This window comes from Streptomyces sp. NPDC006372 (assembly GCF_040612515.1).
Taxonomy (GTDB): domain Bacteria; phylum Actinomycetota; class Actinomycetes; order Streptomycetales; family Streptomycetaceae; genus Streptomyces.
Window position 1 is genome coordinate 1 of sequence record NZ_JBEXQJ010000004.1, and the last position, 110,729, is coordinate 110,729.

General features: G+C 71.2%; 103 protein-coding genes and 1 pseudogene (1 of these 104 running past the window's edge). 53 read left to right on the forward strand and 51 right to left on the reverse strand.

The features are described 5' to 3' along the window. Positions 1-438: 438 nt before the first annotated feature. The 3 genes from pdhA to ABZ016_RS09390 are packed head-to-tail and all read left to right on the forward strand — an operon-like array spanning position 439 to position 4,040. Positions 439-1,641 (forward strand): pyruvate dehydrogenase (acetyl-transferring) E1 component subunit alpha, encoded by a 1,203-nt coding sequence (gene pdhA, locus ABZ016_RS09380; RefSeq protein WP_356915958.1) that lies wholly within the window; start codon positions 439-441, stop codon positions 1,639-1,641. A gap of 1 nt (position 1,642) precedes the next feature. Then, positions 1,643-2,620, forward strand: coding sequence for an alpha-ketoacid dehydrogenase subunit beta (locus ABZ016_RS09385; protein WP_356915959.1), 978 nt, complete (start codon positions 1,643-1,645; stop codon positions 2,618-2,620). 19 nt (positions 2,621-2,639) lie between these two features. Then, a complete protein-coding gene (locus tag ABZ016_RS09390) occupies positions 2,640-4,040 on the forward strand; it encodes a dihydrolipoamide acetyltransferase family protein (protein ID WP_356916325.1) in 1,401 nt (466 codons plus the stop codon). A gap of 75 nt (positions 4,041-4,115) precedes the next feature. Here the strand turns inward: ABZ016_RS09390 and ABZ016_RS09395 are convergent, their stop codons facing one another. After that, positions 4,116-5,015 carry a serine hydrolase gene (locus ABZ016_RS09395; RefSeq protein ID WP_356915960.1) on the reverse strand — a complete coding sequence of 300 codons (900 nt, stop codon included), beginning with the start codon at positions 5,013-5,015 and terminating at the stop codon, positions 4,116-4,118. A 208-nt stretch (positions 5,016-5,223) separates the two neighbouring features. Between ABZ016_RS09395 and ABZ016_RS09400 the strand changes: the two genes are divergently transcribed. Together ABZ016_RS09400 and ABZ016_RS09405 are read left to right on the forward strand one after the other, a co-directional pair. Further along, the gene (locus ABZ016_RS09400; protein WP_356915961.1) at positions 5,224-5,874 is read left to right on the forward strand and encodes a GntR family transcriptional regulator; all 651 of its coding nucleotides are present in this window, start codon (positions 5,224-5,226) and stop codon (positions 5,872-5,874) included. Next, positions 5,871-7,166 (forward strand): MFS transporter, encoded by a 1,296-nt coding sequence (locus tag ABZ016_RS09405; protein ID WP_356915962.1) that lies wholly within the window; start codon positions 5,871-5,873, stop codon positions 7,164-7,166. Before ABZ016_RS09400 ends, ABZ016_RS09405 begins: the two co-directional genes overlap by 4 nt. A 1-nt stretch (position 7,167) precedes the next feature. Here ABZ016_RS09405 and ABZ016_RS09410 read toward each other — a convergent pair whose 3' ends face one another. Together ABZ016_RS09410 and ABZ016_RS09415 are read right to left on the reverse strand one after the other, a co-directional pair. Beyond that, the gene (locus ABZ016_RS09410) at positions 7,168-7,914 is read right to left on the reverse strand and encodes a class I SAM-dependent methyltransferase (RefSeq protein WP_356915963.1); all 747 of its coding nucleotides are present in this window, start codon (positions 7,912-7,914) and stop codon (positions 7,168-7,170) included. Between the two features lie 193 nt (positions 7,915-8,107). Then, positions 8,108-8,932, reverse strand: a complete 825-nt coding sequence (locus tag ABZ016_RS09415; protein ID WP_356915964.1) for a maleylpyruvate isomerase family mycothiol-dependent enzyme — start codon at positions 8,930-8,932, stop codon at positions 8,108-8,110. A 193-nt stretch (positions 8,933-9,125) separates the two neighbouring features. Between ABZ016_RS09415 and ABZ016_RS09420 the strand changes: the two genes are divergently transcribed. Continuing rightward, positions 9,126-9,923, forward strand: a complete 798-nt coding sequence (locus ABZ016_RS09420; RefSeq protein WP_356915965.1) for a carbon-nitrogen family hydrolase — start codon at positions 9,126-9,128, stop codon at positions 9,921-9,923. 27 nt (positions 9,924-9,950) lie between these two features. On the opposite strand, the gene ABZ016_RS09425 is transcribed toward ABZ016_RS09420, so the two are convergent. Further along, positions 9,951-10,442, reverse strand: coding sequence for an LURP-one-related family protein (locus ABZ016_RS09425; RefSeq protein ID WP_356915966.1), 492 nt, complete (start codon positions 10,440-10,442; stop codon positions 9,951-9,953). Then, positions 10,439-11,446, reverse strand: a complete 1,008-nt coding sequence (locus ABZ016_RS09430) for a helix-turn-helix domain-containing protein (RefSeq protein ID WP_356915967.1) — start codon at positions 11,444-11,446, stop codon at positions 10,439-10,441. The genes ABZ016_RS09425 and ABZ016_RS09430 overlap by 4 nt, the downstream gene beginning before the upstream one ends. Positions 11,447-11,498: 52 nt before the next feature. Between ABZ016_RS09430 and ABZ016_RS09435 the strand changes: the two genes are divergently transcribed. Together ABZ016_RS09435 and ABZ016_RS09440 are read left to right on the forward strand one after the other, a co-directional pair. Continuing rightward, a complete protein-coding gene (locus tag ABZ016_RS09435; RefSeq protein ID WP_356915968.1) occupies positions 11,499-11,891 on the forward strand; it encodes a cupin domain-containing protein in 393 nt (130 codons plus the stop codon). 29 nt (positions 11,892-11,920) lie between these two features. Further along, on the forward strand, positions 11,921-13,738 hold the full coding sequence (locus ABZ016_RS09440; RefSeq protein WP_356915969.1) for an NHL domain-containing thioredoxin family protein: 1,818 nt from the start codon (positions 11,921-11,923) through the stop codon (positions 13,736-13,738). Between the two features lie 12 nt (positions 13,739-13,750). Here ABZ016_RS09440 and ABZ016_RS09445 read toward each other — a convergent pair whose 3' ends face one another. From ABZ016_RS09445 to ABZ016_RS09455, 3 genes are all read right to left on the reverse strand, one after another. Continuing rightward, positions 13,751-14,005 (reverse strand): DUF6458 family protein, encoded by a 255-nt coding sequence (locus tag ABZ016_RS09445; protein ID WP_356915970.1) that lies wholly within the window; start codon positions 14,003-14,005, stop codon positions 13,751-13,753. Between the two features lie 86 nt (positions 14,006-14,091). Next, entirely contained in the window at positions 14,092-15,390 is a 1,299-nt protein-coding gene (locus ABZ016_RS09450) for a M18 family aminopeptidase (protein ID WP_356915971.1), read from the reverse strand. A 75-nt stretch (positions 15,391-15,465) separates the two neighbouring features. Next, complete coding sequence (locus tag ABZ016_RS09455; RefSeq protein WP_356915972.1) at positions 15,466-17,292, reverse strand: acyl-CoA dehydrogenase; 1,827 nt, start codon at positions 17,290-17,292, stop codon at positions 15,466-15,468. Between the two features lie 174 nt (positions 17,293-17,466). On the opposite strand from ABZ016_RS09455, the gene ABZ016_RS09460 reads away from it, so the two are divergent. Continuing rightward, positions 17,467-17,928: an SseB family protein gene (locus ABZ016_RS09460; RefSeq protein ID WP_003991607.1), complete on the forward strand. Its 462-nt coding sequence runs from the start codon at positions 17,467-17,469 to the stop codon at positions 17,926-17,928. A 9-nt stretch (positions 17,929-17,937) separates the two neighbouring features. Here the strand turns inward: ABZ016_RS09460 and ABZ016_RS09465 are convergent, their stop codons facing one another. After that, complete coding sequence (locus tag ABZ016_RS09465; protein ID WP_356915973.1) at positions 17,938-18,678, reverse strand: TetR/AcrR family transcriptional regulator; 741 nt, start codon at positions 18,676-18,678, stop codon at positions 17,938-17,940. 140 nt (positions 18,679-18,818) lie between these two features. On the opposite strand from ABZ016_RS09465, the gene ABZ016_RS09470 reads away from it, so the two are divergent. From ABZ016_RS09470 to ABZ016_RS09480, 3 genes are all read left to right on the forward strand, one after another. Further along, positions 18,819-20,342, forward strand: coding sequence for an MFS transporter (locus ABZ016_RS09470; protein ID WP_356915974.1), 1,524 nt, complete (start codon positions 18,819-18,821; stop codon positions 20,340-20,342). A 189-nt stretch (positions 20,343-20,531) separates the two neighbouring features. Then, the gene (locus tag ABZ016_RS09475) at positions 20,532-21,509 is read left to right on the forward strand and encodes a pirin family protein (RefSeq protein WP_356915975.1); all 978 of its coding nucleotides are present in this window, start codon (positions 20,532-20,534) and stop codon (positions 21,507-21,509) included. Between the two features lie 65 nt (positions 21,510-21,574). After that, positions 21,575-22,663, forward strand: a complete 1,089-nt coding sequence (locus ABZ016_RS09480; protein ID WP_356915976.1) for an AI-2E family transporter — start codon at positions 21,575-21,577, stop codon at positions 22,661-22,663. Here ABZ016_RS09480 and ABZ016_RS09485 read toward each other — a convergent pair. Next, positions 22,618-24,756: a SpoIIE family protein phosphatase gene (locus tag ABZ016_RS09485; RefSeq protein ID WP_356915977.1), complete on the reverse strand. Its 2,139-nt coding sequence runs from the start codon at positions 24,754-24,756 to the stop codon at positions 22,618-22,620. The genes ABZ016_RS09480 and ABZ016_RS09485 overlap by 46 nt on opposite strands. A 157-nt stretch (positions 24,757-24,913) precedes the next feature. On the opposite strand from ABZ016_RS09485, the gene aspS reads away from it, so the two are divergent. The 3 genes from aspS to ABZ016_RS09500 all read left to right on the forward strand — a co-directional run bounded on the left by aspS (position 24,914) and on the right by ABZ016_RS09500 (position 29,302). Continuing rightward, a complete protein-coding gene (gene aspS, locus ABZ016_RS09490; protein WP_356915978.1) occupies positions 24,914-26,677 on the forward strand; it encodes an aspartate--tRNA ligase in 1,764 nt (587 codons plus the stop codon). Between the two features lie 118 nt (positions 26,678-26,795). Continuing rightward, positions 26,796-27,779 (forward strand): intradiol ring-cleavage dioxygenase, encoded by a 984-nt coding sequence (locus ABZ016_RS09495; protein WP_356915979.1) that lies wholly within the window; start codon positions 26,796-26,798, stop codon positions 27,777-27,779. A 173-nt stretch (positions 27,780-27,952) separates the two neighbouring features. Continuing rightward, on the forward strand, positions 27,953-29,302 hold the full coding sequence (locus ABZ016_RS09500; RefSeq protein ID WP_356915980.1) for an MFS transporter: 1,350 nt from the start codon (positions 27,953-27,955) through the stop codon (positions 29,300-29,302). Between the two features lie 183 nt (positions 29,303-29,485). On the opposite strand, the gene ABZ016_RS09505 is transcribed toward ABZ016_RS09500, so the two are convergent. The 4 genes from ABZ016_RS09505 to ABZ016_RS09520 form a co-directional block, all read right to left on the reverse strand. Then, positions 29,486-29,692, reverse strand: a complete 207-nt coding sequence (locus tag ABZ016_RS09505) for a hypothetical protein (protein WP_356915981.1) — start codon at positions 29,690-29,692, stop codon at positions 29,486-29,488. Continuing rightward, a complete protein-coding gene (locus ABZ016_RS09510) occupies positions 29,689-30,300 on the reverse strand; it encodes a Uma2 family endonuclease (RefSeq protein ID WP_356915982.1) in 612 nt (203 codons plus the stop codon). The genes ABZ016_RS09505 and ABZ016_RS09510 overlap by 4 nt, the downstream gene beginning before the upstream one ends. A 52-nt stretch (positions 30,301-30,352) precedes the next feature. Beyond that, positions 30,353-31,255 carry a helix-turn-helix domain-containing protein gene (locus ABZ016_RS09515; RefSeq protein WP_356915983.1) on the reverse strand — a complete coding sequence of 301 codons (903 nt, stop codon included), beginning with the start codon at positions 31,253-31,255 and terminating at the stop codon, positions 30,353-30,355. A gap of 274 nt (positions 31,256-31,529) precedes the next feature. Continuing rightward, positions 31,530-31,967 carry an ATP-binding protein gene (locus tag ABZ016_RS09520; protein ID WP_356915984.1) on the reverse strand — a complete coding sequence of 146 codons (438 nt, stop codon included), beginning with the start codon at positions 31,965-31,967 and terminating at the stop codon, positions 31,530-31,532. 118 nt (positions 31,968-32,085) lie between these two features. Between ABZ016_RS09520 and ABZ016_RS09525 the strand changes: the two genes are divergently transcribed. Further along, positions 32,086-32,925 carry a helix-turn-helix transcriptional regulator gene (locus tag ABZ016_RS09525; RefSeq protein WP_356915985.1) on the forward strand — a complete coding sequence of 280 codons (840 nt, stop codon included), beginning with the start codon at positions 32,086-32,088 and terminating at the stop codon, positions 32,923-32,925. Then, positions 32,922-33,134, forward strand: coding sequence for a DUF397 domain-containing protein (locus ABZ016_RS09530; protein ID WP_356915986.1), 213 nt, complete (start codon positions 32,922-32,924; stop codon positions 33,132-33,134). The genes ABZ016_RS09525 and ABZ016_RS09530 overlap by 4 nt, the downstream gene beginning before the upstream one ends. Here the strand turns inward: ABZ016_RS09530 and ABZ016_RS09535 are convergent. The 5 genes from ABZ016_RS09535 to ABZ016_RS09555 all read right to left on the reverse strand — a co-directional run bounded on the left by ABZ016_RS09535 (position 33,131) and on the right by ABZ016_RS09555 (position 38,385). Continuing rightward, complete coding sequence (locus ABZ016_RS09535; protein ID WP_356915987.1) at positions 33,131-33,496, reverse strand: PH domain-containing protein; 366 nt, start codon at positions 33,494-33,496, stop codon at positions 33,131-33,133. The genes ABZ016_RS09530 and ABZ016_RS09535 overlap by 4 nt on opposite strands. A 22-nt stretch (positions 33,497-33,518) precedes the next feature. After that, on the reverse strand, positions 33,519-33,782 hold the full coding sequence (locus tag ABZ016_RS09540; RefSeq protein WP_356915988.1) for a hypothetical protein: 264 nt from the start codon (positions 33,780-33,782) through the stop codon (positions 33,519-33,521). 13 nt (positions 33,783-33,795) lie between these two features. Continuing rightward, positions 33,796-34,713: a hypothetical protein gene (locus ABZ016_RS09545; protein ID WP_356915989.1), complete on the reverse strand. Its 918-nt coding sequence runs from the start codon at positions 34,711-34,713 to the stop codon at positions 33,796-33,798. 136 nt (positions 34,714-34,849) lie between these two features. Then, a complete protein-coding gene (gene metG, locus ABZ016_RS09550; RefSeq protein WP_356915990.1) occupies positions 34,850-36,466 on the reverse strand; it encodes a methionine--tRNA ligase in 1,617 nt (538 codons plus the stop codon). 89 nt (positions 36,467-36,555) lie between these two features. Further along, complete coding sequence (locus tag ABZ016_RS09555; protein ID WP_356915991.1) at positions 36,556-38,385, reverse strand: VWA domain-containing protein; 1,830 nt, start codon at positions 38,383-38,385, stop codon at positions 36,556-36,558. Between the two features lie 280 nt (positions 38,386-38,665). On the opposite strand from ABZ016_RS09555, the gene ABZ016_RS09560 reads away from it, so the two are divergent. Next, complete coding sequence (locus ABZ016_RS09560) at positions 38,666-40,735, forward strand: PhoX family protein (RefSeq protein WP_356915992.1); 2,070 nt, start codon at positions 38,666-38,668, stop codon at positions 40,733-40,735. A 20-nt stretch (positions 40,736-40,755) separates the two neighbouring features. Here ABZ016_RS09560 and ABZ016_RS09565 read toward each other — a convergent pair whose 3' ends face one another. Beyond that, the gene (locus ABZ016_RS09565; protein ID WP_356915993.1) at positions 40,756-41,775 is read right to left on the reverse strand and encodes a LysR family transcriptional regulator; all 1,020 of its coding nucleotides are present in this window, start codon (positions 41,773-41,775) and stop codon (positions 40,756-40,758) included. A 171-nt stretch (positions 41,776-41,946) separates the two neighbouring features. Here ABZ016_RS09565 and snpA point away from each other — a divergent pair, with 171 nt between their 5' ends. After that, on the forward strand, positions 41,947-42,606 hold the full coding sequence (gene snpA, locus ABZ016_RS09570; protein ID WP_356915994.1) for a snapalysin: 660 nt from the start codon (positions 41,947-41,949) through the stop codon (positions 42,604-42,606). Between the two features lie 58 nt (positions 42,607-42,664). Here snpA and ABZ016_RS09575 read toward each other — a convergent pair whose 3' ends face one another. Both ABZ016_RS09575 and ABZ016_RS09580 read right to left on the reverse strand, forming a co-directional pair. Then, the gene (locus ABZ016_RS09575) at positions 42,665-43,666 is read right to left on the reverse strand and encodes an endonuclease/exonuclease/phosphatase family protein (RefSeq protein WP_356915995.1); all 1,002 of its coding nucleotides are present in this window, start codon (positions 43,664-43,666) and stop codon (positions 42,665-42,667) included. 60 nt (positions 43,667-43,726) lie between these two features. Further along, positions 43,727-44,554 (reverse strand): alpha/beta hydrolase, encoded by an 828-nt coding sequence (locus ABZ016_RS09580; protein WP_356915996.1) that lies wholly within the window; start codon positions 44,552-44,554, stop codon positions 43,727-43,729. An 86-nt stretch (positions 44,555-44,640) separates the two neighbouring features. On the opposite strand from ABZ016_RS09580, the gene ABZ016_RS09585 reads away from it, so the two are divergent. Beyond that, positions 44,641-45,987, forward strand: a complete 1,347-nt coding sequence (locus ABZ016_RS09585) for a PLP-dependent aminotransferase family protein (RefSeq protein ID WP_356915997.1) — start codon at positions 44,641-44,643, stop codon at positions 45,985-45,987. Here ABZ016_RS09585 and ABZ016_RS09590 read toward each other — a convergent pair. Continuing rightward, on the reverse strand, positions 45,884-46,852 hold the full coding sequence (locus ABZ016_RS09590; RefSeq protein ID WP_356915998.1) for a hypothetical protein: 969 nt from the start codon (positions 46,850-46,852) through the stop codon (positions 45,884-45,886). The genes ABZ016_RS09585 and ABZ016_RS09590 overlap by 104 nt on opposite strands. Positions 46,853-46,954: 102 nt before the next feature. Further along, positions 46,955-47,410: a hypothetical protein gene (locus ABZ016_RS09595; protein WP_356915999.1), complete on the reverse strand. Its 456-nt coding sequence runs from the start codon at positions 47,408-47,410 to the stop codon at positions 46,955-46,957. A gap of 173 nt (positions 47,411-47,583) precedes the next feature. Between ABZ016_RS09595 and ABZ016_RS09600 the strand changes: the two genes are divergently transcribed. From ABZ016_RS09600 to ABZ016_RS09625, 6 genes are all read left to right on the forward strand, one after another. Next, a complete protein-coding gene (locus ABZ016_RS09600) occupies positions 47,584-48,645 on the forward strand; it encodes a hypothetical protein (RefSeq protein WP_356916000.1) in 1,062 nt (353 codons plus the stop codon). Between the two features lie 125 nt (positions 48,646-48,770). Beyond that, the gene (locus ABZ016_RS09605) at positions 48,771-49,106 is read left to right on the forward strand and encodes a hypothetical protein (RefSeq protein WP_356916001.1); all 336 of its coding nucleotides are present in this window, start codon (positions 48,771-48,773) and stop codon (positions 49,104-49,106) included. A 3-nt stretch (positions 49,107-49,109) separates the two neighbouring features. After that, positions 49,110-51,641: a substrate-binding domain-containing protein gene (locus ABZ016_RS09610; protein ID WP_356916002.1), complete on the forward strand. Its 2,532-nt coding sequence runs from the start codon at positions 49,110-49,112 to the stop codon at positions 51,639-51,641. Then, complete coding sequence (locus tag ABZ016_RS09615; protein ID WP_356916003.1) at positions 51,638-53,035, forward strand: extracellular solute-binding protein; 1,398 nt, start codon at positions 51,638-51,640, stop codon at positions 53,033-53,035. Before ABZ016_RS09610 ends, ABZ016_RS09615 begins: the two co-directional genes overlap by 4 nt. A gap of 97 nt (positions 53,036-53,132) precedes the next feature. Continuing rightward, a complete protein-coding gene (locus ABZ016_RS09620) occupies positions 53,133-53,621 on the forward strand; it encodes a hypothetical protein (protein ID WP_356916004.1) in 489 nt (162 codons plus the stop codon). Then, entirely contained in the window at positions 53,600-53,815 is a 216-nt protein-coding gene (locus ABZ016_RS09625; protein WP_356916005.1) for a hypothetical protein, read from the forward strand. Before ABZ016_RS09620 ends, ABZ016_RS09625 begins: the two co-directional genes overlap by 22 nt. Here the strand turns inward: ABZ016_RS09625 and ABZ016_RS09630 are convergent. Further along, complete coding sequence (locus ABZ016_RS09630) at positions 53,807-54,262, reverse strand: ATP-binding protein (RefSeq protein WP_356916006.1); 456 nt, start codon at positions 54,260-54,262, stop codon at positions 53,807-53,809. The two genes, ABZ016_RS09625 and ABZ016_RS09630, sit on opposite strands and share 9 nt — an antisense overlap. Before the next feature lie 86 nt (positions 54,263-54,348). On the opposite strand from ABZ016_RS09630, the gene ABZ016_RS09635 reads away from it, so the two are divergent. Together ABZ016_RS09635 and ABZ016_RS09640 are read left to right on the forward strand one after the other, a co-directional pair. Further along, a complete protein-coding gene (locus tag ABZ016_RS09635; RefSeq protein WP_356916007.1) occupies positions 54,349-55,197 on the forward strand; it encodes a helix-turn-helix transcriptional regulator in 849 nt (282 codons plus the stop codon). Continuing rightward, a complete protein-coding gene (locus tag ABZ016_RS09640) occupies positions 55,157-55,354 on the forward strand; it encodes a DUF397 domain-containing protein (RefSeq protein ID WP_356916008.1) in 198 nt (65 codons plus the stop codon). Before ABZ016_RS09635 ends, ABZ016_RS09640 begins: the two co-directional genes overlap by 41 nt. Positions 55,355-55,429: 75 nt before the next feature. On the opposite strand, the gene ABZ016_RS09645 is transcribed toward ABZ016_RS09640, so the two are convergent. The 6 genes from ABZ016_RS09645 to ABZ016_RS09670 form a co-directional block, all read right to left on the reverse strand. Next, positions 55,430-56,197: a DUF6531 domain-containing protein gene (locus ABZ016_RS09645; protein WP_356916009.1), complete on the reverse strand. Its 768-nt coding sequence runs from the start codon at positions 56,195-56,197 to the stop codon at positions 55,430-55,432. Positions 56,198-56,384: 187 nt separating this feature from the next. Beyond that, complete coding sequence (locus tag ABZ016_RS09650; protein WP_356916010.1) at positions 56,385-56,606, reverse strand: hypothetical protein; 222 nt, start codon at positions 56,604-56,606, stop codon at positions 56,385-56,387. A 229-nt stretch (positions 56,607-56,835) separates the two neighbouring features. Continuing rightward, on the reverse strand, positions 56,836-57,267 hold the full coding sequence (locus tag ABZ016_RS09655) for a hypothetical protein (RefSeq protein WP_356916011.1): 432 nt from the start codon (positions 57,265-57,267) through the stop codon (positions 56,836-56,838). A gap of 98 nt (positions 57,268-57,365) precedes the next feature. Then, complete coding sequence (locus ABZ016_RS09660; protein ID WP_356916012.1) at positions 57,366-57,767, reverse strand: hypothetical protein; 402 nt, start codon at positions 57,765-57,767, stop codon at positions 57,366-57,368. After that, positions 57,764-62,494, reverse strand: a complete 4,731-nt coding sequence (locus ABZ016_RS09665; RefSeq protein WP_356916013.1) for a DUF6531 domain-containing protein — start codon at positions 62,492-62,494, stop codon at positions 57,764-57,766. Before ABZ016_RS09665 ends, ABZ016_RS09660 begins: the two co-directional genes overlap by 4 nt. Positions 62,495-63,429: 935 nt before the next feature. Continuing rightward, positions 63,430-63,582 (reverse strand): hypothetical protein, encoded by a 153-nt coding sequence (locus ABZ016_RS09670; RefSeq protein ID WP_356916014.1) that lies wholly within the window; start codon positions 63,580-63,582, stop codon positions 63,430-63,432. 130 nt (positions 63,583-63,712) lie between these two features. Here ABZ016_RS09670 and ABZ016_RS09675 point away from each other — a divergent pair, with 130 nt between their 5' ends. Continuing rightward, the gene (locus ABZ016_RS09675; RefSeq protein ID WP_356916015.1) at positions 63,713-65,056 is read left to right on the forward strand and encodes a tetratricopeptide repeat protein; all 1,344 of its coding nucleotides are present in this window, start codon (positions 63,713-63,715) and stop codon (positions 65,054-65,056) included. Positions 65,057-65,169: 113 nt separating this feature from the next. Continuing rightward, positions 65,170-65,961 (forward strand): GAF and ANTAR domain-containing protein, encoded by a 792-nt coding sequence (locus tag ABZ016_RS09680; RefSeq protein ID WP_356916016.1) that lies wholly within the window; start codon positions 65,170-65,172, stop codon positions 65,959-65,961. A gap of 24 nt (positions 65,962-65,985) precedes the next feature. Here the strand turns inward: ABZ016_RS09680 and ABZ016_RS09685 are convergent, their stop codons facing one another. Beyond that, positions 65,986-66,768: a hypothetical protein gene (locus tag ABZ016_RS09685; protein WP_356916017.1), complete on the reverse strand. Its 783-nt coding sequence runs from the start codon at positions 66,766-66,768 to the stop codon at positions 65,986-65,988. A 353-nt stretch (positions 66,769-67,121) separates the two neighbouring features. Here ABZ016_RS09685 and thrS point away from each other — a divergent pair, with 353 nt between their 5' ends. Continuing rightward, positions 67,122-68,342 (forward strand): threonine--tRNA ligase, encoded by a 1,221-nt coding sequence (gene thrS / locus ABZ016_RS09690; RefSeq protein ID WP_356916326.1) that lies wholly within the window; start codon positions 67,122-67,124, stop codon positions 68,340-68,342. Positions 68,343-68,376: 34 nt separating this feature from the next. Here the strand turns inward: thrS and ABZ016_RS09695 are convergent, their stop codons facing one another. After that, positions 68,377-68,934 carry a pyridoxamine 5'-phosphate oxidase family protein gene (locus tag ABZ016_RS09695; RefSeq protein WP_356916018.1) on the reverse strand — a complete coding sequence of 186 codons (558 nt, stop codon included), beginning with the start codon at positions 68,932-68,934 and terminating at the stop codon, positions 68,377-68,379. A gap of 37 nt (positions 68,935-68,971) precedes the next feature. Next, positions 68,972-69,901 (reverse strand): RNA polymerase sigma factor SigJ, encoded by a 930-nt coding sequence (sigJ, locus tag ABZ016_RS09700; RefSeq protein ID WP_356916019.1) that lies wholly within the window; start codon positions 69,899-69,901, stop codon positions 68,972-68,974. A gap of 169 nt (positions 69,902-70,070) precedes the next feature. Here sigJ and ABZ016_RS09705 point away from each other — a divergent pair, with 169 nt between their 5' ends. From ABZ016_RS09705 to ABZ016_RS09720, 4 genes are all read left to right on the forward strand, one after another. Continuing rightward, entirely contained in the window at positions 70,071-70,607 is a 537-nt protein-coding gene (locus ABZ016_RS09705) for a YceI family protein (RefSeq protein WP_356916020.1), read from the forward strand. 68 nt (positions 70,608-70,675) lie between these two features. Continuing rightward, positions 70,676-71,632 carry a nucleoside hydrolase gene (locus ABZ016_RS09710; RefSeq protein ID WP_356916021.1) on the forward strand — a complete coding sequence of 319 codons (957 nt, stop codon included), beginning with the start codon at positions 70,676-70,678 and terminating at the stop codon, positions 71,630-71,632. A gap of 57 nt (positions 71,633-71,689) precedes the next feature. Further along, positions 71,690-72,187 (forward strand): DUF2975 domain-containing protein, encoded by a 498-nt coding sequence (locus tag ABZ016_RS09715; protein WP_356916022.1) that lies wholly within the window; start codon positions 71,690-71,692, stop codon positions 72,185-72,187. 334 nt (positions 72,188-72,521) lie between these two features. Next, entirely contained in the window at positions 72,522-74,033 is a 1,512-nt protein-coding gene (locus ABZ016_RS09720; RefSeq protein ID WP_356916023.1) for an ATP-binding protein, read from the forward strand. Positions 74,034-74,264: 231 nt separating this feature from the next. Here ABZ016_RS09720 and ABZ016_RS09725 read toward each other — a convergent pair whose 3' ends face one another. After that, positions 74,265-75,212: an LAETG motif-containing sortase-dependent surface protein gene (locus ABZ016_RS09725; RefSeq protein WP_356916024.1), complete on the reverse strand. Its 948-nt coding sequence runs from the start codon at positions 75,210-75,212 to the stop codon at positions 74,265-74,267. A gap of 295 nt (positions 75,213-75,507) precedes the next feature. Here ABZ016_RS09725 and ABZ016_RS09730 point away from each other — a divergent pair. Together ABZ016_RS09730 and ABZ016_RS09735 are read left to right on the forward strand one after the other, a co-directional pair. Then, positions 75,508-77,173, forward strand: a pseudogene (locus ABZ016_RS09730) (glycoside hydrolase family 13 protein). Between the two features lie 162 nt (positions 77,174-77,335). Then, on the forward strand, positions 77,336-78,106 hold the full coding sequence (locus tag ABZ016_RS09735; protein ID WP_356916025.1) for a carboxypeptidase regulatory-like domain-containing protein: 771 nt from the start codon (positions 77,336-77,338) through the stop codon (positions 78,104-78,106). Here ABZ016_RS09735 and ABZ016_RS09740 read toward each other — a convergent pair. After that, the gene (locus ABZ016_RS09740; protein ID WP_356916026.1) at positions 78,100-78,591 is read right to left on the reverse strand and encodes a hypothetical protein; all 492 of its coding nucleotides are present in this window, start codon (positions 78,589-78,591) and stop codon (positions 78,100-78,102) included. The two genes, ABZ016_RS09735 and ABZ016_RS09740, sit on opposite strands and share 7 nt — an antisense overlap. A 137-nt stretch (positions 78,592-78,728) precedes the next feature. Beyond that, positions 78,729-79,103: a DUF6479 family protein gene (locus ABZ016_RS09745; RefSeq protein WP_356916027.1), complete on the reverse strand. Its 375-nt coding sequence runs from the start codon at positions 79,101-79,103 to the stop codon at positions 78,729-78,731. A gap of 158 nt (positions 79,104-79,261) precedes the next feature. Here ABZ016_RS09745 and ABZ016_RS09750 point away from each other — a divergent pair, with 158 nt between their 5' ends. Beyond that, complete coding sequence (locus ABZ016_RS09750; RefSeq protein ID WP_356916028.1) at positions 79,262-80,113, forward strand: hypothetical protein; 852 nt, start codon at positions 79,262-79,264, stop codon at positions 80,111-80,113. A gap of 1 nt (position 80,114) precedes the next feature. Here ABZ016_RS09750 and ABZ016_RS09755 read toward each other — a convergent pair whose 3' ends face one another. After that, positions 80,115-80,477 (reverse strand): DUF1304 domain-containing protein, encoded by a 363-nt coding sequence (locus ABZ016_RS09755; RefSeq protein WP_356916029.1) that lies wholly within the window; start codon positions 80,475-80,477, stop codon positions 80,115-80,117. Between the two features lie 346 nt (positions 80,478-80,823). On the opposite strand from ABZ016_RS09755, the gene ABZ016_RS09760 reads away from it, so the two are divergent. From ABZ016_RS09760 to ABZ016_RS09770, 3 genes are all read left to right on the forward strand, one after another. Continuing rightward, a complete protein-coding gene (locus ABZ016_RS09760; protein ID WP_356916030.1) occupies positions 80,824-82,731 on the forward strand; it encodes a hypothetical protein in 1,908 nt (635 codons plus the stop codon). A 153-nt stretch (positions 82,732-82,884) separates the two neighbouring features. Next, positions 82,885-84,354: an MFS transporter gene (locus ABZ016_RS09765; protein WP_356916031.1), complete on the forward strand. Its 1,470-nt coding sequence runs from the start codon at positions 82,885-82,887 to the stop codon at positions 84,352-84,354. Positions 84,355-84,460: 106 nt separating this feature from the next. Continuing rightward, complete coding sequence (locus ABZ016_RS09770; RefSeq protein WP_356916032.1) at positions 84,461-85,009, forward strand: TerB family tellurite resistance protein; 549 nt, start codon at positions 84,461-84,463, stop codon at positions 85,007-85,009. A gap of 33 nt (positions 85,010-85,042) precedes the next feature. On the opposite strand, the gene ABZ016_RS09775 is transcribed toward ABZ016_RS09770, so the two are convergent. Together ABZ016_RS09775 and ABZ016_RS09780 are read right to left on the reverse strand one after the other, a co-directional pair. After that, on the reverse strand, positions 85,043-85,921 hold the full coding sequence (locus ABZ016_RS09775; protein WP_356916327.1) for a serine hydrolase: 879 nt from the start codon (positions 85,919-85,921) through the stop codon (positions 85,043-85,045). Beyond that, the gene (locus ABZ016_RS09780) at positions 85,912-86,862 is read right to left on the reverse strand and encodes a LysR substrate-binding domain-containing protein (protein WP_356916033.1); all 951 of its coding nucleotides are present in this window, start codon (positions 86,860-86,862) and stop codon (positions 85,912-85,914) included. The genes ABZ016_RS09775 and ABZ016_RS09780 overlap by 10 nt, the downstream gene beginning before the upstream one ends. 114 nt (positions 86,863-86,976) lie before the next feature. Here ABZ016_RS09780 and ABZ016_RS09785 point away from each other — a divergent pair, with 114 nt between their 5' ends. The 4 genes from ABZ016_RS09785 (at position 86,977) to ABZ016_RS09800 (ending at position 90,725) form a co-directional block, all read left to right on the forward strand. Further along, complete coding sequence (locus tag ABZ016_RS09785) at positions 86,977-88,611, forward strand: penicillin-binding transpeptidase domain-containing protein (protein WP_356916034.1); 1,635 nt, start codon at positions 86,977-86,979, stop codon at positions 88,609-88,611. 31 nt (positions 88,612-88,642) lie between these two features. Further along, positions 88,643-89,623 (forward strand): class A beta-lactamase, encoded by a 981-nt coding sequence (bla, locus tag ABZ016_RS09790; protein ID WP_356916035.1) that lies wholly within the window; start codon positions 88,643-88,645, stop codon positions 89,621-89,623. Between the two features lie 7 nt (positions 89,624-89,630). Continuing rightward, on the forward strand, positions 89,631-89,996 hold the full coding sequence (locus ABZ016_RS09795; RefSeq protein ID WP_356916036.1) for a DUF952 domain-containing protein: 366 nt from the start codon (positions 89,631-89,633) through the stop codon (positions 89,994-89,996). A 69-nt stretch (positions 89,997-90,065) separates the two neighbouring features. After that, positions 90,066-90,725, forward strand: coding sequence for a DUF4328 domain-containing protein (locus ABZ016_RS09800; protein WP_356916328.1), 660 nt, complete (start codon positions 90,066-90,068; stop codon positions 90,723-90,725). 58 nt (positions 90,726-90,783) lie between these two features. On the opposite strand, the gene ABZ016_RS09805 is transcribed toward ABZ016_RS09800, so the two are convergent. Together ABZ016_RS09805 and ABZ016_RS09810 are read right to left on the reverse strand one after the other, a co-directional pair. After that, entirely contained in the window at positions 90,784-91,653 is an 870-nt protein-coding gene (locus ABZ016_RS09805; RefSeq protein WP_356916037.1) for a putative RNA methyltransferase, read from the reverse strand. 218 nt (positions 91,654-91,871) lie between these two features. Next, positions 91,872-93,434 carry a carbohydrate-binding protein gene (locus ABZ016_RS09810; protein WP_356916038.1) on the reverse strand — a complete coding sequence of 521 codons (1,563 nt, stop codon included), beginning with the start codon at positions 93,432-93,434 and terminating at the stop codon, positions 91,872-91,874. 219 nt (positions 93,435-93,653) lie between these two features. Between ABZ016_RS09810 and ABZ016_RS09815 the strand changes: the two genes are divergently transcribed. Both ABZ016_RS09815 and ABZ016_RS09820 read left to right on the forward strand, forming a co-directional pair. Next, positions 93,654-93,914, forward strand: a complete 261-nt coding sequence (locus ABZ016_RS09815; protein ID WP_356916329.1) for a CopG family transcriptional regulator — start codon at positions 93,654-93,656, stop codon at positions 93,912-93,914. Then, complete coding sequence (locus tag ABZ016_RS09820) at positions 93,911-94,354, forward strand: PIN domain-containing protein (protein WP_356916039.1); 444 nt, start codon at positions 93,911-93,913, stop codon at positions 94,352-94,354. The genes ABZ016_RS09815 and ABZ016_RS09820 overlap by 4 nt, the downstream gene beginning before the upstream one ends. A 115-nt stretch (positions 94,355-94,469) precedes the next feature. Here the strand turns inward: ABZ016_RS09820 and ABZ016_RS09825 are convergent, their stop codons facing one another. From ABZ016_RS09825 to ABZ016_RS09840, 4 genes are read right to left on the reverse strand one after another with little or no spacing between them, the layout of a single operon-like run. Next, on the reverse strand, positions 94,470-95,000 hold the full coding sequence (locus ABZ016_RS09825) for a hypothetical protein (RefSeq protein WP_356916040.1): 531 nt from the start codon (positions 94,998-95,000) through the stop codon (positions 94,470-94,472). Further along, entirely contained in the window at positions 94,984-95,475 is a 492-nt protein-coding gene (locus ABZ016_RS09830) for an RNA polymerase sigma factor (RefSeq protein ID WP_356916041.1), read from the reverse strand. The genes ABZ016_RS09825 and ABZ016_RS09830 overlap by 17 nt, the downstream gene beginning before the upstream one ends. Next, on the reverse strand, positions 95,472-96,080 hold the full coding sequence (locus ABZ016_RS09835; protein WP_356916042.1) for a class F sortase: 609 nt from the start codon (positions 96,078-96,080) through the stop codon (positions 95,472-95,474). The genes ABZ016_RS09830 and ABZ016_RS09835 overlap by 4 nt, the downstream gene beginning before the upstream one ends. Next, positions 96,077-96,481: a sortase-dependent protein gene (locus ABZ016_RS09840; protein WP_356916043.1), complete on the reverse strand. Its 405-nt coding sequence runs from the start codon at positions 96,479-96,481 to the stop codon at positions 96,077-96,079. Before ABZ016_RS09840 ends, ABZ016_RS09835 begins: the two co-directional genes overlap by 4 nt. Before the next feature lie 257 nt (positions 96,482-96,738). Here ABZ016_RS09840 and ABZ016_RS09845 point away from each other — a divergent pair, with 257 nt between their 5' ends. Continuing rightward, entirely contained in the window at positions 96,739-97,944 is a 1,206-nt protein-coding gene (locus tag ABZ016_RS09845) for an FAD-binding oxidoreductase (RefSeq protein WP_356916044.1), read from the forward strand. A gap of 48 nt (positions 97,945-97,992) precedes the next feature. Here the strand turns inward: ABZ016_RS09845 and ABZ016_RS09850 are convergent, their stop codons facing one another. Both ABZ016_RS09850 and ABZ016_RS09855 read right to left on the reverse strand, forming a co-directional pair. Further along, the gene (locus tag ABZ016_RS09850; protein ID WP_356916045.1) at positions 97,993-99,954 is read right to left on the reverse strand and encodes a glycoside hydrolase family 97 catalytic domain-containing protein; all 1,962 of its coding nucleotides are present in this window, start codon (positions 99,952-99,954) and stop codon (positions 97,993-97,995) included. Between the two features lie 174 nt (positions 99,955-100,128). Continuing rightward, on the reverse strand, positions 100,129-101,664 hold the full coding sequence (locus ABZ016_RS09855) for an alpha/beta hydrolase (RefSeq protein WP_356916330.1): 1,536 nt from the start codon (positions 101,662-101,664) through the stop codon (positions 100,129-100,131). Positions 101,665-102,021: 357 nt separating this feature from the next. Here ABZ016_RS09855 and ABZ016_RS09860 point away from each other — a divergent pair, with 357 nt between their 5' ends. After that, positions 102,022-102,888, forward strand: a complete 867-nt coding sequence (locus ABZ016_RS09860) for an alpha/beta fold hydrolase (RefSeq protein WP_356916046.1) — start codon at positions 102,022-102,024, stop codon at positions 102,886-102,888. A gap of 44 nt (positions 102,889-102,932) precedes the next feature. Further along, positions 102,933-103,904 carry a prolyl aminopeptidase gene (gene pip, locus ABZ016_RS09865; protein WP_356916047.1) on the forward strand — a complete coding sequence of 324 codons (972 nt, stop codon included), beginning with the start codon at positions 102,933-102,935 and terminating at the stop codon, positions 103,902-103,904. Here the strand turns inward: pip and ABZ016_RS09870 are convergent. After that, complete coding sequence (locus ABZ016_RS09870) at positions 103,897-106,989, reverse strand: hypothetical protein (protein WP_356916048.1); 3,093 nt, start codon at positions 106,987-106,989, stop codon at positions 103,897-103,899. The two genes, pip and ABZ016_RS09870, sit on opposite strands and share 8 nt — an antisense overlap. 126 nt (positions 106,990-107,115) lie before the next feature. Next, entirely contained in the window at positions 107,116-107,238 is a 123-nt protein-coding gene (locus tag ABZ016_RS09875; RefSeq protein ID WP_276327084.1) for a hypothetical protein, read from the reverse strand. Between the two features lie 340 nt (positions 107,239-107,578). Here ABZ016_RS09875 and ABZ016_RS09880 point away from each other — a divergent pair, with 340 nt between their 5' ends. Together ABZ016_RS09880 and ABZ016_RS09885 are read left to right on the forward strand one after the other, a co-directional pair. Continuing rightward, the gene (locus ABZ016_RS09880; protein ID WP_356916049.1) at positions 107,579-108,961 is read left to right on the forward strand and encodes an erythromycin esterase family protein; all 1,383 of its coding nucleotides are present in this window, start codon (positions 107,579-107,581) and stop codon (positions 108,959-108,961) included. A 117-nt stretch (positions 108,962-109,078) separates the two neighbouring features. Further along, the gene (locus ABZ016_RS09885) at positions 109,079-110,011 is read left to right on the forward strand and encodes an amidohydrolase family protein (RefSeq protein WP_356916050.1); all 933 of its coding nucleotides are present in this window, start codon (positions 109,079-109,081) and stop codon (positions 110,009-110,011) included. A 24-nt stretch (positions 110,012-110,035) separates the two neighbouring features. On the opposite strand, the gene ABZ016_RS09890 is transcribed toward ABZ016_RS09885, so the two are convergent. Then, positions 110,036-110,419 (reverse strand): VOC family protein, encoded by a 384-nt coding sequence (locus tag ABZ016_RS09890; RefSeq protein ID WP_356916051.1) that lies wholly within the window; start codon positions 110,417-110,419, stop codon positions 110,036-110,038. A gap of 70 nt (positions 110,420-110,489) precedes the next feature. Here ABZ016_RS09890 and ABZ016_RS09895 point away from each other — a divergent pair, with 70 nt between their 5' ends. Further along, positions 110,490-110,729, forward strand: partial view of a hypothetical protein gene (locus ABZ016_RS09895; protein WP_356916052.1) — the 5' portion only. 144 nt of this gene lie beyond the right edge of the window; only the first 240 of its 384 coding nucleotides appear in the window; it begins with the start codon at positions 110,490-110,492; the stop codon falls past the right edge of the window.

Sequence of the window (110,729 nt, forward strand, 5' to 3'; positions counted from 1 at the left end):
GCCTGCGGACGCCGAGGGGCTCGGCTCGGCCGCGTCCTGGTCCTTCTTGCCGTCGGTCCCGCTGTCACTCGCCGAGGGCGAGGGCACGCGCGCGTGCCGTTTCGCCGGGCCGTTTCGCCGCGCCGACAAGTTGACTCTTCCCGTGACCTGGGTCACCGGGTTAACGTGCGGTTGCTCCGGCCTCCTGCAAGGCTGTGACCAGGCACCCTTCCGGGCCTTCCCGATTTACTTGGAAATCCAAGCAAAATCGCAGGTCAGAGAGGGTTTCACAGAAATGTGGAGCACTGGGTAACGTGCCTTCTGCAGGGCGCTCGCCGGGGCACCTGCAACGCCTGTACCCGGCCGAGCGGCACCCACCCCGTGCCCCGGTGGCCGAGAACAGGTGAGCCGCACTGGCCTACCGGCAACCCCGGGGGCCGGACCGACGGAGGAGCACACGTGACCGTGGAGAGCACTGCCGCGCGCACATCGCGACGCAGCGCCGGAAGCAAGGCCGGCACCACCGGCACCAAGCGCACCACCCGCACGACCGCCAAGAAGGACGCCGCGGCGAAGGGCACCGAGCCCGAGCTCGTGCAGCTGCTGACGCCCGAGGGCAAGCGCGTCAAGAACGCCGAGTACGACAAGTACGTCGCCGGTGTCACCCCCGAAGAGCTCCGCGGCCTGTATCGCGACATGGTGCTCACCCGCCGCTTCGACGCCGAGGCCACCGCCCTGCAGCGCCAGGGCGAGCTGGGCCTGTGGGCGTCGCTGCTCGGCCAGGAGGCCGCCCAGATCGGCTCCGGCCGGGCCACCCGGGAGGACGACTACGTCTTCCCGACCTACCGCGAGCACGGCGTCGCCTGGTGCCGCGGGGTCGACCCGACGAACCTGCTCGGCATGTTCCGCGGCGTGAACAACGGCGGCTGGGACCCGAACAGCAACAACTTCCAGCTCTACACGATCGTCATCGGCTCCCAGACGCTGCACGCCACCGGCTACGCGATGGGCGTCGCCAAGGACGGCGCGGACAGCGCGGTGATCGCCTACTTCGGCGACGGCGCCTCCAGCCAGGGCGACGTGGCCGAGTCGTTCACCTTCTCCGCGGTCTACAACGCCCCCGTCGTGTTCTTCTGCCAGAACAACCAGTGGGCCATCTCCGAGCCCACCGAGAAGCAGTCCCGCGTCCCGATCTACCAGCGCGCCCAGGGCTTCGGCTTCCCGGGCGTGCGCGTGGACGGCAACGACGTCCTCGGCGTCCTCGCGGTCACCCGCTGGGCCCTGGAGCGGGCCCGCAGCGGCGAGGGCCCGACCCTCGTCGAGGCGTTCACCTACCGCATGGGCGCCCACACCACCTCCGACGACCCCTCCCGCTACCGGGGTGATGAGGAGCGCCAGGCCTGGGAGGCCAAGGACCCGATCCTGCGCCTTCGCCGCTATCTGGAGGCATCGAACCACGCGGACGAGGGATTCTTCGCGGAACTGGAGGCCGAGTCCGAGGCGTTGGGCAAACGAGTGCGCGAGGCGGTCCGCGCCATGCCGGACCCGGACCACTTCGCCATCTTCGAGAACGTCTACGCGGACGGGCACGCGCTCGTCGACGAGGAGCGCGCGCAGTTCGCCGCGTACCAGGCGTCGTTCGCCGATGAGGGGGGCAACTGACATGGCCGACAAGATGGCACTCGCCAAGGCGATCAACGAGTCGCTGCGCCGCGCCCTGGAGTCCGACGACAAGGTCCTCATCATGGGCGAGGACGTCGGCAAGCTCGGCGGCGTCTTCCGGGTGACGGACGGCCTGCAGAAGGACTTCGGCGAGAGCCGCGTCATCGACACCCCGCTCGCCGAGTCGGGCATCGTGGGCACGGCGATCGGCCTGGCCCTGCGCGGCTACCGCCCGGTCGTGGAGATCCAGTTCGACGGGTTCGTCTTCCCGGCCTACGACCAGATCGTCACGCAGCTCGCGAAGATGCACGCCCGCTCGCTGGGCAAGGTCAAGCTCCCGGTCGTCGTCCGCATCCCCTACGGCGGCGGCATCGGCGCGGTGGAGCACCACTCGGAGTCCCCCGAGTCCCTGTTCGCGCACGTGGCGGGCCTGAAGATCGTCAGCCCCTCCAACGCGTCCGACGCGTACTGGATGATGCAGCAGGCCATCCAGAGCGACGACCCGGTGATCTTCTTCGAGCCGAAGCGCCGCTACTGGGACAAGGCCGAGGTGAACCCGGAGGCCATCCCGGGCCCGCTGCACAAGGCGGCCGTCGTGCGCCCCGGCACCGACCTCACCCTCGCCGCCTACGGCCCGATGGTGAAGCTCTGCCAGGAGGTCGCGGACGCGGCCGCCGAGGAGGGCAAGAAGCTGGAGGTCCTGGACCTGCGCTCGGTCTCCCCGATCGACTTCGACTCGATTCAGGCGTCGGTGGAGAGGACCCGCCGCCTGGTCGTGGTCCACGAGGCCCCGGTGTTCTTCGGCTCGGGCGCGGAGATCGCCGCGCGGATCACGGAGCGCTGCTTCTACCACCTGGAGGCCCCGGTGCTCCGGGTCGGCGGCTACCACGCGCCGTACCCGCCGGCCCGCCTGGAGGAGGAGTACCTGCCGAACCTGGACCGGGTGCTGGATGCCGTCGACCGCTCGCTGGCGTACTGAGGAGAGGGTCGTGACGACGATGACGGAAGCGTCCGTACGCGAGTTCAAGATGCCCGACGTGGGCGAGGGACTCACCGAGGCCGAGATCCTCAAGTGGTTCGTCCAGCCCGGCGACACGGTCACGGACGGGCAGGTGGTGTGCGAGGTCGAGACGGCGAAGGCGGCCGTCGAGCTGCCCATCCCGTACGACGGCGTGGTCCGGGACCTGCACTTCCCGGAGGGCACCACGGTCGACGTGGGCACGGCGATCATCGCGGTGGACGTGGGCGGCGGTTCCGCCCCGGCCGCCGAGGAGCCCGCGGACGTCCCGGCCGCCGAGGAGCCGAAGGCCGAGGGCTCGGGCCGCCAGCCGGTCCTCGTCGGCTACGGGGTGGCGGCCTCGTCCACCCGCCGTCGCCCCCGGAAGGGCCCCGAGGTCCCGGTCCAGCAGGTCTCGACGGCGATCCAGACGGAGCTGAACGGCCACGCCCCGGCAGCCCAGACCGCCCCGGCCCCGGCGGCCCCGGTCACCGCCGAGCGCCCGCTGGCCAAGCCCCCGGTCCGCAAGCTGGCCAAGGACCTGGGCGTCGACCTGGCGACGGTCGTCCCGACCGGCCCGGACGGCATCATCACCCGGGAGGACGTGCACGCGGCGGTGGCCGCCGCCGAGCCGAAGGCCCCCGAGCCGGCGGTGGCCCCGGCCCCGGCCGCCGCCCCGGCCCCGGCGGCGTACGACACCACGCGTGAGACGCGCGTCCCGGTCAAGGGCGTCCGCAAGGCGACGGCGGCGGCGATGGTCGGCTCGGCGTTCACCGCGCCGCATGTCACGGAGTTCGTGACGGTCGACGTGACGCGCACGATGAAGCTGGTCGAGGAGCTGAAGGAGGACAAGGAGTTCGCGGGCCTGCGCGTGAACCCCCTCCTGCTGATCGCCAAGGCCCTGCTCGTCGCGATCCGGCGTCACCCCGAGATCAACGCGTCCTGGGACGAGGCCGCCCAGGAGATCGTGGTCAAGCACTACGTCAACCTGGGCATCGCGGCCGCGACCCCGCGCGGCCTGATCGTCCCGAACATCAAGGACGCCCACGCCAAGACACTGCCGCAGCTGGCCGAGTCGCTGGGCGAGCTGGTGTCGACGGCCAGGGAGGGCAAGACGTCCCCGGCGGCGATGCAGGGCGGCACGGTGACGATCACCAACGTCGGCGTCTTCGGCGTCGACACGGGCACGCCGATCCTCAACCCCGGCGAGTCCGCGATCCTTGCGGTCGGTGCGATCAAGCTCCAGCCGTGGGTCCACAAGGGCAAGGTGAAGCCCCGCCAGGTCACCACGCTGGCGCTGTCGTTCGACCACCGTCTGGTCGACGGCGAACTGGGCTCGAAGGTCCTCGCGGACGTGGCGGCGATCCTGGAGCAGCCGAAGCGGCTGATGACCTGGGCATGAGCGTACGAAAGGGGGGCTCGCCGCCGGCTGCGGCGAGCCCCCCTTTCGTGGTGCCTGTCCTGCTTGCTGTCTGTCCTACTTGGTGAAGCCGTAGTTGAGCAGCTTCGTGGCATCCGACTTGCGCGTGTCCAGGTTGGTGGACGCCAGGACCGTTCCGATGACCGTCTTGCCGTTCCGGGTGGCGGCGAAGACCAGGCAGTACTTGGCCTCCGGGCCGGAACCCGTCTTCACACCGATCGCGCCGCTGTAACTGCTGAGCAGCGGGTTGGTGTTCTCCCACGGCGCCATCGTCCGCGTACCGCCGGACTTGGTGGTCGTCTTCGCCGTGTACTTCTTCGTCTTGACGACCGTGCGGAACGTGGAGTTCTTCATCGCCGCGCTCGCGAGCTTCGTCAGGTCGCGCGGCGTGGAGTAGTTGCTGCCCTGGCCGATGCCGTCGAACGAGTCGAAGTGGGTGTTCGTCAGACCCAGGCCCTTGGCGGTGGAGTTCATCTTGCCGATGAACGACTTCACGCGCGCCGCACGCGTCGAGCCCGAGCCGAACTTGTCGGCGAGCGCGTACGCCGCGTCGCAGCCGGACGGCAGCATCAGCCCGTACAGCAGCTGGCGGACGGTGACCTTGTCGCCGACGATCAGCTTGGCGTTCGACGCCCAGTTGTTCGCGACGATGTAGTCGCTGTACGCCTTCTGGACCGTGACCTTGCTGTCCAGGTTGAGGTTCGACTGCTTCAGCACCACCAGAGCAGTCATGATCTTGGTGGTCGAGCCGGTCGAGCGGCGCGTGTCGGCCGCCTTGGTGTAGAGCGACTTGCCCGTCGCGTTGTTCATCACGAAGCCGCCCTTGGCGGCGATCGAGGGCGCCGAGGCGGCCTGCGCCGGCGCAACGGTGAGGGCTCCGGTCGCGAGCATGGTGCCGGTGGTCACGGCGACGGCCGCGGCTCTGCGGAGACGGGTGCCCTTAATGCCGGTTATCAAGTGAAATACCCCGATTATCTTGAATGCCCCAACGATGCGGCCGAGTTGAGGACGAGGGGAAGGGGGCCGCACGTGTCTGACTCGTAACTAGCACAGTTGGTTGCGCCTTGGGCGAGAGGGCCCCCGACTTTGCCGCAGACGTGTGACATTCGCGTCCGCATCATGGACGGAAATCCTCATGCGTACCTGTTGTATCTATGCTGTCCGCATGACCCTGGCCGTGAAGCAACCCCCCGCCGCCGACCGCGTCTACACCCACGTCAAGCAGGGCGTCCTGGAGCGCCGCTACGAGGGCGGGACCCTCCTCACCGAGGGCGAGCTCGCGGAAGCCGTAGGGGTCTCGCGCACACCGGTCCGCGAGGCGCTGCTCCGGCTGGAGGCCGAGGGCCTGATCCGGCTCTACCCGAAGAAGGGCGCCCTCGTCCTGCCCGTCTCCGCGCAGGAGATCGCCGACGTCGTCGAGACACGGCTGCTCGTCGAGGAGCACGCGGCACGCAAGGCCGTCCCCGCGCCCGCCGGGCTCATCGAGCGCCTGGAGGAGCTGCTGGCCCGGCAGAAGAAGCAGGCCGCCGCAGGAGACCTGGCCGGAGCCGCCGTCACCGACCGCTGCTTCCACGCCGAGATCGTCCGCAGCGGCGGCAACGAGATCCTCTCCCGCCTCTACGACCAGCTGCGCGACCGCCAGCTGCGGATGGGCGTGGCCGTCCTGCACTCCCACCCGGACCGCATCGCCAAGACCCTCGCCGAGCACGAGGAGATCCTCGAAGCGCTGCGCGCCGGGGACGCGGAGGCGGCCGTCGGGCTCGTCCACCGGCACGTCGGCTGGTTCTCGCATTTGGCCCGGGGGGAGGTCCGATGAGCTCGACCACGCTGCCGGGCGATCCGCCGGGCGGCCGGCGCGCCCTGGCCGTCTGGGGCATCGGCGTCTCGGTCTACTTCGTCGCGGTCATCTTCCGCACGTCCCTGGGCGTGGCCGGCCTGGACGCGGCCGACCGCTTCCACGTCAACGCCTCCGCCCTCTCCACGTTCTCCATCCTCCAGCTGCTGGTCTACGCGGGCATGCAGATACCCGTCGGCCTGCTCGTCGACCGGCTCGGCACCAAGAAGGTGCTGGCGCTCGGGGCGGTGCTGTTCACGGCCGGACAACTCGGCTTCGCGTTCTCCCCGTCCTACGGCACGGCACTCGCCTCCCGGGCCCTGCTCGGCTGCGGTGACGCACTGACCTTCATCAGCGTGCTGCGCCTCGGCACCCGGTGGTTCCCGGCCCGCCGCGGACCGCTCGTCGCCCAGTTCGCGGGCCTGGTGGGCATGGCGGGCAACCTCGTCTCCACGCTGGTCATCGCCCGGCTGCTGCACGGCATCGGCTGGACGGCCGCCTTCGCGGGCAGCGCCGCAGCCGGGGCCGTGGTGTTCGTCCTGGTGCTGCTGTTCCTGAAGGACCACCCGGAGGGCCACGAACCGGAGCCGCTCCCGCACCAGGGAGCGGCCTACGTACGCCGCCAGATCGCCGCCTCCTGGCGGGAACCCGGCACGCGGCTCGGCATGTGGGTGCACTTCACGACCCAGTTCCCGGCGATGGTGTTCCTGCTGCTGTGGGGCCTGCCGTTCCTGGTCGAGGCGCAGGGACTGTCCCCCGCCACGGCCGGTGAACTCCTCACGCTCGTCGTGCTGTCGAACATGGGCGTCGGCCTGGTCTACGGCCAGATCGTCGCCCGGCACCACGGAGCCCGGCTGCCGATCGCGCTCGGCACGGTCGGCACGACGGCGGCCCTGTGGGCGGCGACACTGGCCTACCCCGGCCCGCACGCCCCGATGTGGCTGCTGGTCGTGCTCTGCACGGTGCTCGGGGCATGCGGGCCCGCGTCGATGATCGGCTTCGACTTCGCCCGCCCGGCGAACCCGCCCGAGCGGCAGGGCACGGCGTCCGGCATCACCAACATGGGCGGCTTCGTGGCCTCCATGACCACGCTCTTCGCCGTCGGTGTGCTGCTCGACGCCACCGGCGGCGACTACACCGTGGCCTTCTCGGCGGTGTTCGTACTCCAGGCCCTCGGCGTCACCCAGATCCTGCGCCTGCGCAGGCGGGCGGCCCGGCGCGAGCGGGAGCGGCTGGTGGCGAGCCGGGTGGAGACGGTGCACGTGCCGGTGTGACTCATCGGACGGCCCGTACGGGTACGAGGGTGAGGTACGCGAGGCCGAGGACGCCGCGGTAGGTGAGCCACCGGGCGCGGTGCCGGTCGACGCGCTCGCGTGTCTCGGCCGCCAGGGGGTGACCGGGGTGCTCGGCGAGCCACACTTCGACATCCGCCTGATACGCCGACTCGAACGCCTCCCATTCGTCGAGGCTCGCCGTCTCGGTCCACTCCGGCCTGAAGCCGGCCTCGATCGCCAGGGCCACGAGGGTCGCGAGGTCGTGATGGTCGGTGGCGGCGGCGTCCGGCCACATGCGGGACAGTTCGGCTTCGGTCGGGGGGCGCTGCCAGAAGCCCTCGCCGAGCAGGACACGACCGCCGTCGCGGACCAGGCGGCGCAGCTCGGCGAGGGCCTTGGGGAGTCGGTCGCCGAGGGCCTGGCTCGCGCCCACGCACAGGACCAGGTCGGCAGGGCCGCGGGTGGTGCCGGTGGCGGATTCCTCGATGAAACGGGCCCGGGCGGCGAGGCCCCGTTCTTCCGCCGCCTCGCGGGCCCGGGCCAGGTCCTCGGCGTCGAGGTCGACACCTATGCCCGTTGCCTCCGGCAGGGCCTCCAGGACGCGCAGCATCAGCTCGCCTCGGCCGCAGCCGATGTCCAGCACGGAGGCTGGGGTGGTGCGGGCGAGGCGGGCTACTAGCTGGTCGGCCCGGGGTTCTGAGAGAGGGCCGTGGAAGGTGAGGCGGGTGCGGTGGGGTATGGCGGTCATGCCAGGGACGTTACGGGTAGGGGTGGGCGGCGGCACCGGGTTTTCCGGCGCTGGGCGTCGGTGCTGGGGCGGGTGGGTCCGCAGCCCGGCGGAGCGGGGTCCCGCTGCGCCCAGCCTCCCCCAAGCTCTCGGCTTCGCTCGAGCAGGGGGCCCCCATCGCCCCAGCGGCACGACTGCCCGCAGCTGGGGCTGCTTACTGGGTCACGGTGAAGTTCCTCAGGATCGCTGTCGTCAGGTCCTGGTCGCCCTCCGTCTTCACACGGTCCGCCACCGTTTCCGGTGTCACGCGGCCGCAGGCCAGGCGGACGTAGGTCTCCCAGTCGAGGGTGAGCGTCGCGGCGGGGCCGAGCGCGGGGGCCGTTTCGAGGGTGCCGCGGCCCTGGATGTCGACGCGGATCGTGCGCAGGAACTCGACCGGGCCGTGGACGTCGATGACGACGGCCGAGCTGCGCGGCGCCTGCGCGTCCTCGGCCACCACGCGCGGGAGTTCGCCGAGCAGCACGTCACGGGCGACATGCGCGCCGGGGGAGTCGAGGCTGCCGGGCCGGCCGAGGGCCGTGCGCAGGTCCTGCTCGTGCACCCACACGTCGAAGGCGTGCCGGCGCATCGACTCCTCGAGGGTCAGCTCCGCCCCGAGCGGGCCCCGCACCTTCGTACCCGGGTCGCGCGACTCGTTCCGCAGCTGGCGGTTGCGGCGGATGACCACGTACTCCAGCTCGGAGGTCATCTCCGGCGCCGTGTGGTGACGGCGGACGTCGACCTGCATCTCCATGTAGCGCTGGTGGTCGTTGGTGACGTGGAACAGGTCGCGCGGCAGCGTGTGGATCGGGCGCGGGTCGCCCAGCATCTCGCAGTCCAGACCGATGACGTGGGACACCACGTCCCGCACCGACCACCCGGGGCACGGCGTCCGCCGGTTCCATTCGGCCTCCGCGAGCGGCTGGAGCAACTCGGATATCGCTTCGATGGAGTGGGTCCAGGCGTCGGCGTAGGGCTGGAGGGTGGGATGCAGACTCACGGAACGGGACCCCTCGGCGGTCGGTGCACGGGCAGGTGGTGGCGGGCTTGCCAGTGGGAGGTGGCGGCTGTCGGCGGGTGTCTTGCGAGCTAAGTTACGCTGCTGTGGGGCACCCCGGCAGTGCTTTCGTGTGACGATCGTAGGCCCGTGGGGAAGCCCGTGTGGACGGTCCGAATGCCAGGACGGTGGTAGTGTGCGCGCCTCTGTGATCCAGATCGCCGTAGACGAGGGCGAATCGGTCGAATCGCGTCGCCGACGGGTGGCGGCGCTGGTCCGGGAGCAGGCCGGGGCCGATCTCGTCGTCCTGCCGGAGCTGTGGACCACGGGTGCCTTCGCCTACGAGGAGTTCGGGCGGGAGGCCGAACCGCTCGAAGGGCCCACGTACGAGGCGATGGCCAAGGCCGCGAGCGACGCGGGCGTCTGGCTGCACGCCGGCTCCATCCCCGAGCGGGACCCCGACGGCCCCCTGTACAACACCTCCCTCGTCTTCTCCCCCTCCGGCGACCTCGCCGCCGCCTACCGCAAGATCCACCGCTTCGGCTTCGACAAGGGCGAGGCCGTGCTCATGGGGGCGGGAACCGAGCTGGTGACGGTTCGTCTGCCGCGGACCACCCTGGGCCTCAGCACCTGTTACGACCTCCGTTTCCCCGAACTCTTCCGCTCGCTCGTCGACGCCGGTGCCGAGACGCTCGTGGTGTCGGCGGGCTGGCCGGAGCGCCGCCGGTCCCACTGGACGCTGCTGGCCCAGGCACGGGCCGTCGAGAACCAGTCGTTCGTCGTCGCGTGTGGAACGGCGGGGACGCACGCCGGAGTTCCCCAGGCCGGTCACTCGATCGTGGTCGACCCGTGGGGCGAGGTCCTGGCCGAGGCCGGCGCCGGCGAGGAGGTCCTGACGGTGGAGTTCGACCCCGGGAAGGTCGCGACGACCCGCGAGCAGTTCCCCGCGCTGAAGGACCGGATGCTGGGACTCCAGCCCCCGCACAGGCCCTGACGACACGCTCCCGGCCCTCAAGCCCCCTCAGTCCTCCCGCTCCTTCTCCGCCAGGTGGATCACACACACCGCCACCGCGATCAGCAGCGCCGGATCCGCGTCCTCCCGGACGATGTCCACGCCGTAGGTGTCCCGCAGGGTCAGCCACCGCCGGGAGACCACGGCCAGCAGCTCACCGTCGTACTCGACGGCGAACTCCCGGTCGAGGATCTTGCCGCTGACGTCCAGTTCGTTGCCGTCGGCCAGCGCCACCCGGTAGTGGTTGCGCAGCAGCGACAGCCGCTTCCGGCGGATCGTCGCCAGCGGCTCCCCGCCCCGCTGGAGCACCATCGTGTCGCGCAGGGCAAGCATCTTCTGGTGGATGTCGACGAGGACGCGCCCCTGGAGGTCCTGCAGCTCCCAGGTGTCCCGCAGGCGCAGCGCCTTGCCGTCGACGAGGAACACCTTGGTGCCGCGCTCGTCCTCGATCCAGTAGTCGTCGCCGATGCCGAGGAGCCGGTCGTACACGAGGAATCTCATGAGACCAGGGCTTCCCCGGCGCCCGCTCCGAAACGCCGCCGATAGGCCGACGGGCTGAGCCCGGTCGCCCGCCGCAGCCGCGCCCGCAGGTTGGCGGCCGTACCGAGGCCGCTCCTGGCCGCCACCACGTCCAGCCGCTCCTCGCCCCGCTCGATCAGCCGGCAGGCCAGCGCCACCCGCTCCCCCGTCAGCCACGCCAGCGGGGTCGTCCCGAGCTGGGCGCGGAAGCGCCGGTGGAGCGTGGCGGGGCTGACACGCGCGCGTGCGGCCAGCTCCGCCACCGTCAGCGGCTCGCCCAGCCGCTCCTGGGCCCACGCCAGCAGGGGGCCCAGGGACTCGTCCCGCACCTGAGGCACCGGCCGTTCCACGAACTGCCGCTGCCCGCCGTCCCGGTGCGCGGCGAACACCAGCCGCCGGGAGACGTGGTTGGCGATCTCGGCGCCGTGGTCGCGGCGCCAGATGTACAGCCCCAGATCGAGCGCCGCCGCACTGCCCGCGGCGGTGAGGATGTCGCCCTCGTCCACGAACAGCACGTCCGGCTCCAGCAGCACCTTCGGATGCAGCAGGCGGAAGGAGTCCGCCCACCGCCAGTGGGTCGCCGCACGCCGTCCGTCCAGCAGCCCGGCCTCGGCGAGTGCGAAGGTGCCCGTGCAGAAGCTCAGAATCCGGGCGCCCCGCGCGTGTGTCTGCCGGATGGCGTCGAGCACGTCAGGGGCGCGCGGCACGACGTTGTCCGGCCGGCCGGGCACGACCAGCGTGTCCGCCCGGTCCACGGCGTCCAGGCCCGGGACACCGGTGAGCGTGAAGAAGCCGTGGTTCATCCGGATCTCCGGCGCGGGCGTGCACAGTGTCACCTCGTACAACGGCCCCGGCAGCCCCAGTTCGGGCCGCGGCAGCCCGAACAGCTCGGTGGCGACACCGACCTCGAACGGGTTGGTGCCCTCGTCGACGATCACGGCGACCCGGTGCGGACGGTGCGGACGGTGCGAGGATCCTTTCGGCATGTGCGATTCCTAGCACTCGTGCGGGACGTACGGCACCCCGGAAGATCGCTTCATGACTCAGGAACCCGTCTCCCTCGCCCATGCCCTGGCCTCCTTCTCCGACCGCTGGAGCCCACGCATCGTCACCGCCGTCAACGACTACGACGTCCGCGTCGCGAAGGTCGAGGGCGAGCACGTCTGGCACGTCCACGAACACACCGACGAGTTCTTCCTCGTGATCGAGGGAGAGCTGCACATCGGCCTGCGCGAGGCGGCCGGAGAGCGCACGGTCGTACTTCCCGAGGGCAGCGTCTTCACGGTCCCGCGCGGCACCGAGCACAAGCCGTACGCGCCCCTCCCGACCGCGATCCTCCTGTTCGAACCCACCGGCACCCTCACGGTCGGCGACCGTCACGACGAGGTCCCGGACCACGTGGACGCCACGACGGGGCACGCGCTGAGCTGACTGTCAGTGACGGATGGCACCCTGGGGGCATGGACCACTCCGCACACCGACGCGCCCGCGTCCGTGCCCCCGAGCTGACCGGCAAGGGCGGCTGGCTGAACACGGGCGGGCAGCAGTACACCCTCGCCGACCTGCGAGGACGCATCGTCGTCCTGGACTTCTGGACCTTCTGCTGCGTGAACTGTCTGCACGTCCTCGACGAGCTGCGCGAGCTGGAGGAGAAGCACCGGGACACGGTCGTGGTCATCGGGGTGCACTCGCCGAAGTTCGTGCACGAGGCCGACCACCGGGCGGTGGTGGACGCGGTCGAGCGGTACGGCGTGGAGCACCCCGTGCTCGACGACCCGGAGCTGGCCACCTGGAAGCAGTACGCCGTGCGGGCCTGGCCGACGCTGGTGGTGATCGACCCCGAGGGGTACGTCGTCGCGCAGCACGCCGGTGAGGGGCATGTGCACGCCATCGAGCGGCTGGTCGAGGAGCTGGAGGCGGAGCACACGGCCAAGGGCACGCTGCGGCGCGGGGACGGGCCGTACGTGGCGCCGGAGCCGGAGCCGACGGTGCTGCGGTTCCCGGGCAAGGCTCTGCTGCTGCCGAGCGGGAACTTCCTGGTGAGCGACACGACCCGGCATCAGCTGGTGGAGCTCGCCGGGGACGGGGAGAGCGTGGTGCGGCGGATCGGAAGCGGTGCGCGCGGGTTCGCCGACGGATCCGCCGACGAGGCCGGCTTCAACGAGCCGCAGGGGCTCACCCTCCTCGACGACGGGTCGGTGGTCGTCGCCGACACCGTCAATCACGCGCTGCGACGGCTGGACCTGGCCACCGGCGAGGTCACCACGCTGGCCGGCACGGGCCGGCAGTGGTGGCAGGGGTCGCCCACCTCGGGCCCGGCCCGCGAGGTCGACCTCTCCTCCCCCTGGGACGTCGCCTGGTGGCAGGACAAGGTCTGGATCGCCATGGCCGGTGTCCACCAGTTGTGGGCGTACGACCCGGCCGACGGCACGGTCGCGGTCACGGCCGGGACGACGAACGAGGGGCTCGTGGACGGGCCGGGCGGCGAGGCCTGGTTCGCGCAGCCGTCCGGGCTGGCCGCCACGCCGGAGCGGTTGTGGCTCGCCGACTCCGAGACGTCCGCGCTGCGCTGGGTGGAGCCCGACGGCTCGGTCCACACGGCCGTCGGCACCGGCCTGTTCGACTTCGGCCACCGGGACGGCGCCGCCGGACAGGCCCTGCTCCAGCACCCGCTGGGCGTCACGGCGCTCCCGGACGGTTCCGTCGCGATCAGCGACACCTACAACCACGCCCTGCGGCGCTACGACCCGGCGACCGGCGAGGTCACCACCCTGGCCACGGGCCTGCGCGAGCCCAGTGACGCCGTGCTCGTCGGCGAGGACATCGTGGTCGTGGAGTCGGCCCGCCACCGGCTGACCCGGCTGCGGCTGCCCGAGGAGGCGGTGAAGGTGCCGGAGGTCGCCCACCGCACGCAGCGCGAGGCGGCCGAGGTCACCCCGGGACGCCTCCGGTTGGACGTGATCTTCCAGGCCCCGGCGGGCCAGAAGCTGGACGAGCGCTACGGCCCCTCCACCCGCCTGCTCGTCTCGTCAACCCCGCCGGAGCTGCTGCGCGAGGGCGAGGGCGCGGGGACGGACCTCTCCCGCACCCTCGAACTCGACCCCGCCGTACCGGAGGGCGTGCTGCACGTCTCGGCGATGGCCGCCTCCTGCGACGACGACCCGGACAACGAGTACCCGGCCTGCCACGTCCACCAGCAGGACTGGGGGGTCCCCGTCCGTCTCACCGAGACGGGGACGGACCGGCTTCCCCTGGTGCTGGCCGGGATGGACGCCTGATCCTCCAGTGCGTCACACCCCATACCCGTCGCTGTACCCGTCGCGCCGGTGGTGGGCTGCCGGGTCGTCCATGACACCCGGGGTCGTGGGGGGAACCACCACACGCCTGCGCCGGTAGATGCTGCTGAACGTGGTGACACCGATCAGTCCGACGATCATGAAGATGATGCCGACCAGGTCGAGGTTGACCCCCTGCATGTCCCAGTCGGTCGCGAACGTGAGGATGGCTCCCACGGCGATGAGGATGATGCATCCGCCGAGGCCCATGAGTTTCGCCTCCCTGTACGGTCCGGTCTCTCCGGTCCGCACTCCGGGTACCCCCGAGGGGAACACCCATGCGGTGGCGGCCTGTTCTACCTCTCGAGGAACGCCGTCAACGCGTTCGCGAGCTGGAAGGGGTCGTCGGCGCCGCACAGTTCGCGTGCGCTGTGCATCGACAGGATGGCCACACCGATGTCGACGGTCCTGATGCCGTGCCGGGCGGCGGTGATCGGGCCGATCGTGGTGCCGCAGGGCATGGAGTTGTTGGAGACGAAGGACTGGAAGGGGACGCCGGCGATCTCACAGGCCGCGGTGAACTCGGCGCGTCCCGAACCGTCCGTGGCGTAGCGGTTGTTGACGTTGACCTTGAGGATCGGGCCGCCGTTCACGCGCGGGTGGTGCGTCGGGTCGTGCCGTTCCGCGTAGTTGGGGTGGACGGCGTGGCCGGTGTCGGAGGAGAGACAGACCGTGCCGGCGAAGGCGCGGGCCCGGTCCTCGAAGGAGCCGCCGCGCGCGAACACCGAGCGCTCCAGCACGTTCCCGAGGAGCGGTCCGTCGGCGCCGGTGTCCGACTGGGAGCCGTTCTCCTCGTGGTCGAAGGCGGCCAGGACCGGGATGGAGGAGGGCGCGGACGCCCCGGACGCCACGGCGGCCAGAGCGGCCGTGCCCGCGTGCACCGACAGGAGGTTGTCCATGCGCGGCCCGGCCAGGAGTTCGCGGTCGCGGCCCAGGTAGGCGGGCGCTTCCACGGAGTGCGTCATAAGGTCCCAGCCGGTGACCTCGCCCGCGGGGACGCCGGCCGTCTCCTCCAGGAAGGCGATCAGGTCGCCGTCGCGGACGTCGTTGCCGAGGCCCCAGACCGGCTGCATGTGCCGCTGCTTGTCGAGCTTGAGGCCGTCCCCTGTGACCGAGCGGTCCAGGTGGATGGCGAGCTGCGGGACCCGCAGCAGCGGGCGGTCGACGTTCACCAGCCGGGTCGAGCCGTCGCGCAGGGTGAGGCGGCCCGCGAGGCCGAGGTCGCGGTCCAGCCAGGAGTTGAGCAGGGGCCCGCCGTAGATCTCCACGGCGACCTGGCGCCAGCCGTGCGCCCCGCTGTCGGGGAGCGGCTTGACGCGCAGGTTGGGGGAGTCGGTGTGGGCGCCGACGATCCGGAACGGTGTGTGGGGCGCGACGCCCTCCGGCACGTACCAGGCGATGATCGCGCCGCCCCGCAGCACGTACTTGCCGCCGCCCGTCCCTTCCCAGGCGTCCGTCTCGGCGACCTGCCTGAAGCCCGCCTTCTCCAGCCGTTCGGCGGCGGTGGCCACGGCGTGGTACGGCGAGGGGCTCGCCGCCAGGAAGCTCATGAGGTCGTCGGTGTGGCCGCGGTCGAAGCGGGCTCGTTCGGTCATGGGGTTACCTTAACGACGGACGAGGGCCCGCTCCCCTGGGAAGGAAACAGGCCCTCGGGCAGTGGACGTGATGATCTAGAACGCGGCCTCGTCCAGCTCCATCAGGTCCAGCTCGACGCCCTCGGCGACCTTGCGGGCCAGGGTGACGCCCGGCAGGACGTTGGCCGCGAAGAACTTCGCCGCGGCGATCTTGCCGGTGTAGAAGGCCTTGTCCTTGGCGGACGCGGTCTCCAGCTTCTCGGCGGCGACCGAGGCGCCCTTGAGCAGCAGGTAACCGACGACCACGTCACCGGAGGCCATCAGCAGGCGGGTGGTGTTGAGGCCCACCTTGTAGATGCTCTTGACGTCCTGCTCGGTGGCCGCGAGGTCGGTCAGCATCAGGCCGACGATGGCCTCCAGCTCCACGGCCGCCTTGGCGAGGTGCTCGCGGGCACCGGCCAGGTCCTCGCCGCCCGTGCCGAGGGCCAGGAACTTCTTGATGTCCTCGGCGAGGGAGTTCAGCGCGGTGCCCTGGTTGCGGACGATCTTCCGGAAGAAGAAGTCCTGGCCCTGGATCGCCGTGGTGCCCTCGTAGAGGGTGTCGATCTTGGAGTCCCGGATGTACTGCTCGATCGGGTACTCCTGGAGGAAGCCGGAGCCGCCGAAGGTCTGGAGCGACTGGGCGAGCTGCTCGTAGCCCTTCTCGGAGCCGTAGCCCTTGACGATGGGCAGCAGCAGGTCGTTCAGGGCCTCCAGGGCGGAGATGTCCTCGCCCGCGGCCTCCTTGACCTGGATCTCGTCCTGGACGGAGGCCGTGTAGAGGACCAGCGCCCGCATGCCCTCCGCGTACGCCTTCTGCGTCATGAGCGAGCGGCGCACGTCCGGGTGGTGGGTGATGGTGACCTTGGGCGCGGTCTTGTCCATGAAGTTCGCCAGGTCGGGGCCCTGCACGCGCTCCTTGGCGTACTCCAGGGCGTTGAGGTAGCCCGTGGAGAGTGTGGAGATCGCCTTCGTGCCGACCATCATGCGGGCGAACTCGATGATGCGGAACATCTGGCGGATGCCGTCGTGCTTGTCGCCGATCAGCCAGCCCTTGGCGGGGTGCTGGTCGCCGAAGGTCATCTCGCAGGTGTTGGAGGCCTTCAGGCCCATCTTGTGCTCGACGTTGGTGGCGTAGACGCCGTTGCGCTCGCCCAGCTCGCCGGTCTCGAAGTCGAAGAGGTACTTCGGGACGAGGAAGAGGGACAGGCCCTTGGTGCCGGGGCCGGCGCCCTCGGGGCGGGCCAGCACGTAGTGGAGGATGTTCTCCGACATGTCGTGCTCACCGGAGGTGATGAAGCGCTTCACGCCCTCGATGTGCCAGGAGCCGTCCTCCTGCTGCACTGCCTTGGTGCGGCCGGCGCCCACGTCGGAGCCCGCGTCGGGCTCGGTGAGCACCATCGTGGAGCCCCACTGCTTCTCCGTGGCGACCTTGGCTATGTGCTTCTGGACCTCGTTGCCCTCCTCGAAGAGGATGCCGGCGAAGGCCGGGCCCGAGGAGTACATCCACACGGCCGGGTTGGCGCCCAGGATGAGCTCGGCGTAGGACCAGATCAGGGAGCGGGGCGCGGTGGTGCCGCCGATCTCCTCGGGCAGGCCCAGGCGCCAGTACTCGGAGTCCATGAAGGCCTGGTAGCTCTTCTTGAACGAGGCGGGGACCGGCGCGGTGTTGGTCTCCGGGTCGAAGACCGGCGGGTTGCGGTCGGCGTCGATGAAGGACTCGGCCAGCTCGTTCTCCGAGAGGCGGGTCAGCTCCTCCAGGATGCTCTTCGCGGTCTCGACGTCCATCTCCTCGAACGGGCCGGTGCCGTACACCTTGTCCCGCCCGAGTACCTCGAAGAGGTTGAACTCGATGTCGCGGAGATTCGACTTGTAGTGCCCCATGGTGACGGCTCCCGGCTCCGTAGAGAGATCGGCGAGGCACTGGATCCTCGCGCTAGTTCACGTACCAACAAGTAGCTCCGATGATGCTACCCGTCGGTAATAAGAAGCAACCCCGAACCGGTCATCTGTGACAGGGCACACCGGCGCCACGCCGCTCTCGGTACGCTTGCGCCCATGTACGGCTACGACCAGACAGCGGGTGCGCAGTACGCCCCTCCGCAGCAGCCGATGTCCGGCGGATACGGACAGCAGCCGCCGCTGTACCCCGAGCCGTCCCCGCCCTCGCTCACGGACGCGGTGCGCGCGTTCACCACCGGGCAGATGGCCGCCGAGGACTTCCAGCAGGTCTTCGCGACGTCGAAGGTGTACTGCCCGCGCGGCGACAACCCCGGCTTCCTCGCGCTGCACAACACCCAGCAGCCGGTGATCCCGATGTTCAGCACGCTCAAGGAGCTGCGCCGGTACGCGGGCAAGGAGTCCAAGTACTTCGTGATCACCGGCGCGGAGGTGCTGGACCTGCTGCCCACCGGCTACGGCTTCGTCCTCGACATGGAGGGCGAGCACCGCATGGTGTTCGACGCGAAGGCCGTGGAGCAGATGGTCGAGTTCGCGATGCGCCGGATGTATGGGGGCTGAGGCCTCCCTTTACTTCGGCAGGCGCAGCGCCAGGCCGTCCAGGACGACCTCCAGGCCGTAGGCGAACTTGTCGTCGCGGAGCTTGGCCGGGTCGGCGGCCTGTGCGCTGGTCTCGGCCTCGGTGGCCGCCAGGTGGTCGTAGCCGGCGGAGACTTGCCGGGCCGTGGGCAGCAGCCGGGCCACGAACTCCGACTCGGACTCACCGGAGCGGGCGACCGTCGTCAGCCAGGCGGCTTCCGTTGTGCTCATGCCGATCACGTACGAGAAGACGGCGTCGATCGCCCGGCTCGGCTCGGGGAATCCCGCCCCGGTGAACAGGGCCGCCAGCCGCTCCGAGAAGGCCATGTAGTTCGGCCCCAGATAGGCGAGCCCCGCCTGCCCCAGTACCAGGGTCAGCCAGGGGTGCCGTAGCGCCGTCGTGCGGAAGGACCCGGCCGCCTCGGTCACCGCCGCGCGCCAGTCCGGGCCGCCGGCCGGCGGGACGTGGATCTCGGCGGCGACCTCGTCCACCGCGAGCTCCATCAGTTCGTCCTTGGTTGCCACGTGCCGGTACAGGGACGTCGCCCCGGCGTTCAGCCGGGCGCCGAGCTTGCGCATGCTGAGCGCCTCGATCCCCTCGGCGTCGAGCATCGCGATCGCCTCGCGGACGATCGCCTCTCGGCTGAGCGCGGGCTGGTCGGTGCGGCGCTGTTCGCGGGCCCATACGGAAGGGATCGAGTTCGGGCCCTTGCTCTTCGTGCTCCTGGTCATCGGCGCTCCTCCTGACGTCGTGCGAACAGCGTGCGCAATCAGCGTACAGAACTCAAGGGTTGCGCACACTGTTCCGCCATGCGTACAGTGTTCGCAACGAGGAACGGTGTTCGCAGTAAGTGAGTCGGAGGGGAACTGCTATGGAAGCCCGCAATCCACGCCGCTGGTGGATCCTGATCGTGCTGTGCCTCAGCACGCTGGTGCTGGTCGTCGACAACATGGCGCTGACGGTGGCGGTGCCCTCGCTGACCGAGGACATCGGGGCGAGCACCCAGGACATGCAGTGGATCCTCGACTCCTACACCCTGGTCTTCGCCGGTCTGCTGCTGACCTCGGGGAGCCTCGGAGACCGGTTCGGTCGCCGGAAGGTGATGCTGATCGGCCTGCTGCTGTTCGGGGCGGCCTCGCTGGGGGCGGTGTTCTGCGCCAGTCCGGGTGAGCTGATCGCGGTGCGGATCGCGATGGGGGTGGGCGGTGCGCTGATCATGCCGTCGACGCTGTCCATCCTGATCACCGTCTTCGACGAGGACGAGCGTCCCAAGGCGATGGCGGCGTGGGGCTCGGTGTCGATGCTGGGACTGGTGGGCAGCCCGGTCCTCGGCGGTGTGCTGATCGACCACTTCGCGTGGCAGGCGATCTTCCTGATCAACGTGCCGATCGTCGGTCTCGCGCTGCTGGCCGGTGTGCTGCTGATGCCGGAGTCGAAGGCGCCCTGGCAGAAGCCGGACCCGCTGGGCGCGGTGCTGTCGGCGGTCGGTATGACGGCCCTGGTGTGGTGGATCATCGAGATTCCGCAGCACGGCGCGTTCGGCGGCCGTTCCCTCCTCGTCCTGGCCGTAGCGGTGGTCGCCCTGGCCGGTTTCGTGGTCTGGGAGAACGTCACCGGCTCGCCGATGGTCCCGCTGGTCCTCTTCAAGCACCGCAACTTCAGCGGTGGCTCGCTCTCCCTGGCGCTCGTCCAGATCGGCAACGCCGGCCTGCTGCTGGTCCTGACCCAGTACCTCCAGTTCGTGCTCGGCTGGCCGGCCGTCAAGGCGGGTCTGGCCTTCCTGCCGCTGGCCGTGGCGGCGCTGGCCGGCAACACGGCCGGGGCGCAGCTCGCCGTGAAGGTGGGCAACCGGTTCGTCATCCTCGCCGGGATGCTGCTGATGGCCGCCTCCTTCGGGCTGCTGACCACGCTGAGCGCCGACAGCGGCTTCACGGTCCCGGCCGTGGCGCTGGGTGTCCTCGGTCTGGGTGCCGGTCTGGCGATGCCGGCCGCGGTGGCCGCGCTGATGGGCACCATCCCCGAGGACAAGGCGGGCGTCGGCTCGGCGCTCAACGACACCATCCAGCAGTCCGGCACCGCCCTCGGTATCGCGATCCTCGGCGCCCTGCTCTCCGGTGGGTACGCGGACGAGATGCCGGCCGGCGCCCCCGAGCAGGCCAGGGAGTCGCTCGGCGGCGCGCTCGCCGTCGCCGGCGGTGACCCGGGCCTGGTGCGGGCGGCCCGCGAGGCCTTCACCTCCTCGATGTCGACGACCTTCACGATCAGCGCCATCGGTGTGCTGGCGGCGGCCGCGGTGGCCACCTCGGTGATGCGGGACCGCAAGGCGGAGCCCGCCGAGACCGAGGGCGCCGAGCCCGCCGGGACCGGGAGCAAGGAGCCCGAGCTGGCCGCCTGACGCGGGCGGCCGCCCGCCGCGGACGTACGAAGGCCGGGCACCCCGTGCGGGGGTGCCCGGCCTTCCGCCATGCCGGTCTCCCGTGATTCGCTGCCGCGTCCCCCGGGAATGCCCTCCCGGTTTTCTCTGTTTGGGGTGGCAGAAAGTTCAACGCTCAACTAAACTGGGCGTACACGAGGAGGAACCGACATGCCTGCTGTGACCGTCGAGAACCCGTTGACGCTGCCCCGCGTGACCGCGCCGACCGAGGCCGTTGCACGTCCCGTGCTCGCCGTCACGACCGCCCCGAGCGGTTTCGAGGGCGAGGGCTTCCCGGTGCGCCGGGCGTTCGCGGGGATCAACTACCGCCACCTCGACCCGTTCATCATGATGGACCAGATGGGCGAGGTGGAGTACGCGCCGGGTGAGCCCAAGGGCACCCCCTGGCACCCGCACCGCGGCTTCGAGACCGTCACCTACATCATCGACGGGATCTTCGACCACCAGGACTCCAACGGCGGTGGCGGCACCATCACCAACGGGGACACCCAGTGGATGACCGCGGGCTCGGGCCTGCTGCACATCGAGGCGCCACCGGAGCACCTCGTCGTGTCCGGCGGGCTCTTCCACGGCCTCCAGCTGTGGGTGAACCTCCCCGCCAAGGACAAGATGATGGCCCCCCGCTACCAGGACATCCGTGGCGGCTCGGTCCAGCTGCTCAGCACCCCCGACGGCGGCGCGCTGCTCCGCGTCATCGCCGGAGAGCTGGACGGGCACCAGGGCCCCGGCATCACGCACACGCCGATCACGATGATCCACGCGACGGTGGCGCCGGGCGCGGAGCTCACCCTGCCGTGGCGCGAGGACTTCAACGGCCTGGCGTACGTGCTGGCCGGGCGCGGCAGCGTCGGCCCCGAGCGCCGGCCGGTCCACATGGGCCAGACGGCTGTCTTCGGCGCGGGCTCCTCGCTGACCGTCCGCGCGGACGAGAAGCAGGACTCCCACACGCCGGACCTGGAGGTCGTCCTGCTCGGCGGACAGCCGATCCGTGAGCCCATGGCCCACTACGGCCCGTTCGTCATGAACACCAAGGACGAACTCATGCAGGCCTTCGAGGACTTCCAGAAGGGACGGCTGGGCACGGTCCCGGCGGTGCACGGGATGTCCGAGGCGGGCCCCCAGGGCTGACGCCCCGTCACCCGGGCGGGCCGTTCCGACGGGACGGCCCGCCCGGGGCGTGATCGGGTGGAGGAGTGCAGGACACCCCCTCACCCGGCCCCGGCCCGCTCCTCCCCGGGCCCGTCCAGCGCCTCGCCGCCTGGTGTGCCGTCCTGCTGCTCGTCTCCGGGGTCGTCTACGTCGGGATCCGGCTGTGCGACGAGTTCCGGACCGCCGTCGTGCCCGTGCTGCTCGCGCTGCTCGGGACCGCGCTGCTCGGGCCCCTGCACCGGCGGCTCGTGAAGGCGGGGGTGCAACGGTCGGTCGCGGCGGCGCTCACCTGCGTCGCCGTCGTCGCCGTGGTCGGCGGGGCCGTGTACATCGTGGTCGCCGCGCTCATCGACACCGGCGACGAGATCGTGGCCTCGCTGAAGGAGGCCGCCCGGGGCGTCTCCGCGCACTTCGGGGCGGCCGGCACCTCGCTGGACGACCTCGCCTCCAACGCCCGGGAACTGCTGAGCAAGTTCGGCGGGACGGCCGCCTCCGGCGTGATCAGCGGATTCAGCGTGGTCGGCGAGTCCATCGCCATGGCCGTCCTCGCCCTGCTGCTCGTCTTCTTCTTCCTGCGCGACTCCGACAAGGCCGCCACGACGCTGCGCTCCCTGGCGCCCCGCGGGTCGGCCGACACCCTGGAGGCCATGGCGCGGCGGGCCCTCAGGGCCGTCGAGGGGTTCATGCGGGGGACGACTCTCATCGCCCTCATCGACGCGCTCTGCATCACCGTCGGACTGCTCGTCCTCGACGTGCCCGGGGCGCCCGGACTCGGCGCCCTGGTCTTCGTCGGGGCGTACATCCCCTATCTCGGCGCCTTCATCTCCGGCGCCGTCGCCGTGCTGGTCGCGCTCGCCGACCGGGGGTTCGTCATCGCGCTCTGGGCGCTCGGGGTGGTGCTCGCGGTGCAGGTGCTGGAAGGGCATGTGCTCCAGCCGGCGATCCAGAGCCGGACGGTGCAGATGCACCCGGCGGTGGTGATGGTGGCGATCACGGCCGGGGCGTCGGTCGCCGGGGTGCTCGGCATGCTCCTCGCCGTACCGCTCACCGCCGCCGCCTTCGGCGTCGCCCAGGAGCTCCGCGGGCGCTACGGCGACCAGGAGCCGTCGCCCGAGCCGTCCACCGATTCGTAGAGCTCGAACCAGATGCTCTTGCCCTCGCCGCGCGGGTCGACGCCCCACGCGTGGGCGAGCAGTTCGATCAGCACCAGACCGCGGCCGGAGGACGCCAGCTCCCCCGGTCTGCGCCTGTGCGGCAGGTCGTCACCGGTGTCGGTGACCTCGATCCGCAGCCGCCGCTCCCCCACCCCGCCGGTGATCTCCGCGACGAGCAGCGCGTCGGAGTCGGTGTGCACGAGGACGTTCGTCAGCAGCTCGGACAGCAGCAGCACCGCCGAGTCGCGCTGGTCCGGCGAGGACCAGTCGTGCAGCAGGTCACGCAGTTGCTGACGGGCCTCCGCGATCCGCTCGGGCTCGGCCTGGGCGACCGTCAGCACCGTGCGCCGCACCGGCTGCCGCACGGTCATGCTGTCGCCGTACCCACCGCCCCCGCCCTCACGGCTGAGCAGCAGCATGGCGATGTCGTCCTCGCGGCGGTCGGTCAGCGGACCGGTGGTGTGGTGCGAGGACGGCCCGTGCACCGCCTGCACCAAGGTGTCGGCGAGTTCCTCCAGATCACCCTTGTGCTCCTCCAGGATCACCCGCAGCCGCCGCCAGCCGGAGTCCAGGTCGTGTCCGCCGGTCTCGATCAGGCCGTCCGTGCAGATCAGCATGGTCTCGCCGGGTTCCAGGGCGAGCCGCGTCGTGGGGTAGTCGGCGTCCGGGTCGATGCCCAGCGGCAGGCCCCCCGACGTCGGCCGGGTCAGCACCGTGCCGTCGGACATCCGGAACGCCGGGTCCGGATGCCCGGCACGGGCGATGTCCAGCACCCCGCTCGCCGGGTCGACCTCGACGTACACACAGGTCGCGAACCGCGGGTCGGAGGGATCCTCGTCGCCGATGCCGTGCAGGAAACGCGAGACACGGGAGAGGACGGCGTCGGGGCGGTGGCCCTCGGAGGCGTAGGCCCGCAGGGCGATACGGAGCTGGCCCATCAGACCCGCCGCCCGTACGTCATGGCCCTGGACGTCCCCGATGACCAGCGCGAACCGCCCGCTCGGCAGCGGGATCACGTCGTACCAGTCGCCGCCGACCTGGAGCCCGCCGCCGGTCGGGACGTAGCGGGCGGCGACGCTCATGCCCGGGATGCGCTGCGGGCCGAGCCTCGGCAGCATCGTGCGCTGGAGCCCGTCGGTCAGCGCCCGCTCGCTCTCGGCCAGCCCCGCCCGGGTCAGCGCCTGCGCCAGCATCCGCGCCACGGTGGTCAGCACCGACCGCTCGTCCGGCGTGAACGCCACCGGGTAGGTGAAGGCGGCCATCCACGCGCCCATCGTGCGGCCTGCCACCGTCAGCGGCAGGAACGCCCAGGACCGGCGGCCGAAGCGCTGGGCGAGCGGCCAGGTCAGCGGGTAGCGGGCCTTGTACTGCTCGGGAGTGGACAGATACACCGCCCGGCCGGTCCGCGCGACCTCGGCGGCCGGGTAGTCGGTGTCCAGCGCCATGTCGGAGAAGGGGCTGTCGTCACCCGGCTGCTGCCCGTGGTGCCCGATGACCGTCAGGCGATCGCCCGAGACCCCGAACACCGCCAGCCCGTCCGGCGAGAACCCGGGCATCGACAGATTGGCCGTCACCCGCAGGACCTCCTGGGTGGAGCGCGCCTCGGCCAGCGCCCGGCCCGCGTCCAGCAGGAACGCCTCCCGGGAGCGCCGCCAGTCGCCGGTGACCGCACTGCGCCCGGCCGGAGTGCCCGGCGTCGGCTCGGTGACCTCCTGCAGCGTGCCGATCAGCCGGTACGCCTTGTGGACCCGGTCGAAGGACGGCTTGGAACGGCTGCGGACGACCCGGACGATCCGGCCCTGCTCGTCCATGATCCGGACCCGCACCTCGGCGAGGGTCCCCTCGGCGACGGCGAGCTGGACCACGCCGGTGATTTCGTTCCAGTCCACCGGGTGCAGCCGGGCCCGGGCCTGAGCCTCCGTGAGGCTGACCTGTTCGGCGGGCAGCCCGAGCAGCCGTGCCGCCTCGGCGTCGACCGTGACCAGCCCGGTGGCGGTGTCCCAGTGCCAGAGGCCGGTCGCGAGGGCGGCGAGAGCCTCCCCCACGGCGGGCAGAGGCTCGCCAGTGCGCATTGCCCTACTTTAAGAAGAGGCCGTCGAACACTGCCACCGAACGCAGCGGTCTGCTCGATCGTTAACTGTGGAGAGTCGATCATCGCCTGCCCGGTACGCTGGGGACGAGTTTCACGTGAAACACAGACCCCGATCAGCGAAGACTGGATGAACGACGATGCATCGGTACAGGTCCCACACCTGCGGCGAGCTCCGCTCCTCTGACGTCGGCAGCGACGTCCGGCTGAGTGGCTGGCTGCACAATCGGCGCGACCTGGGCGGCATCCTCTTCATCGATCTGCGCGACCACTACGGCATCACGCAGCTCGTGGCCCGTCCCGGCACCCCCTCCTACGAGGCTCTCGACAAGCTCTCCAAGGAGTCGACCGTCCGCGTCGACGGCAAGGTCGTCTCCCGGGGCGCCGAGAACATCAACCCCGAGCTCCCCACCGGTGAGATCGAGGTCGAGGTCGGCGAGGTCGAACTGCTCGGTGCCGCCGCTCCGCTGCCGTTCACGATCAACACCGAGGACGGCGTCAACGAGGAGCGGCGCCTGGAGTACCGCTTCCTGGACCTGCGCCGCGAGCGCATGCACAAGAACATCATGCTGCGGTCATCGGTGATCGCCTCGATCCGCTCGAAGATGGTCGCCCTCGGCTTCAACGAGATGGCGACGCCGATCCTGTCCGCGACCTCCCCCGAGGGCGCCCGCGACTTCGTCGTCCCCTCCCGCCTGAACCCGGGCAAGTTCTACGCCCTTCCGCAGGCCCCGCAGCAGTTCAAGCAGCTGCTGATGATCTCCGGCTTCGACCGCTACTTCCAGATCGCGCCCTGCTTCCGTGACGAGGACGCGCGTGCGGACCGCTCGCCGGGCGAGTTCTACCAGCTCGACATCGAGATGAGCTTCGTCGAGCAGGAGGACGTCTTCCGGCCCGTCGAGAAGCTCATGACCGAGCTCTTCGAGGAGTTCGGCGGCGGCAGGCACGTCACCTCCCCGTTCCCGCGGATCCCGTTCCGCGAGGCGATGCTGAAGTACGGCTCCGACAAGCCCGACCTGCGCGCCCAGCTCGAACTCGTCGACATCACCGACATCTTCGAGGGCTCGGAGTTCAAGGCGTTCGCCGGCAAGCACGTCCGCGCCCTGCCGGTGCCGGACGTCTCCGCCCAGCCCCGCAAGTTCTTCGACCAGCTCGGCGACTACGCCGTCTCGCAGGGCGCCAAGGGCCTGGCCTGGGTCCGTGTCGCCGAGGACGGCTCGCTGTCCGGCCCGATCGCGAAGTTCCTCACCGAGGAGAACGTCGCCGAGCTGACCAAGCGCCTGTCGCTGGCGGCCGGACACGCGGTCTTCTTCGGCGCGGGCGAGTTCGACGAGGTCTCCAAGATCATGGGCGCGGTGCGGGTCGAGGCCGCCAAGCGCGCCGGGCACTTCGAGGAGAACGTCTTCCGGTTCTGCTGGATCGTCGACTTCCCGATGTACGAGAAGGACGAGGAGACCGGCGCGATCGACTTCTCGCACAACCCCTTCTCCATGCCGCAGGGCGGTCTGGAGGCCCTGGAGAGCCAGGACCCGCTGGACGTCCTCGGCTGGCAGTACGACATCGTCTGCAACGGCGTCGAGCTGTCCTCCGGCGCGATCCGGAACCACGAGCCGGAGATCATGCTCAAGGCCTTCGAGATCGCCGGGTACGACCGCGACACGGTCGAGGAGAAGTTCGCCGGCATGCTGCGCGCCCTCCGTTTCGGCGCCCCGCCGCACGGCGGCATCGCCCCGGGCGTCGACCGCATCGTGATGCTGCTCGCCGACGAGCCCAACATCCGCGAGACCATCTCCTTCCCGCTCAACGGCAACGCCCAGGACCTGATGATGGGCGCGCCGACGGAGCTGGAGGAGGCGCGGCTGAAGGAGCTGCACCTGTCGGTGCGGCGGCCGCAGCCCAAGTAGGGCGTATCTGTGTGAGTGGCCCGGAACCGGCGTCGGTTCCGGGCCACTTTCGTACGCTGGGCTCTCACCCAGCTCTTACCCAGGCTCCTGACAGGCGCGGTCCCTAACTTCCCTTCCCATGACGGGACAGGAAACGGCCGAAGGGCCGAAGCACAAACGGGATCTGACACGCCGTAAGGTCGTCGCCGCGGGCGCCGGCGCGGTGGTGGCGGCGGGCGTCGGCGGTACGTTCGCGGCGGGCGCGTTCGCCGGGGAGGAGACGGCAGCCGCCAAGGGGAAGGCCGCGGCGGGCAAGGCCACCGCGAGTTCCGGTGAGGCCTGCTACAAGCTGACCTCGGAGACCACCGAGGGCCCCTACTACATCGACGCGGACAAGCTCCGCAGGGACGTCACCGAGGACCAGGAGGGCATCCCGCTCACCCTGCGCCTCAAGGTGATCGACGCCGAGACCTGCAAGCCCCTCGCGAACGCCGCGGTCGACATCTGGCACTGCAACGCGCTGGGCGTGTACTCCGGGTATGAGGACATGGGCAGCGGGGGCGGCGGAGGTGGCGGAGGCGGTACGCCGCCCTCCGGTACACCGACGGGCACGCCCACGGGTCCGCCCCCCGGCGGTGGTGGCGGTGGCGGAGGCCACCAGGAGCCCACCGACGACGAGCGCTACCTGCGCGGCACGTGGCGGACGGACAAGAAGGGCGAGGCCGAGTTCCGCACGGTCTTCCCCGGCTGGTACCAGGGCCGCTGCGTGCACATCCACACCAAGGTGCACGTGGGCGGCACCTGGACCGACGCGGGCTACGAGGGCGGCACGACCTGCCACACCGGCCAGCTCTTCTTCGACGAGGAGTCCGTGCTGGCCTCCGCCGAGGTCGAGCCGTACTCCACCAACACCACGACCCGCACCACCCTCGACGAGGACACCATCTACCCCGGTAACGGCACCGAGGGCGGTCTGCTGAAGCTCAAGTACAAGAAGAGCGCCATCGCCAAGGGCGTGACGGCCACCCTCACCATGGGCGTCGACCCCGAGGCGACGCACGAGGGCACGGAGAGCGCGGTCCAGCCGGGCGCGTCGGCGTCGGCATCGGCGTCTGCGGGCTGAGCGAGCCGAGCGGGACGTGAATGCGGGGCGGGCACCTACGGGTTGTCCGCCCCGCATTCACATACATGTACTTCTGCTCAATCCGTTGACCCGGAAGACGGGCCTCCATAAGGTCCCTTCGAGAACGCGTACGTGATTGCTGTTCACGTATGTGCACAGCAAGGGAGACAACGATGTCAGAAGCCGCCATACCGGAGGCCGAGCAGCGGGCGGTGGGCAAGTTCCTGCGCCGCATGCTGCCGATCCTGGTCCTGATGCTGCTGGTCAACCAGATGGACCGGACGAACGTGGGCTTCGTCCAGGACGAGTTGCGGGCCGACGTCGGGGTCAGCGCCACGGCGTACGGGCTCGGGGCGGGCCTGTTCTTCATCGGCTACGCGCTGTTCGAGGTGCCCAGCAACATGTGGCTGGAGCGGTTCGGCGCGCGGGTCTGGCTGACCCGGATCATGATCACCTGGGGTGCGGTGATCGTGGCGATGTGCTTCATCCACAACGTGTGGATGTTCTACGGCCTGCGCTTCCTGCTCGGTGTCGCCGAGGCCGGCTTCTTCCCCGGGGTGCTCCTCTACTTCACGCAGTGGCTGCCGGACTCCAGCCGGGGCCGGGCGAGTGCGATCTTCCTGGGAGGCTCGGCGACGGCGTACATCGTGACGGGCCCGATCACCGGCGCGCTCCTGGAGCTGCACGGCGCGGGCGGTATCGCGGGCTGGCGCTGGATGTTCGCGTTGGAGGGAGCCTTCTCGATCCTGGTCGGCTTCATCGCCGGGTTCTTCCTCGTCTCCCGGATCCAGGACGCGAAGTGGCTCACGCAGGAGGAGAAGGACGCGCTGAGCGAGGCGGTGGCGCGGGACAAGGAGGCGCGTGACCGTGCCCCGTCGGTGTCGCGACTGAAGCTGATCTTCCACCCGCAGGTCGCCGTCCTGACGGCGGTCTTCTTCGCGATGGCGCTCACCGGCTACGCGATCACGTTCTGGCTGCCGAGCCTGGTGGAGGAGATCGGCGGCCTGTCGCCCTTCCAGATCGGCCTGCTGTCGGCGATCCCCTGGATCTGCGCCGTGATCGCGATGTACACGATGAGCCACTTCACGGACCGCGCCCCGGACCGTCGCCCCTACCTGGCGATCGCCCTGGTCCTCTCCGCCACCGGCACGTTCCTCGCCACCCTGGGCTCCCCCTGGTTCGGCCTCGTCGCCCTCACGCTGGCTGCGGTGGGCGGCAAATGCGCGGCGACCCTGTTCTGGCCGATGGCCCAGTCGGGCCTCGACCTGAAGATCGCGGCGCCGGGGCTGGCCCTGGTCAACTCCCTCGGAAACCTGGGCGGGTTCGTGTCGCCGACCTTGTTCGGGTACCTGAAGGACACGACGGGCAGCACGAACGGGGGGCTGTACACGCTGTCCGCGGCGTCGATTCTGGCGGTGGTGGGGGTGGCGTTCGTGCGGCATACGAACCGGGGGGCTCAGGCGGGGCCGGGTGGTAAGACCGCGGTGGTTGCGGGGGAGCCGGTCGCGGGGGAGGCGCGCTGACCTGAGCGGATCGAGGGCCCGTCCCCTTGCCGGGGGCGGGCCTGTGCTCTTGGGAGGGCCACCCCGCGGTGAAGAGGTCCTCTGTCGTGGTGGCCGTCAGGTTTCCTCGGCTCCGAAGGCGTATTCCCACTGCCGGCTCAACCGCGTACTGCCTTCATGGCTTCGTCCAGGACGCCGCTCAGCTCACGCAGCGCTTCCGGCCCAGGTGAGGACCCAGCTTCGCACCGGGCTCAGAGACTGCCACTCGACCGCTTTGGCGAAGGCGTCGTCCTTCGTGGCCTGCATCTCGTTCAGGCGACCCGGGGCGACTACGGCGAGGGCCGCGCGGAGGGCGTCCGGGGTCTGTTCCGGGCGGGGGATCAGCTCGCGTCCGTGGTCGGCCGGAGTCATTGCTGCTGAGCGCCTTCGCCTTCGTAGCGCGGCAGGGCCTCGGTGGAGATCGTCCAGTCGGCGATGGTGACGTCCTCGCCGTAGACGAAGTCCTTGCGGGTGGCGTAGCGGGGGCCGTCGGGGGTGGTGTGGATGTCGGTGAGGACTGCGCCCTCGCCCGTGCGGGGGTCGAAGATCGCGTAGACGGGGATGCCCATCAGGGGATAGTCGCGCATCTTGGTGACCCAGTCGTTGTCCGGGTTGGAGCGGGAGACGACCTCCACGGCGGCGACGAGCGACCGTGGGTCGAAGGAACCCTCCCCCTCCATCTCCGCCTCGGCGATCACCATCACATCGGGCCGACGCATGATGCCCTCAGGTTCGTCCTCCACGTCGGGCTCACCCGTGTGGGCCACGATCTCGTCCGGCATCACCTTTTCCAGGCGCTTCCGGACGCGCAGCACGGTGAGTTCGTGCGGCTTCATGGGCGACATCATGTCGAGGACGATTCCTTCCTTGGTGATCTCGAACTTGCCGGGGAGGTTGTCGTCCGCCGACTGAACGAAATCCCGCATGACCCGGTACAGGTGGGAGGCGCCCTGCCGCGCGTTCTCCGGGGCGATGGTCATGGCGCTCGCTCCTCGTCGTCTGTGCCCAGGGGCAAGGATCGTCACGTTCATGCTAGGCGCCTCCGGGGAGAACGGATCGGCAGTCGCCGCAGCGGCCGGGGGCCGGAGCGCGGAAGGCCCGGTCGCAGCCCTCGCAGTTCTGGAGGGGATATCGGGTGGCCGGTGGCTGCTCGGGCGTGCGGTACGGCGGCAGGGGTGGGAGCTGGGCGGTGAGGCGGTGGGCCAGGAGGGCGGCCGGGCGGCGCAGGGGCTCCGGTGGCAGGTCGCTGGTCAGGGCGTGGCGTACGGCGGTGGGGGTGAGGTCCCGTTCCAGCCAGGCGGCGACACCCGGGGCGAGGTGTTCGGCGTCGGTGGCGGAGAGGAGCAGGCGGGGGTCCGTGCGGCGGAGGCCGGCGAGGACTTCGGTGGCTGTCTGGAGGAGGGCGGGGGAGCTGTACGCGGGCTTCGGTACGGCGGGGAGGGCCCGGGGTCGGGTGGGTTTCGGGTGTGGGGTGGGGGCCGCTGGGCGAGCGGGGGGCTTGGGCGGGGGCGCTCCGGTCGTGTCGCGGTCGCGGTGGGCGCCGGGCTGGTTGCAGGAGACGGTGCGGGTGATGATCCGGCCGGTCGGCGTGCGTTCGCGGGTGCGGCGCAGGTAGCCGTGGGTCTCCAGCTCGCGCAGGGCGGCGGCGATCCGGGTCGGGCCTTCGGGGAAGCGTGCGGCGAGGGACTTGATGTCGACGCCGGCGCCGGTGGGCAGCGACTGGATGTGGCAGGCCAGTCCGATCGCGAGGAGCGACAGGCCGGGGTGCTGCGTGAGGTGGTTGCCGATCACCGTGAAGCGGGTGGTGTGGCGGGTGTTGTCGTGGATGACGCCACCGCCGGAGTGGGCGCGCCCGTTGCTGTGCCGGTGCGGGTGGTTTTTGCCGCTGTTACGGGACTGGGCGTGCGGGCGCACGCTAGTGTTTTGGGTGTCCATCGGGAAGCCGCTTACTTCCTTGGTGGTCAGGCCCTCGCCTTGGGAATGTCAGTCCCGGCGAGGGCCGTTGCTTGTCTGGGGTTGTTCGTGCCGCTTGGTGTTGCGCTGAGCGTAGGGCAGGCAACCGGTGCGAAATCCAGCTCAGTTGGTGATGTTCACTCGGGGGAGTGAGAGTGCTCGCCGTGGGCGGGAGGGGTGGGGCTTGGTGGGGTTTCTTTCTCTCTCGTGGTCCTTGGGGGAGACCGCCGACCGCACCGGAGCACACGTGGTCGGGTCACGGTGTGTGTACCGGTAGATCGAGTTCCGCCCAGACGGTCTTACGGGGTGTGGGGCCGAGTTCGACGCCCCAGCGGTCGGCGAGGGCCTCGACGAGGAGGAGGCCGCGTCCGGACTCGGCGTCGGGGGTTGGTCGGCGGTGGCGGGGGAGGTCGTTGGCGCGGGTGTCCGTGACTTCGATGCGGAGGGCTGTGGGGGCGCTCAGGAGCACGAGACGGAAGTCGCGTCCGGGGAGGCGGCCGTGAGTGGCGGCGTTCGCGGCGAGTTCGGCGACGAGGTGCTCTGCGGCCTCGGTGATGCGGTGGGGCATCTCCTGGGTGCGCATCCACTCCGTTGCGAGGAGCCGGGCGAGGCGGGCGCCGCGTGGTGTGGGGGACAGCAGCACGCTGAAGTGGTTGGTCGGCGAGAGAAGTTGGGTGGACTTTTCCTGGTTCACGTCACTGAGCGTGGCGGTGCGTGCTTACCGTGAATAGTGACAGTGCTGATACGTAGGGTGACTGTCCGGGGTTGTCGGCCGCTGTCCGGGCTGTCGGCAGTGCGAAGGAGGGTGTGGGATGGCGGATGAGCCGGGGTGGGAAGTGGACCCGGACGACGAGTGGGGAGTGGCTGTCATCACCACCGTGGGGCGGCAGTTGAGGCTGCGGCGTGAGGCGGTGGGGATGCGTGCCGCCGAGTTCGCGGTGGCGGTCGGGTACGGGGAGGACCTGGTCTACAAGGTCGAGGGCGGGAAGCGGATTCCCCGCCAGGAGTACCTGGACAAGGCCGACGCGGTGTTGGGAGCGGGTGGACTCGTTGCGGCGGCTTGGGAGGACGTGAAGAGGGTTCGGTATCCGAAGAAGGTTCGGGAACTCGCCAAGTTGGAGTCGCAGGCAGTAGAGGTCGGCATCTACGAAAGCAACGGCATCAACGGCCTTTTGCAGGTCGCAGGGCATGCGAGGGCGCTGTTCGAGGCCATGCAACCCCCTTATTCGCCGGACGAGGTGGAGCGCATGGTGGCCGCGCGCGTGGCTCGCGCGTCGATTTACGAACGTACGCCTGCACCTGCACTCAGCTTCGTCCTGGAAGAAGCGGCTCTGCGACGCCCCATCGGCGGCAGAATGGTGTTGCGTCGGCAACTCGAACGTCTGTTGGAGGTGGGCGGATTCCACAACGTCGTTCTTCAGGTGATGCCGTTGAGCTGTGAGACCCACTCCGGTATGGACGGCAAGATCGAGCTCCTGAAGTTCACGGATGGTTCGGCCGTGGGCCGCTCCGATGGCGCGTTCAACGGTCGGCCGACCTCCGATCCCAAACACCTGCGCATCCTTGAACTGCGGTATGGCACCATCCGGGCTCAGGCGCTCTCACCACGGGAGTCGCTGGCCTTCATCGAACAACTGCTGGGAGAGACATGATCCGCAAGTCCACTGCCCGGGACACTTCCGAGCTGGCGTGGTTCAAGAGCAGTTACAGCAGCGGCAACGACGGCAACTCCTGTGTGGAGCTTGCCGTCACCCCCGGCACCGTGCACGTTCGCGACTCCAAGGTCCTCGATGGCCCTCGTCTCTCGATCGCGCCCGGCGCCTGGGCGGACTTCGTGCCCTACGTCGTGGAAAGCCGTTAGCCGGCCACGAACTGGGTCAGGATCGCCTGGACCTCGTAGATGTCGACGCCCTTGGTGAAGGTCTTCTCGATGGGGGCCGGAGTGCCGGAGATCCAGATCTTCAGTTCGGCGTCCAGGTCGAACGTGCCGGCCGTCTCCACCGCGAAGTGGGTGATGCTGCGGTAGGGGACCGAGTGGTACTCGACCTTCTTGCCGGTGATGCCCTGCTTGTCGATCAGGATCAGGCGGCGGTCGGTGAAGAGGATGGTGTCGCGGATCAGCAGGAACGCGGCGTGGACCTGTTCGCCGTGGCCGAGGAGGCGGGCGTAGTCCTGCTGGGCGGACTGCGGGTCCACGGTGTGTGCGTTGCCGAACAGTGCCATCGTTCTCTCCCTCGTGTGCCACTCAGGGGGCGGTCGGCTGGGCGTGGTCGGGCTCCGGGGTGAACAGTTCCTCCGGGGTGTCCACCGTAATGGCGCGGTCGAGACAGCGAGTGAGAGTGTCCGGGTCCGGACACAGGTAGAGGGGGCGGAAGACCTCCTTGGGTGCCGCGATGTCACGCATCTCAAGGAGCCGTAGGACCCATTCCTCGGCCTCGTGTTCGGCATCGGGCCGCTTGTCCACCCTGGCCCGGATGCGGCCAGGTGTGGCGTCCGGATCGTCGATCATGATCGCCCCATGGTCAGGTCTCGGTCCGGTCCGCGGCGGGCCCCGCGTCCTCGACGAAGAGCTGGTCGACGCTCTCCACGTGGGGCGTCCGGTCCAGCCAGCGATTGAGGAGGTCGAGGTCGGTGCAGCCGGCGATGCGGTCCCGGGCCTCCTGGGGGACGGGGACGCCCCGTGCTTCGAGGAAGCGGAGGATGGCCTTGGCTTCGCCTCTGGCCTCGCCCTTCGCTTCGCCCTCGAGGTAGGCCTTCTCCATCACCGTGCCCCGGCCGGGGAAGTAGTTGACGAACGTCACGATGTCCCTCCATTTGTCTCCGGCGGGGGTGTCCCCCAACGCCGAGTCGAGAAACTGAAAGAAGTAGCTGGCGGCGTTCCAGTCCATCCCTGCGAGGGCACGGCCCAGTGCGTCCAGTATGGCCTCGATGTGGGGGCTGTTGGCGTGAGCCAGAGCGGAGAACACGGCCATCGCCGGCTTCTCCGCCGCGGTTCGCGGATCGGTGATCACCGGGAGGTTGTCCGGTCCGACGACCAAGGGGTACGTCATCTGGGCGGTCCAGCCGCGCGTGCCGCAGGAGAAGGGACCGGTCGCCCATTTGGTCGTGGCCCGGTCGCGGCAGACGACGAGCAGGAGAACGGGCAGGCCGTACTTTGTCCGGAGGTAGGAGATGTAGTACGGCCAGCTCGATTCCTTCTTGGTGTCGCGTCTCTCCTGCGCCTCGACGGCGAGCAGGAAGTCCTCCCCGTCGGACGGGCCGATGCGCAGCACGGTGTCGATGTGGCGTGCCAGGGGTCTGGCTTCCGTCACGTCGGTGCCGATCGCGTAGACGGCCGCCTTCTCAGGGAATGCGATGCCCAGCACCCCGAAGACCGGGGAAAGGATCTCAGGCCGCTCCTGGAAGATCCGGTGCATGCCTTCATGGGCTGATGTGACCATGTGGGCTAGGCAAGTGGGTTGAAGGCCGTATTTCCGGCGGACGGAAGGCGTTCACTCTTTCGAGGGTCGGTGAAACGTTCGCGCCCCGCTCCCGGTGAGATCCGGGGGCGGGGCGCGTTGCGGTACGGGGCGCGGGTTACGCGGTCGGCTTCTCCTCCAGGCGCGGGAAGAGGACCGCGCCCTTCGTGACCGTCGTGCCGGCCGGGAGCCTGCCCCAGGTGCCGGCCTCGCCGATCGTCTGGTCGGCGAGGCCCCCGAGGGAGGTCTCCGCGCCGAGCGAGTCCCAGAGCTTCTGGGAGGTCTCCGGCATGACCGGGTTCAGGAGGACGGCGACCGCGCGGAGCGATTCGGCGGCGGTGTAGAGGATGGTGGCCAGGCGTGCCTTGCCTTCGTCAGACGTGTCCTTGGCCACCTTCCACGGTTCCTGCTCCGTGATGTAGCCGTTGACCTGCTTCACGAAGTCGAAGATCGCGAGGATGCCGCCCTGGAAGTCCAGGTCGTCACCGATCCGGCGGTCCGCCTCCGCGACGGCCTTGGCCAGGCCCTCGTGGATCGCCTTCTCCGCCTCACCGTCAGCCGTCGACTCCGGCAGCTCGCCGCCGAAGTACTTGCCGACCATCGCGGCGACGCGGGACGCCAGGTTGCCGTAGTCGTTCGCCAGCTCGCTGGTGTAGCGGGCCGAGAAGTCCTCCCAGGAGAACGAACCGTCCTGGCCGAAGGCGATCGCCCGCAGGAAGTACCAGCGGTACGCGTCCACGCCGAAGTGCGAGGTCAGGTCCTGCGGCTTGATGCCGGTCAGGTTCGACTTCGACATCTTCTCGCCGCCGACCATCAGCCAGCCGTTGGCCGCGATCTTGCCGGGCAGGGGCAGGCCCTGCGCCATCAGCATCGCCGGCCAGATCACCGCGTGGAAGCGGAGGATGTCCTTGCCGACCAGGTGGACGTCGGCCGGGAAGGTCTCCTCGAACTTCGCCTGGTTCTCGTTGTAGCCGACCGCCGTGGCGTAGTTCAGCAGCGCGTCGACCCACACGTAGATCACGTGCTTGTCGTCCCAGGGGACCGGGACGCCCCAGTCGAAGGTCGAGCGGGAGATGGAGAGGTCCTGCAGGCCCTGGCGCACGAAGTTCACGACCTCGTTGCGCGCGGACTCGGGCTGGATGAAGCCCGGGTTCGACTCGTAGTGGGCGAGGAGTTTGTCGCCGTACTCGCTCAGCTTGAAGAAGTAGTTCTCCTCGCTGAGGATCTCGACCGGCTTCTTGTGGATCGGACAGAGCTTCTGCCCCGCGTACTCACCCTCGCCGTCGAGCAGCTCGCCGGGGAGCTTGTACTCCTCGCAGCCGACGCAGTACGGGCCCTCGTAGCCGCCCTTGTAGATCTCGCCCTTGTCGTACAGGTCCTGGACGAACTCCTGGACGCGGTCCGTGTGCCGCTTCTGCGTGGTGCGGATGAAGTCGTCGTTCGCGATCTCCAGGTGCTCCCAGAGAGGCTTCCACGCTTCGGTGACGAGCTTGTCCGCCCACTGCTGCGGGCTGACGCCGTTCGCCTCCGCGGTGCGCATGATCTTCTGACCGTGCTCGTCCGTGCCGGTGAGGTACCACACCTTCTCGCCGCGCTGGCGGTGCCAGCGGGTGAGCACGTCGCCTGCGACGGTCGTATAGGCGTGGCCCAGGTGAGGAGCGTCGTTTACGTAATAGATGGGGGTGGAGACGTAGTACGCCTTTCCACCCTGCTTCTCGGATCCAGTGGCCGCCATGGTCGAAATCCTACTGGTCCGTCGGAGATCGACTCACATCCGTTTCGGGGGGTGGACGGACGGCCGGGGTCTGTCCACCCCCCGGGGTACTAGGGGCGCCAGTTCGCCAGTACGCCCTCGTAGAGCTCCTTGTCCGTGAGCTCGCGGGGGGTTTCGCCGGCGAGGAAGTGGGACGTGTTGGGGGTCTTGAGCTTGCGGAGGTAGTCGAAGGCCTTGTTCTCCGGGTCACCGAAGGCGACGAAGGAGAAGAAGACGGTGGGGTGGGTCTTGGCGGCGTCGGTGAGGGCCTGGGTGGCGGGGGTCTTCGCGTCCGGGGCGCCGTCGGTCTGGAAGATCACCAGGGCGGGGGTGGTGGGGTTCGCCGACTTGTCGTGGTGGGCGAGGACCGCTTCCACTGCCGCGTGGTAGCTGGTGCGGCCCATGCGGCCGAGGCTCGCGTGCAGCTCGTCGATCTTGTTCTCGTGGTCGGTGAGGGTGATCTCGCCGGTGCCGTCGAGTTCGGTGGAGAAGAAGACGACCGGGACGGTGGCCTCGGGGTCGAGGTGGGCGGCGAGGGCGAGGGTCTGCTCTGCGAGGGCCTGGGCGGAGCCGTCCTTGTAGTACGGGCGCATGGAGGCGGAGCGGTCGAGGACGAGGTAGACCTTGGCTCGGGTGCCGGTGAGGTTGTGCTTTTTGAGGGTGGTGGTGGCGGCCTTGTAGGCGGTGGTGAGGGTGGGGGCCGCTGTTTTCAGGGTGGTGAGGGGGAGGGCGGGGGTGGCGTCCTGTTCGGCCTCGCCTTCGGCTTCGGCCGGGTTGTTGTTCCCACCCGCACCACCCGTGCTGCTTTCGTTGTCGGGTGCGGGTGGCCCCTGTGGGACCTGGGCGCCGTCGGCGGCTGCGGCTGCGGCTGCCGCCGCCGATGCGGGGACGGATGCCGGGGCGGGGGTCTCGTCGGTCGTCGGCTCCGCCTCGACCTCGGCTACGGCCACGGCTGCCGGTTCCGGCGCCTTTGCCTCCGGCTTGGCCTTCGGCTTGGCTTCCGTCTCCGGCTTGGCTTCCGTCTCCGGCTTGGCCTTCGGCTCCGGCTTGGCTTCCGCGGCTGCGTCGGCTGCGTCGGCTGCGGGCTTCGCGTCCGGCGTCGGCTCCGCCTCGGCCGTCGGCTTCGTCTCGGGCTCGGGCTCGGGCTCGGGCTCGGGCTCGGGCTCGGGCTCGTGCGTGGCCTCGGCCGTCGGCTCCGCTTCGGGCTCGGGCTTGGCCTCGGCCGTCGGCTCCGTCTCAGCCGTCGGCTTCGCTTCGGCTGCCGGTTCCGGGGTCGGCTCGGGGGCTGCTTCCGTCTTGTCGTCGGCTTCCGGTGTCTCCGCCGGGGCCTCGGCTTCGGCCTTGGGCTCCGTCTTCGTTGCGGGCTCGGTTTGTGCCGGCTCGTTCTTCGGAGCGGCCTCCGAGGCCGAGGGCTCCTCGGTCGTCGGGGCTTCGGCCGCGGTCGGCTTCTCAGCGACCGGCTCCTCCGTCGCCTTCTCCTCGGCGGCCGGTTCCGCGACCTCCGTCACCGGCGTCTCTGCGACCGGCTCCCCAGCGACCGGCTCGGCCACCGGCTTCTCCGAGGCCTCCTGCTTCTCCACAGCCTCAGCAGGCTTCGCGGCCTCAGCAGCCTCCTCCGGCTCCCCCTCCGCAGAGCGCGTCGGCCTCGGCACTGCGACCCTGTCGAAGGCCGCCGAGACGAGGTCGTGTTCGTCGTCGCGGGGTTCGGGGACGTTCGCCGTGGGGGCCGGAGTGGGTTCCGGGGAGGGGGACGGGACCTTCGGGGTCGGCTCGGGTGTTGTCGGTGTGTCCTCGGAGGTGGCCGGTTCCGTCGTCGTGGTCTGCGCCGCACCCTCCGCCTCGGCGGTTTGTGTCTTGCGGGACCGTCCGAACGCGTTCCGCAACCGAGTGAGAATGCCCATGTGCGCGCAACCCTTCGCGTGAGTTGAAGCCCGTCAATCCCTGGCCAGGACGGACACGTAAGGTTAGCGGCCCTCCTGGGCGATCTTGGGCAGGGTCGGGTGTGCGGGGCCCGATCTGTCAAGGGGGTCATCCGGTCCGGGCCCGTGTCGCCGCTCGCCATCGACCCAACACCCTTACGGCTGCCCCGGGTTCACCCGTTGTTCACCAGGGCGCCCGTCCCTCGCGCACATGTGCCCCTACGGTCACGCAGAGACCAAGGGCATCCAAGGAGAGAGCAAAGTGCGCAAGCTGCTGCCGTTGATCGGAACGCCGTCCGGTTCGCACCCCGGCGGCCGGTCCGCCATGACCTGTCGTTTCCGGTGTGGTGACGCCTGCTTCCACGAGGTGCCCAACACCAGCTCCAACGAGTACGTCGGCGACGTGATCGCCGGTGCGATCGGCCGCCGGTCGATGATGCGGGCCGCCGCCGTGGTGACCGTGGCCGCCGCGGGGGCGGGGGCCGTGGGTGTCGGGCAGGCGCCGCGGGCCGCCGCCGCCCCGGCGGCGGGCGGTGACCGGCGTAAGAACAAGGGCGCTCGCGGGCTGCGCTTCGCGCCCGTCGCGCCCAACACCGCCGATGCCGTGACCGTGCCGGAGGGGTACGGGCAGAACGTCGTGATCCGCTGGGGCGAGCCCATCCTGCGCGGGGCGCCCGCCTTCGACCCGGAGAAGCAGACCGCCAAGGCGCAGGCCGGGCAGTTCGGGTACAACTGTGACTTTCTCGCGCTTCTTCCGCTTCCGGGGGAGCGTGGCAGGCAGCTGCTCGTCGCCAATCACGAGTACACGGACGAGATCCTGATGTTCCGGGGGTACGACCCCGCGAACCCGACCCGTGAGCAGGTCGAGGTCGCCTGGGCCGCCCACGGGCTGTCCGCCGTGGTCGTGGAGGAGGACCGCAGGAGCGGAAGGCTCACCGCCGTTCCGCGGCATCAGCTCAACCGCCGCGTCACCGCCACCACCGAGTTCCGGCTCACCGGCCCCGTCGCCGGGTCGGACCTGGTGAGGACCTCCGCCGATCCGAGCGGGACCAAGGTGCTGGGCACCCTCAACAACTGCTCGGGCGGTACGACGCCCTGGGGCACGACCCTGCACGGCGAGGAGAACTTCAACCAGTACTTCGCCAACAGCAGCCGTGCCACCGACAAGCGGTACGGGATCGGCACCGGGGCCTCCGAGCGCAAGTGGGAGAGGTTCGACAAGCGGTTCGACGTCGCCCGGGAGCCGAACGAGGTGCACCGGTTCGGGTACGTCGTGGAGTTCGACCCGTACGACCCCGACTCGACGCCGCGCAAGCACACCGCCCTCGGGCGGTTCAAGCACGAGGCCGCGAACATCCGGCTGACCGCCGACGGGCGGCCCGTCGTGTACACCGGTGACGACGAGCGGTTCGACTACTTCTACAAGTTCGTCAGCAGCAAGCGGATGAAGCACGGAACGTCGCGTGCCGTGCGTGAGCACAATCAGTCCCTGCTCGACGAGGGGACGCTGTACGTCGCCAAGGTCACGGGTGACTCCCCGGCGATCGAGATCGACGGCACGGGCAAGCTGCCCCGTGACGGTGAGTTCGACGGGAGCGGGGAGTGGATTCCGCTCGCCACCGCCACCGCGAAGGGTGCCGTCTCGCACGTGGACGGGATGACGGCCGAGGAGGTGTTCGTCTTCACGCGGCTCGCCGGTGACAAAATGGGGGCGACCAAGATGGACCGGCCCGAGGACATCGAGCCCAACCCGGTGACCGGCAAGGTGTACGTCGCCCTCACGAACAACACCAATCGTGGGGTCGGCTCCAACGCCAAGGCGGACGAGGCCAACCCGCGCAATGCCAACAAGCACGGTCACGTGCTGGAGCTCACCGAGCGCTGGAACCGGCCGGAGAGCACCAGGTTCGCCTGGTCGTTGTTCCTGGTCGCCGGTGACCCGGAGGACCCCGCGACCTACTTCGCGGGCTTCCCGAAGGACTCCGTCAGCCAGATCTCCTGCCCGGACAACGTCGCCTTCGACCCCTACGGCAACCTGTGGATCTCCACCGACGGCGCCCAGCTCGGCTCGCACGACGGTCTGTTCGGGGTGGCGACCCGGGGCGAGCGGCGTGGTGAGCTGAAGCAGTTCCTGACCGTGCCGACGGGCGCGGAGACCTGCGGTCCGATCATCCAGGAGCGGCGTGTCCTCGTCGCCGTGCAGCACCCGGGTGAGATCGACGGCGCGTCCGTGGAGAAGCCGGCCAGCACCTGGCCGGACGGGCCCGGGAAGTACGTCCGGCCGGCCGTCGTGGCCGTGTGGCGTGCCGACGGCGGCGACATCGGCGTCTGACCGGCTTCAGCGGTGGCTGATCAGGGCAGGGCTGGGCTCGGCGGTCCGTGCGGGCCGTCGGGCTCCAGCCGACCCTGACTCAGCCGCCCTTGATCCGGCCATTCCCGGCCCGGCCATTCCCGGCCCAGCCGCTCCCGGTCCAGCCATTCCCGGTACGCCGGTGCCAGCCGCGCCACCTCCCCGTACGCCTCCTCCAGGGCGGGGTAGACGCCGTCCAGGTCCGTCTCCGTACGAGCCGCGACGAGCAGCCGTACGCCGAGCGGGTCGCCCTTCAGGCGGCGTACGGCCATGTCGGGGCGGGGGGTGCGGGTCGGCTGGCACACGGTGACCACCTCGCCGGTCGCGACCAGGGCGTCGGCCGTGTGGTAGTCGCCGTGCAGCACCTGGGGGCTGACTCCGGCCGCGCGGAACATCCGCTGGACGGCGTCCCACTCCCCGTCGACCGTGGGGTCGATCATCCAGCGGTCGCCGGCCAGGTCGTCCAGGCCGACCTCGGGTTTTACGGCCGCCGGATGGTCGACGGGCAGCGAGACGAACTGCGGTTCGCGTTCGACCAGGACGCGTAAGGGGAGTTCCGCGGGGATGCGGAGCGGGCAGCCCTCGACCTCGTGCACGAAGGCGACGTCGAGCTGGCCTTCCGCGACCATGCGGAGCAGGGCGTTGGCGGAGACGTTCATGTGGAGGGTGGGGTCCTGGCCGTGGGCGCGCAGGCGGCGCAGCCAGCCCGCCAGGGCCTTGCTCGCGGTGGAGCCGATACGGAGGCCGGTGCCGTCGGCCGCCGCGGCCCTCGCCTCGGTCACGAGCAGGTGCATCTCGGTCAGCAGGGGGCGGGCGTGACTCAGTACCAGGCGGCCCAGCGGGGTGGGGCGGCAGCCGGTGTGGGCGCGCAGGAACAGCGGTCCGCCCAGCGCCTCCTCGATGCGGCGCAGCTGGGTGCTCAACGACGGCTGGGCGACGCCCAGCTGCCGGGCGGCGCGGTGCAGACTGCCGGTGTCGGCTATGGCGCACAGCGCGCGGAGGTGCCTCACCTCGAGCTCCATGCTCTGTGAGGCTAAGGCGGAATCGCGGCGTTAACCAGCCACATAATTCATCGCTAAACCAGGTGAATTGGGCAGCCAATAGCGCTGTCCTATCCCTGATTGCCATCATCACAGGCGCCGCACAGGCATCGAGACTCACCGGTGACGACTCACCCCCACCAAGGAGTCCCGATGCGAAAGTCCACATCCGCCCTGGCGGTTCTCGGCCTCGGTCTTGCGACGGTCGGCTTCGGTACGGCGGTTCCCGCTGCGGCTACCCCGGCCGCGGCCCCGCATGCCGGGTTCGTCGCCAAGTCCGCGGATTCCGACGCCGGCAAGGCCTTCTTCCAGGCCGTGCTGAAGTCCGTCGCCGAGAAGCGTGCCGCGAACCCGAGTGCCACCGCGGCCGTCACCGTCGTCTACGACGCCTCCCGCGCGCCCACGTTCAGCTCCCAGATAGCGCGCAGCGCCCAGATATGGAACAGGTCGGTGTCGAACGTCAGACTCCAGTCCGGTTCCGCGTCGTCCGCCGACTTCAGCTATCGGGAGGGCAACGACTCCCGCGGCTCGTACGCCTCCACCGACGGCCACGGCAGCGGCTACATCTTCCTGGACTACCGGCAGAACCAGCAGTACAACTCCACGCGGGTCACCGCCCACGAGACCGGGCACGTCCTCGGTCTGCCCGACCACTACTCGGGTCCGTGCAGTGAGCTGATGTCCGGTGGCGGCCCCGGCACGTCCTGCACCAACGCCACCCCGAACGCCACCGAGCGGGCCCGGGTGAACCAGCTGTGGGCCAACGGCCTCGCGGCGGCGATGGACAAGGCGCTGGAGAAGTCCGGCCGATAGGGCCCGGACCGCGAACACGGTGCGGCCGTCCTCCACCGGAGGGCGGCCGCTTCCTGTGTCAGCGGCGCTCGTGGAGCGTGAGGTCCGTGACGACCGCGCGGTGGTCGGTGCCGGCCACGTCCAGGACGCGGGTGCGGCTCGCGCCGAAGTCCTGCGACACCAGGACGTGGTCGATCTGCGCGCCGAACGTCGGAGCCGTGGCGGCCGGCCAGGTGGCGGTGCGGTCGGCACCGCCCGGGCGGGAGGCGTCGTACAGGCCGGTGTCGAGGATGCGGCGGAAGGCGGCGTGGTCCTGGGAGGCGTTGAAGTCGCCGGCCAGGACGAGGGGGGTGTCGCGGTCGGTGGTGGCCGCGTGGTGCAGTGCGCCCAGCTCGCGCTTCCAGAGGTCCACCTGGCCGGGGAGCGGGGGCATGGGGTGGGCCAGCTGGAGGCGTACGGGGTGGCCGTCCACGTCGGCGACCGCCCCGGGCATGCCCATCGTGCCGGGGACGCCGGACGTGGGCCGGAGGGGGAAGCGGCTGAGGATGACGGAGCCCTCGGAACCGCCGCCCTCGACGGCACGGCGGTGCGGATAGTCCCGCGCGAGGCCCGACGTGAGCCGCGCGTCGCAGGCGTGGTCGCACTCCTCCACGAAGACCACGTCCGGTCTCTCGCGGCCGACGACGGCGACCAGGGATGCGGTGCCCTGCCCGAACTCGACGTTCGAGGTGAGGACGCGCAGGTCGGCGACCGGGCGGCCGGCCGGGTCGCCGACCTTGCCGTACGGGTCGGTGAACCACGCGAGCAGACCGAGCAGGACCACTGCCCAGAGCGTCCCGAGCCACCAGCGGGACAGCAGCGCGAGCAGCAGCGCCAGGGCGGTGGGCGCGAGCAGCCACGGCAGGAAGGCGAGGAGCTGCGGGATCGGTGTGATGCCGTCGCTGTCGGCGGTCCGGAAGCCGACGACCACGCTCACCCCGGCGAACAGCAGGCCGGCGCACCGGGCGGCGAGGCGCCGTCCGGGACGGCGGTGCTCCGGGCCGTCGTCGGTGGCGGCCCACTCGGCAGTGGCGGTGTCCAAGCCCTGGCCTCCCGTTCGCGAGGTGAGATGCCCGAATCCTCCCCCAAAGGCGGATCTCCCTCAATGACGAGGTGGGGCGGGAGAAGGTTGCCGTTCGTCGACGCGGGTCAGGAACTCGCGCAGTGCCTTGTCGAACACCTCGGGGCGTTCCAGGTTCGGCATGTGGGCCGCGCCCTCGATCACGTGCAGCGTCGAGTCCGGGAGGGCCGCGTGCATGGCCCGGGCGTCGGAGACCGGGGTGAAGTCGTCGTCGGCTCCCACGACGACCAGGGCCGGGACGAAGACGCGGGTCAGCAGGTCGCGGTAGTCGGGACGCCGGGCGCGGGCGCGCAGGGCCGCGGCGGCGCCCTCGGGTGCGGTGGCCGTCATCATGCGGTGGACGTGGTCCTTGACCTGGGCGGGGGCGTACGGGGCGACCATCCGCTCCAGGACCTCGTCGGCGTAGCCGCGTATGCCCTCCCGCAGGAGGCGGTCCGCCATGGCGTCGCGGGTGCGGACGCCCTCCTCGGTCTCCGCCGCCGGGAAGGTGTCCGCGAGGACCAGGCCGCGGACACGGCCCGGGAACAGGCGGTAGCAGTCCATGACGATCTGGCCGCCCATCGACAGGCCCGCCAGGACGCAGGACTCCACTTCCAGTTCGTCCAGCAGGGCCTCGATGTCCCGGGCGAATCCGGAGAAGTCCGTGAGGGCCGGGGTCGTCGGGGAGGCGCCGTAGCCGCGCAGGTCCGGGGCGATGACGCGGCGGTCCGTCGCGAACGTGTCGAGCTGCGGGGCCCACATCGTACGGTCGAAGGGGTGGCCGTGTACGAGGACCAAGGGGACGAGGGGGACAAGCGGCTGCCGGGCGGTCACGGGGCCTTTGTCCTCGTATGCGAGGAAGGGTGCCATGTGAGGACCCTAAGCCGCCCCAACTACTCGGTGCAATAAGATCTTTGCTCTCGGTGCAATCCGGGAGGGCCGACGAGGGGAGCCTGATGGGGGACTACCGGCGTATCGCGGACCGGCTCGCCGACGACATCGCCACCGGGCGGCTCAGACCCGGCCAACGGCTCCCGCCGCAGCGGGCGTTCGCACGGCGGCGCGGGATCGCCCCGTCGACGGCCGGGCGGGTGTACGGCGAACTCGTACGGCGCGGGCTGGTCGTCGGCGAGGTCGGACGCGGCACCTTCGTACGGGCCGCCCCGGCGGGACCGGCAGGGCAGGCCCTGGCCGAGCCCGGCCCGGCCGACGCTCCCGTCAACCTGGAGCTCAACTACCCCAGCGCACCGGGCCAGGCCGAGCTCCTCGCGCCCGTCCTCGCCCCCCTGCTCCGCCCCGACGTGCTGGCCGAGGCCCTGCTGCCGGCCGCCGCCACCGGCACCGAGACCGCCCGGGAGGCCGCGGCCGCCCTGCTCGCCACGCCCGGCTGGCGGCCGGACCCGGCCCGGCTGGTGTTCACCGGCAACGCCCGCCAGGCCATCGCCGCGGTCCTGGCCTCCCTGGTCCGGCCGGGGGGCCGGGTCGGTGTGGAGCAGCTGACGTATCCGCTGGTCAAGGAGATCGCGGTGCGGCTGGGCATCACCCTGGTGCCGCTGGCCGGTGACACGGCCGGGCTGCTCCCGGAGGCCGTCGCGGCCGCGCACCGGACGGCCCCCCTGTCCGCCCTCTACGTCCAGCCGACGCTGCACAACCCGACGTCCCTGACGACGAGCGGGCCGCGTCTGCTGCAACTCGCCCAGCTGGTCCACGACCTGAACCTGCCGGTCGTGGAGGACCGCATCTGGTCCTTCCTGCACACCCCCGGTGACCCTTTCGCCGTCCACGCCCCTGCCCTCACCCACGTCGTCGACGGTCTCTCCAAGCGGGTCGCCCCGGGGCTGACCGTCGGGTTCCTCGTGGTGCCGCCGCACCGGGTCGGTGCCGTCGCCGGTGCCGTGCGCTCGGGCGGGTGGAGTGCGGGGCGGTTCGCGCTGGAGGCGGCCGTGCGGTGGATCGGGGAGGGGACCGTGGCGCGGCTGACGGAGGCCAAGCGCGCGGACGCGACGCGCAGGCAGCGGATCCTCGCCGAGGAACTCGCCGGCTTCGCCGTACGGTCCGACCCGCGCGCCTACTTCGCCTGGTGGGAGCTGCCCGCCCCGTGGCGCGCGGACACCTTCACGGCGGCCGCCGCCGCGCACGGCATCGCCGTCACCCCCGGCCCCGCCTTCGCCGTCGCCCCGGGCCACACGCCCGACGCCGTCAGGCTCGGGCTCGCCTCGGCTCCGGAGCGTGATCTGCGGCGGGCGCTGCGGACGCTCGCGCACGTCGCCGCGCGGCGCGCCGGGGACCGTACCGGCCCGTGAGCCAGGAGCCGAGCACCACCGCCAGGCCGAGGGCCAGAAGGAGCCAGGACACCGTGCGCAGGGTGGCGGTCAGGGCGTCGTAGACCGCGCCCGCGGCCGGGCGGTGGAGGGCGTCGGGCAGGTCGGCGAGGGTGAGGCGGCGGCCGATCGCGAGGGCGAGGACGAGCAGGCCGCCGCCCAGGGCCGTGCCGAGGCCGAGGGCGGTGACCGCGCGGCGCCGGCACGCGGCGACGGTGATCCCGGTGACGGCGAGGACGGCGGCGGCGAGCGGCAGCCAGAAGGCGGCGGTGTCCAGCACGTGATACCCCTCGCGCAGCCGGTCCACGTTCCCCGCCGGGAGTACCGGGACCCGGGTGTGGGTGACCGGGATGCGGTGGGCGAACGACACGTTCTCGTCGGTGAGTTGGCGTTTGACCCGGGCGACCACCGGGGCGAGGTCGACGGTGACCGCGGCCGGGCGCGCGTCGTCCTCGCGCAGCGCGCGCAGCACGGCGGCGTGCAGGGCCTGGTTCGCCGCGTCCCAGGCCGCGCGGAACGCCTCGGTCCGGGTGAACGACCGCACCGCGTCATGGACGAACGGCCCGGCCGCGCCGCGCAGGGGACCGGTGTCGAGCTCGTGCCCGGCCGCCCGCATGATGCCGTCCCCGACGGCGTCCGCGACCGCCTGCTGCACGTCCGGGTCGGCGGCGAGCGGAGCCATCGTACGGACGTAGCGGCCGGTGTCGGTCAGCCCGTGCGCCGCCCAGGACGCGAGCGCCCCGAAGGGCAGGAGCAGACACGCGAGGGTCAGCAGAACGGCCGACAGGGCGTTCCGCAGTCGTGGGGGCGCCTGCTCGGACACTGGCGCCGGGTCGCGCTCGGTCACCCCTCCAGGCAAGGCCGCCCCGGCCCGGTACGCGACCGGTGTGACTGCATTCGGCCCCACAAGTCGAGCCGAACGGGCGCCCGCGTACCCGTCAGGCCCGGATCAGCCGATGCGGTGGCCCGCCGCGTCCTCGTGCGTGTAGTAGCGGTAGAACATCGTCACGAAGACGCCCGCCCCGACCACCACGCCCGACGTGGCGGACCACAGCACCGTCGCGTTGGCCTGGCTGACGAGGAAGCCGACCGCGCAGCCCGTGAAGACGAACCAGAGCGCCGCGTGCAGTTCGCGTACCAGTCCCTGCCGCTTGCCGAGTTGCCACACGGCGGCGTACAGGACGGCGAACACGAACGCCGTGACGAAGCCGAACAGCACGTTCCAGCCCGTGATGGGCCCGGCGTCGCGCCGTACGGCCGCGGCCCAGTAGCCGTAGAGGAGTCCGAGGGCGACCGTGACCGTGGCCCTCATCATCGTATGGGTCCGCGCGCTGAAGACGTCGCGTGTACGACGCTGCGTGAGCTGCCCGGTCACGTTGGGTGAGGCGGGTGCCGCGTGAGCCATGAGAGTTCTCCTCTCTCTCCCTGCCCCTGCCTACCAGAGCACCACCGTCGGGCAGGCGGTGGCAAGTCGGCGGGCGAATCCCCCTAAGGCGGACGTTTACGGTCCTGGGACCCCCCTTTGCAGCCGCAGCGGTTACGGTGCTGCCGTACGTGATCGACAGGGGGAGGGACGAGATGCCCGGAACCGTGCTGCTGCTGGCGGCCTCGCCGGTGGGCAAGGGGCGTCTGGTGGACGCCGCCTCCGTGCTGCCCGTCCTGGCCGCCGTCCCGCCCTCCGTGCTGTCCGGTACGGACACCGCGAACGTCGTCGAACTCGCCGACCCGCTGGAGCCGCAGGCCGTCCTCACCCGGCTGCGCGCCGCCGCCGCGGCCCCGGGCCCGCTGACCGTGTTCGTCACGGGCCAGCTCGTCCTCGACCGCCGCCAGCGCCTGCCGCACCTCGCGCTGGCCCGCACCACCGCGTCCACCGCCCGCTACACGGCGTTCCCCTGGCACTGGTTCCGGGACGAGCTGCGGCTCAGGCCGGCCGGGGCGACGACCCTCCTGCTCGACCTGCACGCGGACGCCGAGACCTGGGAGCTGCTGCGGAGCGCACCGCTGGACTCGGGCCGCGGCAACGCCGTGCACGGCCGCATCGCGCCCCCGCCGTCCAGACGCGCGGTCGGTGCGCCCGCCTACATGAAGGCCGTGGCGACGATCCTGCGCAGCGGGATCCGGCCGCCGGCGGAGCAGCTGCACCAGCAGGCGCTGACCCGGATCGCGGCGGAGAACGCGGGCGCGGACATCGTCATCAGCACTCCGGGCCCGTCGGCCGGTGACCCGCACGCCGCCATCACCGCCGCCGTCCAGTCCGGCCGCCACTCCGACGCCGACGCGCTCGCCGCCCGGAACGAGCAGGCGGCCGTCGCCGCGCACGGGCCCGCCTCGGAGGAGGCCCTGCACTGGGCCGAGGTCCGGGCGGACCTGGCGATGTTCGCCGGGGACGCGGCCCGCAGCTGCCACACCTGGCTGACGGTGGCCACCGTGCGGCTGAACGCCGGGCAGGCGCCGGACTCGCCCGCCGTCGAGGCCGCCGTGGACCGGGCCCACCACCAGTGGGGCCAGGTCCGCGACACCGTCCGGGCCCGCGATCTGGGCGCCGCGCTCGCCGAGTTGCGGGGACGCGTGCCCGGGCGGCGCGAGGGGGCGCTGGACCATGTGCAGCGGCAGTTGCGGCAGTTGCAGACCCAGGGCTGAGCCCGCGTGCGCCGTGTGCGCCTGTCGTGACGGGGGCGTGCAATCGCTTGCGCCGGTCGTGTCAGAGGTCTGCCGCCGAGGGCCGGCCCGGTGTCATGATGTCGGATATGACAGAGGGGGACCAAGTGGCTGTCTTAGGCGTACGCGTCCGGCTGGGCGCCGGCGCGACCGTGGACGATGTCAGAGCTCTCAAGACGTGGCTGGAGCGGGAGGAGCCGCTGGAGAGACTGCGCTCCTCAGGGGACCTGAGCATCGAGGAGCGGACCAGCACGGACGCCGCCCCGGGCCGGATGGGGCCCGACCTCGAACTCGTGCTGAAAGTGATCGGTGACATCGTCACGATCGCGACGCTGACCGATTACACCGCACGCGCGGTGAAGACCTGGACCAACAACCGCCGCAGGCTGCAGGGCGGCGATCCCGAGCCACAGATCCGCCCGCTGGAACCCGACGGGGAGTAGGCCGTGGGCCGCTTCGACCCGCGCGGCAAGGTGAACCGGGCGCTGCTGGTCGGTGTGTCCGAGTACGACCACACGGCACCGGATCCCCAGGGCGTGGCCTGCCAGCTCCCCGCCGTGCGGCACAACCGGACGCTGCTCGAGGACGCGCTGCTCCGGGGCGGTGTCTTCGGCGAGGGCGAGGTGCGGGCCCTGCCGTCGCCCACCCCGGACCAGTTCACGGGGGCGCTGCGCCGCGCCTGCCGGGAGGCCAGAGGGCTGCTGCTGCTCTACTTCGCCGGACACGCCGTCACCTCCACGTCCGGCAACGAGCTGCACCTCCAGATGCGCACGGCGAGGGTCCTCACCGGGAACGGGCTGCCCGGTTCGGTGAGTTTCACCCAGGTGCTGGGCGAGCTGGCCGACAGCCGCGCCGAGCAGGTGGTGGTGATCCTCGACTGCTGCTACGCGGGCAACGCCGCGGGGATCTGGCACCGCTTCGACGACCCGAAGCGGAAGAAGCACAAGATCCTGCTGCTGATGAGCGTGCAGCCCAACCGCTGCATCCTGGGCGGGGACGCCGACGAGGCGACGCCGTTCACCCGTGAGCTGGCGCGCGTCCTCGATCAGGGCGGGGAGGTGTCGCTCTCCGATCTGTACACCGCGGTGAAGCAGCGGATGGCCGCCGCGAAGTACAAGGCGGAGGACGACGACCCGCAGCGGCCCCAGGCGCTCGCGCCCCCGTGGGATCCGGACGCGGACGTGCTGCTGGGGGCGGGGCCGGCGGAACCGGTGCCGCCGCCCCCGCCGCCCGGCGGCCGGCCGTCCCGGCTCCGGCGCCTGCTCGACGGCGCCCGGGCCTCCGTCGGGGGCCTGTTCGGCCGGACCGTCCTGGCACTTCTGCTGTCGTTCCTCGCCATCGGTGCCGCCGGATACGGGTTCGCGGTGTGGACCGGGGACCCCGGCCCCTGCCGCCCGGTGGAGCTGCGGGTCCTCACCGACCCGGACCTGGAACCGGCCATGCGGGCCGCCGCGGACGCCTACCTCGCCTCCGGCACCAACACCACCGGGGACGGCTGCCGGCGCAGTGGCGTCACCGTCTACAGCGCGGGCGCGGCCGGCGTGGTGACCGCGCTGGGCGGCCGGACCGACCCCTGGCAGCGGCCGCGCGAGGACGACAACCCGCAGCGGGACATCGGCCCGCAGCCGGACGTGTGGATCCCCGCCACCCGCGCCGACGCCCGCCGGGCCACCGCCCTGCAGGCGGACCACGACCGGGTGTTCGCCCGGCTGGAGACGGACCCCGAGCCGCTGGCCTACTCGCCGGTCGTGCTGGCCGTCCCGCCCGGGCTCGCCGACGGCGGCGAGCGTGCGGGACGGTCGCTGTCGGAACTCGTCGACGCCCTGGAGAGCGCTGACGGCCGGGCTGAAGTGCGCCGCCCCGACCCGGAGTTCTCCGGCGCGGGGCTGCTCGCGACGGTGGGCCTGTACGGCGGCGGGGCCGACGCGCGGACCGCCGAGCGGGTCGTCACCCGGCCCGTCCGGCCCGACTCCTCGGCGGTCAGGCTGCTGTGCTCACTGCCCGACGTCGACGCCGTGGACGACCGCAGCGCCGCCCTGGTCCCGGAGTTCCTGCTCAGGAGCGGCGTCGGCTGCCATCCCCTCACACGCGCCGAGCGCACCGCCGCCTACCCCGACGACGTGCCCGGGCTGGAGCCGACGTTCGTCCGGGTGCGCTGGGAGGACGGCGACCGGGACGAGGAGGCGCGGGACGAGGAAGTGGACAGGTTCCGTGACTGGCTGACCGGCGAGGACGGCCGGGCGGTCCTCGGCGAGCAGGGGTTCCGGTCCGCGACCGGTCAACGCGCTCTGCTCGACCCCGAGTCGGCCCGCTGGGGGATGACCGGGCCGGTCGCCGCGACGGACCCCGCCGACCCGTCGGAGATGGACTCGGCACTGGAGCGGTACGGCAACGCGCACGGGCCCGGCCGGGTCCTGTTCCTCCTCGACAGCTCCGGCTCGATGACCCGCCTGTGGGACGGCTCCAGCGGCGGCCCCGGCATCCTGAAGCAGACCCTGACCGGGCTCGGCGGGGAGGACGAGTACGGGGTGTGGGCGGTGCACGGCCTCAAGGGCGACGGCTCGCACACCGAGCTGCTCGGCTTCGGCACCCACGCCCGCGAGGACGCCGAGCGCGCCCTCGACACCGCGAAGGTCCGGGACGCGGAGGCCGATCCGCCCGCCGCCCTGCTCGACGCCCTGGACTTCATGCGGGAGCGCGGCGCCGACGACGAACGGCCCCAGCTGATCGTGTACCTGACCGACGGCGAGGACGACGGCCGCATGAGCGGGGACCGCCGCCGGCAGGTGGCCGACCGGGCCCGGATCGCGGGCGTGCCCGTCGCCATGGTCACCCTGAAGAGCGGGGCCTGCGACCGTGACCGCCCCGGCACGCTGATCGCCGAGGCCGGCCGGGGCCGTTGCCTCGACGCCGGGGACGACCTCGTGCCCGACCTGCGCGACGAGGTGGCCCGTACCGGAACGGGGGAGGAACGATGACCCGCCGACTGCCGACTCTCGTCCTCGCGCTGCTGTCCCTGCTGGCCCTCGCCGCCTGCACCGGCGGCGAGGCACAGCAAGAGCAGCCGGGCGCCGACACCTCGTCCCGGATCGTGGTGGCCAGCGGCCAGGACGTCACCGGCAAGAACGGCATACGGCAACAGCTCATCGACGCCTGGAACGAGCGGGAGGGCGAACACGGCTACCGGGCCCGCCTGGTGGAACTGCCCGGCTCGGCCGACCAGCAGCGCAGCCAGCTGCTCGGCGCGCTGCAGTCCGGCAGCGCCGACTACGACGTGGTGAACCTGGACGTGACCTGGATCCCGGAGTTCGCCGACGCCGGCCTGATCCGCCCGCTGACCGACACGGCCGTCACCTCGCCCGGGGACCTCATCCCGTCGGTGGACAGCACCTCGTACTGGGACGGCGAGCGGTACGCGGTCCCGTTCAACAGCGACGCGGGCCTGCTGTACTACCGCAAGGACCACCTGGTGAAGGCGAGCGCGTCGCGGACCGACCTCGGCGACGGGCTGAGCTGGGACGAGCTGAGGGAACTTCTCGGCGCCGTCCACGGCGCCAAACTTGGGGACGGCTACGAGGCGGGCTGGACCACTCAGCTCGCCGCGTACGAGGGCCGCACGGTCAACGCGATCGAGGCGTTCGCCTCCGCCGTACCGGACTTCCGGCTGACCGACGACGACGGCGCATACGTCGCGACGCGGGAACAGTTGACGGCCGGTGTGACGGAACTGCGCGAGCGCACGGCGAAGCCGTACACCCTCGAGGAGGCCTACGAGTCCCGGGAGGCCGAGTCGCTCAGCGCGTTCGCCGAGGGCCGCACCTCCTTCCTGCGGCACTGGCCGTACGTCTACCCGGCCCTGTACGAGACCTTCAAGGGCAAGCTCGGTGTGACCCGGCTGCCCGGCAAGGCGGTGCTCGGCGGGCAGAACCTGGCCGTCACCTCGTCCACGTCCGGGCAGCGGGCCGCGAAGGCGGCCGAACTGATCGCGTTCCTCACCGACCCGGACAGCGAACGCTGCCTGCTGCGCGCCGGGTTCGCCGCGACCCGTACCTCCGCCTACCAGGAGTCCGGGTCCGCCCCCGCCTGCCGGCACGCCCCCGCGTACGCGGAGACGCCCTCGGCGTCCCCCACCGGCGAGAACACGCTCCGTACGCCGCCCGACCGGTTCCCCGACGGCACCAGCTACTCCCGCGACATCCTGCTCCCGGCCCTCCGCGAGGCCGTGCACCGGCCCCGCACCCCCCGGTACGGCGCGGTGACCCACACCCTCATCACCGAACTGGACTCCTTGTACGGGCCACCCGACGGGCCGGGCGACGCGGAGGTCGCGAAAAGCCTTGACCAGGCGTTGAGCAGGGTTTTGCCAGGTTGAATTCCCTCCTCGTGATGTTCACAGGTTCTCCATTGCGTACGAATGGTGCCGTGGGTAGCCTCAATTTCGCACTGACCATGCAATTCGAAAAACGGGGATGGACTTCGTGAACGTACGAAGCAAGGGAATTTCTGCTGCCCTCACTCTCGCCATGACCGGCGCCCTGTGCGGCGTCGGGGCGCAGGCGGCACAGGCGGCTCCGGCCCAGCCGGAGGTGCGTGCCGGAGCGGACGAGATCTGCGCGGTCCTGGGGATCGGCAGTGGCGCGGCGGGCCTCAGCAAGGCCCTGGCCAAGGGCGCCTCGTGGGTCGGCATCGGCGCCAGCATCGGGTGCTACGCCTACACCAAGGCGAAGGAGGCCACGCCGGCCGAGAAGCGCGCGGCCATGATCAATTCCTACAAGAAGTACCAGGCCATGAGCGACCTCAAGAAGCTCGACGCGCTGGGCTACTACTGCCGGAAGAAGGAGAGCGGCGGTGGCGGCGGCACCGACGTCGCCCCCGTCGACAGCCCGACGGTGAAGGTGGGCTGGCGCGACATCAAGATGAAGGGCGTGACGTACAAGTGCACGGCCAACAGGGACTGACCGGCCGCCGCGGACCGGGCTACGGAGAACGCCTGCTGTTCTCCGTGGCGCTGGTCGTGGTGAGCCTGCTGTGGATCACGCAGGACATGGCGACATGGGCGACGGCGCTGTGCGGCGTCGGCGCGGCCGTGGGGGCGCTGGGCGTTCTCTATTTCGGCTGGCGTTATGTTCGCGCCCGTGGGAATTCACGCTGACTGAATTCTTGAGTCGCTTCTTTTCGGCACCGCATCGCACTCGAACCAGACTGTCTTTCCGAGCCGGGCTGCGAGTGGGGTCCACCCCCACCGGGCGGTGACGGCGTCAACGATCACCAGGCCGCGCCCACCCTCGGCGAGGTCGTCCACAGCTGTGGACTGCGGAGGTCGCGGGCACCTGTCCGTGACCTCCACGCGCATCCCGCGCCCGTCCGGCCGCCGCATCATCAGCACCGCGGCGCGCCGGTCGGGCGTGTGCCGTACGACGTTGGCGACGAGTTCGGTGAGAGCGAGCGTGGCAGGCTCGCACAGCTCGGGCATTTCCCAGGCCTGGAGATACGTCCGCAGGATCCGGCGCAGATGCCGGGCGGAGTGGGCACCCAGGGTGAAGTCAGTGCCGTACCTGGTGCCAAGTCCTGGCCACGGCTGGTGGGTTGCGTGATTCATGCCTCCAGCTTGGAGTCGTGCGGTTACTCTCGGCTACAGATCGAAATGAACGCCGAGCTGCGTTCTGACCCGGGGGTGACCGCGCTATGCCCAACATCCGCCGACTCGACCCCACCGCCTCGCCGTTGGACTACTTCGGCTCGGAGCTCCGCCGGTTCCGGGAGAGTGCGGGGCTGTCCCAGAAGGAACTCGGGGACTGCATCTTCTGCACGGGCTCGCTGGTGGGCCAGATCGAGACGGCGCACAAGGTCCCGACCAGGGAGTTCGCGGAGCGGGCGGATGCGGCGCTGATGACGGACGGTTGTTTCGCGCGGTTGGTGGGGCTGGTTCTGCGGAGCCAACTCCCTACGTGGTTTCAGGCGTATGCGGAGATGGAGGGCAACGCCTCCTACGTCTCCACGTACCAGTGCCAGCTGGTGTACGGGCTTCTCCAGACGGCGGACTATGCCCGGGCCGTACTGGGTGTTGAGCAGAAGGAGAAGCTCGACGAGATGGTGGCGGCCCGGATGGAACGGCAGCGCGTCCTGGAGCGCGAGCAGCCGCCGGTGCTGTGGACGGTGCTGGACGAGTCGGCGCTCTACCGGGAGGTCGGCAGTCGCGACATCATGCGAAACCAACTCGCCCACTTGTTGGACCTCGTCGGGAAACCGTGGACGCACCTCCAGATCCTGCCGTTCTCAGCCGGCCAGCACTCCGCGATGATGGGCTCCTTCACCCTCCTGCGGTTCGATGACGATCCGGACATCCACTACAGCGAGAGCTACGACCAGGGCCACATGACGGCCAATCCTCAGGTCATCAGGGAACGTTCGGTCGGTTACGCTCGCCTCCAGGCCGATGCCCTGTCCGAGAGGGAGTCGGCGGCTCTGATCGCCCGGGTGATGGAGGAACGCTATGGGAAGCAGCCTGGACCTGGCGCGTGCTCAGTGGCGTAAGTCGTCGTACAGTGGGAGCAGCGGCGGCGAATGCGTAGAGGTCGCCCACCTCGGGACTCCTGGAGTCGGCGTGCGCGACTCTAAAAACCCCGAGGCCGGGATACTCACCCTCTCTCCGGAGGCTTACGTCGCCTTCGTCGGCTACGTCAGCGCGTGAAGACCAAGTACTTACACGCGCCGTACGTAGTCGTGTTGACGTTGCCGCCCGACGTGGGGTCGGGGTAGACGCGGGTCAGGTGATGAGCCGGCCCTGTGCGTCGTAGGTGTACGTCCGCTTGCTGCCGTCGACTTCCGCCACTGCCGACAGGTAGCTCTGGCTGGTGTAGACGTACGTGACGCGCTTACCGTCGGCGAGGGTGACGTAAATCAGGCGTCCCGTGCTGTCGGTGGCGAAGGTGGCCGTGCGACCCTCGGCGTCGGTCACTGAGGCTATGCGTCCGGTTGAGGTGTAGGTGAGCCGCAGGCCCTTGCCCGCCGCGTTCACCATGCCGGCAAGGCGTCCAGTCGTGTTGAACGTGCGGGAGGTGCCGTCCTGTGCGGTGAGGGAGTACCCCGCGCCCGTAACTGCTTTCAGGGTGTAGGGCGCACCCTGCGGTGTGGTGTACGAGCCGTCGGCCTGTCGCGTGAAGACGACGTCTGTGCCGTCGGCGTCATCAAGGGTCACAGTGTTCGAGGCCAGGACGAGTCTGGACTCGAGAGTGAGCCTCCAGCCCTTGCCCAGCAGGCCCGACGGGGCTTCCGGAGCCCAATGGTAGAAGCGGGTCAGACTGAAGGGAAAGCCCTGACTGGGGACCTCGACGTCCACCGCCCGCACATCGTCCGCCGCCTGGCGTACGGCTTGCTGTTGCTGACTGCGCGGCTCTGCCGTGGCTGTCTGCACGGCAACGCCGCCGAGTGTCACCAGCGCCCCACCGACAGCGATGAACGCCTTGGGACGTATGCCTAACGCCATGATTCTCTCCGTTTCCACCGAGTTGGTGCCAAACTTTATCGCCGCCACGATGCGAATCGCATCTGAAATCACAATCTGGCTGAATTGATAGAGTGGGCACTGGGTTCTCCCTTCCAGCGACCGGCGCCTCGGTACAACGCGAGGTGCTTCCCAGGCCGACCTGGCCTGGGAAGCACCTCATCTTTTGCACGATGGCTCACTCACCGGAATCGAGAGATCCGATCAGCTGGGGCCGTCAGCTGAGCTCTATGCCTCGCTCCCGCAGAATCCGGAGGGCGTCCTCCATACACTCTGCGGGAGACACGGCGTCAACGCGGATCGGCGCGGCAGTCAATGCGCCACCGGTCACCACGAACGTCCATCTCCGAGCATCAGGCTCCTGGCGCTCACCATCGATCTTCACTATGGCCACGAGACCACGGCGCCCCAGGGCAGCGAGCACGTCGAGCACCCGCATCTCGGCTTCTCGGTCAGAATCCACGGAGAGCCCTCGCAATCTCTTCCACAGTGGACAGCCCGCCCGTGGCGACGCTGCTGATGACTCTGCGGATCTCACCCGATGACGGCCCCGGAATGATCACGTTCCGATCCAGCAGTTCCTCGACCACCGCTTGCGCGGTGCGCTTGTTGCCATTGTCAAACATGTGAGAGCCGGCAATGTCACGGATGTAAACGGCTGCCTTCTCCTAAAAGCCATGGTAGCGACTAGCATTAATGGCCGTGCTCTCTGGAGAACCGTGCAGCAGGACTCCCCCGCCAAAGCGGGCGTTGATGGCGTAGATCTCTCTCGCGGCCAGGCCCCTCTTGATGCCGTCGAGCACCAGGCGAGCAGCCGTCCACTTCCCACCGCCACTAACCGGGAAGGGCACCATGCTGCCGTACAGGCCGACGTTGTACGCCGGCGGGCAGACGACTTCGGCTCCGGTGAGGTAGCTGAAGCCGCCGAGGCTGAGGCCGTCGAAGATGCCGAGGCTGGTCTGGCCGGTGACCTCGATGGCTTTGTTGGTGACCTTGTCGGAGAGGTTCTTGGCCGACTGGGACGCGGGCGGCAGGGTTGCGGTCTCGCGGTCCTCCTTGTCGCACTCGGTGTTCCAGCCCCAGGTGTAGCCGACGATCAAGCCGGTGACGATTCGCAGCGCGCATATATGGCACCGTCCTCCTGGTGCTGGACCACGAGGACGGTGCCATCATCCCTTCAGCGCTGCCCTGCAGGGGGTCAGTGGCCGCCTTCAAGCCGATCACGCGCCACGTCCCGGACTTTGCTCCAGTCGTCCGATTGGAGCTGTTCAAGTACGGACCTCGGAACGCGCTTGTGATTGGCGACAGTCAATCTGACGGATTCGTCAGGGTCTGTTGCCAAGTCCGTCAGAATCTCCGGAGTCAACTTACGTTTCGTGGCCACTACGTACCTCACCCTAGGATCAGGGTCGGTTGCGAGCACCCGGAGGATCTCCAAGGGGACCGTCTTGTTGTGCGCAACCCAGAAACGGGCTTCTGGATATTGCTCAACAACTTCTGTCCACACTTCGAGGGACGCTGACTCCGCGCTTGCCCTACGGTATTCTTCCGGGTCGTCGCTGAAGCGGAGTCTGATGAACTCTTCCGCTGACTCAATCATTTTCCTACCCCCCTCAGCTGGCTCCAGGGGATGAATCGGCCGGTCTCGCCCTTCCATTTGTTGAGCATGCGATCACCGTAACGGTCCGCGTCAAAAATCCACTCCAGTCCCTTCTTGGTCTCCTTGTACACCTTGAAGGCCGACTGCCCGTGGCCGGTGACGTCAACGGTCCACCACGTTTCGTCCGAGGCGCTCTTGTAGAACGTGGTCTTGAACGGCCCGCCCTTCATGATCTTCGAGGCACCTTGGGCAGTGAGAGTCCACAGGCCGCGTCCGGCAACCTCCGCTCCCTCGGCGGCCAGACGCTTGCCGCCGCCTTGGATGGGAAAGGGCACCATGCTGCCGTACAGGCCAACGTTGTACGCCGGCGGGCAGACGACTTCGGCTCCGGTGAGGTAGCTGAAGCCGCCGAGGGAGAGGCCGTCGAGGAGGCCGAGGCTGGTCTGGCCGGTGACCTCGATGGCTTTGTTGGTGACCTTGTCGGAGAGGTTCTTGGCCGACTGGGACGCGGGCGGCAGGGTTGCGGTCTCGCGGTCCTCCTTGTCGCACTCGGTGTTCCAGCCCCAGTTGCCCGAGAACAGGTCCTTCAGCTGGGTGGTGACGCTGCACAGGCCGCTCGGGTCGACGCGGCTGGTCGGCATGTTCTCCACGTAGGCGTAGGGCTGCGTGTAAGGCGTGTCCGGGTCGGGGGTGTAGGGGTCGGGGCGGGTGAAGCGGCCGGTGGCCGGGTCGTACTGGCGGGCGCGCAGGTCGAGGTAGCCCGTCGTGGTGTCGACGTAGGCGCCGGTGTAGCCGGGCCTGGATGCCGGGGCGCCGGTGGTCTGGCTGTCCAGGACCCGGCTGCCGAAGGCGTCGTAGGACCAGCGCTGGTAGACCTTGCCGGTGCTGTCGGTGACGTCGAGGGGTGAGCCCAGGGCGTCGTGGGTGTAGGTGAAGACGGCGCCGGTGGCGGTCTCGGTGGCGGTGGGCTGGCCGAGCGGGTCGTAGCGGTAGGACTGCTGGAGCTTCCCGGCGCCGTCGAGCTCGGTGGCGAGGATGGGCAGCGGGGCGTTGGGGTCCCACTGGAGGCGCTTGGTGACGGCGCCGGCCTTGCTGGTGGTGACCAGGTTGCCTTCGGCGTCGTGCTCGTACGTGTAGGCGGTGCTGTCGACGGTGGCCGCGGAGATCTGTCCGGCCAGGTCGTAGGTGTAGGTCTCGGCCCCGGCCTTGGTCTGGTTGCCTTCGCCGTCGTAGTCGTAGCTGGTGGTGGTGGAGCCCGTGGTCTTCGAGGTGAGCTGGTGGGCGGCGTCGTAGGTGTAGCTGGTGGTCGCCGTGCCGCGCGTCGAGGTGAGGCGGTTGCCCGCCTTGTCGTAGGTGTAGCTGGTGCTGCGGGAGTCGGCGCAGCCGCTGACCGGCGGCTGCGGGGCGCAGCCGGAGGTGATCCGCCCGGCCTTGTCATAGGTCAGGTCGAAGCCGCCTTCGCCCACTCCGGCTCGGGTGGTGTCGATGCGGGTGGGCTGCCCGGCCGGGGAGAGGGAGAGTGCGGTCTTGGTGACCACCTCTGAGGCCTTCGTGGAGGTGACGGACGTCAGTCGCGCGGCGGCGTCGTAGGTCCAGTCCTCGGTGAGGGTGTTGGGCAGTGTGCTGCGGGTGAGGTTCGCCTCCGCGTCGTAGGCGTAGCTGGTGGTCTTGGAGTCGGCGGCCATGCTGGCGGTGCGGCCGTCGGCGTCATAGGTGTAGGTGATGGTGTTGCCGTCGGCGTACTTGCGGGTCAGCATCCGGCCCGAATCGTCGTAGGTGTAGGCGAAGCCCCGGGTCTTGGTGAGGCGTCCGGCGTTGTCGTAGACGAAGTCCTCGGAGACGACGCCGTTGTCGCGCAGGGTCATCTGCCCGGCGGCGTCGTACTGGTAGGTGACGTCCGGCGTGGAGTCGGAGTAGTCCACCTTGGCCAGCAGGCCGCGGACGTCCCAGGTCTGGGTGGTGGTGCCCCGGGGCGTGGTCTTCTTGGTGAGGTTGCCGTCGGCGTCGTAGGCGTAGGACGTCTTGCGGTCGAGCGGGTCGGTGACCGAGTTCAGCCGCTGGGCTGGGTCGTAGCCGTAGGTGGTGACGTGTCCCGTGGGGTCGGTGCGCTGGACGCGGTTGCCGGCCTTGTCGTAGGCGTAGGTCGTCTTGCCACCGTCGGGAGCGGTCACCGAGGTCAGGTGGCCGAGGGCGTCGTAGCCGTAGTCGGTGGTGCGCTGTGCCGGGTCGGTGAGGGAGGTGACGTTGCCGAGGGCGTCATAAGTCCGCTTGGCGACGTTGCCGAGCGGGTCGGTCAGGCTGACAGGTCGGCCGGCGGGGTCGTAGCCGGTGGTCCAGGTGTACTTCGCCGGGGTGGCGCCGGAGACGTTGCCTCGGGCGCTGACCATCCGCACTTCGCGGTCGTCATTGTCGTAGGCGTAGGTCGTCTTGTTGCCGAGCGGCGTGGTGACGGAGGTGCGGTTGCCGGCGGCGTCGTACCCGTAGGTGGTGACCTTGCCCAGCGGGTCGGTCACCGACGCGAGCAGGTCGGCGGCCGTGTAGGTGTACTTGGTGACCTTGCCCAGCGGGTCGGTGACCTGGGTGACGTTGCCGTTGGCGTCATAGGCCGTGGTCGTGGCGCGTCCCAGCGGGTCGGTGACCTTGGTCGGCCGGTTGAGGGCGTCGTAGGTGGTGGTGGTCACGGCGCCCGTCGGGGCGACGGTCTTGGTGAGGTTGCCGGCCTTGTCGTAGGCGTACGTGGTCATGTACTTGACGCGGTCCGCCCCGGCGGCGTTGCCGTTGGGCGGGGAGACGGAGGCAAGGCGGCCTGCCTTGTCGTAGCCGTACGTCGTCTTTCCGCCCGCCGCGTCGGTCGCGGAGGCGACGTTGCCGTTCGCGTGGTAGGTGGTGGTCTCGACGGAACCGTCCGGAGCGGTCACCGAGGTGACGCGGTTGAACTTGTCGTAAGCGAAGGCGGTGACATCGCCCGCCGCGTCGGTCACCTTGGTCTGGTTGCCGTTCGCGTCGTAGTCGTAGGTGGTGGCGTTACCGGCGGGGTCCGTGGTTTTCGCCAGCCGCCCGGCAGCGTCGTAGGCGTAAGTGGTGGTGTACTTGGCCGGGTCCGCACCGGAGGCGTTGCCGCGCGGATCGGTGCTGGTGAGCACGCGTCCTGCCGCGTCGTAGGTGTAGGTGGTCTTCGCTCCGGACGGCGATGTGCGCGACGTCAGGTTGCCCTTGTCGTCATAGTCGAGCGAGGTGACCTTGCCTCGGGGAGAGGTGGTCGTGGCCACCTGCCCCAGCGTGTTGTACGTGAAGGAGGTCTTGCCCGCCGGGCCGTCGATGGAGGTCAGCCGCCGAGCCGTGTCGTAACCGTAGGTCGTCTTGGCGCCGCGCCCGTCCGTGTGGGTCGCGACGTTACGGGCGGAGTCGTACGTCCACGACTGGGTCACGCCTCCACTGGTGCGGCTCAGCAGGCCGCCGGAGGAGTCGTACGTCATGGTGGTGCGCCGGCCCGCCGGGTCCGTGACGGCCGTCAAGCGCAGCTTCGCGTCGTACTGGTACGACGTGACGTTACCGAGCGGGTCGATGCGGTTGCGCAGCACGCTGCCGTGGTACAGGTCGGTCCAGATGCCGCCGGCCGCGTCCTGGTAGTCGGTCTCCAGCGTGGCCCGGGAGAAGGTGGCCTTCTTGCCGTCGGCGTCGGTGTGCTCCTTGACGCGGCCGCTGCTGTCGTACTGGACCTGCATCGCCGTGCGACCTGCCGCGTCGGTGACGCTGGTGAGCTGATCCTGATCGTCGTAGTCGTAGGTGACGGTCCCGCCGTCGGTTCCCTTCACGGAGGTGAGCAGCCCGTCGGTGTAGCCGTAGTCGACGCTCTGACCGCCGGGAAGGTCGACTGCTTCCAGCAGGTGACTGGTCGGGTCGACCGTCAGCTTGACCACACGGCCTGCGGCATCCGTCACCGACGCGAGGTCCGTACCCGAGTACGCGAAGGTCAGACCCACACCGGCGGCGTCCCGCCAGCCGGTGAGCCGGCCCGTGCCGCTGAACGTGAGCTTCTCTCGTGTGCCGCTGGTCAGCGTGAACCCGTCGGTGGCCGAACCGGTCAGGGTCGCCGTGACACCGAGAGACGAGGCCGTGTAGGCGCCAGAGGTGGCGTTCTTGGTGAAGGTGATGCTGGCCCCGCTGTCGGCCGTGTAGACCACCTTGGTTTCCGACACCTGAAGGCGCATGTCAAAGGCGGAGGACCAGCCCTTGCCCAGGATCCCCGATGTCGTGTTGTTGGAGGAGTACGTCCGCCGCAGTGCGAATGGCACGCCAGGCGCGGGCAGTTGGGCGTCCACCTTGGCTTCCGTCTGGGCGCCGGTCGCCGTGTTGACAGGGTCGCCGATGTAGCCCTGGAAGATCGGCCGGCCTGTGGTGTCCAGGCAACCGCATCCGTATGTCTCTGTGACGGGAACGGTCACCGGCCGCCCCTCAGCCGCGATGTTCGGCCCCTTCGCCTCGGCGCTCCAATCCTTGGCGCAGCCCTTGCCCAGTGGGTCAGCATGCGTTCCCCGGTCGGCGGAAACGGCGATCTTCATGTAGTACTCGACGCCCTGGGTCAGGATCGTCGGGTCGGAGACACCCCAGTTGAACGTCTTCCCGGAAGAGTCACTCGAGCCATCCGGGTCCGAGTCGCACCACTGCTTGATCAGCTTGTTGTCCGAGGCTCGGTACAAGGCCCTGTAGATCGACTCGGTACCCACAGGGGTGTCGTACTTGACGTCTCCACGTCGAAACCGAACCAAGGATGAGGGGCAACCCGCAGGTTCGTCGGAGGTCCCAGTGCTGCCGCAGCAGCAGGGCCTCGCTCCGGCTTGACGCCCTTGGCATCGGGCGCGGCGGCGTCACTCTCCAGAGTCCGCTTTCCCGGGAGACTGATGCTCGTCCCGGGTGTCTTCGGCTCCTGCAATTCCTCGACCTGGGCACGCCGTTCGTCAAGCGTCATAGGACGCTCAGGCTTCAACGGCTTCGACGTTTTGGCCGCCGGAAGGCCCTTCACTGTGACGACCCCGCCCGCGGCTGCCACGCTTCCTGCCGTCAGGATGCCCCCGCCCAGTAACGCCAGGAGCACCGAGAGAACTATCAATGATCTAGCGGTACGCACCGCTACCCCTCCCCTTCGCCTTCACAAAGAAGGCACATGATCTGCAAAGGGGAGAGTCGTATCACGCCAGACGTGTACACGCCAACCGTCGAGTGGCAATCCCTCACCGGTATATGAACAGGGGAATGTCCGAGCGTCACAAGGGGCGAGAACGTGTACCGGCACGGCGTCAGGCGGAACTCCGCTGTCTGACGTGCCAATAGCGGTGATCAACCCCGCTTTCGGCGAGGGTGAACGGTAATCCCGTGGGCCGTGCTGCCGGTGAGCCTGCGCCCTCTGGGAAAACCGAAAGATCGGCTAGATCTGGTCGAAGATCCTCACTTCGGCATGCTCAAGACAACACGTCGCCCGATGTGCCGAAAGGACTTCGAAAGAGTGGGCTCAGGTGAGCAGTGGCCCCGCCGACGTTGTCCCCGGCCGTTCATGCCGCAGGCGCTCGGCGGACGCCCATTGGTGGCTGGAGCACTCTGACACACGGGTGAGCCGGGCAGTAGGACGCGGTGTGAACCATTGCAGCGCGGTGGGACCGCCGCGTCAGCGGCTGTCCGCGACCGTCTGCGGACCCCGCTGGGGTTCCTCGGCTCTCGCCGGTCCCGCGTTCGCCGCCAGTAGCAGTGTCGCGACGGCGACGACGGCGGCGGTGAAGCCTCTGGCGTACCGCTCGGCGGTGCGTGTGCGTTCGAGCACGGCGACCTCGCAACTGGGGGCGGCGACTACGGCGGCAACGTATTAAGCAGGTTCGACACTCCGGCTTAACACTCCGTTTAACCTAGGGGCGGGTCAGGGCGAACGGCAAGAGGGGCAGGGGGGAGTTGGCGTGGGGGAGCGTGACGATCCGGGGGTCATCGGACGCCGGGTGCAGCGGTTGCGTGTCGAACGGGGACTGACGCAACGGCAGTTGGCGGAACCCGTGTACACACCGGCCTATATCTCCACCCTGGAGTCGGGCCGGGTGCGGCCCTCCGACGACGCCCTGCGGCATCTCGCCGGCCGGCTCGGCGTGGCCTTCGACGAACTCGCCACCGGGCGGCCGGCCCGGCTCGTCACGGAGCTGCGGCTGCGGCTGACCGAGGCCCAGCGCACCCTGGCCGTGGGCGAGACCGAGGCGGCGGCGGAACAGTACGCCGGGCTGCTCGGCGAGGCCGAGACGCACGGGCTCGCCGCGGAACAGGCCGCCGCGCTGCTCGGGCTCGGCGAGTGCGCCCTGGAGACGGGCGAGCTCGTGCCCGGCCGGCAGTACTTCGAACGGGCCGAGTCCTGCCTGGCCGGCGCCCCCCTGCCCGCCCGTGTCCCGGCCCTGCGCGGACGGGCCGTCGCGCACTACCTCGCCGGAGAGCTCCGGTACGCCGTCTACCTGCTGGAGTCCACCCTCGACGAACTGAACCGGGGCGGCCTGCACGACCCCGACGCCCTGCTGCTGCTCTACGCCAGCGCCATCGGGCCGTACATGGACATGGGCGCGCACGCCCGCGCCGCCCAGGCCGCCGAGTTCGCCCTCGCGCTCGCCCCGCAGTCCGGCGACCCGGCCCTGGTCGCGCGCATGCACCGCTCGGTGGCCCGCACCCTGGTCGCCGAGGGCCGCCTCGCCGAGGCCGACGCCTCGCTGGCCAAGGCCGCCGAGCTGTACCGCGGCCTGCAGATCCGCACCGAACTCGCCAACTGCCACTGGATGCGCGGCTACGTCTACGCCCAGGACGGCCAACTGGAGCGGGCCGAGGCGGAGTTGCGGGAGGCCCTCGGCATGCTGTCGGCCAAGCGCGCCGCCCTCTACAGCAGCCAGGTCGCCGTCGAGCTGGCCGACGTCCTCCACCGGCGCGGCAGGTCCGAGGAGGCGGCGGCCCTGCTGCACGGCGTGCTCGACGACCTGTCCCCCGAGCGCGGTGCCGTCCACTCCGCCGCCGCGCACCGGCTGCTCGGCATCATCGCCGAGGACGACCGCCGGACCGAGGAGGCCGAGGAGCACTACGTGCGCGCCCTGAGCCTGCTGGAGCGGGCCGGCGCGGTCGGTGACCTGGCCGACCTGTGCCGGCTGCTGGGCGACCTGCTGCGGCGCACCGGGCGGGTGGAGGCGGCCCTGGACGCCTACCGGACCGGCCTCGGCCACCGTACGGCTCCCGGTACGACCACCCTGGGGCCCGCACCCGCACAGCCTCCCCTCTGACCGCTCCCCGCCCGCCCGGCCACCGCGCCGGGGCGATGGCCCCATGCACGTGTTTCGCCCCACCCGCGACGGGTAGTCGGCCACGGATCCGGGCGAAGCGGGCGAAGGAGGCGGTGGTCGTGCGGCCCACGGATGACCCCCGAGGCGCCTTCGGAGGAGACCCGGATCCCCTCCGCGCGAGAGGCGGCGAGGCGGACCTGGACGGGTACGGTGTCGCCGACGCGATCGCCAGGGAGGTGCGGGGCGCCGAGCCCGGGGAAGTGCCCGGGCGGCTGTGCGAGGTGGCCGTCGAACTGCTGCCGGTGACCGGCGCGAGCGTGTCGCTGCGCAGTGACGGCATGCCCCTCCAGCTGAGCGCGAGCAGCGCGCGGGCCGCGCACCTGGCGCAGATCCAGGCGACGCTGGGCGACGGACCCTGCCAGAGCGCGGTGGCGGACGGGGCGCCGGTGCTCGCCTGCGATCTCACGAGCGCCCGCGACGCCGGCCGCTGGCCGGTCTTCGCCGAGGAGGCGACCGCCGCCGGGGTGCGAGCCGTGTACGCGCTGCCGCTGGGCAGCGACGGGCTGTGCGTGGGCACCCTCGACCTGTACCGCGACAGCCCCGGCGGGCTCACCGACAGCCAGTTGTACGTGGCCCGTCTCGTGGCCGGCGTCATGACGGTGGCCCTCATGTCGCTGCCGCGCGGTGACGAGGCCGAGTCACCCGACGGGGAGGCATGGCTGAGCGGGCTGGCCGCGGACCAGGACCAGGTCTACCAGGCCGTCGGCATGATCATGGCGCAGCTCGGCGTCGGCGCCGACGACGCGCTGGCACGGCTGCGAGGCGACGCCTTCGCGCACGGGTCCACCGCCCTGGAAGTGGCCCACGAGGTGATCACTCACCGGAAGCGCTTCGAGCGGGAGTGACGGGAGTGACGGGAGTGACGGGAGTCAGATCTGTGCCCGGCCCTGCTTCCTGATCTCGGTGAGGCGCTCCGTCCCGACCCGCACCGCGTGCTGCGTGACCTCCGCGTACACCTCGTCGAGACCGGCGTTGGTGAGGCTGATCGCCTCCGCGCCGACGCGTACGGCGGCGACGTCGACCGTGAGGTACGTCAGCTCTCCCTCCTCCGTCTCGCCGGCCATGGTGATCCGCAGCGCCTGGCGGGCGTCCCCGACGGGAGGCAGCGGCATGTCGGTGACCTGGACGCCCTGGGCCCGGCCGCGGGTGGTCGCGGCCGTGAACTGGCCGCACCTGCGCGGCAGCGACTTGAGCCAGGCCAGCGTGCGGTCGACCTCCGCCGCGGGGTAGGGGGCGATCTCGTAGCGCAGCTGGGTGTCGGTGCCGGCGGCGTCGAGCGCGGACGTCGCGCGCGGGCCGGCCGGGGTGCCGAAGAACTCCTCCGTGTAGAGGACGTCGAGCAGCCGCTGGCAGTCCCGGTTCTGCGTGGTCCCCTTGAGCAGCCCGTCCCGCCAGGTCTTGGCACCTAGGGTCGGCACCCACGGCTCCCCCAGATCGGCCTCGGTGACCAGCGCCGCCTGGGCCTGGAGCTGGGTGAGCCCGGCTCCGGAGCCGGGGGGCCTCTCACCGGCGGGTGCCGCGGCGGTGGCGGAGGCGGAGAACCACCGCGGCCGCGGCCCGTCCTGGAGGGAGCAGGCGGCCGTGGACAGCAGGGCGGTGACGGACAGCCCGCAGGCCAGGAGGGCACGGGTGGTGGCGGGAGGACGGTTCATCTGGGGTGCCTCCTGAGGGGGCGGGCCCGGTGGGAGCGGGCACTCCAAGATCGGATCTGTGCTCCTACGGCACCACCACGCCGGGCTGCACACCAGTGCGACGGGCTGTTCGGGTGAGGCAGGGGTGGACACCGCGTGCGGGGCGGCGGGAAAACCCGTCGCCCCGCACGCGGCACTCCTGTTACGGTCCCGCCCATGCAGCGCGCCCAGTCGTTCCCGTCCCTCACGACGACGCCGGAGAGTGTCCCGGCGCGCTGACAGCTGACCCAGATGTCCGAAGCCCCGGGGCGAGTGCCCCGGGGCTTCGTCGCGTGGTGCTCGCTCCAGACCCGGAGGAGACCACCATGTCGACCGTGTACGACCACCGCAGGCTCGGCCGTGAACTCGACCTGTTCGACACCGATCCCCTGATGGGCGCGGGGCTGCCGTACTGGCTGCCCGACGGCGCGATCGTGCGGCACGCTCTGGAGGAGTACGTCCGGGAGGCGGAACGGCGGGCCGGCTACCGGCACGTGTACTCGCCCGTCCTCGGCAAACGCGAGCTGTACGAGATCTCCGGGCACTGGGACCACTACAGCGAGGACATGTTCCCGCCGATGGAGCTGGGCGCCGAACAGGTCCTGCTGCGTCCCAGCCTCTGTCCCCACCACGCCCTGATCTACCGGTCCCGCTCCCACAGCTACCGTGAACTACCGCTCCGAATGGCCGAGTTGGGCGGAATGTACCGCTCGGAGCTGTCGGGTGTGCTCGGCGGGCTGACCCGAGTGCGGGCCATCACCCTCAATGACGCGCACATCTTCTGCACCCTCGAACAGGCCGTGGAGGAGGCGCGTTCCGCGCTGGAGCTGATCGGCCGTGCCTACGCCGACCTGGGCATCCGCCCGGCCCGCTACCGGCTGTCCCTCCCGGGCGAGGGCGGCAAGTACGTGGCCGACCCGGACCTGTGGCGGCGGGCCACCGCCCTCCTCCGGGAGGTCCTGGACGGCTCCGGCATCCGCTACGAGTCCGCCGAGGGCGAGGCGGCCTTCTACGGTCCGAAGATCGACGTGCAGATCGCCGACCCGGCGGGCCGGGAGGCCACCCTGTCCACCGTCCAGATCGACTTCCACCAGCCCGAACGCTTCGACCTGCACTACATCGGCCCGGACGGGGCGAAGCACCGCCCGGTCATGGTGCACCGCAGCATCATCGGCAGCGTGGAACGCGCGGTCGCGCACCTCGTCGAGTCCCACGGCGGCGCCTTCCCGCCGTGGCTGGCCCCGGTGCAGCTGGCGATCCTGCCGGTGGCGGACGAGCAGGCGGAGCAGGCCCACGCCCTGGCCCGCCGGGCCCGGGACCTGGGCCTGCGCGCGGAGGTCGCGGACCCGGCGGAGGGCACCCTCGCCGCCCGGATCCGCGCGGCCCGGCTGGTGCCGTACCAGGCGGTGATCGGCGCGCGCGAGGCCGCCGCCGGTCTCGTCGCGGTACGGCTGCGGGACGGGCACCGGCCGGAGCCCCTCTCCGCCGCCGAGCTGCTGCGGCGGGTCGGGGACCGGGTGGCGGCGCGCGGCACCGGCCTGTGGGACGAGTCGTAGCGGGGCCGGTCGTAGGGGGACCGGTAGGACGGGCTCAGAACGCCCAGCGCGTGTGGCTGTAGACCCCGTCGTCCCGGCCGAAGCCGTACGCCGTGCCCGGGGACACCGCGAACACCACCACGTGGCCGTCGCGGATCGCGTCGCCGATGCCGTGGAACGTGCCCTCGGGGGAGGTGATGTGCGGCCCGTACTTGGTCTCGTACGCCGTGATCACCTCCTCCAGCCGGGCCGGGTCGGCGACCGGCTCGGCCCGGCCCTCGACCACGAGGTCGAGGCCTTCGGTGAGGGAGTTCGCACCGGTGGTCAGCGCGCAGTGCGCGTGTTGGGCGAGGTTCTTCGCCTTCTGCTCCTCCCGGCCGGTGGAGAAGTACAGGGCTCCGTCGTGCCAGGCGGCGATGCAGGGTGTGACGTGCAGCCGGCCGTCGGGCCGCACCGTGGACACCCAGAAGATCTCGGCGGTGGCCAGCCTGCGCTGTGCCTCGGCCCACTCGGTGGCGGTGACGTCCGCGGCGCCCGGGCGGGGGTTGAGCGCCGAGCTGTAGCGGGGGTCGAGTTCGGTGGCGGGTTGTTTCGTGGTTCCCTGTGCCGGCATGGCGGGGCTCCTCTCTCCGTGCGGGTCGGTCCGTCTGTCAGTCGGTCCTCCAGGGCCGGAGCTTGTCGGGGTTGAGTACGGCCCAGATGTGCTGGATCCGGTCGTCCGCGATGTCGAACGCCAGCACCGAGACGGTGACGCCGTCCAGCTGGGCGACCAGGCCGGGCCGGCCGTTGACCTCGCGTTCCAGGAGCGTGACCCCGGGCAGCGCCCGGGCCCGGTCGGCGAGGAAGCGGGCGATCGGCTCGGCGCCCTCGACCGGGTGGAGTGCGGCCGGGACGAATCCGCCGCCGTCGCCGGTCGCCGTGGCGCCCGGGGCCAGCAGGCCGACGAGGCCGTCGATGTCCTTCGCCTCCCAGGCCTGCCGGAAGGCCCGGACGAGACCGGCGTGCCCGGCCGCCGGTGCCGGTGCGGGCGGTGCCGTGCGGAGGCGGCGGCGGGCCGAGGAGGCCAGCTGGCGGCAGGCGGCCGGGGTGCGGCCGACGATCTCGGCCACTTCGGCGAAGGAGTACCGGAACACGTCGTGCAGGACGAACGCGACGCGCTCGGCCGGCGTCATCGACTCGAGCACGACGAGGAAGGCCATGGTGAGCGACTCGTCGAGGGTGACGCGGTCGGCGGGATCGGCCGGGTCGGCCGCGGGGTCGTCCCACCGCCCGCCGACCCACTCCGGGCCGCCGGGCAGCGGCTCCGGGACCCATTCCCCCACGTACCGCTCGCGTCGGGCCCGGGCGGAGCCGAGCAGGTCGAGACAGATACGGCCGGCGACCGTCGTCAGCCAGCCGCCGGGCGACCCGATCTCTTCCCGCTGCCGTGGGGAGAGGGCGTACCAGCGGGCGTAGGTCTCCTGCACGACGTCCTCGGCCTCGGACAGCGAGCCGAGCAGCCGGTAGGCGAGGCCGATCAGCTGCCGCCGCTCGCGCGTGATCGCGGCCAGGTCCTCTTCCGGCTCGGACGGTGTGGTCATGGTGCGGATGACTCCCTCGGTCGTACGGGTCCTCACTCGTCCGACGAAACGGCGCCCCGAAGTGTCAGGCCGGCGCCCCTCACCTCACGGCCTCACATTCCGGGGAGCTGCGTCGTCGTACCGCTGAGACCGGCATCGGATTCCGCATCCCCTTCCAGGAGACACCACCATGACCACCACGACCACTCTCGGCGAACTGACCGGCGACTACGTCCTCGACACCGCCCGCACACGCATCGGCTTCACCGCGCGGGCCGCGATGATCAGCAAGGTCCACGGGCTGTTCGAGGCGTTCGAGGGCAGCGCGCGGCTGGACGGCGACAGCCCGTCGAAGTCGGGCGTGCGCCTCACGATCCGGGCCCGGAGCGTCCAGACCCGCAACCGGAAGCGCGACGACCATCTGCGGAGCGGCGACTTCCTCGACGCGGGCGCCCACCCGGCCCTCACCTTCACCTCGACCCGGGTGGAGCGGGTGGGCGGGACCGGCTTCAAGGTCACCGGTGATCTGACCGTTCGCGGTGTGACCAGGCCGGTCACCGTGGACTTCGAGCTGACCGGCGCCGGGGACGAACGGGGCGGCTTCCGGGTCGGCTTCACGGGCCGCACGACCATCGACCGCGAGGAGTGGGGCGTCAGCGGGGGCCGGGGCCTGGTCGGCCGGAAGGTGACGCTGGAGTTCGACGTCACGGCGGTACGTCAGGCCTGACCCGGAACCGATCCAGGTCGTAGGGTCACTGGTACGAAGATCGTACGGTCCGTGGAAGGAGCCTCGCCGTGACGGACGGTCAGCGCATCCCGGTGATCATCGACTGCGACACCGGCGTCGACGACGCCCTCGCCCTGCTGTTCGCCGTGCGGCACCCGGCGCTCGACGTGCGTGCGATCACCTGCGTCGCCGGGAACACGGACGTGGACGGCGTCGTCCGCAACACCCTGACCGTGCTGGAGGTGGCCGGAGCGGGGGACATTCCCGTCGCCCGGGGCGCCGAGCGGCCGCTGATCGAACCCGTGCGGACGGCCCGGCATGTGCACGGGGAGGACGGGATGGGGGATCTGGGGCTGCCCGCGCCGACCCGGGTGCCGGTCGACGTGGACGCGGTGACGCTGCTGCGCCGCGAGATCCTCGCCTCGCCGAGGCCGGTCACCCTCATCCCCACGGCGCCCCTGACGAACATCGCGCTGCTGCTGCGGACGCACCCCGAGGTGACCCGCAACATCGAGCGGATCGTGTTCATGGGCGGCGCGGTGGCGACCGGGAACGCCACGCCGGTCGCGGAGTTCAACGTGTGGCACGACCCCGAGGCCGCCGCGGTCCTGCTCACCGCGGGGGTGCCGATCACGATGTACGGCCTGGACGTGTTCAAGAGGGTCCTGGTGCCCGCCGGGGAGGTGCAGCGGCTGCGGTCGAGCGCGGAACCGAGCCTGCGGCTCGCCGGGGAGCTGCTCGCCCACCGGGATCCGGCGACCTCCGGCGACCCCACCCCCATGGGCGGCCTCGGTGACGCGGGCGCGGTCTGCGCGGTCGTCGACCCCGAGGGCATCACCACCGAGCGCCTGCCGGTCGAGGTCGTCCTCGCCCCCGGGCCCGCCCGCGGCCAGACGATCGTCGACCGCCGCCCCCGCCCCGGCGAGTCCGAGATCCACGAGGGCACGCGCGAACAGCCCCTGGTGGACGTGGCGTTGGACGTGGACGTGGAGCGGTACGTGAACCTGTACCTGAAGACCCTGTGATCCGCGCATACCAGCGAATCGATTGACTTTCGATCGATACCGATCGAAGATCGATATATGAATGGCTTGCTCATCGCCGCGCTCCGGGCCGGTATCGTCTTCGCGGTCCTGGCCGGGCTCTTCGGTCAGATCGTGGTCATACCGACGACGGCGGCCGACGAGGTCGACCGCTTCCCGCCGTACGCCCCGTACGCCGCGCCGTACGTGACCGTGGCGATCGTCGGGGTGGTGTGCGTGCAGGTCGCGCTCGCCGCCGTGTGGATGCTGCTGACGATGGTCCAGCGGGACGCCATCTTCACGCCCCGGGCGTTCCGGTGGGTCGACGTCATCATCGGCGCGGCAGGCGTGGCGACGCTGCTGGCACTGGGAGTGGCGGGGCATCTGGCGGTCGCCCCGATTCCCTCTCCCGACGACGGGATGGACGTCGAGAGCGCCCTGGCCACGGCGACGGCATGCGTCGCCGTCGGGGCGGCGTTCGCGATGCTGATGGTCGTCATGCGGAGCCTGCTGCGCAAGGCGACGAACCTGCAGAGCGAGCTGGCCGAGGTCGTCTGACGGACTGCCGGCCCGGCTCTAAGCGCCCTTACGGGGCCTGCCTCGCCTCGGGGCGGGTGGGAGCCAGGAGTCCACGTCTTCGGCCGACAGGCCAAGGCGGGTGAGATGTTCGTCGTAGACGCGCTTGAGATCTCTCCCGCTCTGCGTCGAAGGGTTCGTTCGAGACTTCGTACTTGCCGCGGTGCCGCCAGTAGGACGACTGAGGAAGTCCCCGGACGTATAGCGCGGCAGGGCCGGGCCCGAACGACGTACGTCGGTGACCTGGAAAAGTAGTGAGGAGTACACTCCTTAGAAACGTATTCCTTATCGCGGACGGACTTCCCCAAGGAGCCGCATGCGTCGTCGGGCAACACCGGACAAGCCCTCGCGGGTCTACGACCGCGGGAGCGAATGGGGCGCGCTCATCTCCTTCGTGAACCGGCCTCTGCCGCATGCCATGCTCGGGATCGTCAGCGGACGACGGCGTATGGGAAAGACGTATCTCCTGCGGGCGCTCGTCGAGAGTTGCGGAGGCTTCTACTTCGGAGCCACGGCCGGGACGGAGGCCGAGTCTCTCCGCCAGTTCAGCGCGGCTCTGGCCGACCACGTGGGTTCACCGGTTCCCTTCTCCTTCGGCACATGGGACGACGCGATCTCGTATCTCTTCGGTCTGGCCGTTCCCGGGCGCGGGGAGAGCCCCTTCCTCGTGGTCATCGATGAGTTTCCGTACCTGATGAAGGCGGCCCCTGAGCTCCCCTCGCTTATCCAGCGCGTGATCGACCGCTTCCAGATCCAGGAGAGCGGTATGCGGCTGCTCCTGTGCGGTTCGGCGATGTCCGTCATGGGCGAGCTGCTGGCCAGCACCGCACCTCTGCGTGGCCGTGCGCAACTGGAACTGGTCGTACGCCCCTTCGGGTACCGGGCCTCGGCGGACTTCTGGGGTGTCTCCGACGAGCCCGCACTGGCCGCGCGGTTGCATGCCGTAGTGGGAGGCACCCCCGCGTACCGCCGGCAGTTCCTGGCTGATGACGTTCCCACGAGTATGGGCGACTTCGACGACTGGGTGTGCCGCACCGTCCTGGCGCCGTTCAGTCCGCTGTTTCGGGAGGCTCGATATCTGCTTGCCGAGGAGGCGGACATCCGTGACACCGCGCTGTACCACTCGGTGCTCGCGGCCGTGGCGCAGGGCAATGCGACGCGAGGGGGTATCGCCGGCTACATCGGCCGCAAGTCCGTGGACATCTCGCATCCGCTCAACGTCTTGGAGGACAGTCACCTGCTGGTGCGGGAGGCGGACGTCTTCCGAGCGGGCAAGTCGCAATATCGCATCACCGAGCCGCTGATCACCTTCTACGAGGCCATCATGCGTCCGGCCTGGGCGCGCCTCGAGAGCGGTCAGGCCGCAGAGGTGTGGGCGCGGTCGGCGGAGCGCTTCGCCTCGCAGGTGGCCGGTCCGCACTTCGAGGCGCTGTGCCGGGAGTACGTGCTCGGTCCGGGCCGCTCGCTGCTCGGCACGTCACTTGGGGACGTCGGAAGCGGCGTGGTGACCGACTCCAGGGAACGGCGGCAGATCCAGATCGATGTCGCCGTGGTGGAGTCGGGGTCCGGTGGAGGCAAACCCGCGGTCGCGCTGCTCGGTGAGGCGAAGTGGGGGACCGTCATGGGAACGAACCACCTGGGACGTCTGGAGCGGGCCAGGGAGCTCCTCGCCGGACGGGGGATGGACACGACGCACTGCGGGCTGGCGTGCTTCAGCGCTGCCGGCTTCAGCGACGCCCTGCGCGGTGAGGCCGAGCGGGGCGGTGTCTTGTTGATCGGCCTCGACGAGCTCTACGGCCGGACGATGCCGACGGCTGTTCTGCCGTAGATGGGGTTTGGGGGGAGGGGAGGGCCACTGTGCGGGGCCGGGGGCAGGGCGGCCCGGCTCCAATGCCGGGCGGGCGCTACACCGCATGGACCGGTCGGCCATGGTCGCGGTGAATGCACCGGCCGGGAGGGCTGGCGCCAGGCCGAGGGTATGGGCGGTCGCTCGTCGGTCCGCCCTGCCGCGGTCCCGGTGGGGCATCGGCAGGGCGGAGGTCCGCGGGAGGGGCCTGACTCAGGCGCCCGGGGTGTTGCTCTTCGACCGGCGGCGCGTCACGACCACCATGGCCGCGCCGCCCGCGAGCAGCACCGCCGCGCCGAGGGCGATCGGGCCGGTGCTGCTGTCGGCGCCGGTCTCGGCGAGGTCGCCGCCCCCGCCGTTCGGCTTGGGCGCGACGGGCGTCGACTCGGAGGCGGACGGGGTGGGCGTGTCCGTGCCGGAGGACGGCGGGGACGAGGGCTTCGCCGGCTCGGACGGCTCGGGCGGGGAGGCCGGCGGGGTCGTCTCGGCCGGCTCCGACGGGGTCGCGGGCGGCGTGGCCGGGGGCGGCTCCTCCTCCGCCGGCGGCGGGGTCGTGCAGTCCTTCGTGCCGCCGTTCCAGGCCGCTATCAGCTTGTCCTTGATGACCGGGCGGTCCGGGCCCTTGGGCAGCTCGCCGTGCTCGAAGCCGTCCTTCGCGTCGAGCTCGCCGTCGAACCGCACCGCGCCCCGGTAGAGGTCGATCTGCCCGAAGCAGCCCTTGTCCGGGACGGCGATGTCCAGCGAGTCGGTGCCGCCCGGCTTGACGGTCACCGTGTCGAAGCCGACGAACACCTGCTCGCCGGAGGTGGCGAAGGTCGCGCCGTGCGCGAGGTAGGAGGCGAGAGAGGCCGTGCAGCCGGCGGCGTCACCGGCGGCGCGGACCTTGATGTGGACCTTGCCGTCCTCGGTCGGCTTCAGGTTCTGGTCGTCGACCTTCACCGAGTCGTAGAAGTTCCTGCCGTCGAGCGAGAACTGGCAGCGGTCGGTCCCCGTCTCCGTGCCCGCTCCCGTCCCGGGCTGGTAGCTGCCGCCGGACGACCAGCCGTCCCCACCCGGCGCACCGTGCGCGAACGCGGTGGTGGCGGAGGCGGCGCAGAGGGCGAGGGCCGCGGCGCCCGTCCCCAGCAGGCGGCGCGCGGTGACACGTCTCGCTATGGACATGCGGATCCCATTTCTTGGCGTGTGCCGGAACCCGGGTGACGGCATGCGGGCAGCGCGCGGCGCACGGCTGCGGGGCCGCACCGGGGTGAGTGGTGGAAGAAACACTGGGCTCATTGGTCACATGCGCCTCAGTGCGCCCCCATCGTGGCCGCGCCGCACCACCCTGTCAACCTGCGGTGATGCAAAGGGAGTTGCTCCGCCATCACACTTCCATCACAGCAGGAATGGACTACTCCGATTCGACGCGATGGTTCCTTTTCCCGGCATTCTGGACAGATTCCTTGCTGTCGCCCGTATGACCCGCGAAGGAGACCGCGTGACCGATCGCTCCGCCCCCGACCTGTCGTCCCGTGACCCCGACTGGTGGCGGCAGGCCGTCGTCTACCAGGTCTACCCCCGCAGCTTCGCCGACGCCGACGGCGACGGACTCGGCGACCTCCGCGGCATCACCCGCCGCCCTGGGCGTGGACGCCCTGTGGCTGAGCCCCTTCTACCCGTCCGAGCTCGCCGACGGCGGCTACGACGTCGCCGACCCCCGGGGCGTCGACCCGCGCCTCGGCACCCTCGACGACTTCGACGCGCTGGTCGCCGAGGCCCACCGGCTCGGCCTGAAGGTCATCGTCGACATCGTGCCCAACCACTCCTCGCACCAGCACGTGTGGTTCCAGGAGGCCCTGCACTCCGCACCCGGCTCGGCGGCCCGCGACCGGTACGTCTTCCGGGACGGACGCGGCGAGCACGGTGAACTCCCGCCCACCGACTGGCAGTCCGTCTTCGGCGGCAGCGCGTGGCGGCGCGTGCCCGACGGCCAGTGGTACCTCCACCTGTTCGCCCCCGAGCAGCCCGACCTCAACTGGGAGAACCCGGAGGTCCGCGCCGACCACCGCACCACCCTGCGCTTCTGGTCCGACCGCGGGGTCGACGGATTCCGCGTCGATGTCGCCCACGCCCTGGCCAAGGACCTGAGCGAACCGCTGCGCGACCTCGGCGCGCCCGAGCTGAGCGGCGAGGAGGCACTCGCCGGGATGCCGCCCGGCACGCACCCCTTCTACGACCGCGACGAGGTCCACGAGATCTACCGCGACTGGCGCAAGATCCTCGACGCCTACCGCCCGCCCCGCATGGCGGTGGCCGAGGCATGGGTACCGGGCGCCCGCCGCGCGCTGTACGCCCGCCCGGACGAGCTGGGCCAGGCCTTCAACTTCGAGTACCTACAGGCCCGTTGGGACGCCGACGAGCTGAGGCAGGTCATCACCGGCTCGCTCGCCACCGCCCACGCGGCCGGCGCCTCCGCCACCTGGGTGCTGTCCAACCACGACGTCATCCGGCACGCCTCCCGGCTGATGCTGCCGCCGGACACCGACCCGGGCGCCTGGCTCCTCTCCGGCGGCCGCGCCCCGGCCGTCGACGAGGCGGCCGGACTGCGCCGGGCCCGGGCCGCCACGCTGCTGATGCTGGCCCTGCCCGGCTCGGCCTACGTCTACCAGGGCGAGGAACTCGGGCTGCCCGAGGTCGCCGACCTGCCCACCGAGGTGCTCCAGGACCCGATCTGGGAGCAGACCGGCCATGTCCGCAAGGGCCGTGACGGCTGCCGGGTGCCGCTGCCGTGGACCACGACCGGACCGTCGTACGGCTTCGGGCCGGGCGGTGCCTGGCTGCCGCAGCCGCCCCGCTTCGCCGGCTACGCCGTTCAGGCGCAGGACGGTGTCGAGGGCTCGACCCTGGAGCTGTACCGCACGGCCCTCCGGCTGCGCCGCAAGCTGCTCGGCGGCGAGGAGCTGACCTGGGCGGCCGACGTCCCGGACGGTGTGCTGCAGTTCGACCGTTGCGAGGGCTGGCGGTGCGTGACGAACCTGTCCGCCGCGGCGGTCCCGCTGCCGGCCGGTGAGGTGCTGCTGAGCAGCGCGCCCCTGGAGGACGGACGGCTCGGGCCGGACACGACGGTGTGGCTCGGGCGTTAGCCCGGACCCCGGGCTCGCCCCACCGGGCGGGCCCGGCGGCCGTTCCCTCTCTACCCCTCACCCGCCACCCGCACGGCCGAGCAGCACGCGCCACCTGCGGGAACGGCCCGCGACAATCGCTCCAGAGTGCCCTCGCCGTCCGCACAGGGAGCCCCGCACGCGATGAATGCGATGAACGCGATGAACGCGATGAACAGGTCGAAGAAGGCAGCAGCCGTGGCGGGGGCCGTCGCGGTGGGGGTGTTCGCGTTGCCCGGCCCGTCCGTGGCGGCCGGGGACGGTCAGCTGTGGGGTGCCGCGACCATCGCTCCCGGCCGGGAGGGCATCGTCGAGGTCGCGGGCCGGCCGGAAGCGGCGCCCGGAGCGGGGGCCACCCTGACGCTCAGGGCGCCCCGGGGCACCCGGGTGACCGCCACCCCGCTCGACGCGGCCGGCTACCGCGGCCGGATCGCCACCGGCGGGCGCAGCGGGACGTACACCGTCACCGGCGACGCGGCCGGGCAGCCGTGGCAGAGCCGTACGTTCCCCTTCGTGCTGGCGGTTCCCGCGGACGCCGTGCCCGGCACCCGCCTGCGCGACTGCTTCCTGCGGATCACCGACGCGCAGGGCGCACGGCAGGCCGCCGGCCGCTGCTCCGTGACCGTGGGCCTGGCCGAGCCGACCCTGAGCCGCCCGCTGTCCGGTGTACCGCTGGGCGTCCGGCCCCAGATCTCCGGGACGGCGCACCCGGGCGCCCACGTCACCGTCCGTGACAAGCACGACCACGCGGTCTGCGCGAGCACCGCGGCACCCGACGGCACCTGGGCCTGCACCCCCGGACCGGGCCTCCCGGCCGGTGCCAACCGCCTCCAGGCGGTCGCCTCCCTGAACGGGGTGAGCGCCATGAGCGAGCAGATCGACATCTCGGTGGCGGAGCCCGGTCCCGGTCAGTAGCGCACGGCCCGGGCCACGTGCGCCCGGATCTCGCCGGACAGGTCGTGGGTGCTGCGGGCGGTGGCCGTGGCGGAATCGCCGGCCTGCACGTGGTCCACGGTGACGATGACCGTGTCGACCAGTCCGCCCCCGGCGTCGGTGAAGTCCACCTGGACGGCGAAGGACCTCTCGGAGTCGTCGGTGTTGTGGGCGGTGACCTCGGCCCGGGCCCGGCCGTCGGAACCGACTTCGGCCGCCGCGACCTTCACGTCGCCCTTGACGTCGACGCCGCCCTTGATGTCGTCGAGCCGGCGCCCGGCCTCCGCGGTGGCCGACTCGACGGCCTCGGAGGCCTGGGACGCGATCGACCCGACCGCGGACTCCGCCTTGCTGGCCGTGTCCGAGGGGCTGCTGTAGCTGTCGCAGCCGGCGAGCAGGGCACCCAGGGCGAGCACCAAGGCCGCCCCGCCCGTCGCCCAGCGCGTCCGGTGACGGGCAACGGCCATGCGTCCTCCCTCGGGAATCGGCCTTCGCGGGGTCTGCTCGTGCGGGGTCGGCCGCGGTGGTGTGTGCTCGTGCGGAGCCGACCGCGGTGCTGTCTGCCCCTGCGGAGCCGTCCCCCGGGGCCGGGGGCCGCGTCCGCTCATGTGCGTCCGAGGCCGCCACCGCCGAAGGATCCGCTGGATCCGGGCGACCAACGGCGCGGCTTCTGGTCCTTGCCGGTCCTGGTGCTCGCGTGGTGCAGCTCATGGGGCAGGAGCCGCTTGCCGTCGCGCGTCACGATCGGCACGTCGTCGGGCTCCCGCATCTCCCTGGTCTCGTGCACGGGCCCGCCGTCCGGCAGGTGCGGCTGCTCCTCCGGGTCCGGATGGTGGGTGTCCTTGTCCATGACCCGCATCCCCACCCGTACGGCCCAGATCAGCGCGCAGGCCACGATCAGGCCGCAGACAAAGGCGATGGTCACGGCGACCGCGTGTTCCGGCGACGCCGCCAGCACTTCGTACGTTGCCGTTCTCATGCTCCGATTATCGCCGACGTAATGCGATAAAGCGCCCGGAATGTCCGACCGGCATGTCCGGCCTGATCGGAGCATCCGGCCGGGACTGCCGGGCAACCTCCGCCGCGCGGGTGACGACCAGACGGTGATACCCCGACCCCCACACGAGGGAGATCACCATGCGCAGACACCTGGCGCGGCTGCTCACCGTGCTGGCCGTGCTGGCGGCGGCGTTCGCCACGCCCGGCCTGGCGAACGCCAAGACGCAGGCCGCCGACGAGTGGAACCCGCCCACGAACCTCGTCCAGCCCCTGAACGAGGTGTGGAACCACGTCGAGTCGACCTATCCGAACCTGTACGGCTTCCGGAACTACGGCTGGGACCAGGTCATGGCCAACCGGGGCAGCGTCAACTACTGCGTGCGCTGGGAGTCCGACGCCCCGGTCAGCGCCGCCCTGCGGGACCGGATCCACGCGGCACTGAAGAAGCAGTTCGGCAAGTGGATGACGGCCATGACCGAGAACGGCAAGGGCCACAACGCCTGGCCGTACACGAATGTGCCGGTCAACATCGTCGGCTGGGCGGTGAAGAACCGCTCCACCCTCCAGTGGACCGACAACTCCGTCGACATCTACGCCGGCAACCTCGACAGCGGCGGCTCCCCCCAGTGCGCCCCGGACTGCGGCCGCTTCTTCCACCAGGACGGCAACTACTCCAGGTGCCCGGGCGGCGCCGCCCGCCACTACGACCAGTCGCTGTGGCTGACCAAGGGCTTCCAGGGCGGCGCGGGCGGTGACTGGGGCCAGCGCATGGGCCAGGAGTACTTCACCGGCGCCCTGAACCAGGAGAACATCCACATCTACCTGCACGAGGTCGGCCACACCTTCGGCCTCGACGACTTCTACGACTGGTCGCCGACCGGCCAGTGCTGCTTCCTGATGAAGGCGGGCAGCGCCACGCAGATCACGGAGTTCGACAAGTGGATGGCGCGTGACTTCTGGCGCCACCTCAAGAGCCGCTACGGCCTCTGAGTCATCCGGCGAGCAGCACCAGGCCCAGGGCGACCAGCGCCGGGACGGTCTGGACGAAGAGGATCTTCCGGCTGGCGGTCGCGGCGCCGTAGAGCCCCGCGACCGCCACGCACAGCAGGAAGAACACCGAGACCTGGAAGCCCACCGGGTCGGACGCCACCGCGCCCCACAGCAGGCCGGCGGCGAGGAAGCCGTTGTAGAGGCCCTGGTTCGCGGCCAGGGCCTTGGTCGAGGCCGCGAACTCGGCGCTGGTGCCGAAGGCCGCGCGGGCCCGGGGAGTGGTCCAGAGGAACATCTCCAGCACCAGGATGTAGGCGTGGAGCACGGCGAGAGCCAGCACCGCGAGGGTGGCGAGGGTCGACATGCACGCATCATCCCAGGCGGGTTCCATCGTCCTCGTTCGGTCCTCCCCAGGAGGCGGCGCGGGGCGCCGGGTGGGAGATTTCGGACAGTGGAAGGCCGGGTCGGGCCGACGCGTCCCCGCGTGTGCCGCTCGGGAGCCCGGCCCGGCCTTCCCGCCCTGCCGAGGCCGACGGCCCGGAGGCCCCGGGGGCCCGGCGAGTGCCGTGGCCGGTGTCTGGAACCGACCATTCTCGGTTGACCGGCAGCCGCACCTTTGATCAGCTGTCCCACCAGTCCTGTTCGATTCTGAATCGAGCGGCTCATGGCTCCCAGGGGGGGAGCTTGTGACGAGTTGGGGAGTTTCCTTGATGCATCACGACGCTGCCGTGCTGCGCCGCGCCAGATTCCGGCGCGGAGCGGCGGCCCTGACCCTGCTGGCGCTGACCGGCGGCACCGCCCTGACGGGGGCCTCGGCAGCGACGGCCGCCGGGAGCGCCGGGCCCGCCGGAAAGGCGTGCGCCCCGACGGACACCTTCTCCGGCTGCCGGCTGTTCGTCCCGGCCGACGGCGCGCAGGAGTTCACGGTCCCGTCCGGCGTGACGCGGCTCGGCGTGAGGCTCTGGGGAGAGGGCGGCGCCGGCACCGGCATGACGAACGGCGGTGCGGGCGGTTTCGTCGCCGGCACCCTGAAGGTCACCCCCGGGGAGGTGCTGAGCCTCGCCGTCGCGGGTCCGGGCTCCGGTGACGCCCTCGGCGGCAAGGCGGGTGCCCGCGGTGCCCAGCGCGGTGGGAACAGCAGCGGCATCCGCACGAACGGCGGGGCGCCGCTGGTCATCGCCGGCGGCGGTGGCGGCGGTGGCGGCGACACGGCCCAGGGTCAGGGGGGTGTCGCCGGCGGCGAGTCCGGCCAGGACGCCTCCGAGACGGGCCGCGGCGGCAAGGGCGCCACCGGCGCCAAGGGCGGCGCGGGCACCGGCAACGGTGTCGCGGGCGCCGACCACGCCAAGGGCGGTGCGGGCGGCGCCGGCGGCTCCGGCACATACGGCGGTGGCGGCGGCGGTGCCGGTTACGCGGGCGGCGGCGGTGGCACGGGCGCCGAGACCGGCTCGCTCGCCGGCACCACCGGCAGCGGTGGCGGCGGCTCCAGCTTCGTCGAGCCGGCCCGGGTGGCCGACGCCCGGCTCGTCGTCGGCACCGGTCACACCGCGCCGGAGAAGACCGACCCGTTCTGGGCCCCGTCCGGCGCCCCGGCCGGCTCCGGTGTGGCCGAGGGCGGCGTCAACGCCTCCGGCGGCCCTGGCCGGATCGTCCTGCAGTGGCAGTCCCCGGTGGTCGACCGGCTGAGCCAGGTCTCCGGCACCGACACGACGACCCAGCCGGGCGAGGACGTCAGGCCGCTGGCCGTGGTGGCCCGGGGCAAGGACGGCAAGCCGGTCGCCGACACCTCGGTCACCTTCACGATCGACGACCCGGACGGTCTGAAGCCGCTCTTCCGCCTCAAGGGCGGCCCGCAGGACGACGAGACCGTCGTGTCGACCGACGCCCAGGGCCGGGCCCAGTCCCCGTGGATCGGGCTGGGCACCAAGAAAGAGGGCGAGTTCACCGTCCGGGCGACGACCCAGGGCGCGTCGACCGTCTTCACCGTGCGGGTCAAGGAGTCCCCGTACACCGTGAGCGTCGCCGGCGGCGACGAGCAGCAGGCCGAGCAGGGACAGGACTTCGCCGACGCGCTGATCGCCAAGGTGGTCAAGTCGGGCGGCCCGGCGCCGGCCGGCACGGAGGTCGAGTTCCGCGTCGAGGACGCCGGCGAGGACGCGCCCCGCTTCCAGGGCGAGGACCGGGTCGTCCGCGTGACGACCGACGCCTCGGGCCGGGCCACCGCCCCGGGCATGACCGCCGGTGAGGGCACGGGCACCTACACCGTCTCCGCGTCGGTCGGTGACGCCATGACCCAGTTCGCGGTCGAGGTCGTCCCCGGTGACGGCACACCCGAGCCGAGCCCCGGTGACCCGTCGGGCTCGCCCTCCCCGAGCCCCACGACCGACCCGAGCCCCTCGGCGGAGCCGAGCCCGTCGGCGAGCGCCACCTCGGGCACGACCGGCGGCTCGTCGACCACGGGCGGCACATCGACCGACCTCGACGGCGGCAGACTCGCCTCCACGGGCACCGGCGGCATCGGCCTCCTCGCGGCGGCGGCAGCGGCCCTGGCCGCCGTGGGCTTCGCGGCCTTCCGCTTCGGCCCCCGCCTGCGGCTCCGCTCCCGCGACGACGCCTGACCTGAACACCAGCACGACTGCCCGCACCCGGTCTCCGGGGCGGGCAGTCGTCGTTTCGACCGCGGAGTTGAGGGTTGCCCCGGCGACGGCGAGGCACGGCCGCCTTCGAACGGTCGAAGTCTCCGGGACCGCTTCAACGAAACGATGGAAGTCATGGATGCCCGAGACACCGAGCCGCCCGTGGTGCGGCCATTAGGCAAGTCCCGCAACCGTGTGGGAGCAACTCGGCGCTGGTGGGCACTGCCCGCGGTGAGCGCGGCCCAGCTCCTCGTGGTCCTGGACGGGACCGTCGTGAACATCGCGTTGCCCTCCGCGCAGCGAGCGCTCGGTATGTCCGACGGAAGCCGGCAGTGGGTCGTCACCGCGTACGCGCTCGCCTTCGGCGGGCTGCTGCTGATCGGCGGCAGGGTCGGCAGCGCCCTCGGCCACCGGCGCACGTTCGTCCTCGGCCTGGTCGGCTTCGCACTGGGCGGGGCCGCCGGGAACCCGGAGACGCTCTTCGCCGCCCGGGCGCTGCAGGGCGTCTTCGCCGCCGTACTCGCACCCGCGGGGCTGTCACTGCTGATGCTGACGTTCACCGAGCCGCGCCAACGCGGGCGCGCGCTGGGGGTGTTCGCGGCGGTCGGGGCCGCGGGATCCGCGATCGGCCTGATCGCGGGCGGACTCCTGACCGAGTACGCCGGCTGGCGGTGGTGCCTCTACATCAACGTTCCGGTCGCCTTGCTCGCCGTCCTCGGCACGGCCCTGGTGCCGGCGGACCGCCCTCACCGCGGGGAAGGCAGGCTCGACATCACGGGGGCCCTGCTCAGCGCGGTGGGTTTCGCCGCCGTGGTGTACGCCTTCGCCGAAGCCGAACCGCACGGCTGGGGCTCGGCGAAGGTGCTCGTGCCGCTGGCCGCCGGTGTGCTGCTGCTCGCCGCGTTCGTCGTGGCCGAGTCGCGAGCACCTCACCCGCTGCTCCCGCTGCGCGTGCTCCTGCACCGGGCCCGCGCCGGGGCACTGATCGCCATCACCCTGATGTTCGTGGCGATGTTCGGCTTCTACCTGTTCATGAGCTACTACACCCAGACCGTCCTCGACTGGTCGCCGGTCGAGTCGGGGCTTGCCCTGATCATCAATGCCTCGGCCGCCCTGCTCGGCTCCACCCTCGTAGCCGGGAGACTGCACGGACGCGTCGCGCCCGCGCTGCTGATCCTGCCCGGGCTGGTCACCGCGGCGGTCGGAGTCCTCGTCCTGACCCGTCTGACCGGGAGCAGTACGGACGTCCTGCCGCTGTACCTGACACCCGCCCTGGTGCTCACCGGACTCGGTCTCGGCTGTGTCCTGCCGCCGACCGCCGCCATGGCCACCTCGGACGTACAGCCGCGGGACGTCGGAGCCGCGTCGGCTGCCTACCACGCCGCCCAGCAACTGGGTGCCGCGCTCGGTACGGCGTTGCTCAACACCGTCGCGGCCACCGCCACGGCGTCGTACGGGGCTTCAGCGGGGCGGGGCACGTCGGCCGCCGCGTCCGTCCACGGTTACACCACCGCCCTCTCCGTCGCCTTCGGCATCCTCCTGACCGCCGCATGCGTCGTCGCGCCGCTGATCATGACCCGGCCCCTACGACGGTCCAGGACATGAGACGGGGGCGTTTTGCGGAACCTTTGCCAGAGGGTCGGGCGTTGGACGGGTGTGCACGCGTGAGCGGGTGCGCTAGGTGATGCTGACGAATACCGAGGTGACGTCAATGGCAGTGTGGGACAAGCTCAAGGACCAGGCCAAGGCTCTCCAGCAGTCGCAGGGCGGACGCGGCGCGACCGGCGGGCACAGCGGGGGGACGCGGTCGGGTGGGGGCAGCAAGGCCCAGCTGGTCGGCCTGTTCAAGACGCAGCTCGGGTCGCTGAAGAACGAGCTGAAGAGCGGGGCCTACCGGGACGCGAGCATGGCGATGTGCGCGCTGGTCGCGGCGGCCGACGGGAATGTCGATCCGGCCGAGCGGCAGCAGGTCGAGTCGATGATCCTCAGCAACGACGTGCTGCAGAACTTCCCGCCGGAGCAGCTGCGCCAGCGTTTCAACAAGCACGTCGACCAGCTGACGATGAACTTCCAGCACGGCAAGGCCGAGGCGATGCAGGAGATCGCCAAGGCCGCCAAGAAGCCCACCGAGGCCAGGGCCGTGATCCAGACCGGCATGGTCATCGCCGGTGCCGACGGCCACTTCTCCCAGGCGGAGGCGACGGTCCTGCGCGAGGCCTGCGCGGCGCTGGGGGTGTCGCCCGCCGAGTTCCAGCTCTGACCGGAGGACCGGCGGGGGTTGCCGCGGAGTTCTCTAGAGCGCGCGCAGTGCGTCCACGGCCAGGCGGGCCGCAGTGCCGATGACCGCGTCGGCGGCGGGCTGCAGGGCGGAGGTGCGGGCCGTGCGGGTGAAGACGGCCACGGCGTAGCGGCCCCCGTCGGGGTACTCGACGACGCCGACCTCGTTGCGCACGGTCGGCAGGCTGCCCGTCTTGCCCGCCACGTGGACGTCGTCGAAGGGGAAGCCGGACGCCAGCCGGTGCGGCCAGACCTGGAGTCCGAGGACCCGGCGGATGGCCGCGCCGTGCTCGGGTGTGCAGGCCTCGTCGCGCCAGACGGCGCCGAGCAGACGCGTCATGTCGCGCGGGGTGCTGCGGTTGGTGCGGGCCGGGTCGAGCGCCCGCAGCCGGGCGACGACGAGCGGGTCGGCCAGCGCGCGGGCACCGTCCGGGCCGGCGTCCTCCTTGATGGTGGAGAGGAGTTCGCCGAAGCTGTGCACGGCGTGGGTGCGGGTGAGACCGAGGCGGGCCGTGGCGCGGTTGACGGTGTCCAGGCCGACGCGCGACAGCAGCAGGTCGGCGGCGGCGTTGTCGCTCACCGACATCATCAGATAGGCGAGGTCGCGCAGGGACAGCCGGGCACCGTCCAGCATGGCGGCGAGGCCCGTCGGCCCGGTCGTGCGGCCCGTCGGCGGGCACTCGACCTGCTCGGTGAGGTCCAGCGCCCCCTCCGCGGCCTGCTCGTACAGCGTGACGAGCAGACACAGCTTGTGGACGCTGGCGGTGCAGACCGGCTGGTCCGCACCGGCATCGACCTGCGCGCCGGTGTCGATGTCGACGGCGTGCAGCCGACCGGTGACCCCGGCGTCGGCGAACGCCGCGTGGATACGGGCGAGGGTGTCGGTCACAGCCAGTACTCCGATGCCGGGCGCAGATGGAGCGTGGGGGTCGGCAGGTCGGGGGTCGCGCCGGCGGTGGTGCGCAGTGCGTGCGTCGCGGACTCGGCGAAGGCGGCCACGGCGGCGTCACCGCGCCCGGCCGGCCAGGCGACGGAGTGGCGCAGGGCGAGCGGGGCACCGGTGAGGGGGCGCCACACGACACCCTCGTCCGGAGCGTCTGCGCCCGGGCCCCCGCCTCCGTGCGTGTCCCGCGGACTGAGCGCCACGGCCTCCGCGGACAGCACCAGGCCGCGCACGAAGCTGTTGCCCTGGGCGTGGCGTACGGCGGTCGGGGTGTAGCCGTTGCGGGCGCAGGTGGTCAGGAGGTCGTCGTAGACCGCCGGGGCGCCGGCCCGAGGGAAGAGGATGAGGTCGTGGCCGGTGAGGGAGGCGAGCGGTACCTCGTCGAGCGCGGCCGCCGCCGCGCCGCGGGGCAGCAGCACGCCCAGTTCGCGCCGCAGCACCGGGCCCAGCTCCAGCCCCGCCACGTCACACGGGTGGTGGATGAGCCCGACGTCCAGTTCGTGCGCGGCGAACCCCGCCAACTGGTGGGCTGTGGACAGCTCGTGCAGTTCCAGATCCAGGCCGTTCAGCCCGGCCTCGGCGAACCCCGCGAGCAGCGCGGCGACGGTCTCGCCGGACAGGTCCGGCGGCAGCGCCGCGCGCAGCAGGCCGGTCTCACCGTCGCGGATGCGGCGCGCGGTCGCCATGAACGCCTCGGAGCGGGCGAGCACCTCCCGGGCCTCCGTCAGCAGCAGCGCCCCGGCGTCGGTGAGGGCCACCTGACGGCTCGTCCGTTCGAAGAGCCGGACGCCCAGGTGCTTCTCCAGGCGCTGGATGCGCTGCGAGAGCGGCGGCTGTGCCATGCCCAGGCGGGCCGCGGCACGGCCGAAGTGTGACTCTTCTGCAACAGCCACGAAGCACTCCAACTGCCGCACCAAGTCCACGATCAGTCATCATATCGACTGCATATTGATCCGAGACCGATACTGGTCTTGGACAGGCTGCGGGGCCGCTGCTGTTCTCGGCACATGGATCACGACGACCACACCAGCGTCATCACCGGAGATCGCACACGACGACGGAGGGCCGTACGGGTCGGCACCGCGGTCGCGGTGGTGCTGGCGCTCGCCGTCGGCGGGGCGTACGCGGCCGGTCTCGGTCCCTTCGAGCGGGACACCGGGCCCGACCCCGCGGCGGAGAGACAGGCCCGCGCGTTCCTCGCCGACTGGGCCGCCGGCCGGCTGCCGAGCGCGGCCGACCGTACGACCAGCCCCGACACGGCCCGGCGCGTGCTGGACAGCTTCACCTCCGGCCTCGACATCAGCGGACCGAAACTCACGGCCGAGACCGCGGCCGAGGCCGAGGACGGCACGGTCATCGTCCCGTTCACCGCCCGGATGCCCGTCGAAGGCCTGGGCACCTGGACCTACGAGTCGAAGCTGCCACTGCGCGAGCAGGGCGACGGCAGGTGGAAGGTCGACTGGACGCTGTCCCTGGTCCATCCGCGGCTGAGCGGCACCGACAAGTTCCGCCTCGAACGGGAGGAGACCAAGCCCCCCGAGGTCAGAGACCGGGCGGGGAAGACCCTGTCGGGCGACCGGTACCCCTCCCTGGGCCCTGTCATGGCGCAGCTCGGTGGGGGCGGCGAGGGCACCGGCCCGCGCGGGGCGATCCACCTGGTCGACCGCGCCACCGGTGAAGTCGAGCGCACGGAGGCCAGGTTCGGTGCGCGGACCGTCCGGGACCGGGGCCCCGTTCGCACCACCCTCGACGCCGGCTGGCAGTCCGCCGCCGAGCAGGCCCTCACCGCCCACGCCGGCGGCCGGAACGCCGCGCTCGTCGCCCTGCGGATCGACGACGGCGAGATCCTGGCCGTGGCCAACTCCCCGTCGTCCGGCTTCAACCGCGCGCTCTCCGGCACCTACGCACCCGGCTCCACCTGGAAGATCGTCACCAGCAGCGCCCTGCTGCTCAAGGACGCCGTCGCACCCGACGACGTGGTCGACTGCCCCAAGTACCTCACCGTGGGGAAGCGGTTCCAGAACGTGGAGCTGTCCGAGCATCCCGGCGCCACCTTCCGCAAGGACTTCACCGAGTCGTGCAACACCGCGTTCATCAGCCTGCGCGACAGGCTCGGGGACAGGGAACTGGCGGACGTCGCCCGTAAGTACTTCGGCGTCGGCCAGGAGTGGCACGTCGGGGCGCCCTCGTACGACGGATCGGTGCCGGCGCCCAGGGACGAGACGGAGAAGGCCGCCTCGATGATCGGGCAGGGCCGGGTGCAGGCCAACCCGCTGATCATGGCGTCCGTCACGGCGACGGCCGTGTCCGGTACCTTCCACCAGCCCTCGCTGACCGAGGGGAACGACGACAGGACCAGCACGACCCCGCTGCCCCGGGGTGTCGTCACCCAGTTGCGGGAGATGCTGCGTGCCACGGTCACCGGCGGCACGGCGCGCGGTCTCTCCGGTCTGCCCGGCGAGATCGGTGCGAAGACCGGCACCGCGGAGGTCTCCGACGACCAGGACAACAACGGCTGGCTGGTCGCCCACCGCGGAAACGTCGCCGTCGCGTGCATCGTCGAGGAGGGCGTCACCGGCGGCGGCTCCGCCGGCCCGATCATCCACAGCCTGCTGTCCGCGGCGCCGGGCGATTCCGAGTGAAATGACACCCCGACCGAAGGGAGCACCAAGCATGTCCGTCGACGGGCCCGCCTCGTCCCGCCGGGCCTTCCTGGCCGCCGCGCTCCTGGCCCCCCTGGCCGGCTGCGGTACGGCCGACCCGGACACCGGCCCGGCAGGCAGCACCGGCACCACCGCCCGGCCCACCACACCACGGCCGAGCCGCACCCCCGCCCCGCCGGTCCACCGCCTCCGCCTGGCTGATCTGGAGCGCGAGTACGGCGCCCGCGTCGGCGTCCACGCCCTGGCCACCGCGACCGGCGTCACGGCGGTCCACCGTGCCGACGAACGCTTCGCGTTCTGCTCGACCTTCAAGGCCCTGGCCGCGGCGGCGGTCCTGCACCACCGCTCCCTCGACGGCCTCGACCGACGCGTCACCTACACCCGGGCCGACCTCAGATCCACCGCACCGATCACCTCCAAACACCTCACGACCGGGATGACCCTCCGGCAACTCTGCGACGCCGCCGTCCGCTACAGCGACGGCACGGCGGGCAACCTCCTGATGCGCGACCTCGGCGGCCCGTCGAAGCTCACCGCGTATCTGCGCGAACTCGGCGACACCGTCAGCCGCATGGACCACTACGAACCCGAACTGCACGACGTACCACCGGACGACCCCCGCGACACCACCACTCCCCGGGCGATCGCCGCCGACTTCCGCCGAGTGGTCCTGGGCACCGCCCTGCCCGCCGGCGAACGCGCCCTGCTGGCGGACCTGCTCGCACGCAATGCCACCGCCGTCGGCACCCGGCGTATCCGGGCCGGGCTCCCCAAGGGCTGGAAAGTGGCCGACAAGACCGGAACGGGCAACTACGGCAGGGCCAACGACATCGCGATCATCCACCCGCCGCGCGGCGAACCCCTCGTCCTGGCCGTCATGACCGACCGGCCCGGCTACGACGCAGAACCCTCGGACGCCCTGATCGCCGAAGCCACCGCCCGGACCATCACCGCCCTGGGACTCCGGCAGTCCCCTCGCCGGGGTCTATAACGGGGGCATGATCTATCACGTCGTACCGCGTACCGTCTGGAACACCGCCCCCGGTCAGGCGTACGCGCCCGCCTCCCTCGCCGAGGAGGGCTTCGTGCACTGCTCCCCGGACGAGCCGGCCACCCTCGCCGTCGTCAACGCCTTCTACCGGGACGCGCCCAGGCCCCTGCTGGTGCTCGCCCTCGACGAGGCGCGCCTGACCGCGAGGGTGGCATGGGAGGCGGCGGCCCCCGCCCCGCCGCCCGGGGTCTCCGGGGACGTCCTGTTCCCGCACGTGTTCGGCCCCCTCGACCGGGACGCCGTCGACCACGTCCTCGAGGTGCGGTGGGACGAGGAGGGCCGGGCGACGGGACTGAGTGGCACGACAGACTGAGCAGTACGACAAGATGACCGGGTGAGTGATCAGGAACCTGCCAACACCCCCCGGCCCCCGGCCCCTTCCATCGCCCCGGACGGTGCGTTGCGCCCGATCCGCGGCGCGGCCCGCTGCGCGATCGCGGCTCTCGCCCTCGCCGGAGTCGCCTGGGCGGCGCGGGCGGTCTGGCACATCCGGCTCGCCGGCGCGGGCCGTCCGGCCTCCGGACTGCCGGACCAGGGAAACGGCGTCCACCGCCCCCTGACCGCCCTGGAGGACGCCTACCACTCGGTCAGTTCCGCGGGCGACGCCGTCACGGTGATCTGCGCGGTCGCGTTCCTCCTCTGGCTGGACCGCGCCCGGGACAACGCCCGTGTCCTCTCGGGCACGAAGCCGCGATACGGCTACCCCTGGCTCTTCCTGGGCTGGATCGTGCCGGTCATGAATCTGTGGGTGCCCCGGGGCATGGTCGCGGACGTCCACGGCTCGGTCTTCCCCGACCGGAAGCTGCCGTTCGTCGTGAACTGCTGGTGGGGCCTGTGGCTGGCCGGTCTGGCCGGTGGAGTGGGCCTGATCTACGCCGACTCCACGGACGAGGTCATCGCCCGCGCCTACAGCGGCGTCCTGCCCCTGCTCGCCGCCGACCTGATGATCGTGGCCGCGGCCGCGACCGCCGCCCTCATGGTCCGCACGCTCACCACGGCACAGCGACAGCGCATGGACGAGGCCGCCCGTCCCACCTCCTGACCGAGGCACCACCGACGGCCCCGCGACCGGGGCCGGACGGCCGCGACGCCAGAAGGCCCTAGCGGCCCTTCGGCCGGTACACCGACACCACGAACGAGGCGGTGACCCGCACGGGTGCCGGCAACTCCCCGACGCGACGGCGCAGTTCCGCCGGACAGACGTGGTGCGCGGCCGGGCTCATGGTCACCAGGCCGGTGACGTCCTCCGGCGTGAGGCTCATGGCGTACTCCAGCGGCTCGGTGTGTGCGGGGCGGAAGTGCGCCGCCAGGGTGCGGCTCAGGCGTTCCTCCTTCCTTGGGTCGACGGCCAGCAGGCCTAGGGACGGCCGGAGTTCACCCAGGTGCCGGTCCGTGGGCGTGACCACGAGCAGGGCTCCGTGCGGCCCAAGGACGCGGTGGAACTCCGGCCCGTTGCGGGGTGCGAAGACGTTCAGCACGAGGTCGGCGCAGCCGGTGCGGACCGGCCACGGCTGCCAGACGTCCCAGCCGACGGCCTCCCCGCGGGCGTGGGCGCGGGCCGCGGCGCGCAGCGCGGGGGCGGAACTGTCGAGCCCCAGGCCCATGGCCCCGGGCAGGGCGTCCAGGACCGTCGCGAGGTAGTGGCCGGTGCCGGACCCGGCGTCCAGCACGGTCGCGTCGGGCGGGGCCAGTTCCGCGGCGAGCCCCGCGAGGGCGCGGGCGAGCGGGTCGTAGTGTCCGGCGCGCAGGAACGCGGCGCGGCTGCGGACCATGTCGGCGGAGTCGGCGCTCGCGGCACGCCGCCGGCCGGTCAGCAGGCTGACGTAGCCGTGGCGGGCGATGTCGAAGCTGTGCCGGTCGGCGCACCGCAGGGCACCGTCGGCGGGTGCCAGGCCGGACGGGCACAGGGGGCAGGTCAGGACGGTCAGAAGCCGGTCGGACGGCAGGCGTCGGTCAGGACGCGAAGGCATGGTTGCTCCTCGACGACGGGGATCGGCGCGGCGCGACGACATGACGAAGCGTGAAGCCGCGGGCCCCGTGCGGGCGGTGGACGGTGAGCCGTCGGGGCCCGCCGGCGGCGGGCACACCGAGGACGGCGACGTGAGGTCCGACTCACGTCGCCGTCCTCACCGCCGCGTCAGAGGAAGCAGTGCGGAAGACCGGTGCATGCCAATGCCATACGGCCAGGCTACCGGCTGCCCCCGAACGTCACGACGAGCCGTCCGTCCGAGGCGAAGGACCAGCGCAGGGCACCGGCGTAGGAGGAGCAGCGGGAGCCGTTCGAGCCGGACCAGAACTGGTTCGAGCTGTCGGAGTCCCCGATGATCCGGTCGTTCGATCCGCTGTCGCAGGAGGTGTTGGAGCGGAACACCGACTTGCTGCCGGAGTCGAAGTTGAAGTTGCGCTGCTCGTTGCCGATGCTCACGTTGTCCGAAATCTGCATCGAGCCGGTGTTGCTGTTGTAGGTGAAGCCGTGCTTGCCGTTCTGGTAGGCGATGCTGCGCCGGACGACGTGGTTGACGCCGATGTCGTCGCCGCCGAGCTTGTAGCCGTTGCGGTCGCCGTTGCCGGCCTGGGAGCCGTCGCTGAGGGTGCCGTTGCCGTAGGCGAGGGAGTCCTCGATGGTCACCGGGCCGATGGGGCCGGTGTCCGGCTTGGTGTAGAGGTCGTAGCCGTCGTCGATGTTGTTGTGGGACACGGTGTAGCGGAAGACGTTCCCGGGGCCGACGGTGAGCTTCGGGGCGAAACCGTCGGCGTCCTCGCCGTCGGAGTCGACGTTGTCGTGCGACTCCGCGCTCAGGATGAGGTTGTTCGAGGGCCACTGGTCCTTGGGCGTGCTGGAGAGGGCCCGCGAGAGCTGGAGTCCGGAGTCGCGGTTGAAGCGGGTCACCGTGCGCTCGATGACGTTGTTGCTGCCGCTGAGGAAGATGCCGTTGTCACCGGCCCGTTGTACGACGAGGCCCTTGACGTGCCAGGAGGACGCGTTCACGGCGAGGCCGCGGTTGGCCGGGTCCTCGGTCTGGGCGGAGAAGTCGAGCACGGGCGTCTCGCCGGGGTAGGCGAACAGTTCCGTGCGGTCGCCCGCGGTGCCGTTCCTCCCTGCCGGGATGGTGACGGTCTGGGAGTAGCGGTAGGTGCCGCCGCGCAGGTAGATCGTCCCGCCGGCGGAGACCCGGCTGATCGCGGAGGTGAGCGTCGTCGGGCTGGACTCGGTACCGGCCGCGCTGTCGGTGCCGTTCGGCGACACGTAGAGCGCCGGGCCGGTGGGCTGCGGCTCGCCGCCGCTCGTCTCGGCGTCGAGGTGGTCGACGTTGGGCAGGCCGCCGGAGCCGGTCGGGCTGAGCCGGACGGTGTTGCTGCCGGACCGTAACGGCACGCTGAGCGTCTTGGTCGCCCAGGTGTTCCACGCGCCGGTGCTCTCGAAGGACACCGAGGCGGCCGTCGAGCCGTTCACCACGATGTTCGCGGGCCGTGCGGCGGTCGTGCCGTTGGCGAAGCGGACCTTCAGCGTCGCCGTGCCGGCGGCGGACGCGGTCACGGTGAACTGCGCGTAGCCACCGGTCCCGTTGTCGCCGTTGCAGAACCCGCTGCCGGAGTATCCGGCCCAGTCCGAGTCGATGCTGCCGGCACAGACCGCCGGGGACACCTCGGCCTCGTACCGGGTGGAGGCCGCCTGGGCCGGGCCGCCGGACAGCGCGACGAGGCTGCCGGCCAGCAGGCCGACGGACGCGATCACTGGTCTCAGGTGCATCGTTCGTCTCCAAGGGTGGTGACGTTGGATGTTCGGGTGTATGAACCAGTCACGTGACTGCGGGTCGGCCCCGGCCGGGAGCAAGCGCTTTCTGTGGGCAACGTAGAAGCCTGCCGTGAACGCGTCAAGACTCGATACGTGAATCAGATTCATGGACCTGACCAAGGTGTCGATCTCCGTACCCATACATCAATCTGGTACATGACCTACTCTTGGTACATGCCGATGAAGCGCACCAACGTCTACGCGGACCCCGAGGACCTGGCGATCATCAAAGCGGCCGCCGAGCGGAGGGGCGTCAGCGAGGCCGAGATCATCCGTCAGGGGATCCACCTCGCGGCCATGGCCAACCGCGTCTGGGACGAACCGCTGTTCTCGCGCACGTTCGAGGGGCCGGGGCGTACGCCGTCGAAGGACGAGGTGCGAGACACCGTCGCCGACGCGGTCGGTGGCGAGTCGGGAGCAGGCAACGCCGCGTGATCATCGTCATCGCCGATACGTCCGGGCTCCTGGCCGCCCTGGACTCGACCCACCCGGAGCACGGCGCGGCCAACGAGGCGATCATGGCAGCGGGGCTCCTGGTCATGTCACCACTGCTGCTGGCGGAACTCGATCACGTCGCCACTCGCGAGCTGGGGCGAACGGCCGCGATGAGCGCGGTCGACGACATCCGCCGATGGATGGGGCACGGCCGGGTCGTCGTCCCGGAGATCACGGAGAACCACCTGGCCGCGGCGCAGTCGACCCGCAAGCGCCACGGCGCGCTGAACCTCGATCTCGCCGACGCGGTGAACGTGGCGCTGGCCGCCGACTACGACACCGACGCGATCCTCACTCTCGACCGGCGGGACTTCAGGGCCGTACGTCCTCTGGGTCGGCACAAGGCGTTCCGCGTGCTGCCGGACGATCTTCCGCTTTGACCGTGACCGACGGGCCCGCGTAGCTCTCCGGCGACCTGGCGACCGGCCGCCGGCGGAACCGGTACGCCCAGCTGTTCACGTGGGTCACCGGCAACGCGGCCACCGGCAACGCGGGTCACCGGTTGCTGGGCGTCGCCCTCAGGTCCGGGGACGGCCGGGTCGCGGACGGCACCGGGCGCACCGGCGTCGGGATGGCCGACGGCCGGCGAGGTGAGGTCGGTGTGGCGTCGGACGCCCGGTCGGTGGGGGCGTCGGACGCGCGGTCGGCCGGGGCTTCGGATGTCGGCCCGGTCGAGGTGCCGGACGTGGGGCCGGTCGGAGTGCCGGACGCGGGGCCCGAGGGGGACGGGGACGCGGGCGGTGAGGGGGTGGTGTCCCGGGACGGTGGGGCCATCGGGATCGTCGGGGAGCCGGGGGGCTCCGGGGACGTGAGACGCAGGGGGAGGGCGAGCAGGACGGCTGTGGCGCAGAGCAGGCCGGCTCCGGCCGCGGTGCGCAGGAGGCGGCGGCGGGTCGCCCTGCGGCGGATCGTCTCGTAGTGGCCGGAGGGTGCGCTCAGGTGGTCCGGGGAGGAGGGGCGCAGGATCACGGCGAGCGGGTCGTCGGGGCCGAACTCCGGGCCGTCGTCGTCAAGGCGTGTGGTCAAGGCTTCTCCTCAGGTGGACGCGGAGCAGTTCCCGGGCCGCGTGCAGGTCGGCCTTGACGGTTCCTTCCTTGCGCCCGGTCAGCGCGGACACCTCCCGGATCGGCATGTCAGCGTAGTAGTGCAGGAGGATCGGGACGCGGAGTCGTTCGGGGAGCGACTGGACGAGCAGGCGCACCGACGGGTCGGCCTGCTCGGGGTGGGGGCGCACGGCCGCTTCCGAGGTGACGCGGTGCATGGCCCGGCGCTCGCGTTCCAGTTTGCGCCAGTGGTCCCGTACGAGGTTGGCCGCGGTGACGTAGAGGAAGCCCCGGGGCTCCTCCACGGACGTCCAGCGCGCCCAGAGCCGGGTGAACGCCTCCGAGGCGATCTCGTGCGCCGTCTCGTCGTCGTCGACGAGCCGGCGGCACCAGCCGGCGAGGCGCGGGTAGAGGGCGGCGAACAGCTCGGACGCGGCCTTCTCGCGGGACCGTTTCAACGCTCTCCAGAGGTGGGGGACTCGGCGCCGCTCAGCACGGCGAAGACGATCACGTTGTCCGCGTATCCGTCGCCGGTACGCGCTCCGCCGCACGTGATCAGCCGCAGCTCCGGGCGGTCCACGTTCCCGTAGACGTCGTCCACCGGGAAGTGCGACTTGGGCACCGTCCGTACGGCCGTGACGGTGAACTCCGCGGCCGTGCCGTTCTCCAGGCGCGCCACGATCACCTCGCCCCGCCGCAGCCGGGCGAGGTGACGGAAGACACCGTCCCCGTACGGGCCGACCGTGACGTGGCCGAGGATCACCGACGGGCCGGTCCGGCCGGGTGTCGGCGAGTGCCGGTACCAGCCCGCCCGGTCGTGCGCCGTGACCGGCGGCACCTGCACCGTGCCGTCGGGGGCCAGGCCCAGCCGGATGACCGGGGTGTCGACGCCGATGGCCGGGATCAGCAGCCGGACCGGAGCCGAACGGGCCAGGGCACGCGCCCCCTTGGCCGGGACCGGCCGGGGCTTCGGCTGTCGTTCGGCTGTCTCGTGGCTCCCGCACGCCGTCAGCGCGGACGCCAGTGCCGCGGTCGTGAACGCGCGCCTGGAGAACGGAGTCATGCCCCGGTCGCCCGGCGGCGGCGCACGACGAGGAACGTCCCGCCGCCCACGGCGAGCACCGCGGCGGCGCCCGCGCCGACCGCCGTGCCGCCGCCCGCGGAGGACGAGGCCGCCGCCGTCACACCGGTGTCGGGCGCGCCGCTCGGCACGACGGAGACCTGGTCCCTGGCGTCCTCGGCCGGCACGCGGGTCGGTTCGGCGCTCGGGGCGCGGCGGTCGGTGGCCGGCGGGCGGGTCGGTTCGGCACTGGCCGTCGGCTCGGCGCTGCGGTCCGGGTGGGTGGTGGGCGCGGCCGACGGGACCGGGCTCGGGGTCGTCGCCCCGCTCGCGAACGCGGGCCCGGTGCCCAGCAGTACGGCGGTGCCCGCGAGGGCCAGGGCGCTCAGGACGGTTCGGCGCATGGAATCGCTCTCCTTCGTCGGTCCCGCCCGGTGGTCGGCGGGGTGGGTGACGGGTCGTGCGGAGAGACGAGCCGGCCGTGCGACGGGTTGTAAAGAGATGGCAAAGTCCGGCCGCCGCCCGTGGCAGGGGCGACTCCGTGCCGCACGCTCGATCCCGGCATCCCGGTGCGTGAACGGCGGAATTCCCCGTACAGGGACGACGAAGGTTCTCATACGGGGACGACGAAGGTTCTCATACGGGGACGGCGAAGGTCCTCATGCTCGAACGGCGAAGAAAGGACGGCCCGTTGGCCCCCTCACCCGTCTTCCCCACCGTCCCCCGCACCGCCGATGTCGTGATCATCGGTGGTGGCGTGATGGGCACCAGCATCGCCTTCCACCTCGCCGAGGCCGGGGTGCGGGACATCGTCGTCGTGGAACGCGGGGAGCTGGGCCGCGGCAGCTCGGGCAAACCGATCGGCGGTGTACGGGCGCACTTCTCCGACCCGCTCAACATCGAGCTGGGCCACCGGAGTCTGCGCGCCTTCCGCGACTTCCCGGACCGCCCCGGCGCCGACATCAGGCTCGACACCGTCGGCTACCTCTTCCTGCTGACCACCGAGCGGCAGGCCGCGGACTTCGAGGCCGGGGTCCGGCTGCAGAACTCCCTCGGCGTCCCCAGCCGCATGACCGATCCGGAGGAGGCCCGCCGCCTGTGCCCGTACGTCAGCACCGAGGGGCTGGTGGCCGCCGCCCACTCGCCCGACGACGGCCACGCCCGGCCCGGACTGGTCGTCCAGGGCTACGCGCGGGCGGCGGCACGGGCCGGGGTCGTCCTCGCGACCCACACCACCGTCACCGGCCTCGACACCGCGGGCGACCGTGTGACGGCCGTCCACACCGACCGCGGACGTATCGACTGCGCCACGGTCGTCTGCGCCACCGGCGCCTGGTCGGCACGGATCGGCGAGATGGCCGGCGTCCCCCTCCCGGTGCGGCCGGTGCGCCGCCAGCTGGCCTTCACCGTCCCGCTCGCACCACCCGCCCCGCGCATCCCCTTCACCATCGACTTCTCGTCCTCGGCGTACTTCCACAACAGCGACGACGGCCTGCTGTTCGGCCTGGCCGACCCCGCCGAACCGGACGGCTTCGACACCACCTGGACACCGGAGTGGCTGGAGCTGTTCCGCACGGCCGTACGCCGCCGTGCCCCCGCCCTCGCGGACCTGGGCACGGCGGGCGGCTGGGCCGGGCTCTACGAGGTCACGCCCGACCACAACGCGCTGATCGGCCGCTCCGGCGAGGTCGTGAACTTCCTCTACGCCACCGGGTTCTCGGGCCACGGCTTCCTCCAGGCCCCGGCGGTCGGCGAGGTCGTCCGCGACCTGTACCTGGACCGCACGCCCTGCGTCGACATCGGCCCGCTCAGCGCCGACCGCTTCCGGGCCGGCGCGGAGGTCCGGCCCGAGTCGCACGTCGTGTGAGGGGCGGAACAGCCGGCGTCCCTGGGTAAACCCCCGCCCCCTGCCGGATCAGCTCGGCTTCAGAACGACCGCCTGGCCGCCCGCCGGGGCCATGGCCACGTCGAGGGTGTCGTCGCGGGTGACGGTCCGGCTGCTGACCACGACGGGGGTCTGGTACGGGCTCGCGCCCGGGGTGCCGTCGGCGTAGACCGTCGCCGTGTACGTGCCGCGGCCGAGGAAGGCCAGGGGCAGGGACAGCGTCCTCGACGACTCGTTCGTCATCGCGCCCAGGTACCAGGTGGAGCCGTCGCGGCGGGCGACGGCGACGTACTCGCCGATCGATCCGGCCAGGGTGCGGCTCTCGTCCCAGGTCGTGGGGACGGCGTTGAACCAGGGCAGGCCGGGCCAGTTGGCGGGGTTGTTGTACTTGGACGGCTTGTCGTACCAGAAGAGGAAGTTCAGGGGCTGGTAGTAGACCGCCGCCATCGCCATCTGGTGGGCGTTGGTCGTCCTGTCGCGGGACTGGCCGTAGCAGATGGTGTAGTCCATCGGGCCGCCGATGTTGCGGGCGAACGGCAGCGTCACGTTGTGCGTGGCGGTCGGGAACTGCTCGTTGCCGCGCACGCCCTCCAGACTGATCCAGTTCGGGTGGGTGCGCTCGTAGCCGAACGGCCGGACGTCGTCGTGCATGTCGATGAGCAGCTCGTACTTCGCGGCCGTCCTCGCCCAGTCGATGATCTGGTTCGTCATCGTCCGCGTGCCGTCGTTGATGAAGCCGAGCTTGATGCCCTGGACGCCCCAGCTCTTGTACAGCCCGAAGAGGGAGTCGGCGTCGGTCAGCGCGAGCCGGTTGACGTAGAGGAAGACGCCGATGCCCTTGCCCGTGGCGTACGAGATGACCGACGGCAGGTCGATGGCGGGGATCGGTGCGGTGGCGTCCGGGGTGCTGAACTCCGGGCCGTACCAGCCGGCGTCGTACTCGATGTACTGGAGCCCCCGGGCCACGGCGAAGTCGACGCCCGCCAGTCCGGCCGCGGTGGTGAGCTCGCAGCGGAAGACCTTGCCGGGCTTGATCCACGAGGTGTCGGGGAGGGCGTTCTCCGGGGCCAGGTTGAGCACCAGCTCGGCGTTGTCGACGAGTTCGGCGTGGGTGGTGCCGATGACGACGGCGCGCCAGGGCGTGGCGAAGGGGGTGGTGACGGTCGTGGCCGTCTCGACCGGGCCGGTGCCGCGGGCGGTGTGCTCCATCAGGAAGGCGGAGAGCGCGCCGGCCGCTCCGGCGGCCGAACCGAGCATCAGCCGGGGGTAGTCCACCCGGGCGGACTCGCAGACGCAGGCGATGAGCCCGTCCCCGAGCGTGGCGGTCAGGGGCAGGTCGGTCAGGGGGCCGTTGTCGGTGGTGGGGGTGCCGGTGACCGGTATGGAGTCCGGGGCCACGGGCTCGTAGGCGTTCTCGTCGCGGGCGCTGTAGACGGTCGTGCCGTGCGGGAAGACGAACGTCGTCAGCTCGTCGGCGATGGTGGCGGTGCCCTGGTCGCCTCGGCCGAGGAGCAGGTAGCGCAGGGCGACGCCGGTCCGGTAGGCGCGGACCTGGACGCCGAAGCGGATGCCGGAGGCGCGGTCCCGCAGGTCCCAGCGCTGCTCCTGGTACTGGTCGGTGACGGTCGCGTTGCGCCCGTAGACCGGGGTCCAGGTGGAGCGGTGCGTGCGGTGCCGGCTCCGGACCACCTGGGCGTCGTTGCCGAGGACGGTGCCGTCGCCCAGCCGGATGCCGAGGGCCGAGGTGCCGATCACGGTCCTGCCGCCCCGCCGGGCGGACCAGCGGAGCTCTCCGTCGACCAGGGCCAGGGTGACGGAAGTGCCGCCCATGCGGGCGGTGACGCTCTGCCGCCGGCGGCCCGTGGCGTGGGCGGGGTGCGTGGTGGCGATGCCCGCCGCGGCCAGCCCGGCGCCGACGGTCGCGCCCTTGAGCACCACCCTGCGGGACGTCCGCCCCACGGTCGGCTCTTCCCGTTCTCCCGAAGCTCTCATGGTGAGGGACCTTCCCTTGCGGTAATAGGGTAGTAACCGTTTTCTGCGGGTGGCGAGTGCAGTTGTACGCGCCGCCGCGAGGCGGGGTCAAGAGGCCGGAGCCGCTCGAACACGGGAACACCCCGGGCACCAGGCCTGTGCGGCCCGGCAGCCGGGGTGCCGTGGTGCGGTCGGTCAGCGCAGGGCGCCGATACGGTCGAGCCGGTCGTCGACGCCGTGGCGGAGCTCGCCGAGGGTCGTGCCGGGCGGGGCCGTCTTCGGCATGGAGGACGGCGGCTGGGTCTCGTCGGCGCAGGTCGTGCCGCGCGCCGGGACCTTCAGGTCGACGAGGTAGCTCGTGACGGCGTCCGTCGCGCAGACGCTGCGCCCGAACGCGGTGTGCCCCTCGGCCCTGAAGGTGAGCAGCCGGCCGTTGTCCAGCTGCCGGGACAGCGCCACCGCGTCCTGGTACGGGGTGTCCGGGTCGCCGGTGGTGCCGAGGACCAGGATCGGCGCGGAGCCCTTGGCGCGGAAGGAACCGTCGTAGCGGCTGACCTTCTCGGCGGGCCACTGGGCGCAGGCGGTGGCGTGCTGGTGGTCGTAGAGCGGCGGGCCGTAGGCGAGGGCCGGTCCGAGCAGCGGCGTGGACTTGGCGAAGGAGGTCACCTTCCGCTTCAGCAGGGCCGGGTCCCGCGGGTAGTCCTTGTCGACGCACTCGACGACCACGTTCGGATTGAGGAAGTCGTAGCTGGCGGCGGACGGCGGCCGGAGCAGGAACGAGGTGTTGTCGCGCTGCTGGGCCTTGCGCAGCGCCTCGCCGAGGGAGGGCCAGATGACCTTGCCCGCGTTGATGTTGAACAGGAGGCGGTAGACGAGGGTGTAGCCGTTCGCCTGACCGCCGTTCGCCGTCGGTACGGGGTTGGCGTCCAGGTCGGCCTTGAGCTTCTGGAACGCGCCCCGGGGGTCGCCGTCGCCGAACCCGCACGTGGCCTGGTCCGCCGCGCACCAGTCGAGGAACCGGCTCATCGCGCCGTCCAGGGCCAGGTACTGGGGCCGGTCGTAGGCGTAGGGCCGGTTCGCGTAGTGCTCCGGGTCGTACGCGCCGTCGAGCACCAGGGCACGCACCCGGTCGGGGAACAGGGCGGCGTAGACGGTGCCTATGAAGCTGCCGAACGAGCGCCCGTAGTAAGTGAGTTGGTTCTCGCCGAGGGCCTGGCGCAGCAGGTCGATGTCGCGGGCGACGTACTCGGTGCCCACGTACGGCAGCAGGTCGCCCGCGTTGTCCTGGCAGGCCTGGTCGAACGCGGCGGCCTGGCGCACGGCGGGCTCGTAGGCGTCCGGGCCGGGGACGCCCTTCGCGGCGGTGACGGCCTGGGTGTACGTCTGGTCGTTCCAGCACTCGACCTGCGAACTGCGCCCGACGCCGCGGACGTCGTACCCGAAGACGTCGAAGGAGTCACGCACGGACGCCGGCAGGTCGGCGTAGTTGCCGCGCACGAAGTCCACGCCGGAGTTGCCGGGACCGCCGGGCTGGAGGAAGAGGGTGCCCTTCTTCTTGGCCTGGTCCGGGGCCTTCCGGCGGATCACCGCGAGGGTGAGGGTCCTGCCCTGCGGATCGCGGTAGTCCAGGGGCACTTGGGCGTCGGCGCACTCGAATCCGCCCTGGCAGTCGGACCAGGAGAGGGACGGTACGGCGGGCTGCTCCGTCCTCGTGTCCGGCTGGGCGGCCATCGCCTGGGCGGCGGTGCCGGCGAGGGCCAGGGCGAGGGTGGCGGTGAGGGCGGTCTTCAGACGAGGGAGACGTCTGCGGACGCGGGTGCCGGACCGGCCTGGTCTGTGCTCGGGTGTGGTCACTGTGTGGATTCCCCTCGGGCGCGTGCGCCGCGGCGCGTTGCCGATGCGGTCGAGTGGTTGAAGTTTCCAGCTCACTTGGGAAGGAAGAGGGGAGGGAGCGACCTTGTGGTTGCATCTCGACGCGATCTCTCCCTTACCCGGCGGTAGTTGCCGTGGCGTTCACCGGGAAGGCCCGCTGCCCAAGTCCTCCTCGAACCCCGGTTGTTGACACGGCCGGTCGATTAGGGTCGCAGAATGAGCAGACAGATACAGCAGCCGACGTTCGTACTGGTCCACGGCGCCTTCGCCAACTCCTTCTCCATGGCGCCGCTCCAGGCGGAACTCGGCCTCCTCGGGCACCGTTCGGTCGCCGTCGACCTGCCGGGGCACGGCTTCGCGGCGACGTACACCCGCGCCTACCAGGCGCCGCAGGACGCCGAGGGGCTCGCGACCGCTCCCGGCTCGATCAAGGGCGTCACGCTCGCCGACAACGCCGCGCACCTGATCGGTGTCCTGGAGCGGGCCAAGCGGAACGGCCCCGTGATCCTCGTCGCCCACAGCCGCGGCGGCGCCACCGTCACGGCGGCGGCCAACGCGCGGCCCGACCTGATCGACCGGATCGTCTACGTAGCTGCCTGGTGCCCGGTCGACCTCGATATCGGCGCCTACTACGCCGAGCCGGAGATGGCCACCGTCGACGCCGCGTCCCTGGGCCTGGCCATGGCCGGCAACCCGGCGGAACTCGGCCTGCTCCGCATGAACTTCCGCACCGCCGACCCGAACGCCCTCGCGGCGCTCAAGGACGCCTTCCTGGCCGACGGCACCGACGAGGAGTTCCTGACCTTCCTCAACACCTTCCAGCCCGACGAGAACCTGGACGTCGGCACCTCCGCCGACCGCGCCCAGGCCGCGACCTGGGGCCGCATCCCGAGGACCTTCGTCCGGCTGTCCGACGACGCGAGCATGCCCCTCGCCATGCAGGACCGGCTGATCCGCGAGGGCGACGAGCTGACCCCGGACAATCCGTACGACGTCCGCACGCTGGCCGGCAGCCACCTGAAGTGGCTGGTCGATCCGGCACCGGCGGCCCGGGAGCTGGGGGAGCTCGCCGCGCTCCTGTAGGCAGGGCGAGGGGCAGACACCACGAGCAAGGGAGGACGTCTCACATGGCCGGGCTCCATCCCGCCGGCATCGAGCCGTACGAGCACGGCATGCTCGACGTCGGCGACGGCAACCACGTGTACTGGGAGACGTGCGGGAATCCCGCCGGCAAGCCCGCCCTCGTCCTGCACGGTGGGCCGGGATCCGGCGCGGGCTCGTTCTGGCGCCGGCTCTTCGACCCCACCGCGTACCGCATCGTGCTGTTCGACCAGCGGGGATGCGGCCGGAGCACACCGGACGCCGCCGATCCGGAGACCTCGCTCGCGGCCAACACCACACAGCACCTGATCGCCGACACCGAACTGCTGCGGCGGCACCTCGGCATCGAGGCATGGCTGGTCCTCGGGGGCTCGTGGGGCGTGACCCTCGCGCTCGCCTACGCCGAACAGCACCCCGGGCGCGTGTCGGAGCTGGTGCTCTTCAGCGTCACCAACACCACGCGCCGCGAGGTGGAGTGGGTCACCCGGGACATGGGGCGGATCTTCCCCGAGGAGTGGGCCCGGTTCCGGGACGCCGTCCCCGAGGCGGACCGCGACGGCAGCCTGGCCGACGCGTACGCGCGGATGCTCGCCGACCCCGACCCGGCCGTACGGGAGCGGGCCGCACGGGAGTGGTGCCGGTGGGAGGACGTGCACGTGTCCACCCACCCCGGACACGAGCCCGATCCCCGTTACGAGGACCCGCGCTTCCGTATGCGCTTCGCCCGCCTCGTCACGCACTACTGGCGGCATGCCGGATTCCTGGAGGACGGGGCGCTGCTGCGGGACGCCGGGAAGCTCGCCGGCATCCCCGGCGTGATGATCCACGGGCGTCTGGACATCAGCGGGCCCCCGGACGTGGCCTGGCGGCTGGCACAGGTGTGGCCGGACGCGGAGCTCGTGCTGATCGGCGCGGAGGGGCACGGGCTGTCGGGGGACGCCACCACGGAGGCGGTGCTGAGGGCGACGGACCGGTTCCGGACCCGTCCTGTCACGTGACGCGCTCGACGAGGAACGGCCTCGGCTTCTCCGGCGACTCGATGTGCCAGGGGCCCGACAGGTCGCCGTCGGCGGTGAGACCGTAACGAGGGAGTGTTTCCCAGTCGGGGTCCGTGCGGCCGCGCAGGTACGCGAGGTGGGGGAGCGCGCCGTCGTATCCCGCGTCGATCGCCGCCCGGTGGAGTCGGTCGGCGTCGGCCGACAGGCCCTCTTCGGCGTACATGCAGGCGAGTTCGCACAGAGCCTCCACCTGCCCGGCGCAGGCGGCGGCGCGGGCGTGGTCCTCCGCGGCGTCGTGATCGCCGGCCTGGTGCTTCAGACGGACCAGCTCCCGCAGGGCCTGCGTCTGCCCCTGGTCGGCCGCGTGCTGGTAGAGCCGCTCCGCGTCCGCCCTCCTGCCGTCCGACTCCCAGAGCCAGGCGAGTTGCAGCAGCACCTTGCCGCCTCCGGCTGTGGCGAGGAATTCGGCTCCCTCGCTGTCGCCGGTCTTCTCCCGGCGCAGGACGAACTCGTTGAGCACCCGGCTGTCCCCGGCTCCGGCCGCCTGGAGGACCAGGGCTTCGGCACCGTGCTTGTCCCCGGCCTTCTCCCGTAACCGCGCGAGCAGCACGAGCGCGCCCGAATTGCCCGCACGGTAGGCGGTCTGAGCCAGGCGCTCGGCGCCCTGGCGGTCGCTGGAGTTCTCGCGCAGCCACGACAGTTCGAGCAGGGCGAAGGTGCTGCCCCCGTCGGCGGCGCTGCACGCCATCCGCTCGGCCTCCTCGCGGGCCCCCTCCTCCTCCTTCAGCAGAGCGAGGTGGGCCAGCGCGTCCGTGCTGCCCCGCTCGGCGGCCCTGCGGTAGAGCCGCAGCGCGGCCTGCCGGTCGCCGGCCTTCTCCCGCAGCCGGGCGAGCTCGGTCAGGGCGAACATGCTGCCCCGGTCCACGGCCGAGCGCAGGAACCGCTCCGCCTCCTCGTTGTCGCCCCACCTCCGCATCAACCGGGCGAGTTCGGTTAGGGCGAAGATGCTGCCCGAGCCGGCGGCGAGGTCGAGCGCCCGCGCCGCGCCCTCTCGGTCCCCGGCCTGCCGTCGCATCCCGGCCAGCCTGATGGCGGGACGCACCTTCCCGCGCCCGGCCGCCGCCAGCACCAGATGCTCCGCCGCCTCCCCGTCCCCCGCCTTCTCCCGCATGCCCGCCAGCTCGGACAGGGCGTACGTGCTGCCCGTCTGGTTCAGGGCCAGGAACGCGAGCGATTCCGCCCCCTCCCGGTCCCCCACCTCTTCCCGGGACCGGGCCAGCCCCGCGAACGTCCTGATCTTCCCTCTCGCGGCGGCGTTCCTCGTCAGCCGCTGCGCCCCCTCCTCGTCACCGGCCTCCTGCCGCAGTCGGGCCAGCCGGGTCAGCGCCGTGCTGTCGCCCTGGTTGGCGGCCTCGTGGGCCAGTTCCTCCGCCCGGCCGGGTTCGCCCTTGGTCTCACGCAGCCGTACGAGTTCCCAGCGCGCCAGACGATCGTCCCGCCACGCGGCTTCGTAGAGGTCCTTGGCGGTCGTCGTGTCTCCCACTCCCTCGGCGAGCCCGGCCAGTTCGGGCCGTACCTCGGTGTTCCCGGCCCGCAGGGCCCGCTCGTAGAGCGCCGCCGCGACCTTCCGGCGTCCCCTGCGCTGGGCGGCACGGGCCAGCGCGACGGTGTCGTCGGTGCCGAGGCTGTGCCGGACCGCCGCGTCCCAGAAGGAGGCCGGAGGGCACACGAGCCGGCGCTCCAGACGCCCGTGCTGTTCGAGGTAGTCCGCCAGCCGGTACGCCCCGCCCGCCTCGTCGCCGAGCGGAACCGGCGTCAGCGGTCCCGGTACGCCGTGGCACGGCATCGCGCAGTACGCGAGGGCCTTGTCCAGCCAGCCGCTGCCCTGCAGGACGAGCTCCCGGTCCTTCAGATAGCCCTCCGCGGCTTCGGTGAGGAGCTTGTGCGGCAGTACGGGGCCGTGGCCGAGCCTGCGGCAGTCCATGGCCGCGTGGACCAGGGCCTGTTCCGCCGGCGGGGCGCACTGGTAGCGCCGCATGAGTTCCGGGACGCCGGCGAGGAACTGCGTGATCTCCCCGTCGGCCGCCCCCGCCAGGGCGCTGGCCAGCCGCGGATCGTCGTGCGCCTTCCGGCGTGCCTGCCGCAGGTCGCTCTCCGAGAACGCCTTGGGCACCGCGATGCACCGGCCGAGATCGGTGAGGAGCTTGCGCTGCTGCTCGAAACGGTCGTCCGCGCCGGTGGCCGAGGGCGAGGTCAGTAGCTCCCAGAACCGAGGCCAGACGGTGGCCAGCACCAGGATCGGGCTCCGGCGCCGGTCGGTCAGCGCAGACCGCAGGCCGGCGGCGATCCCCTCGGCGGTCCTCGCGTCCGGGGAGAGGAGGTAGTGCTGCGCCTCGTTCAGCCAGATCACCGTCTGCGGGCCGACCTCCGCCAGGTGCACGAGTGCGGCGTCCGGGCGACTCGGATCGAACGGGTGCCACACGCGCCACCCCGGCGGCAGCCGGCGCAGCGCCTCCCAGCAGGCGCGGGTCTTCCCGGTCGAGGACTCACCGACCACCGTGACGAGCAGGCTCTCACCGCCGATCGCCCGGTCCACGAGGGCGCTCAGCTCCGTGTCGTGGTCCCGGCGCACGTAGGCGGGCAGACGGGGCAGCGGCCGCTCCCCCGGCACGCTGATCGCCCGGTGCACCTCCAGGGCGAACGGGTCGACGTCGGCCACGGGGACCCCCAGGGGCTCGGCGAAGTGCGCGGCGACCCACATGCGCCGTACCCGCTTCTCCACCTCGGCCGGATTCCGGTCCGTCTCGCGAGCGAGCAGGAGGGCCACGGAGACGACGTCCTCCTGGCTCGTGGGGAGTTCCCTGGACCCGATGATCCGGTGAACGGTCGCCTTCGACGGGCTGCCCGGGAACGAGTCGTCGTTCCCGATCTGGGCCGCCATCCGGTGCGTCGGCGGCGCCCCGGCCTCCACATAGAGCAGGTAGACGTAGTCCTTCAAGTCCCGCAGTGGGGCCGGCGTCACGCCCAGGGGCTGCGGAATCCGCCGCTGGCTCCCTTGCCGCGAACCACTCGTGTGACTGGTCATCGAAGCATCCTTGCCTATGGGGCCCGCCGACCGCCCGGACAGTCCCGGATTCGGTGACGGTGTGAAGCATGCGCCGAATCGCCCTGGGGGCGGTCCGCGCGGAACGGCACGGCGGGGCGTGGCCCGTCAGGACAGCAACACCTTGAAGGTCTCGCTGGTGGCCGCCCCGGCGACGGCGGAAACGAGGCTGCCCAGCAGGATTCCCATCAGGGTCAGCCGCTCACGGCGGTTCAGCGGGCGTCGGGGCATGGCGGATCTCCCGTCTCGGAGTGAGCGGTCGGCGAGCGGCCGGCCACGATCCACTTTCGCGGACGGGTGAGTGAGGTGGACGAGTTGAGACGAGACGGGGGTCTGCGCGGCCTGCGGTGGCAGCGTGGCAAACGAAGACCTGGGTGCGTGGCCTGATCCATGACTCTGCGGTCGGAATCCGGGCCGCGGCTGTGGACCTCGCGGCAGCCGGACCGCCTCAGTCTTCTGAACGTGCCCGTGTGCCGCGGGAAAACCCCCGTGTCTGCCTGGGGGCCTCCCCCACCCCAGGCCGGCGGTCCCCCGCATGGTCTCCGTGGTCGCGCGGCGGGAGCCTTGGATCATGACACGGCATCGGACCGCCACCGCACTGACCCTGCTCGTCACCCTCGGCGCCGTCGCGACCGGCATCCCGGCCGTGGCGGCGCCGGCCGGCCCGGCAGCCACGACCACCGCACAGGTCACCCCACACGTGACCGCGCCCGCCTCCACCGTCGTCGGCGCCCTCGACCGCGCGTCCCACCCCTTACGCACCGTCGAACCGGGCGGTGACACCCGCGACCTGCGGGCCCTCGACCGCATGATCGGTGACGCCCGGGTCGTCGGCCTGGGCGAGGCCACCCACAGCTCGCACGAGTTCTTCGCCCTCAAACACCGCGTCCTGCGCCACCTCGTCGAGGAGAAGGGCTTCCGCACCTTCGCCCTGGAAGCCCCCTGGAGCACCGGCCTGCGCCTCAACGCCTACGTGCTGCGCGGCGAGGGAGACCCGCGGCGCATCATGCGGGACGAGTTCCAGCGGGACTACCTGTGGTGGAACAACGACGAGTACCTGGCACTCGTGGAGTGGATGCGGGCGTACAACAGCCGGCACCCCGACGACCCGGTCCGGTTCATGGGCGACGACTTCGCATGGGCCGGCCCCGAGCTGTACGACGAGGTCACCCGCTACGTGGCCCGCTCCCACCCCGGCCTTCTCGACCGTTTCACCGCGCTGTACCGGGGGCTGCGGCCCACCACGGCGGCGGGCCCGTACATCGAGCGGTACCTGCAACTGCCGTACACCGAACGCAAGGAGAAGGCGGACCGGACCGGTCAGGCCCTGAAGCTGCTGCAACAGCAGGGGCCGGGGGCCGACCGTGCGGCGTACGACTGGGCGGTGCGGCACGCCACGGCCATCGACCAGACCGCGCGCGGCTACGCCTTCGACTTCGGGGACGCGGAGCAGCTACGGGCCGCCATGCGCTTCCGCGATTCCGTCATGGCCGACAACGTGGCCTGGTGGGCGGAGCACACCGGAGACAAGATCCTGCTGTCGGCGCACAACGCACACGCCGCCTACGTTCCGGACGACCCCGTCCACTACCCGAAGATGCAGGGCTCGTTCCTGCGCGACCGGCTCGGCGACGCGTACGTCAGCATCGGTCTCACCTTCGCCCGAGGCTCGTTCAACGCGACCGGACCCGAGGACGAGGTGCGGCGGTTCACCCTCGGTCCGGCGGGGCCCGGCAGCAACGAGCGGACACTCGACCGGGTGCGCCACCGCGACTACGTCGTCGATCTGCGGACCGCTCCGCAACCGGCCCGGGACTGGCTGCGGGACGCCCGGCCGACCCGCAGCATCGGCACCGCGTACCCGGAGCCGGAGCACGACATCGCACTCGCCCGCAGCCACGACGTGCTGATCCACCTGCACCGTGTGGAGGCGGCCCACCTGCGCGACCGCTAGCCGGCTCCGGCAGTGACACCCGCTCCCCCCCCCCGCAGGCCGGGGTGACGGATCCCTCACACGGCCCTCGCGCAAAGGAGTGGACTCGCCACCTCGTCCGGGCCGATCGTGGGCGGCATGTGTGATCACTCCGACGCGCCCGCCGACCCTGCCGTTTCCGCTGCCCCCACAGGCAGCGCGGAGGCCGGCGAGGTCCGCCGTTTCTGGGGCCGGCTCGGTCTGCCGGGGCTGGTCGACGTGCACACGCACTTCATGCCCGAGCGGGTGCTGCGGAAGGTGTGGGGCTACTTCGACGCGCTCGGGACGCTGACCGGCGGGCTGGAGTGGCCGATCACCTACCGGCAGGAGGAGGCCGAACGGGCCGCCATCCTGCGGGGGTTCGGCGTACGGGCCTTCACCGCGATGCTGTACCCGCACAAGCCGGGCATGGCCCGCTGGCTGAACGGCTGGGCGGCCGGCTTCGCCGGGCGTACCCCCGACTGTCTGCACACGGCCACCCTCTACCCCGAGCCGGGCGTCGACGCCTACGTCCGGGAGGCCGTCGAGGCGGGTGCGCGGGTCTTCAAGGCGCATGTGCAGGTGGGGGCGTACGACCCGGCCGACGAACTGCTCCAGCCGGCGTGGGGACTGCTGGCCGAGGCCGGGATCCCGGTCGTCATCCACTGCGGGTCCGGGCCCGCGCCCGGCAAGCACACCGGCCCCGGGCCGATCGCCCGGGTGCTGGCACGGCACCCCCGGCTGCGGCTGGTCTTCGCCCACATGGGGATGCCCGAGTACGAGGAGTTCCTCGACCTCGCCGAGCGGTACACGGAGGTCCGGCTGGACACGACGATGGCGTTCACCGACTTCTCCGAGAAGCTCGCGCCGTTCCCGCCGAGTGCCCTTCCCCGGCTCGCCGGCCTCGGCGACCGCATCCTGCTCGGCTCGGACTTCCCCAACATCCCCTATCCGTACCTGCATCAGCTGCACGCCCTGGAGCGGCTGGACCTCGGGGAGGCATGGCTGCGGGCGGTGTGCCACGACAACGCGGCGGAGCTGTTCGGCCTGTGAGGGCCGGGTCCTGAACCGTCGCTGTCAGGAGGACAGCGCGGCCCGCTCCGACTCGGCCAGCAGCATGCAGAACTCGTTGCCCTCCGGGTCGGCGAGCACGACCCAGCCCCAGCCGTCGGGCTTGCGACGGTCGTCGACCAGGGAGGCACCCAGCCCCAGCAGCCGCTCGACCTCCGCCTCCCGCGAGGTGTCGGGGCGCAGGCAGAGGTGAATCCTGTTCTTCACCGACTTCGGCTCCGGGACCTCGTTGAAGTACAGCGTCGGGCCGCCGGGCAGCGTGATCGCGGTCTCGGTGTCACCCGGCTGGTCCTCGGGATCCACCGGGTGCCCGGTCACCTCGCTCCAGAACAGCGCCAGTCGGTAGGCGTTAGCACAGTCGATCGCCACGTTCGTCACGGTTGAGGCCATGCCCGCGATCATCTCCGAACGGGGTTCTGACTGCCACCGGAATACAGTGCCTACAGAGGGGGCGAGAGACATGAGCAGCGGATCGGTCGGTCAGTGGTACGTGCTGGTGGAGGCCAACGAGTCCCACGGTGGTGACTCCACGTGGGACCTGACGGACAAGGTGCACGTCGAGGGAGGAAGGGAGGAAGCCCTCTCCCGAGCGCAGGAGATGAGCCTGTCCCTCGTGCCGGGAAGGTCCGATCCCGAGAAGTACGGGCGCACCGTGTTCCGGACCTCGGAGACCAGTTGGCTGGTGGAGGTGACCCATTCG

Excerpts from the sequence above, each read along its gene's own strand:
- ABZ016_RS09640 (WP_356916008.1), top strand. The coding sequence starts at position 55,157 with ATGGGAAGCAGCCTGGACCTGGCGCGTGCTCAGTGGCGTAAGTCGTCG.
- ABZ016_RS09530 (WP_356915986.1), top strand. The coding sequence starts at position 32,922 with ATGATCCGCAAGTCCACTGCCCGGGACACTTCCGAGCTGGCGTGGTTC.
- ABZ016_RS09770 (WP_356916032.1), top strand. The coding sequence starts at position 84,461 with ATGGCAGTGTGGGACAAGCTCAAGGACCAGGCCAAGGCTCTCCAGCAG.
- ABZ016_RS09740 (WP_356916026.1), bottom strand. The coding sequence starts at position 78,591 with ATGGCCGTTGCCCGTCACCGGACGCGCTGGGCGACGGGCGGGGCGGCC.
- ABZ016_RS09585 (WP_356915997.1), top strand. The coding sequence starts at position 44,641 with ATGGGGGACTACCGGCGTATCGCGGACCGGCTCGCCGACGACATCGCC.
- sigJ (WP_356916019.1), bottom strand. The coding sequence starts at position 69,901 with ATGACCACACCGTCCGAGCCGGAAGAGGACCTGGCCGCGATCACGCGC.
- ABZ016_RS09725 (WP_356916024.1), bottom strand. The coding sequence starts at position 75,212 with ATGTCCATAGCGAGACGTGTCACCGCGCGCCGCCTGCTGGGGACGGGC.
- ABZ016_RS09500 (WP_356915980.1), top strand. The coding sequence starts at position 27,953 with ATGTCAGAAGCCGCCATACCGGAGGCCGAGCAGCGGGCGGTGGGCAAG.
- ABZ016_RS09440 (WP_356915969.1), top strand. The coding sequence starts at position 11,921 with ATGGACCACTCCGCACACCGACGCGCCCGCGTCCGTGCCCCCGAGCTG.
- ABZ016_RS09870 (WP_356916048.1), bottom strand. The coding sequence starts at position 106,989 with ATGACCAGTCACACGAGTGGTTCGCGGCAAGGGAGCCAGCGGCGGATT.
- ABZ016_RS09635 (WP_356916007.1), top strand. The coding sequence starts at position 54,349 with ATGCCCAACATCCGCCGACTCGACCCCACCGCCTCGCCGTTGGACTAC.
- ABZ016_RS09755 (WP_356916029.1), bottom strand. The coding sequence starts at position 80,477 with ATGTCGACCCTCGCCACCCTCGCGGTGCTGGCTCTCGCCGTGCTCCAC.
- ABZ016_RS09450 (WP_356915971.1), bottom strand. The coding sequence starts at position 15,390 with ATGACCGAACGAGCCCGCTTCGACCGCGGCCACACCGACGACCTCATG.
- ABZ016_RS09515 (WP_356915983.1), bottom strand. The coding sequence starts at position 31,255 with ATGGACACCCAAAACACTAGCGTGCGCCCGCACGCCCAGTCCCGTAAC.
- ABZ016_RS09850 (WP_356916045.1), bottom strand. The coding sequence starts at position 99,954 with ATGAGAGCTTCGGGAGAACGGGAAGAGCCGACCGTGGGGCGGACGTCC.
- ABZ016_RS09885 (WP_356916050.1), top strand. The coding sequence starts at position 109,079 with ATGTGTGATCACTCCGACGCGCCCGCCGACCCTGCCGTTTCCGCTGCC.
- ABZ016_RS09405 (WP_356915962.1), top strand. The coding sequence starts at position 5,871 with ATGAGCTCGACCACGCTGCCGGGCGATCCGCCGGGCGGCCGGCGCGCC.
- ABZ016_RS09750 (WP_356916028.1), top strand. The coding sequence starts at position 79,262 with ATGCGCAGACACCTGGCGCGGCTGCTCACCGTGCTGGCCGTGCTGGCG.
- ABZ016_RS09615 (WP_356916003.1), top strand. The coding sequence starts at position 51,638 with ATGACCCGCCGACTGCCGACTCTCGTCCTCGCGCTGCTGTCCCTGCTG.
- aspS (WP_356915978.1), top strand. The coding sequence starts at position 24,914 with ATGCATCGGTACAGGTCCCACACCTGCGGCGAGCTCCGCTCCTCTGAC.
- ABZ016_RS09425 (WP_356915966.1), bottom strand. The coding sequence starts at position 10,442 with ATGAGATTCCTCGTGTACGACCGGCTCCTCGGCATCGGCGACGACTAC.
- ABZ016_RS09855 (WP_356916330.1), bottom strand. The coding sequence starts at position 101,664 with ATGGCCGCCCAGCCGGACACGAGGACGGAGCAGCCCGCCGTACCGTCC.
- snpA (WP_356915994.1), top strand. The coding sequence starts at position 41,947 with ATGCGAAAGTCCACATCCGCCCTGGCGGTTCTCGGCCTCGGTCTTGCG.
- ABZ016_RS09760 (WP_356916030.1), top strand. The coding sequence starts at position 80,824 with ATGCATCACGACGCTGCCGTGCTGCGCCGCGCCAGATTCCGGCGCGGA.
- ABZ016_RS09845 (WP_356916044.1), top strand. The coding sequence starts at position 96,739 with ATGCTCGAACGGCGAAGAAAGGACGGCCCGTTGGCCCCCTCACCCGTC.
- ABZ016_RS09430 (WP_356915967.1), bottom strand. The coding sequence starts at position 11,446 with ATGCCGAAAGGATCCTCGCACCGTCCGCACCGTCCGCACCGGGTCGCC.
- ABZ016_RS09475 (WP_356915975.1), top strand. The coding sequence starts at position 20,532 with ATGCCTGCTGTGACCGTCGAGAACCCGTTGACGCTGCCCCGCGTGACC.
- ABZ016_RS09685 (WP_356916017.1), bottom strand. The coding sequence starts at position 66,768 with ATGAACCGTCCTCCCGCCACCACCCGTGCCCTCCTGGCCTGCGGGCTG.
- ABZ016_RS09660 (WP_356916012.1), bottom strand. The coding sequence starts at position 57,767 with ATGATTGAGTCAGCGGAAGAGTTCATCAGACTCCGCTTCAGCGACGAC.
- ABZ016_RS09485 (WP_356915977.1), bottom strand. The coding sequence starts at position 24,756 with ATGCGCACTGGCGAGCCTCTGCCCGCCGTGGGGGAGGCTCTCGCCGCC.
- ABZ016_RS09545 (WP_356915989.1), bottom strand. The coding sequence starts at position 34,713 with ATGGTCACATCAGCCCATGAAGGCATGCACCGGATCTTCCAGGAGCGG.
- ABZ016_RS09835 (WP_356916042.1), bottom strand. The coding sequence starts at position 96,080 with ATGACTCCGTTCTCCAGGCGCGCGTTCACGACCGCGGCACTGGCGTCC.
- ABZ016_RS09410 (WP_356915963.1), bottom strand. The coding sequence starts at position 7,914 with ATGACCGCCATACCCCACCGCACCCGCCTCACCTTCCACGGCCCTCTC.
- ABZ016_RS09795 (WP_356916036.1), top strand. The coding sequence starts at position 89,631 with ATGATCTATCACGTCGTACCGCGTACCGTCTGGAACACCGCCCCCGGT.
- ABZ016_RS09495 (WP_356915979.1), top strand. The coding sequence starts at position 26,796 with ATGACGGGACAGGAAACGGCCGAAGGGCCGAAGCACAAACGGGATCTG.
- ABZ016_RS09555 (WP_356915991.1), bottom strand. The coding sequence starts at position 38,385 with ATGGGCATTCTCACTCGGTTGCGGAACGCGTTCGGACGGTCCCGCAAG.
- ABZ016_RS09460 (WP_003991607.1), top strand. The coding sequence starts at position 17,467 with ATGTACGGCTACGACCAGACAGCGGGTGCGCAGTACGCCCCTCCGCAG.
- ABZ016_RS09650 (WP_356916010.1), bottom strand. The coding sequence starts at position 56,606 with ATGCGGGTGCTCGACGTGCTCGCTGCCCTGGGGCGCCGTGGTCTCGTG.
- ABZ016_RS09705 (WP_356916020.1), top strand. The coding sequence starts at position 70,071 with ATGACCACCACGACCACTCTCGGCGAACTGACCGGCGACTACGTCCTC.
- ABZ016_RS09890 (WP_356916051.1), bottom strand. The coding sequence starts at position 110,419 with ATGGCCTCAACCGTGACGAACGTGGCGATCGACTGTGCTAACGCCTAC.
- ABZ016_RS09745 (WP_356916027.1), bottom strand. The coding sequence starts at position 79,103 with ATGAGAACGGCAACGTACGAAGTGCTGGCGGCGTCGCCGGAACACGCG.
- ABZ016_RS09535 (WP_356915987.1), bottom strand. The coding sequence starts at position 33,496 with ATGGCACTGTTCGGCAACGCACACACCGTGGACCCGCAGTCCGCCCAG.
- ABZ016_RS09735 (WP_356916025.1), top strand. The coding sequence starts at position 77,336 with ATGAATGCGATGAACGCGATGAACGCGATGAACAGGTCGAAGAAGGCA.
- bla (WP_356916035.1), top strand. The coding sequence starts at position 88,643 with ATGTCCGTCGACGGGCCCGCCTCGTCCCGCCGGGCCTTCCTGGCCGCC.
- ABZ016_RS09510 (WP_356915982.1), bottom strand. The coding sequence starts at position 30,300 with ATGACCATCGCCCCGGAGAACGCGCGGCAGGGCGCCTCCCACCTGTAC.
- ABZ016_RS09540 (WP_356915988.1), bottom strand. The coding sequence starts at position 33,782 with ATGATCGACGATCCGGACGCCACACCTGGCCGCATCCGGGCCAGGGTG.
- ABZ016_RS09810 (WP_356916038.1), bottom strand. The coding sequence starts at position 93,434 with ATGCACCTGAGACCAGTGATCGCGTCCGTCGGCCTGCTGGCCGGCAGC.
- ABZ016_RS09840 (WP_356916043.1), bottom strand. The coding sequence starts at position 96,481 with ATGCGCCGAACCGTCCTGAGCGCCCTGGCCCTCGCGGGCACCGCCGTA.
- ABZ016_RS09390 (WP_356916325.1), top strand. The coding sequence starts at position 2,640 with ATGACGGAAGCGTCCGTACGCGAGTTCAAGATGCCCGACGTGGGCGAG.
- ABZ016_RS09880 (WP_356916049.1), top strand. The coding sequence starts at position 107,579 with ATGACACGGCATCGGACCGCCACCGCACTGACCCTGCTCGTCACCCTC.
- ABZ016_RS09875 (WP_276327084.1), bottom strand. The coding sequence starts at position 107,238 with ATGCCCCGACGCCCGCTGAACCGCCGTGAGCGGCTGACCCTGATGGGA.
- ABZ016_RS09565 (WP_356915993.1), bottom strand. The coding sequence starts at position 41,775 with ATGGAGCTCGAGGTGAGGCACCTCCGCGCGCTGTGCGCCATAGCCGAC.
- ABZ016_RS09465 (WP_356915973.1), bottom strand. The coding sequence starts at position 18,678 with ATGACCAGGAGCACGAAGAGCAAGGGCCCGAACTCGATCCCTTCCGTA.
- ABZ016_RS09600 (WP_356916000.1), top strand. The coding sequence starts at position 47,584 with ATGCCCGGAACCGTGCTGCTGCTGGCGGCCTCGCCGGTGGGCAAGGGG.
- ABZ016_RS09785 (WP_356916034.1), top strand. The coding sequence starts at position 86,977 with ATGGATCACGACGACCACACCAGCGTCATCACCGGAGATCGCACACGA.
- ABZ016_RS09435 (WP_356915968.1), top strand. The coding sequence starts at position 11,499 with ATGACTCAGGAACCCGTCTCCCTCGCCCATGCCCTGGCCTCCTTCTCC.
- ABZ016_RS09695 (WP_356916018.1), bottom strand. The coding sequence starts at position 68,934 with ATGCCGGCACAGGGAACCACGAAACAACCCGCCACCGAACTCGACCCC.
- ABZ016_RS09720 (WP_356916023.1), top strand. The coding sequence starts at position 72,522 with ATGCGTCGTCGGGCAACACCGGACAAGCCCTCGCGGGTCTACGACCGC.
- ABZ016_RS09525 (WP_356915985.1), top strand. The coding sequence starts at position 32,086 with ATGGCGGATGAGCCGGGGTGGGAAGTGGACCCGGACGACGAGTGGGGA.
- ABZ016_RS09805 (WP_356916037.1), bottom strand. The coding sequence starts at position 91,653 with ATGCCTTCGCGTCCTGACCGACGCCTGCCGTCCGACCGGCTTCTGACC.
- ABZ016_RS09715 (WP_356916022.1), top strand. The coding sequence starts at position 71,690 with ATGAATGGCTTGCTCATCGCCGCGCTCCGGGCCGGTATCGTCTTCGCG.
- ABZ016_RS09400 (WP_356915961.1), top strand. The coding sequence starts at position 5,224 with ATGACCCTGGCCGTGAAGCAACCCCCCGCCGCCGACCGCGTCTACACC.
- ABZ016_RS09765 (WP_356916031.1), top strand. The coding sequence starts at position 82,885 with ATGGATGCCCGAGACACCGAGCCGCCCGTGGTGCGGCCATTAGGCAAG.
- ABZ016_RS09455 (WP_356915972.1), bottom strand. The coding sequence starts at position 17,292 with ATGGGGCACTACAAGTCGAATCTCCGCGACATCGAGTTCAACCTCTTC.
- ABZ016_RS09620 (WP_356916004.1), top strand. The coding sequence starts at position 53,133 with ATGGACTTCGTGAACGTACGAAGCAAGGGAATTTCTGCTGCCCTCACT.
- metG (WP_356915990.1), bottom strand. The coding sequence starts at position 36,466 with ATGGCGGCCACTGGATCCGAGAAGCAGGGTGGAAAGGCGTACTACGTC.
- ABZ016_RS09505 (WP_356915981.1), bottom strand. The coding sequence starts at position 29,692 with ATGACTCCGGCCGACCACGGACGCGAGCTGATCCCCCGCCCGGAACAG.
- ABZ016_RS09860 (WP_356916046.1), top strand. The coding sequence starts at position 102,022 with ATGAGCAGACAGATACAGCAGCCGACGTTCGTACTGGTCCACGGCGCC.
- ABZ016_RS09630 (WP_356916006.1), bottom strand. The coding sequence starts at position 54,262 with ATGAATCACGCAACCCACCAGCCGTGGCCAGGACTTGGCACCAGGTAC.
- ABZ016_RS09470 (WP_356915974.1), top strand. The coding sequence starts at position 18,819 with ATGGAAGCCCGCAATCCACGCCGCTGGTGGATCCTGATCGTGCTGTGC.
- ABZ016_RS09445 (WP_356915970.1), bottom strand. The coding sequence starts at position 14,005 with ATGGGCCTCGGCGGATGCATCATCCTCATCGCCGTGGGAGCCATCCTC.
- pip (WP_356916047.1), top strand. The coding sequence starts at position 102,933 with ATGGCCGGGCTCCATCCCGCCGGCATCGAGCCGTACGAGCACGGCATG.
- ABZ016_RS09385 (WP_356915959.1), top strand. The coding sequence starts at position 1,643 with ATGGCCGACAAGATGGCACTCGCCAAGGCGATCAACGAGTCGCTGCGC.
- ABZ016_RS09580 (WP_356915996.1), bottom strand. The coding sequence starts at position 44,554 with ATGGCACCCTTCCTCGCATACGAGGACAAAGGCCCCGTGACCGCCCGG.
- ABZ016_RS09595 (WP_356915999.1), bottom strand. The coding sequence starts at position 47,410 with ATGGCTCACGCGGCACCCGCCTCACCCAACGTGACCGGGCAGCTCACG.
- ABZ016_RS09815 (WP_356916329.1), top strand. The coding sequence starts at position 93,654 with ATGCCGATGAAGCGCACCAACGTCTACGCGGACCCCGAGGACCTGGCG.